Raw genomic sequence first — 115,343 nt, 5'->3', positions numbered from 1 at the left:
GTGTTGGTCGTTCCGTGTCCCCTCGAACAAGTAGGGTGGGGCGCGCTGGGCCCAGAGCTGAGAGGCGGACCGTGACCGATCTCGTCGACACAACGGAGATGTACCTCCGCACCATCCTCGATCTCGAGGAGGAGGCGATCGTTCCGCTGCGCGCTCGCATCTCGGAGCGCCTCGGCCACTCGGGTCCCACGGTCTCGCAGACCATCGCTCGCATGGAGCGCGACGGGCTCGTCGTCGTCTCGGGCGACCGTCACCTCGAACTCACCGGTGAGGGCCGCTCCCGTGCGACCCACGTGATGCGCAAGCACCGCCTCGCGGAGCGCCTGCTGTCCGACGTCATCGGGCTGGACTGGGCGTTCGTCCACGACGAGGCCTGCCGCTGGGAGCACGTCATGAGCGAGCAGGTCGAGGTCCGGCTGCTCGAGATGCTCGGCAACCCGACCGAATCCCCGTACGGCAACCCGATCCCCGGGCTCGCCGAGATCGGCGGTCCTGCCGCTGCCGGGTTCCTCGACGGTGTGCAGAACATCGTCGCCGCGACCGAGGGCACGGACGCCGTCGCCACCGGTGTCATCCGCCGTCTGGGCGAGCCCGTGCAGTTCGAACCGGAACTCCTCCACCAGCTGCGATCGGCGGGCGTGATGCCCGGACGTCTCGCGAGCGTCCAGCGTGCCGGCGCGTACGTCGCGGTCCGCGTCGACGGCGAGGAGTCGGGCATCGAGCTGCCCAGCGAGGTCGCGCAGCACGTCTACATCGAGCGTCCCTGACCCGTCGGACGTGCCGTGGCCCGGCAACTGGGGCGGGGCGTTTTTCTGCGGCCTGATCAGGGGTTCTTAACCGAACTGTTACAAACGGGCGTTTTCATCTCGACAAGGTAACGGTCCGCACGTACACTCGACGAGTCCGCCGGCCACCCACGAGGCCCAGGACCCGTGACAGGACGTCTCGAACCCGTCTCCTGTCTCGATCGGAAACGATGACGAACGGATGGGGTTGCACGGACCGCGGTCACCCCCGCGGAACGTGGTGACGAGACGCCGGAGACACCCCTTTTGACGCAGACCGGTTCCGCCGCGGACGCCCAGACGCCCGTGAACCCGACGAACACCGCGAACGCCACCGATGCCCCGCTCTCACGCCGGGCCGCTCGACAGAGCGAGACCGAGGCCGCGCGCACCACGCGTGACGCCCGTCCCGCTCGTGTGACCCCCGTGCGCGACGCCCCGCTCCCCGGCGGCCGCCGTGCTGCGCAGGCCGCTCGCACCGCAGCCACCGCCAAGGCGAGCTCGTCGGCTCGCAAGCGTCGCTTCCTCGCGCCCGTCGTCCTGACCGTCGCCGCCGGCATGTTCGGCACCGTCGCAGTCGCCCCGGCCTTCGCCGCCACGCAGCAGTCCACGGGCACCGACGCCGCCAACGCGCAGCGCGCGATCCGCACCACCGAGGCGCAGAACTTCTCCGTGTCCGACGCGGTCGCCCTCGCCGGCACGAGCCGCGACGGCTACGGCGCCACCTCGACCGCCACGCTGAACGCCGAGAAGGCGCAGAAGGCAGCCGCCGAGGCCGCGAAGCAGGCGGCAGCGCAGTCCGCCGCCACGCAGGCCGCCCGCGCGCAGACCGCGTCGCAGTACGCCGCCTACACCGGCCCGACCGCGTCCGACTACGTCGCGTCCTCGACCGCCGCGAACACCCCGTTCTCGCTGCCGGCCGTGGTCGCCACCGCGAAGCAGTACATCGGCACCCCGTACGTCTTCGGCGGCGCCGACCCGTCCGGCTTCGACTGCTCGGGCTACGTCATGTTCGTCTACGCCCAGTACGGCATCAACCTCGCGCACTCGGTGCCGCTGCAGGACCAGGCCGGCACCACGATCCCCGAGTCCGAGGCGCAGCCGGGTGACGTCGTCATCTTCAACAACGAGGCGCACGACGGCTTCTACATGGGCAACGGCATGATCATGGACGCCCCGAAGCCCGGTGGCTCCGTGTCGATCCGCCCGATCTGGACCAGCGACTACCACATCGTCCGCTTCGGTATCTGACGAGAGCCGGCGCTCCCGCGTCGATCCCGTGAACATCGGAGGAACCGGCCCGCACACCCTCGTGCCGGGCCGGTTTCTGACGTAACCTGACGCTGCACCGGTCCGATCCGGCCTGCACAGGGAGACCTCATGTCAGCGTTCCGCACGACCCGCACCATGGGTCGGCGCGCGCACGTCGACATATGGTCGACCACCGCCTGCGTGCACGAGCACACCCCTGCATGACGAGAGCACCGCCCATCCGGGTGGTGCTCTTCGTGGTTCCGGGGTCGTCCGCGCGAGCGACGGTCACCTGCGTGGCGCCCCGGTCCGACGCACCCGCACCGCCTGGAAGCCGTCCAGGCACGTCGGAAGGGAACCCATGCGCACTCTCGTCCTCAACGCCGGTTACGAGCCCCTCGCGGTGATCTCGTTCCGTCGGGCCCTCGTGCTCGTCATGAACCAGAAGGCCGCCATCGTCGCCGCCGACCTCGAGCACCCGGTCACGGGCTCGACGTCGACCTACGACCGTCCATCCGTCATCATCCTCACCCGGTACGTGCGGATCCCGCAGTCCAGGCTCGTGCCGGTCTCCCGGCGCGGGGTCCTGCGCCGGGACGCCAACCGGTGCGCGTACTGCGACCGGCACGCGACCACGATCGACCACGTGCAGCCCCGCTCGCGCGGCGGCGAGGACTCGTGGGAGAACCTCGTCGCCTGCTGCCTCGCGTGCAACAACACGAAGGGCGACCGCACCCCGCAGGAGATGGGGTGGCGGCTCCGCTTCCGTCCCAAGGCCCCGCACGGAGCGTCCTGGGTCGTGCGCGGGATCGAGCGTCCGCAGTCGGAGTGGGACGAGTACCTCGTGGCCGCGTAGCAGGACCGGGCGCCGGACCGGGCGTCAGGCCGGGCAGCGGACCGGGCAGCAGGCTGGCCCTCAGCCTGAACGTCCGCCAAGGTTGACGGGTGCGAACGCAGCGACCCGCCCCCGCCCACCCGCCGACGGGCACGCCCCGGCTCGGCCCGCTGTACGCCGCGGGCTTCGTCACGGCGTTCGGTGCGAACGGCATCGCGGCGGCCGTGGGCGGCGAACACCTCGAGCTCGGGCTGACCCTGGCGTGGCTCGGGGTGTTCCTGGCGCTGTACGACGTCGCCGAACTCATCCTCAAGCCGGTCTTCGGCGCACTGTCCGACCGCATCGGCCCGCGCCCGGTGATCATCGGCGGGCTGGTCGTGTTCGCGGCGGCCTCCCTCATCGGTGTGTTCGGGACCGGGCCGTACTGGCTCGGGCTGGCGAGACTCCTCCAGGGTGCCGGCGCCTCGGCGTTCTCGCCGGCGTCCTCCGCCGCGGTCGCCCGGCTCGTCCCGGCCGGACGTCGCGGCAGGTACTTCGGCCGCTACGGATCGTGGAAGGGACTCGGCTACGCCGGCGGCCCGGTGATCGGGGCCCTCGTCGTGCACGTCGGCGGGACGCAGTGGCTCTTCGCGGTCCTGGTCGTGATGGCCCTCGTCACGGCAGCGGCCGTCCTGGTCCGGGTCGACCCGATCGTCCCGCTGCCCCGACAGCGGGCGACCGTCGCCGTCATGCTCCGTGCCGCGACCGACCGGCAGTTCCTCGTCCCCGTGGTCGTGCTCGCCGTCGGCAGCGCCGCGATCGGTGCGCTCACCGGCATGCTGCCGGCGCTCGGCAACGACGTCGGCATCCCGCTGCTGGTGTCCACGATCGCCGTCGCGGTCCTCGCGGTGACGTCCTCGCTCGTGCAGCCGGTCGCCGGCCGGCTGCACGACGCCGGGCGTCTCGGAGCCGGGACGGCCGGCATCGTGGGCACCCTCGCGGTCGCGGTGGCCTTCGCGCTGCTCGCGGTCGTCCCGTCGGTCCCCGCGCTGTTCGTCGCGGCACTGCTCGCCGGCGCCGGTGTCGCGACCCTGACACCGGTCGCGTTCGCGCACCTCGCCGGCACGACGCCGCCGGACCGTCTGGGACGGACGATGGGCTCGGCGGAGCTCGGCCGCGAGACCGGCGACGCCATCGGGCCGCTCGTCGTCGGCGGCGTCGGGAGCGCGATCGCGCTGCCGTTCGGGTTCGCGGCGTTCGCGGTCGTCGCGCTGCTCGGGACGGCTGCAGCAGCATGGCTCCCCAGCCGGCCGCGCGAGCGCGAGGACGCAGCCGTCAGCAGGTGACCGCCCGCCCGCTGCGGGTCGCGGATCGCGGACCGTCGCCCACCGGCCTGGAGGCGCGTGGCGGGCCAGCACCGCGCCTCCAGACCGGTGGGTGGTGCGTCAGCTCGGCCGGCCGGAACCCGCGGGCCCCGCCGGCGCGTCAGCCCAGCCGGCCGGACCGGCCGGGCCGGGTCGGAGGGTCCGTGCGCGGCGACGGCGGACCGTCAGCGTGATCGCCAGCGCAGGGAGACCGAGCATGCACGCCCAGAAGACGACGATGCCGGTGACCCAGAGCGCCGTGCTGCGGGTCGCGCCCTGCTCGGCAGCGGCGAGCGTCCCGGCCGTGGGGGCGTGGACCGAGCCCACCGGGCCGTGCTCGACCGCGTGCGGGTCGTCGCCGAGGACCACGAGGAACGACAACCGGCGGGGGTGGTCACTCGACGGCGGGAAGCCCCAGGTCTCGTCGCCCACGGCCGTGAGCGTGCTGCCGGCGGCCGGGTCGTCGACGTCGTCGGGGATGGTCAGCGTGTAGTGCGGCGTCTCCTTCGGCATGCCCGAGGTGGTGTCGACGTCGGTGAGCACGCCCTCGACGACGACGGAGTGGCCGACCAGGGGACGCAGTTCGGCGATGTGATCGCGGGCGGTGTCCGTCGCGCCGCCGAGGAGCCAGAGCCCGAAGACGCTCGGCAGGAGCAGCACGCCGAACACGACCCAGACGGGCCATCCGGGGAACGGCAGGCGGGGTGCCGGGGCCGGGGCTGCCGTCCACACCGGAGCGCCCTGCTGCCAGCCGCTCACGTGGAGACCCCCGTCGTTCCCATGCGCTCATCCTCACAGCGGACGCCCGGGCCGTCCACCCGGCTGGGCCGTCCACCCGCCCGGGGCGTGCACCCGGCCGGGGGGTGCACCGGCCCGGGGCGTGCTTCCGTCGGGGGTGCGTCGTAGCGTCGGGTCATGGCAGAGACCCCGTTCATCGACGACGCGACCGTCGCCGACCTCCGCGCGCGACTCCGTGCCACCCGCTGGCCGGACGTCCCCGCCGGTACGGGCTGGTCGCTCGGCGTCGACGTCGACGAGCTGCGGTCACTCGTGGAGTACTGGGCGGACGGCTTCGACTTCGACGCGCACCGGGCCGTGTTGTCCGCACTGCCCTCGCGCAGGGTCACCGTGGACGGCATCGGCATCCACGTCCTGCACGCCCGGGCCGGCACCCCGGACGCGCTGCCGCTCCTGCTCGCGCACGGCTGGCCGGACTCCGGGTGGCGGTACCGCAAGGTCCTGCCGATGCTCGTCGCAGCCGGGTTCGACGTCATCGTGCCGGACATGCCCGGGTACGGGTTCTCCGAGGCGCCGCCGCAGCCGATCGACGCCCGGCAGGTCGCCGGCATGTGGGCCACGCTCATGACCGAGCTGGGGTACGAACGCTTCGCGGTGTCCGGCGGCGACATCGGCACCCACGTCGTCCGCTACCTCGCCCTCGACCACCCCGACCGGGTCGTGGCCGTGCACCGCATCGACGGCGGACTCGCCTGGCCGGGACTCGACCCGGCGACGCTGTCCGGCCCCGAGCGGGAGTTCGTCGCCGAGACCGACCGGTGGCGGACGTCCGAGGGCGCGTACGCGATGATGCACCGGACGAAGCCGCAGACGGCAGCTGTCGGGTTGAACGACTCTCCAGCCGGGCTCGCGGCGTGGATCGTGGAGAAGCTCCGGTCGTGGAGTGACTGCGACGGGGACCTCTGGTCGGTGTACACGCGGAACGAGGTCCTGGCGCTCCTCACCGAGTACTGGGCGACGGCGACGATCGGGTCCGCGATGCGGATGTACCACGCCAACGCGGCCGTCCCGGCGGAGCAGATGGCACGGCGGGTCGAGGTGCCGTCCGGGTTCTCGATCTTCCCGGGCGACCTCGTCCGGGCGCCGGTGGAGTGGCTCGAGCGGACCACGAACCTCGTCTACCACCATGAACTCGACCGCGGCGGGCACTTCGCGGCGTTCGAGCAGCCGGACGTCTTCGTCGCCGAGCTCAGGGCCTTCCTGGAGCCCTTCCGCCGCTAGAGTGGACGGGCCAGCCTCTGTAGCTCAATGGAAGAGCAGTTCCGTCCTAAGGAAACGGTTGGGGGTTCGAGTCCCTCCAGGGGCACCAGCGGGTCGTCGGGGTTCGAGTCCCTGCCACGCCGGTCAGGGGCACCAGCGGGTCGGGGTTCGAGTCCCTGCCGCGCCGGTCAGGGGCACCAGCGGGTCGGGGTTCGAGTCCCTGCCGCGCCGGTCAGGGGCACCAGCCGTGCCGCGCCCGGCCGCTCGCTCGCTGATCGGTCTCCCGAGTCTCGCCCCGGCGGACACTCTGCGCCCCGCACGACCCGGGAGTCGTCCGCCCAGCCGAGTCTCGGGCAGCCCTGCAACACCGACCTCGCGACCAACCGTCGCGCCGGACGGTTGCACCACCCGCACGCCCCGTACGATTGACCCCGTGTCCAAGGTCCTGAGCAGTCTCCCCGTCGGCGAACGAGTCGGCATCGCGTTCTCAGGAGGCCTCGACACCTCCTGCGCCGTTGCCTGGATGCGCGAGAAGGGAGCGGTGCCCTGCACGTACACGGCCGACATCGGCCAGTACGACGAGCCGGACATCGACGCCGTCCCGAGCCGCGCCCACGAGTACGGTGCCGAGATCGCCCGCCTGGTCGACGCGAAGAGCGCCCTGGTGGAAGAGGGCCTCGTCGCCCTGCAGACCGGCGCCTTCCACATCCGCTCCGGCGGCAAGACGTACTTCAACACGACACCCCTCGGCCGCGCGGTGACGGGCACGATGCTCGTCCGCGCCATGAAGGAGGACGGCGTCGACATCTGGGGCGACGGCTCCACCTACAAGGGCAACGACATCGAGCGGTTCTACCGCTACGGCCTGATGGCCAACCCGCGCCTCCGCGTCTACAAGCCGTGGCTCGACTCGGAGTTCGTCGCCGAGCTCGGTGGCCGCAAGGAGATGAGCGAGTGGCTCGTCGAGCGTGGGTTCCCGTACCGCGACTCCACCGAGAAGGCGTACTCCACGGACGCGAACATCTGGGGTGCCACGCACGAGGCGAAGAGCCTCGAGGAGCTCTCCAGCGGGCTGGACATCGTCGAGCCGATCATGGGCGTCGCTGCCTGGCGTGACGACGTCGAGGTCGCGACCGAGGTCGTCTCGGTCCGCTTCGAGGGTGGTCGCCCGGTCGCGATCAACGGCGTCGAGTACCCCGACGCCGTCGCGCTCGTCTACGAGGCGAACGCCATCGGCGGCCGCCACGGGCTCGGTGCGTCGGACCAGATCGAGAACCGCATCATCGAGGCGAAGAGCCGCGGCATCTACGAGGCCCCGGGCATGGCGCTGCTGCACATCGCCTACGAGCGCCTCCTCAACGCGATCCACAACGAGGACACGGTCGCGTCGTACCACAACGAGGGTCGCCGGCTCGGTCGCCTCATGTACGAGGGCCGCTGGCTCGACCCGCAGTCGCTCATGCTCCGCGAGTCGCTGCAGCGCTGGGTCGCCTCGGCCGTCACGGGCGAGGTCACGCTGCGCCTCCGTCGCGGCGACGACTACACGATCCTCGACACCACGGGTCCGGCGCTGTCGTACCACCCGGACAAGCTGTCGATGGAGCGCGTCGGCGACGCCGCGTTCGGCCCGGACGACCGGATCGGCCAGCTCACGATGCGGAACCTCGACATCGCCGACTCGCGTGCGCGCCTCGAGCAGTACGCGGCCGCCGGGCTCATCGGCGGGGCGACGGGTGACCTCGTCGGCCAGCTCGAGGCGGGCGAGGCCGAGGAGATCCTCGGCGGAGCGGTCGTGACCTCGGACGCCGACGACGCGCTCGGACGTGCGACGGACGCGGCGTCCGAAGGCGCGGCGTTCGACTCCGGCACCGACTGACGCGTGCACGACCGAAGGGGCCTCCGCGGCGACGCGGGGCCCCTTCGTCGTGGTGCGACGGCGACGAGCGACATCCCCGTTGGGTGGATTCAGGTGGTGGTTGCACCACCTGAATCCACCCATCGACAGTGTCGTTACAGCGCGTGGATCGCGGACGCCCGCGCGCACGCGCGCACGCCCGCCCGCACGGACTGGAGGCGCGGTGCCAGCTGGCACCGCGCCTCCAGTCCGTCGCGGGTCGCGTCGAGAGCCGTCAGCGCGCCTCCGCGGTCTCCACACGCTTCTGGCGCCACGCGCGGGCGGGCGTGTCCGGCCCGTCCCACACCTGGATCGCACCCCACGCCGCGGCGAGGAGCGGCACCGAGATGATCGCCCCGGTGATGCCGGCGAGCACGGTGCCGGCGGTCAGGCCGATGAGGATCACCAGGCCGTGCAGCTTGAGCGTCTTGCCCATCAGGACCGGCTGCAGCAGGTTGCCCTCGAGCTGGTTGACGAGCACGACGATGCCGACGACGATGAGCGCCTGGACCGGACCGAGCGCGACGAGGGCGACGAGGGCGGCGAGGATGCCGGCCGCGGTGGCACCGACGATCGGGATGAACGCCGTGATGAACACGACCACCGCGAGGGGGAGCGCGAGCGGGACCCCGACGATCGCGATGCCGACGCCGATGCCGATGGCGTCGACCGCGGCGACGGTGGCGGTTCCGCGGACGTAGCCGCCGAGCGTCTGCACCACCCGGTTCCCGACGCGACGCGCACGCTGGTACCGCTCGCCCGAGAACGGACGGAGCAGGAACTCCCAGATGCGGGGACCGTCCTTGAGGAAGAAGAACAGGACGACGATCATCAGCACGAGGCCGGTGAGGAAGTTCGCCGTGGCCGAGGCGCCCGCGAGGGCTCCGGAGCCGAACTGCGAGCTCGTCAGGAAGTCCTCGACGCTCTTGACGATGTCGTCGACCTGCGAGTCGGAGATCGAGATCGGCAGCGTCGTGGCGAAGTCCTGCAGCTGCCCGAACCCGCGCACGGCGGACTTCTGCAGGTCCGGCCACTGCGAGATCACGGCGACGACGATGAGCCAGCCGACCAGGCCGAGCACGATGAGCACGCCGATGAGGACCGCGAGGGTCGCCAGGACCGACGGGACCCGGTGCCGGCGGAGCCACGAGACGACCGGGTGCATGGCGGACGCGATGATCAGCGCGAGCAGCACGGGGATGGTCACGACGCTCAGGGTCGCCGCTGCGTAGACGATGCCGATCGCGATGACGAGCACGATGATCGCCTGCAGGCACCGCGTCGCGATGCCGCCGAACGAGTCGGACCACTTCTTCGACACCTCGGTGGGTGCGACGGCGGCGGGCGGGGTGCTGGGGGTGTTGCCGAACAGGGGCATCTGGCTCCTCGGGGTGCGGGTGTGCCCGCCCACCGTACCGGGGACGTCGGCCGCCGTACCGGGGATGTCGCGCGCCCGACCGGAGTGGTCTCGCGCTGCACCGGGAGGGCCATCGCGCTCCGGCCCGAGCTGCAGGGAAGTGCTCGAGGGCCGGAGCGTCGATGCTCGCTGCGAGTCCCGGCGAGGGGAGCGCCGGTCGGGTGTGACTCGCTGCTGATGTCCACTCTAGCGGTCCACCGAAGTGTGGACAGACAGATCGGTCTCCCCAGTTCGGGGGTGCGGTTTGCGGAGGGTTTTCGTGCGTGGTGCCGAACGCCGTTACGGTGAAGGGACCAGGCCGGAACAGGGTCTCGTGGTCTTGATGCTCCTCGCGGTCTGCGAGGTCTGGCGCAACGAGGTGGCCTGGTCGAATCCGGAGTGCGCATCACTCCGACGAAGGGCTGGTCGCCATGACCGCCACCACCACCGCTCCGTGCACGCCGACAGTCGACCTGTTCGCGAGTTCCACCCGGACGCCGGCAGCGCACCCGGCCGGGTCGTTGCTGGAGCTCGTCCTGTCGTAGGGCTGCGTCGCGCCGGCCGAGTGCCGCGTCGCGCCGGCCGAGGGCCGTAGCACGCGCGCATCAGCGCAAGCACCACCGGACTGGAGGCGCGGTGCCAGCTGGCACCGCGCCTCCAGTCCGGTGGACACGCAGGTCGAGACCGTCAGGCGGCCGCCCCTTCCAGCGTCGCGTCCGCCCGCTCCGGCGACCCCTCGGCGAGACCGCGAGCGATCCTGCCGCGCGACGCGAGCCACAGGACGAGCGCTGCGACGAAGACGAGCACCTCGGTGACGGTCAGCGCCCAGATGATCCCGGCGAGCCCGAACCACAGGTTGCCGACGATGACGATCGGGACGAAGAGCACACCCTGCGCCATCGAGAGGACCATCGCGGGCAGCACCATGCCGGTCGCCTGGAACAGTGAGGTGAGCAGACCCGTGAACCCGTTCACGATGGTCGCGACGAGCTGTGCCGTGAGGATCGTCAGGCCGATGGCGAGCACCGAGTGGTCGCCGGAGAAGATCGTGAAGACCTGCTCCCGGAAGACGAACACCGTGCCGGAGAACAGCAGCACGATCGTGCCGACGGTGAACGCCGCCCCGCGGAGTGCGGCGCGCATCCGGACGGCGTCGCCCTTGCCGAACGCGTAGGCGAGGAGGGGCAGCACGCCGATCGTGACGCCCATCACGAGGAACTCGGGCACCTGGGCGATGCGGACGGCGACGCCCATCGCGGCGAGCGGGTCGTCCCCGTAGCCGGCGGCGAGGTTGTTGAGCACGAGGGTCGTGACGATGAGGAACGCGGACTGCAGGAGCTCGCCCGCACCGATGCCGAACACGCCCTTCAGGATGTCCGGGCGGAGCGTGAACCACCGCGGCGCGAAGCTGACGTTCTCGCTGTTCCGCTGCAGCCACACGATCCAGTAGCCGATCGCGACGAGGTTGCCGAGCCCGATCGCGAGTGCGGCGCCGGCGACGCCCCAGTGCAGCACCAGGATGAAGAGGACGTCGAACACCAGGTTGCCGATCGTCGACAGGACGAGTCCGACCATCGCCTGTCGCGCGGCGCCCTCGGACCGGACGATCTGCTCCAGCGCGAACGACGCGGCGAGCACCGGCACGAACGCGAGCATCACGGCGACGTAGGCGCTCGTGGCGGGCACGGCGGCGGCGTCCGCGCCGAGCACGGCGACGAGCGGCCGCAGGAGGACGAGCCCGATGACGGCGAGGACTGCGCCGGTGACGACTGCGCCCCACAGGGCGAAGGACGCGACGCGTTTGATGTCCTGTGCCTTCGCGGGGTCGTGCTCGGAGGCGCCGAGCATCCGCGACATGAGCGCGCTGCCCCCGACGCCGAACACGCCGCCGACCGCCATGATGAGGCCGAGCAGCGGGGTGCCGAAGGTGATGGCCGCGAGCAGCGACGTGTCGTGCTGCGAGCCGATGAAGCCGGCGTTGATGACGTTGTAGACGGCGCTGACGACCATCGCGGCGGCCATCGGCACACAGAGGTGCACGAGGGCTCGACCGATGGGCGCGGCCGACAGGTACCAGCGGTTCCTGGCTGCGGCGGTGTCGGGCACGGGGGTTCCGGTGGGTGCCGTGGTGTCCATGGCTGCCTCCTTCTGGGCAGGGCTCCGCCGGCCCTCGGCGGGCAGGACGGAGCGCGCGGGCCGCAGGGTGCAGTCGCGTGGGTGGGGCCTCCGGCGGTGGGCCTGGAGGCGCGGGGTGCGCTGGGTGGATCGGTCGCGTGTGCGCGGGCGCGCGCGGCGGATCGGGTCTAGCGGGTGGGCTCCGGCAGTTCGGCCGTCACCTTCTGCAGGAGTGCCTGCAGTGTGGCTCGTTCGCCCCGGTCGAGGGGCGCGAGCAGGACGTCGTCGAGGGCGACCATGGCGTCCTCGAACCCGGCGATCAGGGCGATGCCGTCGTCGGTGGCGTACACGCGCTTCGTCCGGGCGTTCTCGGCGTCCGCGCGTCGTTCGACGAGCCCGCGGCGCTCGAGCCCCTGCAGGAGACTCGAGACGCTGGCCGCACTCGTCCGGGTGATGTCGGCGATGTCCCGCTGGATCGCCCCGGGCGTGTGCTGCAGGTACCCGAGCACGAAGGACTGCTCCTGGGTGAGGTCGCGCTCGCGGACCCACTCCTCGGCGGCCTTGCGCTGTGCCCACCCGATCCAGCGCATCTGCTGGAGCGGCGTGTCCATCCGGGGTGCCTGCTGCGTCATGGTCAGAACACTAACTGTTCGATGTCTAACTGTCAACGATCGAAGTGTTCGGTTCGTGGTCGGATCTGTCTCCTGATCCCGTGCGCACCGGGTGTCGCAGCGGGATACTGGGGCGGTGCGTGAACTCCAAGCCGCCATCGCAGCGGACCTCAACGTCCAGCCGACCATCGACCCCGAGCAGGAGGTCGCCCGTCGCGTCGGGTTCCTCCGCGACTACCTGCTCGCGTCCGGTGCGAAGGGCTACCTCCTCGCCATCAGCGGCGGCCAGGACTCGACGCTCGCCGGTCGTCTGACCCAGCTCGCCGTTGAGTCGCTCCGCGCCGAGGGGCACGCCGCCGAGTTCACCACCGTGCGCATGCCCTACCGGGTACAGGCGGACGAGGACGACGCGCAGCTGGCGCTGCAGTTCATCGCGGCCGACCCCGGCATCACCGTGAACATCGAGCACGGCGTCGACGGGGTCGTGCAGGACACGGCGGCCTCCGGCGTCGCGCTGAGCGACTTCGTGAAGGGCAACGTCAAGGCGCGCATGCGCATGGTCGCCCAGTACGCCGTCGCCGGGCAGCGCGGGCTCCTGGTGGTCGGGACCGACCACGCCGCCGAGGCCGTGAGCGGCTTCTTCACGAAGTATGGCGACGGCGGCGTCGACCTCACGCCCCTCACCGGGCTGTCGAAGAGCCAGGGGCGGCAGATCCTCGAGCACCTCGGCGCTCCGGCCCGGCTGTACGAGAAGGCCCCAACGGCGGACCTGCTCGACGAGACTCCGGGCCAGACCGACGAGGCGAACCTCGGGCTCACCTACGCCGAGATCGACGCCTACCTGCAGGGGCACGACGTGCCCGTCGAGGTCGCCGAGGCGATCGAGTCCCGCTACCGCGCGACGGAGCACAAGCGGCAGGTGCCGGCGACGCCCTTCGACGACTGGTGGCGTGCGGGCGCGTAGGCGCGTGGTCCCCCTCGTTGTCGGCTCGTCCTCGTAGGATGGGAGACAACGGAACAACAGATGCGGAATCCAGGTCCGCGCCCACCCGGGCCGCGCCTGGTCCGGAGGGGGAGCCATGGAAGTCCTGTTCGCGCTCGGAGCCGTCCCGCTGATCATCGCGGGGATCATCGTCCTCGCGGTCATCGCGCTGATCTACGCCAAGGTCGTCTACCGCAACGCCGGTGCCGACGAAGCACTCATCATCACGGGCAAGCGGTCCCGCAAGGTCAAGAACGCGGACGGCACCGAGACCGTCGAGTCCGGCATCAAGGTCGTGCTCGGCGCCGGCGTGCTCGTCCGGCCGTTCTTCGAGAAGGTCGCGAAGCTGTCGCTGAGCTCGCGCGCGATCGACATCAACGTGAACGCCCAGGACTCTCGCGGCGTGACCATCGACGTGGAAGCGGTCGCACTCGTGAAGGTCGGCGAAGCCGACGCCTCCATCCGGGCCGCGGCGCAGCGGTTCCTCGGGCAGGAGAAGAAGATCGACGACTTCGCGCGCGAAGTCCTGTCGGGTTCCCTCCGTGCCTCGATCGGTGCGACCGACGTGTCCACGATCATCCGCAACCGCGACCAGCTCACCGTCGCCGTGCTCGACGTCGCGAAGGACGCCCTGCACAGCCAGGGGCTCGACGTGGACTCGTTCGAGATCAAGGGCATCTCCGACCGCAACGAGTACATCAGCGACCTCGGCCGTGCCGAGCGCGCACGTGTGCGGCTCGAGGCGGAGAACGCCGAGGCGCAGGCAGACCGTGAAGCGCGTGAGGCGCGGGCGACGGCGGACCAGGCCATCGCCGAAGCGGAGAACACCCTCGCGATCCGTCGCGCCGCGCTGCAGCTCGACGCCGACCGCGCTTCCGCCGAAGCCGCTGCCGCCGGGCCGCTCGCCCAGGCTCGCGCGTCCCAGGGTGTCGTCGAGCAGGAACAGATCACGGCACAGAAGCGTGCCGAGCTGCGTCGTGCCGAGCTCGAGTCCGAGGTCTCCGCCGTCGCCGAGGCCCAGGCGCGCAAGACCCGCGTCGAGGCCGAAGCCGCCGCCGGCGCCCAGGTTGAGACGGCCCGCGCGCAGGCCGAGGCCCGCCGGATCTCGGCCGAGGCGATCGCCGCAGAGGCGAAGGCCGAGTCCGAGGCCCGCAAGCTCGCAGCCGACGCCTCCCGTGCCGAGGGTGAAGCCGCCGCCGACGCGATCCGCGCCAGGGGCCAGGCCGAGGCCGACGCGACGAAGGCCCAGGCCGACGCACTCGCCCAGCACTCCGACGCCGTGCTCCGGGTCAAGGTGATCGAGACGCTGCCGAGCATCGCCCGCGAGCTCGCCGCACCGATGGGGAACATCGACAAGCTCACGGTGGTCTCGTCCGACGGCGCGGGTGCGCTCGCGAAGAGTGTCGTCAGCCAGTTCAGCGAGGTCGACGCGCTGCTCGGCACGACCGCCGGGTTCACGCTGAGCGACATCGTGAAGAGCGCCACGACGGGGCAGGCCGCTGCGCGTGCCGTCGTGCGTGAGCAGGCGCCCTCGGCGAGCGAGTGAGCGTCAGGATGTGATGCCGGGTGCGGCGGGGATCAGTCCTCGTCGTGCCCGTCGTCGTTCCGGCGCTCCCGCTGCTGGCCGCCGGCGTCCTCGCGCTCGCCGCTGCCGTGCTCGTCGCTGCCGTCGTGGCTGCCGGCATCGCGTTGCTCCGCGAGGTGCTGCTGCCAGACGACGCTGCGGGCGGCACCCGACAGGACGTCGTCGACGCTCCGTCCCGACTGCGCGGCGAGGGCTCCGCTGAGGCCCGCGGTCAGCGTGCCGCCGGCGGCCGCCAGCCGCTCGACGACCTGCTCCTGCCGTTCCGTCAGTGGTTCGTCGATCATCTCGTCGATGACCTCGCGGATGTTCTGCTCGCTCGCGTCCAGGGCCGCATCGTCGCCTGAGTGCAGCGCTGCTGCCTCGCCGACGACGACGAGTCCGAGGCGTGCGGCGTCGTCCTCGGGACGCGGGCTGCTGTCGTGCTCGTCAGTCATGCGGTGGACCGTACGCTCCGGGACGTTGCGGTTCCTGGATCATCGGGGTACCGCCGGGCGCACGATGAGCGGTCAACGGCGCACGGACCACCGCCGGAGCAGCCACTCGGCCGCGGCCAGTCCCTCGCGGCGTTGGAAGTCCCGCAGTGAGGGCATGTGCGGGATCGCCGGTCGCGCGGCCTTCTCGAAGAACGTGCCCGCGAGCCCGGCCAGGACTGCGTCGACGGCCGCCGGTGACGCCGAAGCGAAGACCCTGCTCGTGCAGTCGGAACCCGTCCCGGTTGCGGGAGCGCGACAGGGTCTTCACGAAGGCGACCCGGGCCTGCAGGATCGTCGGCACTTCGGTCCAGGTCGTGCGTCCCATGCGGGCCACCGTAGCTGAGAAGCCGTTCACGAAAGTGCACAGATGGCAACTTTGCGTTGGAAGCAAAGGTGCTCGTGATGTAAAGTTGCAGCGTCTGCAAGGTTAGTCGCGCAGACGATCACCCTCGCACCCCTGAAGGACCCCCATGTCTACTGCCACCGCACCCGTCGAGGTGCAGCGCGGACGACAGAGCACCCCGGCCAGCGCGCCGGGGAAGCCGATCATGTCGCACCGCCAGATCCTCCTCGTCATCTACGGCCTCATGGCCGGCATGTTCCTGTCGTCCCTCGACCAGACGATCGTCGGCACGGCGATCCGCACGATCGGTGACGACCTGCACGGGCTGGACCAGCAGGCGTGGGTCACCACGGCCTACCTGATCGCCTCGACGATCACCACGCCGATCTACGGCAAGCTGTCCGACGTCTTCGGCCGCCGCCCGCTCTACATCTTCGGCATCGCGGTGTTCATCCTCGGGTCGCTGCTCTCGACGATGTCCACGTCGATGATCATGCTCGCCGCGTTCCGCGCGTTCCAGGGCATCGGAGCGGGCGCGCTGATGTCGCTGCCGCTCGCGATCATGGGCGACATCCTCGCCCCGCGTGAGCGTGCCAAGTACCAGGGGTACTTCCTCGCGGTGTTCGGCATCTCTTCCGTCATCGGCCCGCTCATCGGTGGCCTCTTCGCCGGTGCGACGAGCATCCTCGGCATCACCGGTTGGCGCTGGGTCTTCCTGGTCAACGTGCCGATCGGTGTCGCCGCGCTCCTCATGGTCATCGCGTTCCTGCACCTCCCGAAGTTCGGCGACGCCAAGGCGAAGCCGCGCATCGACTGGTGGGGTGCGACCTCGGTCATCGTCACGCTCGTCCCGTTCCTCCTCGTCGCGGAACAGGGCCGTACGTGGGGCTGGGGCTCGGCGGCCGCGATCGCCTGCTACGTCATCGGCGCGCTCGGCCTCGTCGCCTTCCTCGTCGTCGAGACGCTCATGAAGGACGACGCGATCATCCCGCTCAAGCTGTTCCGCTCGAGCACGTTCTCGATGGCCACGATCCTCGGGTTCCTCGTCGGCTTCGCGATGTTCGGCGCCATGCTGACCATCCCGCTCTACCTGCAGATCGTCACCGGCCTGACCCCGACCGAGTCCGGCTTCGCGACCCTGCCGATGATCGGTGGTCTGATGATCGCCTCGATCGCATCGGGCCAGATCGTCGCCCGCACCGGCCGGTACCGGATCTTCCCGGTGATCGGCACCGCGCTGGTGTCGTGCGGCTACGTCGTCCTGACGTTCATGACGATCGACAAGCCGCTCTGGTTCCTCATGATCGGCATGTTCCTCATCGGCCTCGGCCTGGGGCAGCTCATGCAGAGCATCACCCTCGCCTCGCAGAACTCGGTCCAGCCGCGTGACATGGGTGTGGCGACCAGCTCGGCGACGTTCTTCCGCCAGATCGGTGGAACGCTCGGCACCGCGGTGCTCCTGTCGGTCCTGTTCTCGATCATGCCGGCCAACATCCTGCACGCGACAGCGGACGAGAAGAACCTGACCTCGGCCCTCGATGCCGCCCTGAACCCGACCGTCGCCAGTGCGAAGGCGAACCAGGGCGTCATGGACCAGATCTGGAACCCGATCGTCACGCCGGTCAAGCAGCAGGTGCAGTCGGGTCTCGACGCCGCGACCGCCAAGGTGACCCAGGCCACCACCGGCGCTCCGGAGGCCGTGCAGCAGCAGGCCCTCACGGCCGCTGCTGACAAGGCGCACGCCAGTGTGCAGGACGGCAAGCTCGTCGTCGACTGGTCGAACGAGGCGCAGCGCACCTACTGGGTGAACGACCTCGCGCCGACGCTGGCGAAGCAGATCGACAAGGGTTCGAACTCCTCGAGCAACTCGAACGCCGAGACGAGCGACACGTCCTACCTGAACGGTGCGGACAAGGCCCTCACGAAGCCGTTCATGACCGGGTTCAACTCCTCGGCCGTGACGGTCTACTGGGTCGGCTTCGCCGTGATCCTGCTCGCGTTCATCCTGAGCTGGTTCTTCAAGGCGCCGCCGCTCCGCAAGAGCTCGGCACTGCAGGAGCAGGCGGACAATGCCGGCACGGCTGACGACCTCGAGGTGCAGGCGGTCAAGGCTGCGGACACCATGGGATCGCCCACCGCTCCCGTCACCGGTTCGATCGCCGTCCAACGGAGCGCGTCGAACGACTAGGCCGATCGGGGCCTCCTGCCACCAGCCAGGAGGCCCCGCTCCGCATGACCCGTGCCACACCAGGAGCAGCACGTGACCACCACCGAAGCGACCACCACCGAAGCGACCACCGCCGAAGCGACCAACACCGAGGCGCCCGCCGACGGCGGCCTGCGGGAGCGCAAGAAGCAGCAGACCCGGGCCGCCATCCACGGGGCCGCGCTCGAGCTCGTGACCGGCCGGGGGCTCGCGGGCGTCACGGTCGAGGAGATCTGCTCCTCCGCGGGGGTCTCGCCCCGCACGTTCTTCAACTACTTCCCGTCGAAGGGCAACGCCGCGCTGGGGCTCCCCGCCACGACGGTGCCGGATGCGGCCCGTGCCGCGTTCCTCGTCGGCGAGGGGCCGCTCGTGTCGGACCTCTGTGACCTCGTCGCGCAGACGGTGACCCTCCCCGAGGACCGTCGCCGCATGAAGGAGCTCGTCCAGGCGCGGCCGGAGATGGTGCCGACGATGCTGCAGTGGATGGCGGATGCACGGCTCGCGATCCACGAGGTCGCATCGGAGCGCGCCGACGCCGACTCAGCGCGGACCGCGGTGACCCTCGTGATGGCGGCGGCCATCGAGGCCGCGCACCGCTTCACGGTCGGCACGCACGACGAGCTGGCGGACCGGCTCCGCGGCGTGGTCGCCGAGATGGGCCGGCTCGCCACGTCCTGACCCAGCCTGACCACGGCCTGGAGGCGCGGTGCAGGTCGGACCCGCACCGCGCCTCCAGGCCGTGGTCGCGTTCCGACCCATCGCAGCTGCGGTAGAAAGCGCTTTCGCGCATAGGGGGCAGGAAATTCCTGCTTCCTACGAGCGGAACGGCTTCCTACGCGCGGAACGACCCACTACGAGCGGAATGGCCCCCCCCGCCAGCGCGCCGGTGCCGAGTCATCGGACGACTCGCCGCGCTTCGTGGCTGAAACGCAACCAACTCGGGTCTTGACAGCAGAGACATCGGATGTTTCGATTGCCTCGTTCGGTCGACGGAGACCGGACGGGCAGGAGACACGATGAGCCGCATCACCGGTCTGCGCGTGCGCGACATCCGGTTCCCGACCTCACGGGAACACGACGGGTCCGACGCGATGAACCCGGCACCCGACTACTCCGCCGCCTACGTCGAGATCGCCACGGACGCCCTCGACGGGCACGTCGGCACCGGCTTCGTCTTCACCATCGGCCGCGGCAACGAGGTGCAGGAGGCGGCGATCGCAGCCCTCCGCGACCACGTCGTCGGCGCGGACGCCGAAGCACTCCTCGACGACATGGGCGGCACCTGGCGCGCCCTCGTGCACGACTCGCAGCTCCGCTGGCTCGGCCCGGAGAAGGGCGTCATGCACATGGCGATCGGCGCCGTGGTGAACGCGCTCTGGGACCTCCGGGCGAAGCGCGCCGGGCAACCCCTGTGGGCGCTGCTGGCGGGTCTCAGCCCCGAGGCGCTCGTCGACCTCGTGGACTTCCGGTACCTCACCGACGCGATCACGCCCGACGAGGCGCTCGGACTGTTCCGCGACGCCGAACCCCTCCGGGCCGAACGCCGCGAACGGCTCGAGCGCGAGGGCTACCCGGCGTACACGACCACCCCGGGCTGGCTCGGCTACGACGACGAGAAGCTCGCCCGGCTCTGCCGTGAAGCCGTCGACGAGGGCTTCGCCCAGATCAAGCTCAAGGTCGGCGGCGACGTCGACGAGGACGTCCGACGGATGGGCATCGCCCGCGCCACCGTCGGCCCCGACATCCGGATCGCCATCGACGCGAACCAGCGCTGGGACCTCGACGAGGCCGTCGCCTGGATCGAGCGGCTGCGCCCGTTCGACATCGCCTGGGTCGAGGAGCCGACGAGCCCCGACGACGTCCTCGCGCACGCCGAGATCGCCCGCCGCATCGCCCCGATCCCGGTGGCGACGGGGGAGCACATGGCGAACCGGGTCATCGCGAAGCAGCTCATCCAGGCCCGCGCGATGAGCGTCCTGCAGATCGACGCCACCCGGGTCGCCGGGGTGAACGAGAACCTCGCGATCCTGCTCCTCGCGGCGAAGCACGGCGTCCGGGTGTGCCCGCACGCCGGCGGCGTCGGCCTGTGCGAGGCCGTCCAGCACCTCTCGATGTTCGACGCGGTCGCGCTGACCGGCGAGGTCGACTCCCGGTGCATCGAGTTCGTCGACCACCTGCACGAGCACTTCGTGACCCCGGTGGACGTCCACGACGGCCGGTACTGGCCGCCGACCGCGCCCGGCGCCGGCACCGAGATGCTCGCCGAAACCCTCGACACGTACTCGTTCCCGGACGGCCCGGTCTGGGCCGGCACGGCCGAGGACATCCCCGACGCGGTCCGCGTCGCCTGACCACCACGCCCACACCCTCACCCGATCACCACGACGAAGTGGAGACTCCGATGCAACGACGACGAATGATCGCCGGGCTCGCGGCAGCAGCTGCCGCGGCCCTCGTGCTCACCGGCTGTTCCTCCGGCAGCAGTGCCGGTGGGAGCCAGTCGAAGGACGCCCTGACCTGGTCCATGTGGATCGCCGGGAAGGAGGACAAGGCCGCCTGGCAGAAGGTCGCCGACACCGTGAAGAGCGAGGACGGCATCACCCTGACGATCCAGGGCGCACCGTTCGAGAACTACTTCACGAAGCTCAGCACGCAGCTGAGTGCCGGCGGCGCCCAGTGCGTCGTGAGCATGCAGTCGCTCCGCGCCGCGAACTACACGTCGTCGCTGCTGCCCCTCGACGACCTCGCCGAGAAGGACGGCACCGACCTGTCCGCGTTCGACAGCACGGCGCTCGACGGCATGAAGGTCGACGGGAAGCTCTACGGCCTGCCGTACGACACCGGGCCCATCATGATGTTCTACAACCGCGACCTCTTCAAGCAGGCCGGCGTCGCCGAGCCGAAGCCGGGCTGGACGGTCGACGACTTCGAGGCGGCGGGCGCTGCGCTCAAGGCGAAGGGCATCACCGAGTTCGGTTCGACGGTCAGCGACCTCAACCTCGAGTCGATGGTCTACGGCTACAACGGCGGCCGGGTGATCACGTCCGACGGCAAGCTCGACGCGTCGAACGCGAAGTTCGCGGACGGCCTCGACTGGCTCTCGACGCTCGTGAAGAAGGGCTACGCGACGCAGGCGTCGTCGGACTCGTCGACACCGGGAAACGACTTCGCCGCCGGCAAGGTCGCGATGTACACCGACGGTCCGTGGTCGCTCATCAGCCAGAAGGCCAAGGTGAAGTTCGACCTGGGCGTCACGACGCTCCCCGCCGGCACCTCGGGTCCGTCGACCTTCGCCGCCGGCTCCGGCTTCGGCGTCTCGAAGCAGTGCAAGTACCCGGAGCAGGCGTTCAAGGCCGTGCAGACGATGACCAGCGAGAAGGTCCTGACCTCGCTCGCCGAACAGGGTCGCGCGTTCCCCGGTCGCACCGCGGCGCAGGCGGCCTGGTACTCCAGCGCCGGCATCGAGGGCGCCGAGCCCGCGCTCAAGGCAGCACTCGCGAAGTCGTCCCCGCTCCTCGGGAACAAGCAGAGCGACCAGCTCTCCCAGCTGTTCACGCAGTACGCGCTGCAGGCGGTGAACGGGCAGACCTCCGGCAAGGCGACCATGTCCTCGATCGCCGGTCAGCTCGGCACGCAGTAGCCAGCGCGCCACCCGCCGGACTGGAGGCGCGGGTCGACCCCGCCCCGCGCCTCCCGTCCGTCTCCACCCCACCCAGGACCGCGCGAACGACGAGGAGGTCGTCGCATGACCACCATCCAGGACCCACCGGCCGAAGCGGCCGTCCCCGCGGTCGCCACCGCGATCGCGGTCGGAGCCGCCACCCCGCGGCGGAAGGGCGGCGAGGACACGAGCGCGCTCGGGCGCCGCTCCTGGTGGGGGGCTGCGTTCGCGGCACCGCACTCGATCGGACTCGTCGTCTTCACGGCGTTCCCGATCATCGCGTCGCTCGTCGTCAGCTTCATGAACTGGCCCATGCTCGGCGAGCGCAGCTGGGCCGGCATCGAGAACTACGCCCGACTGTTCGCCGACCCGGTCTTCCGCACGGTCGCGCTGAACACGGCACTGTTCGTGGTGCTGTACGTGCCGCTGAACCTCGTCGTGTCGCTCGGGCTCGCCGCCTGGCTGACACCGCGGATCGCCGGTCGACACGTCTTCCGCGTCCTGTTCTTCATCCCGACCATCACACCGATCGTCGCGAACGTCGTCGTGTGGCGGATGCTGTACCAACCCGGTGGGGCGATCGACGCGTCGCTGCAGTCCACCGTCGGCGTGCACGCGCCGAACTTCCTCGCCGACGAGCACTGGGCGATGTTCGCCATCGTCGCGATGAGCGTGTGGCAGGGCTTCGGCTACAACATGCTGATCTTCTCGGCGGCACTCGACGCCGTGCCGGAGAACCAGATCGAGGCCTCGCAGCTCGACGGCGCGAACGCCTGGCAGACCTTCTGGGCCATCAAGTTCCCGCTCATCTCGCCGTCGGTGTTCTTCGCGACGATGATGACGCTGATCACCTCGTTCCAGGTGTTCGTGCAACCGTTCGTCCTGACGAAGGGCGGGCCGGGCACCGCGACGGAGACCCTCGTGCAGTACATCTACAACACCGGCTTCCAGAACCAGCAGCTCGGTCTGGCCTCGGCCGGCGCCTGGGTGCTGTTCGTCATCATCCTCGGGATCACGGCCGTCCAGTTCCTCGGGCAGAAGCGGTGGGTGCACTATGAGTGAAGCGGTCCGCGGGCACGTCGGTGCCACCACGTCGAACCGGACGGTCAACCCCCGCGCCGTCGCCAGGACGAAGTCCGCGCCACGACCGGGGCGGGTCCGGCACGCGATCGGGTACGCCCTGCTCTGCCTCGTCACGCTCCTGTTCGTCTCGCCGCTCATCTACATGGTCGCGACGAGCCTCAAGCCCGCCGATCAGGTGTTCACCACCCCGCCGACGCTCTGGGGTCGCTCGCTCGAGTGGGACAACTACGTGCAGGCGTTCACCTACCTGCCGTTCGCGCGGTTCATCCTGAACGGGGTGTTCGTCGCGGCGGTCGGGACGGCGATCAACGTCGCCGTGGCCGTGCTCTCCGGCTACGCGTTCTCGCGCTTGCGCTGGCGCGGCCGGAACACGGTGTTCCTGCTGTTCCTCGTCACCCTGATGATCCCGCAGGACGTCCTCGTCATCCCGATGTACGTGATGATGCAGGGCTTCGGCTGGGTCGACACCTTCCAGGCGCTCATCATCCCGTGGGCCTTCACCGCGCTCGGCGCCTTCCTCGTCCGGCAGTTCTTCCTGACCGTGCCGCAGGAGCTCGACGACGCGGCCCGCGTGGACGGTGCCGGAGCGATCCGGACGTTCTTCTCGGTGATGCTCCCGCTCGCCCGGCCGACCATGGCCGTGCTCGCGGTGTTCTCGTTCATCTCGTACTGGAACTCGTTCCTCTGGCCGCTCGTCGTCGTGAACGACGTCGAGGCCCACGGCACCATCCCGCTCGGCCTGCAGCAGTTCTTCGGCCAGCAGGGCTCCGAGTGGAACCTCGTGATGGCGGCCTCGGTGATCTCGATGCTGCCGACCGTGATCCTGCTCGTCCTGCTCCAGAAGCACCTCGTCAAGGGCATCGTCACCTCCGGCCTCGGCGGCCGCTGACGCCCCGCCTTCCCCTTCGTCCGTCCCCTTCGTCCGTCCCCTTCGTCCGTCCTGAAAGGAACACTGGCCTCATGACCATCACCGCACCTGCAGAGCCGCAGACCGAGACCGACGCCACCGGCCTGCCCGCGTGGTTCAGCCACGACCGGTTCGGCATGTTCATCCACTGGGGGCTCTACGCCCTGCCGGCACGGCACGAGTGGGTGAAGAACCGCGAGCGGATCACCGACGCCGACTACCAGAAGTACTTCGACCACTTCGACCCGGACCTGTTCGACGCCGCCGACTGGGCACGCCGAGCCCGCGAGGCCGGGATGAAGTACGTCGTGCTCACGACGAAGCACCACGAGGGCTTCGCGCTCTGGGACAGCGCGCTGACGGACTACAAGGCCACGAACACCCGGTTCGGCCGGGACATCGTGCGCGAGTTCGTCGACGCCGTCCGCGCCGAGGGCCTGCGCGTCGGGTTCTACCACTCGCTCATCGACTGGCACCATCCGGACTTCACCATCGACGGGGTGCACCCGCGACGCGACGACTCCCCGGAGGAGATCGCCCGGCTCAACGAGGGCCGGGACATGGCCCGCTACCGCGACTACCTGCACGGACAGGTGACGGAGCTGCTGACCGACTACGGCCGGATCGACTACCTCTTCTACGACTTCTCGTACCGGGACAACGACCACGAGGACATCTGGGGCGGCAAGGGCCGCGACGAATGGGGTTCCGAGGAGCTCATGGCGCTGACGAAGCGCCTGCAGCCCGGCATCATCGTCAACGACCGGCTCGACATCCCCGGCGACCTCGTCACCCCGGAGCAGTACCAGCCGGACAAGCCGATGGAGGTCGACGGTGTCCGTGTGCCGTGGGAGGCCTGCCAGACCCTCAACGGCTCGTGGGGCTACGACCGCGACAACCTCAACGTGAAGAGCGTCGACCTGCTCGTCCGGATGCTCGTCGACGGGGTCTCGAACAACGGCAACATGCTCCTCAACGTCGGGCCGACGGGTCGCGGGGAGTTCGACGGGGTCGCACGGACGGCGCTCGCCGGGGTGGGCTCGTGGATGCACCAGCACGCGCGGTCCGTCTACGGCGCCGGGCCGTCGTCGTTCCGGGCGCCGGCCGGCACCGTGTACACGCAGGCCGGGAACCGCCTGTACCTGCACCTCTTCACGTGGCCCTTCGAGCACGTGCACCTCCCCGGCCTCGCCGGGAAGGTCGAGTACGCGCAGCTCCTCAACGACGCGTCGGAGATCCACCACCGCGAGATCCCGGAGGGCACCCGCGCGCAGAACACCGGACTCGGCGGACAGCCGGCCGGCACGCTGACGCTCACCCTGCCGATCGTCCGACCCGACGTCGCGGTGCCGGTGGTCGAGCTCTTCCTGCGCGACTGATGCAGCGGATCCTCTCGAGGACACGGTTGCGGGCGGGCCAGGAGGCCGCCTACGCGGACGCGCACGCCGCGATCCCGCCCGCACTCGTCGAGCGGCTCCGTGCCGCCGGGGTCGCCAACTGGAGCATCTGGCGGGACGGGCAGGACCTGGTCCACCTCATCGAGGTCGAGGACTACCGTGCGATGCGCCGGTCGCTCGCCGGCGACCCGGTGAACGCCGCCTGGCAGGACGTCATCAACCCGTTGCTCGAGGCGGACGACGACTACTCGGGCAACGACGACGGCATCCCGCTCGTCTGGACACTGGAAGGACAGGCATGACCGACCCCGACCTCCCCCTCGACGCCGGGCCGTTCTGGCTCGGCGGCGCCGGGATCGGCAACCTGCTGCACCCGGTGTCCGACGAGGACGCCCGGGCCACCGTCGACGCAGCGTGGGACGTCGGGGTGCGCGGGTTCGACACCGCGCCGCACTACGGCCTCGGACTGTCCGAACGGCGACTGGGTCAGGCGCTCGCCGACCGGCCCCGCGACGAGTACCTCGTCTCGACGAAGGTCGGTCGGTTGCTCGTGCCCGGCCGCGGCGACGGCGACGACCTGGAGTCCGGCGGGTTCGCCGTGCCGGACGACCTCGTGCGGCAGTGGGACCCGTCCCCGTCGGGTGTCCGGCGATCGCTCGACGAATCGCTCGACCGGCTCGGCCTCGACCACGTCGACATCGCGTACCTGCACGACCCGGACGTGTACTCCCTGACCGACGGGCTCACCCAGGCGCTCCCCACGCTCGCCGAGCTGCGGGACGAGGGCGTGGTCCGGGCGGTCGGCGTCGGGTCGAACTCCGTCGAGGCCCTGTCCGCCGCGGTCGACACCGGGTTGTGCGACGTCGTCATGCTCGCCGGCAGGTACACGCTCTTCGAGCAGCCGGCGGCGTCGCTCGTCGCACGGTGCGAGGGCCTCGGGGTCGCCGTCGTGGCGGTCGGCGTCTACAACTCCGGGCTGCTCGGGCTCGACCGGCCCGCCGCGGGGGCGCAGTACGACTACGCCGAGGCCCCGGCCGACCGCATCGAACGGGCGAACGCCATCGCCGACGTCTGCGAGCGCCACGGTGTGACACTGCCCGAGGCCGCGCTGGCGTTCCCGCGCCGCGCCGCCGCCGTGCGGACGATCGCCCTCGGGGCGCAGTCCGCCGACCAGGTGCGCTCGAACGCCGAGCGTGCCGCGGCGGTCGTGCCCGACGCGCTCTGGGACGACCTGCGCGCGGCCGGGCTGCTCGGCGACTGACCGGGCGGGCGCCCGGGCGCCCGGGGGGCCGGCGGGTGCGGGCGGGGCCCCGCACAACGAAAGTCACCCCGAGCCGCGCGTTCGCGCGGCTCGGGGTGACTTCGGTTGTGCGGTGGTGCAGGGTCAGCGCGTGGCGCCGCGGCGGCCGGTGACCCGCAGGTAGATGAACAGCACGATGATCGCGCCGATGATCGAACCGATGATGCCGGCCGGCTGGAAGAAGCCGTCCATCGGGTCGTGCTGGAAGATCAGGAAGCCGAGGAAGCCCCCGACGAACGAGCCGATGATCCCGAGCAGGATCGTCATCGGGATCGAGATGTGCTGCTTGCCGGGCATGACGAGCCGTGCGACGGCGCCGGCGATGAGTCCGATGATGATGAGGCTGATGATGAGACCGAGCACGGTTTCCTCCTTGTGGGTGCGGTTGCCGCGGCATGGTTTGCCGGAGTCAGGGCCGACGACCGACTGAACACGGTCACCCCTCAGTGCGCACTCAGGTTCAGTCCAGCGAGCGGCGGAGCCAGCGCTCCACGCCCTCGACGTGCGACACGACGAGGGCCTGCACGAGCTGCGGATCCCGGCGACGGATGGCGTCCACGATCGCCGCGTGCTCGTCGAGGGTGCGCTGCACGGAGCCGTTCTGCGTGAGGCCGCGCCACACCCGCACCCGCACGGTCTTGCTCGACAGGGCGTCCAGCAGGCCGGACAGGTACTGGTTGCCGCCGATCCCCGCGATGGTGGAGTGGAACAGCAGGTCGTGGGCGACGAGGTCCTCGACGCCGGTGTCCTCGCCGACCGAGGCCATCAGGGTCGCCAGGTCGTCGATCTGCTGCTCGGACGCCCGGGCCGTCGCGAGGACGGCGGAGGCGGGCTCGAGGATGCGCCGGACCTCGAGCAGGTCCACGAGCGAGCGGTCGTGGTGCATGTCGACGACGAACGACACCGCTTCGAGCAGCACCCCCGGCTCGAGGGAGGTCACGTACGTGCCGTCGCCGCGCCGGACGTCGAGCACGCGGATGAGCTCGAGGGCCTTCACCGCTTCGCGCAGGCTGTTCCGGGACAGCCCGAGGGACTCGCTGAGCTCCTTCTCGGGCGGGAGGCGCTGACCGGGCTGGAGCTCGCCGCTCACGATCATCTGCTGGATGCGCGCGATCGCGTCGTCGGTCAACGAAGCCACGTCACCACCTCCTGCTCAGCCCACGCACGCCGGCGCGAGCCGACAGGTCGACGATAGTCGTGCCTCCAGGCCCGGTCCGGCACCATCAGGCGGGCCGGAGCCGGAGTGCCTGCATCCCGCCGTCGACCGCGAGGTCGACGCCCGTCGTCGACCGCGCGAGGGGACTCGTCAGGTACGCGACGGCCTCGGCGACCTCCTCCGGTGCCACGAGCCGGCCGTGCGGTTGCCGTGCTTCGAGCGCTGCGCGTTCGGCGGCCGGGTCCGGAGCCGCTTCGAGCAGGCGACCCACCCACGGGGTGTCGGCGGTGCCCGGGTTGACAGCGTTGACGCGGATGCCCTCGCGGAGGTGGTCGGCGGCCATCGCGCGGGTGAGCGCCGCGATGGCGCCCTTCGTCGCCGAGTACAGCGCCCGCTGCGGGAGGCCGGCGGTCGCTGCGATCGAGCAGGTGTTGACGATGCTCGCGTTGCCGGAGACGCGGAGGTGGGGGAGTGCAGCACGGGACAGCCGGACGGTGCCGAGCACGTTCACCTCGTACACGCGGCGCCACTCGTCGTCGGGGTTGTCCTCGACCGTGCCCTGTGCGCCGATGCCGGCGTTGTTGACGAGCACCTCGAGTCCGCCGAGTTGGTCGACGGCGCTCGCGACGGCCGCGCGGACGGAGTCGTCGTCGCCGACGTCGCAGGTCACCGAGACGACGCCCTCGGCGGTCGACGGCTGCAGGTCGAGCACGGCGACCGTGGCCCCGCGGTCCTGCAGTGCGGTGACGATCGCTGCACCGATGCCGGATGCGCCACCGGTGACGATCGCGCGCACGCCGTCGTGTGACCCGGTCATCACGCCGCTCCGACCGTCTGCCGCTGCGAGCCGAGGCCCTCGGCGGTGAGCTCGACCACGTCGCCGGGCTGTAGGTACGGGGCGTTGCCCGCGAGCGCGACGCCGGCCGGGGTACCCGTGCTGATGACGTCGCCCGGGTACAGCACCATGAACTGCGACAGGTACCGGACGATCTCGGCGGGACGGAAGATCATGTCCGCGGTCGTGCCGTCCTGACGGACCTCGCTGTTGACGGTGAGCCGCAGGGGGATCGCGGTCGGGTCGATGCCGGCGTCGTCCAACGACGCGGGCGTCACGAGCCACGGTCCGAGTGGGTTGAAGGTCTCGCAGGACTTGCCCTTGTCCCACTGCCCGCCGCGCTCGAGCTGGAACTCCCGCTCGGACACGTCGTTGGCGATGGCGTAGCCGGCGATGTGCGTCGCGGCCTCGTCCTCTGACTCGCAGTAGCGGGCGGTCGTGCCGATCACGACGGCGAGCTCGATCTCCCAGTCGGTCTTCGTGCTGCCTCGGGGGACCAGGACCTCGTCGTCGGGGCCGATCACCGTCATCGGGTCCTTCATGAACACGATCGGTTCGGTCGGGATGTCCGCGCCGGTCTCGGCAGCGTGGTCGCGGTAGTTGAGGCCGATGCAGACGACCTTGCCGGGGCGGGCGACGGGAGCACCGCGGCGGAGCGAGTCGGCGTCCGGCATGGACCGCAGGTCGCCGGCGCTGCGGGCGTGCTGCACGCGGCCGACGGGGTCGGACGCCAGGAACGAGCCCGAGACGTCGTTCGTGATCGGGCGGAGGTCGAGGACCTCGCCGTCGGTGTCGATGGCCACGGGGATCTCGCGTCCCGCCGGGCCGAGTCGTGCGAACCGCATCGTTCCTCGCTCTCCTGCTGCGCCAGTGCAGCGGAAACATCCTATGTCTGCCGCTGGCTCCGGGCAAGGTACACACGCTCAGCGGTCCCGCGGAACACGGCGTCCCGTTCGTGCTCGCTGAGGTCGGCGAGGGCGGAGGTCGTCACCGCGAGGACCTCGGCGTAGTCGGTGGCCAGGGTCGACACCGGCCAGTCCGAGCCGAACACCGTGCGGTCCGGGCCGAAGGTCTCGACGACCTCGCGGGCGTAGCGGGCGACGGGGCGGTCGCGCCAGTGGTCGCCGGCCTCGGTGAGGAGGCCGGAGACCTTGCACACGACGTTCGGGCGGGCGGCGAACTCCCGCATCCGGGCGCGCCAGGCGTCGGCGGCGCCGTCGGTTGCGGTGGTTGCAATGGCTGGGGTGGTCGGGCAGGCTGCGCTGGTCGCGCCGGCTGCGCTGGCTGCGCTGGCCGCGATCGCCGGCTTGCCCGCGTGGTCCAGCACGAAGGACGCCTCGGGGACGGCATCGACGAGCGCGAGGGCGGCAGCGTGCTCCCGCTCCCGCACGAGCAGGTCGAACACGAGCCCGGCGGCGGCCACGGCTCGGATGCCCCGGGTGACGTCGGGACGTGCCAGCCAGTCCGGGTCGGGCTCGTCCTGCGCCTGGTGCCGGATGCCCACGAGGCGCGGATGGCCGATCGCGCCGAGTCGCTCGGTCACGTCGGGCGCGGTGAGGTCGACCCAGCCCACGACTCCCGCGACCGGTTCGGGCTGCTCGAAGAGCCAGGCCGTCTCACCGGGATCGTGCACGGCCTGCACGACGATGGTCCGCGTGACGTCGGTGTCGCGCGTGACCGTACGGAGGTCGTCCACGTCGAACCGGCGGCGGATCGGGGCGACGGAGTCGTCCATCCAGGGGTACGGCCGGTCGGCGGGGTCCCAGAGGTGGTGGTGAGCGTCGATGATCACGCCGCCATCATGCCCGATTCATCCGATGTCCGGTCGCGCGGGGTCGCGCGGTGGTGTCCCGGCGGTGTTCCGGTGTGGCGGCAGCGGCGTTCCGACCCATCGCGCATGCAATAGGAAGCGGAATCGCGCATGGGAGGTCGAAACTTCCTGCTCCCTACGCGCGATTCGGCCCCCTACGCGCGGAACAGCCCCACACCCAGCCCCGCGCCACGGGCTCAGACGAGCGCGGACGCCTCGAGCTCCGAGCGCAGCTCGGCGTCGGACGGCTCCACGAAGTGCTTGCCGTTCGGCAGCACCACGACGGGGATGTTCTTCCGCCCGCTGATCGCCTCGGCACGGTCGGCGGCGGACAGGTCGGCCTCGACGTCCACGTACTCGTAGTCCACGCCGAGCGTGTCGAGCAGCGCCTTGGAACGTCGGCAGTCGCGGCACCAGTCAGCGCCGAACATCGTCACCTTGTCGAACGTCTCGTCAGTCATGTTGCTCGGAACACCAGGACGGTCCGCGCCATTCCCGTGACCACTCGTGCACGGGTCGGAGCACCATGTCCCCATGAGCCTGCCTGCCGACGTCAGCGTCGCCCATCCGCACCATCGCCACGGCTGGTGGTGGAAGACCCTCGTCGTCGGGTTCGTGCTGTGGGTCGTCACCATCGTCGTGACGATCTCGACGAGCAACACGAACCTCGTGCCGACGATCATCCTGCTCGGCAGCTTCCTCGTGCCGTTCACCGTCGTGCTGTTCGTGATCGAGCGGGTGACGGGCTCGGTGAGCACCATGCAGTTGATCGTGGCGTTCTTCGTCGGCGGCATCCTCGGGGTGCTCGGGGCGTCGCTCCTCGAGGCCGATCTGCAGTCCGGTGCCGCGGTGTACGTCGTGGTCGGGTTCGTCGAGGAGTTCGTGAAGGGCGTGCTCCTCGTCGTCGTCGGCTGGCGTGTGCGGCCGAAGACGGCGCGGCAGGGGGCGCTCCTCGGTGCGACGGTCGGCGCGGGGTTCGCCGCGTTCGAGTCCGCCGGGTACGCCTTCAACGCGGCGATCACGAGTCGCGGCATCGACCTGGCGTCGCTGCTGCAGACGGAGGTGGTCCGGGCGATCCTGTCGCCGGTCGGGCACGTGCTGTGGACGGCGATCCTCGGGGCGGTGCTCTTCGGCGCCTCGCACGGTCGGGCCCGGTTCCGGTGGTCCTGGGCGGCGGTCGTTGCCTACGTGGTGGTGTCGGTGCTCCACGGGTTGTGGGACTCGAACTCGACGATCTCGACCCTCCTGGCGTTCGTCGTGACGGGGACGCCGTTCTCCGCCCTCCGGAACGGTTACGTCCCCGCGTCGCTCGCGGGGGTCGCCACGACGCTGTACGTGATCGGCCTGTTGATCGTGTCGGCCATCGGGGTCGTCATCCTGGTGGCGGTGCTCGTCCGAGCGCGGAAGCGGGCCGCTGTCGGAGGGCCGGGCAGCGTCGACGGGGACCCGGCCTGGGAGGCGACCCCGGCACCGCACCCGCTCGCGTGATGCTGCACGTTCTGACCCACACCGGGTGCAATGGGAAGCGGAATCGCGCATAGGGGGTCAGAAGAACTGACCTCCTACGAGCGGAACGACCTCCTACGAGCGGATTGACCTCCTACGAGCGGAACGACCTCCTACGAACGGCCGCCCTACGATTGACCCATGCCGCCCGGACCCGACCCCGAGACGCGCGCCTGGGCCTCGGCGGCCGTGCGTCGCTTCGCGGCCGCCACGAACCTGCTCGTCGCCGCCCGCCGGTTCCGCATCGTCGGCGGTGACGCCCGCGACGTCGCTGCGCTGCACGGCCTGCTGACCGGCCTCGGTGCCCGGCCGTCGGCCGACCACGAACCGGTCGACCAACTCTGGTGCCTGGGGCACCCGGACGAGACGACCGCGGTCGTCGAACGCGAGGCCGACCGCCCCCGCGGCGCCACCCTGGTCGTCGTGGACGCCGGTCGGCACCTGCCCGCCGTCGACGAGGACGCCTTCGGCCCGGTCGCGGCCGTCCGCCCCGGCGTGCTCGGTGTGCCGGCGCTCTCCGACGACGTCTTCCTCGTCTCCACCGGCCGCGAACCGGAGGACGACCCGGCCGCCGACGCACGGCTCCGCTGGGCGCGGCGTTCGATGCCGGTCTCCCGTGCGGTCGCGGCGGAACTCCGCGACGGCGGGCTCCTGCGGGGCACCCGGATCGGCGTCGCGATGTTCCTCGAGCCGAAGACCGCGGTGCTGAGTCTGCTCCTCCGCGACGCCGGCGCCGAGGTCGTCGTCTACGCCCACGCCGACGAGACGGACGACGCGGTCGCGGACGCGCTCCGGCGAGCGGGGCTGACCGTGCACGCGAGCAGCACGGCGACGACCGCCGAGCAGCTGCAGCTCGCCCTCGCGATGCTCGACACCCGGCCGCACGTCCTGCTCGACGACGGCTCCCACCTCATCCGGCTCGCGCACCAGGAGCGCCCCGACCTGCTGCCGACGATGCTCGGCGCGGCGGAGGAGACGACGAGCGGCCTCCGGCCCCTCCGGGTGATGGCGTCCCGCGGGGAGCTCGGGATCCCCGTGGTCGCGGTGAACGACGCCCGCACGAAGACGTTCTTCGACAACCGGTACGGCACCGGGCAGTCGACGGTGTTCGCGGTGCTCGACCTGGTCGACGGGCTCGCGTCCGACACGCACCGGGTCCGGCCGGGAGGCGCGGCGGTCGTCGCCGGGTTCGGGCACGTCGGCGAGGGGGTCGCCCTGGTGCTCGCCGCGCTCGGCTTCCGGGTGACGGTCGCCGAGACGGACCCCGTCCGCGCGCTGCAGGCGCTGTTCGCCGGGTACGCGGTCGCTCCGCTCGTCGACGCCGTGCGCGGTGCCGACCTGGTGATGAGTGCGACCGGCGTCGCCGACACGATCGACCTCCAGGCGTTGCGAGCCTGTGCGGACGGAGCGGTCGTCGCCGTCGCCGGCGGGGTCGACCAGGAGGTCGCGGTCGACGCGGCGCTCGCCGCGGGCGCCGTCCGGACGACGGTCGGCGGGAAGACCGAGCGCTTCACGTGGCCCGACGGCCACGACGTGCTCGTGCTCGACGGCGGCGGGTGCATCAACATCACCGCCGCCGAGGGCAACCCGATCGAGATCATGGACCTGTCCTTCGCCGCGCAGCTCGGTGCTGTCCGGATGCTCGTCGAGCGCGGCGACGAGCTCGACCGCGCCGTCGTGCCGATCGACCCCGCGGTGGACGAGGCGACCGCCCGCGTGGCGCTCGCCGCGTTCGGGAGTCGACCCGCGCCTCCCGGCCCGCTCGCCGAACACCCTGCGGATCGCGAGCCGGACGTCCGCACCCGCCGTTTCGGGGACCTGTCGTGACCGGCACGCAGCCGGCCGCGCACCGGGCGGCGCACCCGGCCGCCGCCACCGCACACGCCGGGCGGACCACCGTGCACTCGGCGCGGATCGTCCTGCCGATGACCGCGCCGCCGATCGCCGACGGTGCCGTCGCGGTGCAGGACGGCCGGATCCTGCACGTCGGCGACCGGTCCTGGGTCGTCGACCAGCTCACGAGCGCCGGCACGGCCTTCACCGAACGGCGCTGGCAGGGTGCGCTCCTGCCCGGGCTCGTCAACGCGCACTCGCATCTGCAGTACACCGGCATGGCCAGTGTCGGGCAACGCCAGTACAGCGGGTTCGAGGACTGGGCGACCGCGTTCAACCGGGTGTACGCCGAGCCGCACGACTGGCATGCCGAGGCGGGCGCCGGTGCGGAGCAGTCGATCCTCGCGGGCGTCACGAGCATCGCCGACGTCGTCACGGACCTCGAAGCGTCGACCGCGCTCGAGACGTCCGGTCTCGGCGGCATCGCGTACTGGGAGGTCATGGACTGGGAGAACGAGGCGTGGCAGACCCACGGCCGTGACCAGGTCCTCGCCGAACTCGAACGCATCCCGACCACCCCCGGCGCCGGACTCTCCCCGCACGCGCCGTACTCGCTCGACGTCGCACCACTGCTCGAGCTGCCCGACATCGTGCGGCAGCGCGGACTCCGACTGCACCTGCACCTCGGCGAGGCGGCGTTCGAGGGCGAGCGGATCGCGCTCGGCCCCGTGCCCGGGCTCGAGGGGGTCGACGGCGTCGGCCACGGCACCGACTGGCACCTGGCGAACGCCCCCTCGTTCCGGGCGATGCGCGCGCTCGGGTTCGGCGCGAGCGCGACCGCGTTCGTCGACCGGCTCGGTGTGCTCGGACCCGACTGCCACATCGCCCACGGCGTGTACATGACCGCGGCCGACCGGGCGCTGCTCCGGGCCCGCGGGACCGCCGTCGCGCTCTGCCCCCGGTCGAACGCCGTCATCGGGCTCGACCCGCCGCCGGTCGCCGACTACCTCCGCGAGGGCAGCCCGATCGCGATCGGCACCGACTCGCTGTCGTCGTCGCCGTCCCTCGACCTGATGGCCGACGTCACCGCGCTGCACCGGATCGCCCGGTCCCAGGGCTACGGCCACCGGGACCTGCACGAACGGCTCCTCGCGGCGGCGACCCTCGGCGGTGCGCACGCGATGGGGCTCGCCGTCGGGCCGGACCGGATCGGGCACCTCGCCGTCGGGGCACGCGCCGACCTGGCGGTGTTCGACGTCGACGCCCGCACGGTGTCCGACGCGATGGCCGAACTCGTCGAGGACGGTGCCGGCCGCGCGGTCGCCACGGTCATCCGCGGGGTCGTCCGGGCGTCGTCCGGCACGATCACGGACGCGCACGCATCCCGCACCACCCCCGAACCCCGCCTCACCCAGGAGGAACGATGACCGAGACCGCACCCCGACCCGGCATGGCCGCACGACGCACCGTGGCCGGCGAGCTCATCGAGTGGCTGGACGTCCCGAAGCGCGCCGTGGCCCTCGGCATGGAGCCGCACCCCGAGGGCGGCTGGTACGTCCGGACGTGGACCTCGCCCGCGACGGTGTCGACGCCCGCGGGGGACCGTCCGGCCGCGACGCTCATCCACTTCCTGCTGCCCCCGGGCGAGGCCTCGGCGTGGCACCGGGTGACGAGCGACGAGATCTGGATGTGGCACGGTCCGGACGCCGTCGACCTGCAGCTCGGCGGCGACGGGGACCAGCCGGAGCCCGGCGCGACGATCACGCTCGGTCCCGATGCCGGACGCGACCGGGTGAACGACGCGCAGGCGTTCGTCCGCGGCGGCGTGTGGCAGCGGACGATCCCCGGCGACGGTGAGGTCCTGCTGAGCTGCCTGGTCTCGCCGGGCTTCTCGTTCGAGGACTTCTCGCTGGCGGACTGACGGCGCGGCCCCGACGTCGCGGCCCTGACAGCGCGGCCCGACGGCGCGGCCCCGACGGCGCGGAGTCGCACGCCGACATCCGTTTCGCGCTGGTATCCCAGTGCGACGTACACTTCGTCCTGCCCTGACCCCCTCACGAAGGCCCGACCGTGACCCGTTCCCTCCGTCTCACCCTCGCCGTCGCCACCGCCGCGGTCGCCGCGCTCGGCCTGTCCGCCTGCGCCGCCGGCAGCAGCAGCGGTGACGGCACCGTCACCGACGGCAAGCTCACGATCGCCACGGGTCAGCCCGCGTACTCGCCCTGGATCGAGGACAACAAGCCGCAGTCCGGCAAGGGCTTCGAGTCCGCCGTGGCCTACGCGGTCGCGAAGGAGATGGGCTACAGCAAGTCCGACGTCGTCTGGAAGCGCAGCACCTTCGACAGTGCGATCGCCCCGGGCCCGAAGGACTGGGACCTCAACGTGCAGCAGTTCTCGATCGACGCCAAGCGCAAGAAGGCCGTCGACATGTCGACGGCGTACTACACGACCACGCAGGCGGTCGTGACGACGGAGCAGTCGAAGGCCGCCGACCACGCCACGATCGCCGCGCTCAAGCAGGACGCCATCGGGGTCGCCACGGGTTCCACGAGCATCGCGTCCGTGAAGAGCGTGCTCGGCGTCACCCCGCAGGTCTTCAACTCCAACGACGACGCCGTGCTCGCCCTGAAGTCGGGCCAGATCGACGCGATCGTCACCGACCTGCCGACGGCGTTCTACATGGCGTCGTCCCAGGTCGACGACGGCACCGTGTCGGCGCAGTTCCCGGCGGACGGCAAGGGCGACCAGTTCGGGTTCGTGCTGCCGAAGGGCTCCGAGCTCACGAGCAAGGTCGACAAGGCCCTCGCCGCGCTCCGGAAGGACGGCACGCTCGAGGACATCCAGACGAAGTGGCTCTCCTCGGAGACCGGCGCCCCGGTCCTGAAGTAGCCGCGTGACCCTGCCAGCAGGCGCCGGCACCCCGGTGGCCGCACCCGCTCCGAGCCAGGTCGAGCTGGAGCGTCGGCTGTACCGTCGGCAGCGCGGACGCCGGTCGATCGTGGTGTCGGTCGCGTCGACCCTCGTGGTCGTCGCGATCGTCTACTTCGGTGTCGTGAACACGCCGGGCTGGGCTGCGGTCCAGCAGTCGTTCTTCGACCCGCAGACCGCGATCGACAGCTTCCCGGACATCCTGGCCGGCCTGTGGCTGAACGTCCGGATCCTGTTCTTCAGTGCCATCGGTGTCGCCGTGTTCGGCACGCTCCTCGCGGTGGTGCGGGGCTTGCGGAACCCGGTGTTCTTCCCGCTGCGGATGCTCGCGACCGGGTACACCGACCTGTTCCGCGGCCTGCCGCTCATCATCGTGCTGTACCTGGTCGGCTACGGGATCCCCGGGCTCGGGGTCTTCCCGCGCCTGCCCGCCGAGGTCTGGGGCACCATCGCGATCGTCCTGACCTACTCGTCGTACATCGCCGAGGTCCTCCGCGCCGGAATGGAGGCCGTGCACCCCTCGCAGCGCCTCGCCGCCCGGTCGCTCGGGCTCTCGCACGTCGCGACCCTGCGTCTCGTGGTGCTGCCGCAGGCGATCCGCAAGGTGACCCCGGCGCTCATGAACGACTTCGTGTCGATGCAGAAGGACGTCGGCCTGGTGTCGATCCTCGGCGCCGTGGACGCCGTGCGGTCGGCCCAGATCGCCCAGGCGGAGTCCTACAACTTCACCCCGTACTTCGTCGCCGGGCTGCTGTTCGTGGTGATCAGCCTGCCGCTGATCCGCGTCACCGACGCGATCGCCAGGCGGCAGCAGCGGCGCGAGCAGATCGGAGGGACCGTGTGACCGGCCTGGAGGAACGGATCACGCCCGACACGTCGGCCGCGGTCCTCGAGCTGCGCGGCCTCCGCAAGGCGTTCGGCGAGCACGAGGTGCTGCGCGGGATCGACCTGACCGTGCACCGTCACGAGGTCATCTGCGTCATCGGGGCGTCCGGCTCGGGGAAGTCGACGCTGCTCAAGACGGTGAACCTCCTGGAGGGCATCGACGACGGCGAGATCCTGCTGCAGGGCACGGACATCGCCGACCCGCGGATCGACGTCGACGCCACGCGGGCCCGGATCGGCGTGGTGTTCCAGCAGTTCAACCTGTTCCCGCACATGAGCGTGCTCGACAACGTGACCCTGGCGTCCCGGCGGGTGCACGGCATCGGCAAGGCCGAGGCCGAGGAGACCGCCCGCCGGCTGCTCGACCGGATCGGCCTGGCGGACTTCGCCGGGGCCTACCCGGACCGGCTCTCCGGCGGGCAGCAGCAGCGCGTCGCCATCGTGCGGGCGATCGCGTCCGACCCCGAGCTGCTCCTGCTCGACGAGGTGACGAGCGCCCTCGACCCGCAGCTCGTCGGCGAGGTGCTCGACCTCGTCACCGAGCTGAAGCGGCAGGGCTCCACGATCCTGATGACCACGCACGAGATGCACTTCGCGCGGAACGTGGCCGACCGGATCGTGTTCCTGCACCAGGGCGAGGTCGTCGAGCAGGGTTCGCCCGCCGAGGTCCTCGACGCTCCGGGTCACCCGGCGCTGGTCGAGTTCCTGGCCCGCGTCCACGCCTGACCCGGCCGACTACGCGACGGGGGCCGGCGCGACGGGCGTGACCTGCGCCTCCAGGCCGTCGACGGTGACCACGTCGGCGACGGGTGCCGCACGTCCTGCGGGGAGGAACGCGGCGGCGATCGCGCTGATCGCCACCACGGCCGCTCCGACCATCACCGCGGGCTGGGCCGCGCCGACGTAGCCGGTCGGCGTGAGCTCGCCGCCGTTGCCCGTGAAGACCGCGGTGAGGACGGCGATGCCGAGCGCGACCCCGATCTCGCGGACGGTCGAGTTCGCTCCGGAGGCCTTGGCGTGGTCCTGCTGCGGCATCCGGGCGAGCACCGCCGTCGAGATCGGCCCGAACACGGCGCCCATCCCGATCCCCGCGAGCAGGAAGCCCGGCAGCAGCGTCGTGAAGGTGACGTCGGCCGACATCGTGCTGGCGATCCAGAACAGGCCGGCGGACAGGAACACCATGCCGCCGGTGATGAGCGCCCGTGTCCCGACCCGCGGCGCGATGATGCCGGCGAGCGGTGCGACGACCATCGGCGCGAGGGTCCACGGCATGGTCCAGACGCCGGCCTCGAGGGGCGAGCGACCCTGCACGACCTGCAGGAACTGGATGAGGATGAACACGGCGCCGAACGCCCCGAACGAGAATGTCATCGCGACGACGTTGGCGAGCGCGAAGCTCCGGTCGCGGAAGAAGCGCAGCGGCAGGAGCGGTGCCGTGGTGCGTGCCTGCCAGAGGACGAACGCGACGAGCAGCACCCCGCCGCCGACCAGGCCCGCGAGGACCTCGCCGCTCGTCCAGCCGGCGTCGTTGCCACGGACCACGCCGAAGACGACCCCGAGGACGCCGAGTCCGGCGAGCAGGACCCCGACCACGTCGGCACGGACCCGGGCACCCCGGGTGTTCGGCAGGGCGTACAGGGCGAGCGGGATCGCGACGATGCCGACGGGGACGTTGAGCCAGAAGATCGCCTCCCAGCTCCAGCTCTCGACGACGGCGCCGCCGATGAGCGGGCCGAGCGCGACGCCGAGGCCGGAGATGCCGCCCCAGACGCCGATGCCGACCGTGCGGAGCCGGTCGGGCACGCTACCGACGAGCAGGGTGAGCGAGAGCGGCATGATCGCGGCCGCCCCGGCACCCTCGACCGCACGCCACACGATGAGGGCCGTCGGGTCGGTGCTCAGCGCGGCGAAGGCCGACGAGACGGTGAACACGGCGATGCCGGCGACGAAGAGGTGCCGGCGGCCGAGCCGGTCGCCGAGTCCGACGGCCAGGAGCATGAGTGCGGCGAACGCGAGCGTGTAGGCGTTCGTGATCCACTGCAGCTCCTCGACCGAGGCGCCGAGGTCGGCGTGCACGGCCGGCAGGGCGCTCGTCACGACGAGGTTGTCGAGGGTGGCCATGAACATCGGGAGGGACGCGGCTGCGATGGCGAGCCAGACGGGGATGCGTCGTTCCATGGTGGGAGTCCGTTCTTTGTAATCCGATGATTACTGTCGAGACTGGACTGTAGTAATCGACTGATAACATGTCAACCATGACTTCCGAGACCGGACGAGCGGCGGCGGCCACCGCGACCCGCATGCCCGCCGCGCAACGACGCGCGATGATCCTCGACGCGGCCCGTGGGCTCTTCGGCCGCCAGGGCTACAACGGCACGACCACGGACCAGATCGCCGCGGCAGCAGGCATCAGCCAGCCCTACGTCGTGCGGATGTTCGGCACGAAGGAAGCCCTGTTCCTCGAGGTGTTCCGCGGCACGCTGTCGACGCTGCTCGACGCGTGGCGGGAGACCCTCGCGCACCTCGGCCCCGACGACGTCGTCGCGCGGGTGATCGGCGAGCAGTTCATCGACCTCGCCGCCGAGCGCGGGCTCCACACGATGCTCCTGCAGGGCTTCGTCTCCGGCGCGGACCCGGCGATCGGTGCGGCGGCCCGCACCGGGTTCCTCGAGATCTACCGGTTCCTCCGCGACGAAGCGCGGATCCCGGACGAGCAGGTCCAGGGCTTCCTCGGCAGCGGGATGATCTTCGCCGTCATGCTGGCGATCGACATGCCGTCCCGCTTCGACGAGGACCCGGACGCCGCGGCCCTGCTCCGCGCCACCTTCGGCCCGAAGTGCAGTCAGGTGCTCGACCTGCTGCGGGCGGTGCCGGGCGCCTAGCCCCCGCGCCCGGCCTCCTCGCGCCTAGGGCGTCAGCAGCACCTTGCCGACGACCTCGCCGTCGCGGACCCGGCGGTGCGCCTCGGGGGCCTGGTCGAGCGGCAGGACGGAGTCGATGACCGGACGGATCCGGCCGTCGGCGACGAACGGCCAGACGTTGTAGCGCACGGCCTCGACGATCGCGGCCTTCTCGGCGACCGGGCGTGCCCGCAGCGTCGTCGCACTGATCGTCGCCCGCTTCCGCATCATCACGCCGAAGTCGAGCTCACCCGTCCGGCCACTGCCGGAGGCGATGACCGCGACGTGCCCGTTCGTCGCGAGGACCTCGAGGTTCCGGCCGAGGTACTCCGGCCCGACCACGTCGAGCACCACGTCCACACCCCGGCCGCCCGTGAACTCGAGCGTCCGGGCGACGAAGTCCTCGCTGCGGTGGTCGATCACCAGGTCGGCACCGAGGTCGCGCGACGCCTGCACCTTGCGCGCTCCACCGGACGTCGCGATCACCGTCGCCCCGAGCGCCTTCGCCCAGAGGACCGCGTGCGAGCCCATCCCGCCGGTGCCGCCGTGCACCAGGAGCGTCTGGCCCGGACGGAGCCCGGCGAGCATGCCGACGTTCGAGTACACCGTGCAGGCCGCCTCCGGCAGGCCGGCCGCCTCGACGAGGTCGACGCCCTCCGGCACCGGCAGGACCTGGGACGCCGGTGCGACCACGAGCGACGCGTAGCCCCCGCCGGACAGCAGCGCGCAGACGCGGTCGCCCACCGCGAACCCGTGCACGTCGGACCCGAGCGCGCGGACGGTGCCGGACACCTCGAGCCCGAGCACCTCGGATGCGCCGGGCGGCTGCGGGTAGTTGCCGGCGACCTGCTGCAGGTCCGCGTTGTTCACACCGGCGGCGGCGACCTCGATGAGCACCTCGCCGCTCGACGGCACCGGGTCCGGGAGCTCGCCGACGTCGAGGGAACCGTGGTCCGGGGTGATCGCGCGCATGCCCTCGACCGTACGCGACGTGGCCGACGCGAGCCGACAGACGGATCCCGCCCCGTGCCTCCAGGCCGGGAGGCGCGGGGCGCGTCGGTCAGACGGCCGCCGGCTGCGACGCGTCCAGTCGGGCGACGTCCTCCGGACGCAGCCTGATGGTGGCGGCCGTCACCGAGTCGAGGATCGACTGCGGACGGGACGCGCCGGGGATCGGCACGACCACGTCGCTCTTCTGCAGCTCCCACGCCAGCGCGATCACCTGCGGACTGACCCCGCGGTCACGAGCGATGTAGGCGAAGTCCTCGTACGCGGTGCCGAGGGCCGCCGCGTTCGCGATGCCGCCGAGGGGGCTCCACGGCAGGAACGCGATGCCGAGCTCGTCGCAGAGCGCGAGTTCGGGCTCGCTCGACCGGAACTTCGGCGAGTACTGGTTCTGCACCGACGCCAGGCGCCCGTCGAGCACCTCGTTCGCCGTGCGGATCTGGTCGGGGTCGGCGTTCGAGATGCCGGCCATCCGGATGACACCCTCGTCGAGGAGCTCACCGAGTGCGCCGACCGAGTCCGCGTAGGGCACGTCCGGGTCCGGTCGGTGGAACTGGTACAGCCCGATCTGCTCGACGCCGAGACGCTTCGCCGATGCCTTCGCGGCCTCCTTGAGGTACTCCGGGCGTCCGTTCTTCGCCCAGGCGCCGGCTTCGGGCCGGAGGTGTCCGCCCTTCGTCGCGATGAGGACCTCGGACGTGTCGCCGTGGTACTCCCGCACCGCCTTCGCGATGAGTGATTCGTTGTGTCCCACCTCGTCGTGGGCGGCCAGGTGGTACGCGTCGGCGGTGTCGATGAGGGTGACCCCGGCCTCGAGTGCGGCGTGGATCGTGGCGATCGACTGCCGTTCGTCCGGGCGTCCCTCGATGGACATGGGCATCCCGCCCAGTCCGATGGCACTGACCGACACGTCTCCGATGACTCGTTGCTTCATGGGCCCAGCATGCGCCGGGACGAGCCGTCACGCTCAGGGAGCGTGGTCGCGGCCCGTGCCGCCCTCCCGCCGCGCCCACGCCGGCGCGTGCTCGGGGAGCGGGCCGAACGCGATGCCCCTGGCGTAGACACCCCGCACCGGCGGCACCCACCGAGCGAGCAGCACCGGCAGCTTCGGCGGTCCGGACTGCAGCGCACCGGTGAAGGCCCGTTCGAACACCACCCGGTGCAGCATCGCCTGTGCCGCCTGGACGATCACCGCCGGCACCGAGCGGCGCCGCTGGACCGCGGCGAGCGCGCCGTCGAGTCCGGCTCCGCGCAGTCCGCGCCGGAGTGCGGGCACCAGGATCGCCGCCGTCGCCACGGCGTCCTGCACCGCCAGGTTGATGCCGACCCCGCCTGCCGGGGACATCGCGTGCGCGGCGTCCCCGATGCAGAGCAGCCCCGGTCGCCACCACCGGCCGAGCCGGTCCATCCGCACGTCGAGCACGTGCACGTCGTCCATCGACCCGATCGTGTCCACGCGGTCCGCGAAGTCCGGACGGAGCCGGGCGACGCGGGCGCGGAACGTCCGACGCCCTCCGCCCGGAGTGCGTCGTCGGAGCCCTTCGGCGCGAAGTACGCGACCTGGTGGTAGTCCGGCCGCGGGAAGCTCAGCATCACGTCGGTGCCGGAGAACGCCGGCACGAGGGCGGTCGCGGCGTCGCCGGGTGCACGGGGGAGCCGGAACCACCACGTGTCGAACGGCACCGGGAACGAGCGGGGTCGGAGCCGGGCGGCGCTCCGCAGGACCGAGTCGCGGCCGTCGCAGGCGATGACGAGGTCGGCGCGGAGCTCCTCGTGCTCGCCGTCGGGGTCGCGGTACGGCCGCAGGTGCACGCCCGTGACGACGCCGTTCTCCTCGATCGTGCCGGTGGCCGCGAGGCCCATCGAGATCGTGAACGACGGCTCCTCGTGGGCGGCGGTGACGAGCATGTCGAGCAGGTCCCACTGCGGCACCATCGCGACGTGGTCGTACGGCGGGCGGAGGCGTGAGAAGTCGCCGAGCAGCGCCCGGGAGCCGTCCGGTATCGGCAGCGAGAAGTCGTCGAGCCGCGACTGCGGCAGCGCTCGGAACCGATCGCCGAGCCCGAGTTCGTCGAGCAGTCGGATCGTGGAGGCGTGCACCGTGTCGCCGCGGAAGTCGCGGTTGAAGTCGTCGTGCTTCTCGACCACCCGCACCGCGATGCCGGCCCGGGCCAGCAGCAGGCCGAGGACCACCCCCGCGGGGCCGCCGCCGACCACCGCGACGCTCGTCCGCGAGACCGTCACCATGCCCTGGACGCTACCCCGATGCGGACTGGAGGCACGGTGCGGGCCCGACCCGCGCCTCCAGGCCGCCGTCCGGTCGCGTCCACCGCCGCGCATGCGACCCAGGCGATGTCGTTCCGAGCCGGATGCGCCCGCTCACGTCAGGCGGTGCTGCCGACGGAGCTGGACGTCGTCCCCGCGTCGGTGGCTCCCGCGAAGACGATCCCGCCCCACGTGATGCAGGCGATCGCGAGCACGAAGCCGATCGCGGCGATCCACCACGAGCTCCGCCGACGGATCCAGGCGCCGACCGCGAGGACGACCGTCGCGACGCCGATCACGAACGCACCGCTGACCGCGATCGCCGCGCCGCCGAAGTACGCCCCCGGGGAGCAGCCGGTGGACGCGTCGCACGTGGCCGTGGCGGAGATCACCGCGATGATGCCGACGATCGCGGTGACGACCGTCATCACGGTGCCGAACGCCAGCAGGAGCACGGTGGAGATGCGGTCGGCGAGCTTCGCTGCCGGGAACAGCGTGGTGCCGCCCTGCTCCCACGCGGCACGCTGCGCGTCCGAGCTGCCAGAGGGGGAGGACTGCGGCGGTCCGCCGGGGACGTTCGACCAGGTCATGGGACCGTCCTACCGTGCCTCGACGCCGAACGCCTGTGCGAGGCGCTGGATCTTCTGCGCACGACCGAGCCGCGGCAGGTCCGAACCGTCGCGGATGACCCTGCCGCGGGCCTCGAAGTCGTCGAGGAAGTCCTGCGCCCAGGCGACGTCGGTGGGCGTCGGCGAGATGACCTCGTTGATCACGGGGAGCTGCTCGGTGTCGAGGCAGAGCTTGCCGGTCAGGCCGAGCGACACGGCGACCTGCGACTGCTCGCGGAGGATCGGGTGCGACGAGCCGACGGTGGGGCCGTCGATCGGGCCCGGCAGGTCGCCCACGCGGGAGGCGACGACGAGCTTCGACCGCGGGTAGGCCATCGCCAGCGTGTCGGCGCTCGTGCCGGTGTCGCGGCGGTAGTCGCCGGAGCCGAAGGCCAGGCGGAACGCGCCCTTCGCCCGGGCGATCGAGACGGACTCCTCGATGCCGAGGGCGGACTCGACGAGCGCGATCACGGGGGTCTGCCCGCCGAGGCGGTGCCACGTGTCGGTGACCTGCGCCGGGGACTCGGTCTTCGCGAGCATCACGCCCTGCAGGCCGGGCAGCCCGCGGAGCTCCTCGACGTCGTCGGCCCAGAAGTCCGTGGTGACGTCGTTGATCCGCACCCAGGCCTCACCGCCGCCGGCCAGCCACGAGGCCACGGTGTTCCGCGCGCCGGGCTTCGCGGCGGGGTCGACGGCGTCCTCGATGTCGAGGATGATCTGGTCGGCGCGGGAGCGCTGGGCCCGCTCGAACCGGTCTGACGCCGTGCCCGAGACGAGCAACCACGAGCGTGAGATCTCGGCGGGGACCGATCGACGCCGGTTCGGCACGGGGGTGGACGGAGCGGAGCGGTCGTCGATGGCCATGCCCCGTTGGTACCACATCGCCTCGCCCGGGATCGCATCGGGCCGGCCCGGAAACCCCGAAACCTCGGTTCATTGCCAGAGAGGAGGCCCGATCCCGCCTACAGTGTCGGATGTGTGGCGAGCGGACAGGGTGACCGACGGCGGGGACGACGTGAACGACGACGTCCGCGTCGAGGGTGCTGTCGCGCCCGGAGACGACCGGAACGAACAGCACGACCAGCAGGGGGAGCAGGACCAGTCGGGGCAGCAGGAAGAGACCGTCGTGAGTGACGAACCCGACCGCACCCTGCGTCCGGAACTGCAGCTCACGAGTCCGCAGGCGATCAGCCTGGGTGATCCGCGCCTCCAGGCAGGCAACGCCGCCGAGCCCGTGTGGGACGTGTGGCGGAAGCAGCTGACGGGTGTCGGCAGCACGAGCCCGCTGACCCACTTCTCGGACCACCCGCGCGCCCGCATCGAGCTCTCCACGACGCACCCCGGTGGCCTCGCCCAGTTCATCACCGGCAAGACCACGCTGCTCTCCAGCCTCATCCGTGACGAGGTCGCGCTCCGTGCCGCCCGCATCGCCGCCGCGCAGGTCGAGGCGAAGGGCACCGAGCTCGCCACCGTGCGCGGCATCGACGCCGTGAAGCTCGGCATCGGCATGGCCGACTGGAAGCACGGCGACGAGCAGTTCCGCGGGCCGGTGCTCCTCCGCCCGCTGGCCATCCGTCGCCACGGACGCGACTTCGAGGTGCGCCTGCTCGGCGAACCCGTCCTCAACCCCGGCCTCGCCGACGCCCTGCACGAGCAGTTCGGCGTCATCCTCGACGCCCAGTCCTTCGTGGCGCTGGCGCAGCAGGACGGCTCCTTCACGCCGAACCCCGTCATCGACCGCCTGCGCGGCCTGACCGCCCACATCCCGGGCTTCTCGGTGCACGCACGCCTCGTCGTGTCGACGTTCGCCGAGGTCGCGACCGGCATGGTCGAGGACACCGAGGACCTGTCGCACCCGGTCCTCGACGCCCTCGCCGGCAACCCGAGCGCCAAGTGGCAGGTCGAGCAGTCCTACCACCCGGTCGAGCAGACCCCGTCGGACGAGCGCAGCCCGGAGACGGACACGCTCCTGCTCGACGCCGACGACGAGCAGGAGAACGTGATCGCGCAGATCACGGCCGGTAACTCGATCGTCGTGAAGACCCTCCCGGGCACCGGTGGCACGCAGACGATCGTGAACGCGCTGGGCGGCCTCGTCGCCGCGAACAAGCGGGTGCTCGTCGTGAGCCCCCGCCGCGCGACCCTCCGTGGCATCGCCGCCCGCTTCGCCGAGGTCCAGCTGCCCGGGGTCGCGGTGACGCCCGGCACGCTCCGCCGTGACGTCGTGCGGTCCATCGCGCGCAACGAGAAGGCGTCGCGCCCGAACCTCCGCGAGGTCGACGACGCCCTCGTCCGGCTGCGCAAGGTGCTCAAGGACTACCGCGGGTCGCTGACCCGCGTGGACCCGGACTTCCGCGTCTCCGTGCTCGACTGCCTCGTCGAACTGTCGCGGCTCTCGCTCCTGCCGGTGCCGCCGTCGACCACCGCTCGGCTCTCGAAGACCTCGGTGACGTCGATGGTCGAGGGACGCTCGCGCGTCGCCGAGACGATGGTCAGCGCGGCGAACCTCGGTGAGTTCCGCTACGGCCCGGACGACTCGCCCTGGTACGGCGCGAAGTTTTCCTCGAGCGACGGAGCGCAGCGCGCCCACAAGACCGCGAAGGACCTCGACGCCGACGGGCTGCCGACGCTGCTCCGCCGTGCCCACGACCTCGTGGCGACGACGCACATGCGGCAGTTCACGACGATCAACGAGCTCGGCATCTACCTGCGCCTGCTCACCGAGATCCGGGACACGCTCGACCGCTTCCTGCCCGTCGTCTTCGACCGGTCGGTCTCCGAGCTCGTCGCCGCCACCGCTCCGCGCGGTGAGGGCGCCCCGATGTCCGCGACGAACCGTCGCCGCCTGAAGAAGCTGGCGCGCGAGTACGTGCGTCCCGGCGTGCACGTGTCCGACGTGCACGAGGCGCTCACCCGCGTCCAGCAGCAGCGCGTGCTCTGGCAGCGGTACGTCGCCGCCGGCGTCAACCCCGAGGTCCCCACCGGCATCGCGGACGTCCAGGTGCTGTTCTCGAACGTGGTCGAGGACCTCGCGCGCCTCGACGAACCCCTCGGCCGCGCATCGCGTGAGACCCAGCTGGCGAACGTGCCGATCGACGAGCTCGTCCCGACGATCGCCCGCCTCGCGGAGGAGTCGGACGTCCTGCACAACCTGCAGGAGCGCACCGAGCTCATGCAGACCCTCCGTGACCTGCAGCTCGAACCGCTCATCACCGACCTGGCGAACCGCCACGTCCCGGACACGCACGTGCCCGCCGAGCTCGAGCTCGCGTGGTGGCAGTCGGCGCTCGAGACGATGCTCGAGTCCGACCGGGCCCTGCTCGGTGCGAACACCGACATGCTCGACCGGGTCGAGGCCGACTTCCGCCTCGTCGACGACGCGCACGCGGCCGGGGTCTCCCAGGGCCTGGCGTGGCAGCTCGCCGAGAACTGGAAGGTCGGGCTCGTCGACTGGCCGGACGAAGCCACGGCGCTCAAGACCCAGCTCAAGGAGGGCGCGATCAGCTCGCGCCTCCTGCAGGACTCCGCCCCGCACCTGTCCCGGTCGATCGCCCCCGTCTGGCTCGCGAGCCCGTACGAGGTGTCCCAGATCGCGGACACGATGCCGTTCGACACGGTCATCCTCGTCGACGCCGGCGCCGTCACCATCGCGGAGACCGTCGGTGCCGTCCGCCGCGCCCGCCAGACCGTCGTGTTCGGCGACCCGGTCACGCAGACCCCGTCGCCGTTCCGGATCGCCGTCGACCCCGCGCACCGTGCACTGCAGGTCGACGAGGAGACGCTCGACGGCTTCCACGCCGACTCCGCGCTCGCGAAGCTGTCCACCCTGCTGCCGACGCTGTCGCTCACCCGGTCGTACCGCGCCGGCGGCGAGGACCTCGCCGAGCTCGTCAACCGCCGCTTCTACGGCGGTCGGATCGAGTCGCTGCCGTGGGCCGGGTCGTTCCTCGGACACGGTTCCATCGCGCTCGACTACGTCAGCGACGGCAAGGCCGTGCCGGACCCCGAGTCCGGAGCCGTCGAGAGCGTCGACGCCGAGGTGGACCGCGTCGTCCGACTCGTGATGGACCACGCACGCACGCGGCCGACCGAGTCGCTCATGGTCATCACCGCCTCGGCGAAGCACGCCGTCCGGGTCGAGCAGGCCGTGCTCACCGCGGCACAGGGCCACAAGGACCTCACCGAGTTCGTCATCGGGGACCGCGCAGAGCCCTTCATCGTCGCGACGCTCGAGCAGTCCGTCGCCCAGAGCCGCGACCGCGTCGTGTTCTCGATCGGCTACGGCCGGACACCGCACGGTCGCGTGCTGCGCGACTTCGGTCCGCTCGGCAAGCCCGGTGGAGAGCGCCTGCTCGCGGTCGCGATGACCCGCGCCCGTCGCTCGATGGTCATCGTCACGTGCTTCCAGCCGTCCGACATCGAGGCCGAGCGGATGGGCCACGGCACCGTCGCGCTGGCCGAGATCCTCGCGGAGGTCCGTGCCCGCACGACCGCCGAGTACGTGCCGGACGACTCCGACCCGCTGCTCGTCGACCTGGCCCGCCGGCTCGAGATGCGCGGCATCCCGGTCGCGCTCGGCCACCGCGGGAAGCTCGGCCTGGTGGCCGCGCACGGCGGGGTCTGCGTGACGATCGAGACCGACGCGTCGCTCGTGAAGGGGTCGCTGCGGGAGTCGCTGCGGCTCCGGCCCGAGGTGCTGCGCCGGCTCGGCTGGCACTACGTGCGCGTGCACGCGTTCCAGCTGTTCTCCGACCCGGACCGCGTCGCGAACACCGTCGCCGCCGTGCTCGGCGTCGACCGCGGCGCCACGCAGGAGATCTCGATCCCGCCGATCCCCGCACGCCGATGAGCACGCTGGATCTCCATCCCAGCGTGCACACGGCTGGCCCCGCCCGCCGATGAGCCGTCGGGCGCATCGGCCAGCTGGTCCGGTGACGCCCGAGACGGACCAGCTGGTGGGCACGTGGACGCGAGCCGACGACGCGTCGCAGGGCGCGCCTCCAGTCCGTCAGACCGCTGAGGGTGGCGAGACGGACGCACGGCCTGGAGGCACGGGTCGACCCCGCAGGCGAGTCACCACCCAGCCCGCACCGGGCTCCGACCCCACCCCCGACCCGGAACCGGCGCGGCACCGCGACGGCGAGAACGATGCACGGCTCCGGGGGGACGTCCCACCGCACTGGTGAGCCGGTAGCCTTGCCTGCGATGACTGACACCGCGCGGCAGCGCCCCGACTGGCAGACCTGGCCGAACCTGATCACGCTCTTCCGGTTCGTGCTGATCCCGGTCTTCGTGGGCCTCGTCGTCGCCGGTCACCCCGGCTGGGCGCTCGTCGCCCTCGTCGTCCTCGGCGTGAGCGACTGGGCGGACGGTTTCATCGCGCGGAGGTTCGACCAGACGTCGCAGCTCGGCAAGTCGCTCGACCCCGTGGCGGACCGGCTCGCCATCATCGCGATCGTGCTGTCGCTCGTGCTCGTCGGGCTGCTGCCGTGGTGGGTCGTCGCCGTCGTGGTGCTCGTCGACCTCGTGCTCGTCGTGCTCTCGAGCGTGCTCTTCCACGGCAACCCGGACCTCGACGTCACGTGGACCGGCAAGATCCGTTCGGCGCTGCTGTTCGTCGGCCTGCCGGTGCTGCTCTTCTCCGCCGTGCACACCGTCGACGAGAACGCGCCGTGGGTGCGGGTCGTCGCCCTGGTGTTCGTGTACCTCGGCACCGCCGGGCACGTGCTCGCGGGCGCGCAGTACGCGGTCGCGATGTTCGCGAAGCGCCGCACGGTGGCCGCCGCGCGCTGACCCCGGTCGCACCCCCGGACGAACACCGCGCCCCGCAGTGGCGGGGCGCGATGTCCGTACAGGGGTGCGGAGCGACTAGAGCTTCGTCGTGCCGCCGATGCCGGGCCCCTCGGGAGCGTTCGACGGGGCGACGTGCGCGCCGCCGCCCGGGTTCGCGGGCACGCCGTTCTGCGTGCGGAGCAGGTCGCGGATCTCGAGCAGCACCTCGACGTCGGTCGGCGGGACGTCCTGCGGCGTCTGCTCCTCGTCGTTCTTGACCCGCTCGAACGCGACCTTCTTGAGGTGGTTCACGGGGAGCACGAGGGCGAAGTACACCACCGCGGCCACGATGATGAAGTTGAGCGCGGCACCGATGATCGCGCCGAAGAGGATCTCCGCGTGTCCACCGGACACCGTGGGGATCTTCCAGATGAGCGCCTTGTCGAGGCTCGACGCGTTGAAGACGGCACCGATGAGCGGGTTGATGAGCGCGTTGACGATCGCCGTGACGATCGCGGTGAACGCCGCACCGATGACGACTGCGACGGCCAGGTCGATGACGTTGCCGCGGAGCAGGAACTCCTTGAATCCCTTCACGGGACTCCTTCCGGGTCGAGGACGGCCGCCGGTCGGCGACGCCCACAAACCTACCGAGGAGTCGGACCGTGGGTCAGGACGCGGAGGTGCTCGGCTTCGGCGTGCTGGGCTTCGACTCGGTCTTGGCCGGCGCGGGTGCGGGCGACGACGACCCGGACGACCCGGACGACGACGACCCCTCGGCCTTCGGCGTCGCGCGCGAGTCCGTGCGGTAGAACCCACCGCCGTTGAAGGTGACGCCGACCGGCGAGAAGACCTTGCGCAGGACGCCGCCGCACACCGGGCACTCGGTGAGCGTGGCGTCGGAGAAGGACTGCTTGATGTCGAAGGCGTTGCCGCACTCGGTGCAGCGGTACGAGTAGGTGGGCACCCTAGCTCCGGAACGTGATGATGCGGGACGGCGTGATGATGCCGTCGACGGGTTCGTCGTGGGCTTCGCGCGGGACCTCGTCGAGGTACTCCGCGTCGAAGATCACAGCATAGACGGGCGGACGGTTCGCCATCGACCCGAGGGTCTTGTCGTAGTAGCCCCGTCCCCAGCCCATCCGGACCCCGTCATGCCCCACCGCGGCGGCCGGGGCGAGGATCGCGTCGACGTCGTTGATGGCGAGGGGGGAGAGCACCTCGCCGACGACCTCGGGCATGCCGAAGAGCCCCTCGGTCTCGGAGGACCCGTCGCCGACCGCCCAGTCGAGCAGTCCGTCCTCGCGGGTGACGGGGAGCAGGACCCGCAGCCCGTTGTCGTACGCCCAGTTCAGGAACGGTCGCACGTTGGGTTCGTCCGGCGCGGACAGGTAGAGCGCGATCGACCGGACCTGACGCTCCTCGGCGAAGCGCTGCAGGGTCGCGGTGAGTGCGCTGGCGTCCGCATCGCGTTCGGTCGTGGTCCGGGTGCGCCGCCGCTGCCGGAGCTCGGCTCGCAGGGCGCGCTTCTCGTTCCCGAGATCGGCGATCATGCGGAGGAGTCTACCGAGCGGTCCGGTTGCGGCTTCCCGCCGGGAACACGCCGTCCGGCTTGTCCCCCGGAGCGACGACATGCCCCAGAAAGGGGGATCGGATACGGTCTGTGCCATGGGCTTCCAGATTTCGAAGGCGGTGATCCCAGCTGCAGGGCTGGGCACCCGCTTCCTCCCCGCGACCAAGGCGATGCCGAAGGAGATGCTCCCCGTCGTCGACAAGCCGGCCATCCAGTACGTGGTGGAAGAGGCTGTCGGTGCCGGGCTGACCGACGTGCTGATGATCACGGGCCGCAACAAGAACGCGCTCGAGAACCACTTCGACCACGTGTCCGAGCTCGAGGAGACCCTCAAGAAGAAGGGCGACCACGAGAAGCTGCAGAAGGTGAACCAGTCCACGGACCTCGCCGACATGCACTACGTCCGTCAGGGTGACCCGCTCGGCCTCGGCCACGCGGTGCTCCGCGCGAAGATGCACGTCGGCCGCGAGCCGTTCGCCGTGCTCCTCGGTGACGACATCATCGACGCCCGCGACCCGCTGCTGCAGCGCATGATCGAGGTCCAGGGCGAGAAGAACGCGACCGTCGTGGCCCTGCTCGAGGTCCCCGAGTCGCAGACGCACCTCTACGGCATCGCCACGGTCGAGCAGACCGACACCGACGACGTCGTGAAGATCACCGGCCTCGTCGAGAAGCCGGCTCAGGGCGAGGCCCCCTCGAACCTGGCCATCATCGGCCGTTACGTCATCCGTCCCGAGGTCTTCGACGTCCTCGAGAAGCAGGAGCCGGGCAAGGGCGGCGAGATCCAGCTGACCGACGCGCTCATGAAGATGGCGAGCGCCGAGGAGTGGACCGGAGGCGTGTACGGCGTCGTGTTCCGTGGACGCCGGTACGACACGGGTGACAAACTCGACTACATCAAGGCGATCGTGCAGCTCGCCTCGGACCGCGAGGACCTCGGCCCCGACCTCAAGTCGTGGCTCAAGGAGTTCAACGCGGGCGAATGAGTCGACCCATCCCGCACGGGTCCGGTACGCCGGGCCCGTGCGGGACACCCGCCCCGAGGATCAGTCGGGGCACCGGAGGAACCTGAGCGATGACGACGATCCCGACCCTGTCCCACGGGCGGGTCACCATCCGGCCCCTCCGGCTGCGCGACACGCGTGACCTCGACGTCGCGCTCGCGACCAACCGTTCGTGGCTCCGCACGTGGGAGGCCACGAACCCCACCGGACACGTCTCCACCGACGTCCGCGGCAGCATCCGCGCGCTCCAGGCCAACGCCCGCGCGGGGCTCGGGCTCCCGTTCGCGATGGAGCTCGACGGTCGTTTCGTCGGACAGCTGAACGTCTCCGGCATCACCTACGGCTCGCTCGCCAGCGCGTCGATCGGCTACTGGGTCGTCGAGGACGCCGCCGGCCACAACGTCACGCCGATCTCCGTCGCGATGGCGGTGGACCACTGCTTCCGTGCGGTCGGCATCCACCGGATCGAGATCTGCATCCGTCCGGAGAACGCGCCGTCGCTGCGCGTCGTCGAGAAGCTCGGCTTCCGGTTCGAGGGGCTCCGCCGTCGCTACATCCACATCAACGGCGACTGGCGCGACCACTTCTGCTTCGCGCTCGTCGCCGAGGAGGTCCGCGAGGGCGTCCTCGAGCGCTGGGTCCGCGGCGAGGTCCCGCCGGGTGTCGGCAGCGTCCCGCTCGCCGCGCGCGACGAGGCGGCGCTGCCGCTGCACACGACCCCCCGCGTCTGACCCGTCGGCTCGGCTCCTCGCGGATCCGGTGGGACGGCCTGGAGGCGCGGCTCACCCCCGGTGATTTCGTCACGACACGCGCAACACGCGTCCGGCAATCACCCGCCAGGGGAACGCCCGCCCCTACCGTGTCCCCATGGCAGGTATCGGCTCGTGGGGCGGGGGCATCGTCCTGCTCGTCGCGGCCGTGCTCTGGCTCGTCTACCTCATGCCGTCCTGGGCGGCCCGGCGGCAGTACCTCGCCACCGAGCGGAACGCGATCCGGCTGCAGCAGACCCTCCGGATCCTCGCGCAGACCGCTGAGCTGCCGGACGAGGTCCGCGTCGAGATGAACGCGAAGTCCCTCGCCGAGGCGCAGCGCGTCGCCCGGTCCGAAGAGGCCAAGCGCACCGCCATCGTCCGCGCCCACGAAGCCGCCCGGCAGCGGGAGATCACCCGCCGTCTCGCCGAGCAGGCTCCCGTCCTCGAACGCGTGTCGGCCGTCCCCGCACTCACCGCGATGCGCATGCGTCGCTCCCGGCTCGGTGCGACGCTCCTCGGTGCCGCCGGACTCGTCGTCGCGATCGTCGTCTTCGCCGCAGCCCCCGCGATGTGGCTCGTCGGCGTCGCCGGGCTCGTCGCCGTCGGTGGGTCCGCAGCGGTCCTCGCACAGCTGCACCAGGTCGCGAAGGCGCGGAAGACCCGGACCGCGACGGCCGTGACGGGGGCGACCCGTGCCTCCAGGCCGGCGACCACGTGGACGGACCCGGCGCCGCCGCTGTCCACCGAGCAGCCTGCGGAACCCGCGCGTGACCGCAGCTGGACCCCGAACGCCGTGCCGAAGCCGCTCTACGTCGAGACGCCCACCGCACCCGCTGCGGCGCCGGAGTCGGCGGCGGAACTCGCCGCACGGCTCAAGGAGCGCGTCGCCCAGGCCAAGGCGGAGGCCGACGCCGAGGCCGCTGCGATCCGCGCTGCCGAGACGGACCCGTCACTCGCCCGTGTGTCGCGGATGCGGCCCGACGTGGAGGAGGCCGTGGCGTCGCTGTCGGCGCACGACCAGGGCCGGCTGGCGGAGCGGCTCGGGCTGCGGGCGCCGACGGGTGCTGCTCCTGCAGCGGATCCTGCAGCGGTTCCTGCTGCCGGTCCCACGGCTCCGCCGGCCGGGCCGGCTGCGCCGCCGGCGCCGCCGAGCAAGTGGGCGGGCATGGGCGTCCTCGTCGAGGACGCGTACGAGCAGGCCGACCTCGACGCGATCATGCGTCGCCGCCGCGCCGTCTGAGCAGTCGATTTCGGATCGGCCACGGGCTGGTGTTAGTGTTGTCGAGCACTTGGGGCTATGGCGCAGTTGGTAGCGCGTCTCGTTCGCAATGAGAAGGTCAGGGGTTCGAATCCCCTTAGCTCCACCAGGCAAGAACACAGAAGGCCACCCGATCGGGTGGCCTTCTGTGTTTGTCGGGTCGAGCTGTGTTTGTCGGGTCGAGCTTTCCGGTCCGAGCCGGCAGCTCTAGCCGGGCACGCTCTCCGTCAGGATGCCGGCCTGCGCCAGCTCCGCGTGGATCGCGTTCGCGGCCTGCTCGAACGCACGGTTGCCGCGCGAGATGCCGAGCGCGCCGCCCTTGATCGCCGACTTGCCCGAGCCGCGCAGCAGGCGTGCGACGGTCCGGCCGTCCGGCGTCACCATCACCTGCACGTCCAGGCGGGTGTGGAAGGTGCGGTCGTTCGCCATGCCGCCGATGAGCAGCGTGAGGCCCAGGCTGCCGCGGGTCGCGCGGAGAGCTCCCTGGTCGCCGTCCTCGACGGTGTAGCCCTCGCGGGCGAGCGCTCCGCGGACGCGGGCACGGACGGATTCGGGGTCGGCGGCGACGAAGAAGTCGTGGCTCTCGGGCATGGTGAGTGATCCTCTCAACGGTGGTTCCTGCCAGTGATCATGCCGTGTCGTCGCCTACCCTGGAAGCACCATGACTGCTTCGTTGACCCGCCGGTCCCTGCTCTCCCTCGCCGGCGTGACCGGGATCGGGCTCGCGGTGGCGGCGTGCTCGTCCGGCGACGGTGGTCCGGGCGGCGGCAAGTCCTCGGCCACGGGTGACGGCAGCGGGTCCGAGACCCCGACGGCGAAGCCCGTCGCGAAGTCCCTCATCCCCGCGCAGGTCCCGCTCGCCGGCGGGGTGACGATCTCGGTCGCCGGCACCGGGCTGGCCGCGGTCAAGGGCGTCACCGTCGGTGGGATCGCTGCGCGGGGCGTGAAGGCGTCCGCGACGAAGGTCACCTTCACGGCGCCGCACCAGGCGATGTACACCGCCGGGTCCGCCGACGTCGCACTCTTCACCTCGGTCATCGAGCCGGCGCCCTCGGCGAACCAGTCCTCGGACGGCAACGGCAGTGCCGCGAACGACGGGCAGTCCGGGGCGACGCAGGACTCGTCGACGTCGAGCTCGTCGCCCACCGCCGCCGCCGTGCCGGACGCCTCGACGGCCGTGGCGACGACGACCCTCGCGTACGCCGCCCTGACCGACGTCGACCGGCAGCTCCAGTACGCGATGGCGCACTGGAGCGACTACAACCTCGCCGAGTACGGCACGATGAACCCGATCGGCGGCGACTGCGCGAACTACGTCAGCCAGACGCTCATCGCCCGCGGGTGGAAGCAGCGCGACGACTGGTACAACCGGGCCGCCGGCGCGGAGCACACCGCCACGTGGACGTACTGCCCGACGATGGACCCGTGGCTGACCGCGAACGCCGCGGAGTTCGGGCTGACCCGACGGTCCCTCGACGAGCGGGACGAGGTCAAGGTCGGCGACATCGTCTTCTACGACTGGAACGACAACGACTCGCCCGACCACACCACGATCGTGTCCGAGGTCTTCACCGAGGCGGACGGCACCGTCCGCATCAAGTCGGCGAGCCACAACCAGGACGGCCCGTACCGCGACCTCGACGAGATGATCACCGTGCAGCACCCGGGCGGTACCGCCTGGTTCCACACGTTCGACGCGTAGGCGGGCGCTGCCCGCGCGGTGGGCGCTGCGGCGCTGCCCGCTCGCCGGCGCTGCCCGCGCTGCGGGCTCGCCGGCGCGCTGGCGCGGCCCGCACAACCAAAGTGCGCCCGAACCGTGGGAACGCGCGGCGCGAACGCACTTCAGTTGTGCGAACCGCTCCGAGCGCGGAGCCCCGCCGCGCCGCGCCCCGCGCCCGCTCAGGGGTACCCGAGGAACCACAGCAGCACGATCGCGACCGGCTGCAGGCACACCCCGACGACGAGCCACGTCACCGCACGCCGCCGCGTCCGCACGAACACGTCCGACCCGAGCAACGGCGCCATCGGCATGAGCAGCCGCGGCAGGCTCTGCTGCGGCAGGAACACCGCCACCAGGTAGAGCCCGTACGACGCGGTGAACGCCAGCACGTCCACCCCGAGCGCCCGCACGGCCGGCCGGGTCCAGAACCACACCGCACCGACGAGCACCACCACCACGAGTGCGATCCCGAGCGGCCCGAGCCACGTCCCCGCCATCGTGAACCACGGGGTCAGCGGCGCGAAGTGCTGCCGGCCGACGAAGCCCACCCACCAGGACAGCTCGGTGTCGAGGTACGCGTTCGGCCTCCCGGTCACCGCGGAGGCGACGAGCGGCCAGGCCAGCCCAGCCGCCGCGACGACGAGCCCGGACACGACGATCGCGATCGCGTCCCGGACGGGGAGCGCCCGCCGCTCGTGCACCCACCGCACGACGAGGTGCACCGCGAGCGCGACCGCGAGCGCCAGCACGCCGGGCTTCGTGAGCGCCGCGACGACCCCGAGAGGCGCCACCAGCCAGTACCGTCGCCGCACCAGGGCGAGCAGCGCACCGAAGAGCAGCAGCAGGAACGTGCTCTCGGCGTAGGCGACCTGCAGCAGGAACGCCGTCGGGCCGAACGCGAACAGGGCGGTCGCCCACCTCGCACGGTGCGAGCACCCGACCGCGAGGACGAGCCGGTACAACAGCACGCACGCCCCCGCTCCGGCGAGCGTCGCGACGATCACCCCGGCCACCCAGAACGAGCCGCCGGTGAGCGGCATCACGACGCGGACGAGCGCGGGGAACGCCGGCAGGAACGCCCAGGCGTTCGGCAGCACGTGCCCAGTGTCGTCCAGCGGGACGGTCACCGGGTACCCGTGCTCGGCGATGATCCGGTAGAACGACGCGTCCCACGAGCCCGAGAAGGTGAAGAAGGACGGGTCACGCCGGTACGACGCGAACGTCCACCCGCTCGTGGTGGCGACGACGTACATCGTCGCCAGCAGCAGCGTGCTGACGACCCGGGAGCCGGCCCAGATCACGAGGGGTGCGGCCCAGGCGCTGTGCCGTCCGTCCAGCAGGGCGCGCAGCCCCGGCCTGGAGGCACGGGTCGTCTCCGCAGCGCTCGTCACCCGAACGATCCTCCCAGATCACCCCCCGCGCCGGTCCGCGCCGGTCCGCGTCGGTCCGGGTCGCCGGGCCGCGCGCCGATCCACGCGCTTCGTGAGCAGCAATGGTCGGGTCCGTCGGTCGGACCCGACCATTCCTGCTCACCGGAGTGGCGCCTCCCGGTCAGCGACCCGTGACCGCGCGCCGGATCTGCTCGATCGGCACCTTCGGGGTGCGGTCGGCGTTCAGCAGGCCGTTCGTCTCCTGCATCGTGTCCGTCAGCTGCGTGTAGCAGGAGCCGGCGAGGAACGAGCTCGCACGGATCGCGTCGTACAGCGCCGTGATGCGGGCGATCCAGTCGTCACCGTCGACGGCGGAGGTGTACCCCCAGCCGTCCTCGCGCTGCGAACCGGGCTGGTAGTTCACGCCGCCGAACTCGGTCAGCATCACCGGCTGTCCGTGGTCCGCGGCGCCGCCGACGAGGATGCGTCGGTCGGCGGGCCCGATCCCGTTCACGAGCACCGTCCGGGCGACGTCGTCAGCGTAGGTGGCCGCCATCCGCGGTCCGTCGCCCTCGTAGTCGTGGACCGTCAGGATGTCCGAGTTCGTGTGCTCCCAGCCGTCGTTCGAGATCACCGGTCTGGTCGGGTCGATCGCCCGCGTGACGTCGGCGAGGGCACGGGCGTAGGCCTGCTGCGCCGGGTCCGTGGCGATGTGCTGCACGCCCCAGCTCTCGTTCGCGGGGACCCAGGTCACGATCGACGGGTGCGAGGCATCGCGCTCGACGGCGTCCATCCACTCGCGCACGAGTCGCTGCACCGCGCGCGGCGAGAACGCGTAGGCGCCCGGTGCCTCGCCCCACACCAGGATGCCGAGCCGGTCCGCCCAGTACAGGAAGCGGGGGTCCTCGATCTTCTGGTGGTTGCGGGCGGCGTTGAAGCCGAGCTCCTTGATGAGCTCGACCTCGCGGCGGAGGGCCTCCCGCGACGGGGCCGCGATGTGGGAGTCCGGCCAGTAGCCCTGGTTGAGGACACTGCGGACGTCGTAGCGGCGGCCGTTGAGCAGGAAGGCGCCCCCGTCAATGCCGACCGTGCGTACGCCGAAGTACGAGGCGACGGCGTCGGTCGGCGTGGTGCCGGTCCCGGCGGGCAGCAGGGTCACCGTGGCGTCGACGAGGCGCGGGGCCTCCGGCGTCCAGTGCAGTTCGTCCTCGGCCTGCCCGTTCGACTGACGGGCGAGCGGCACGAGCACGTCGAACTCGTCGCCGGTCGTGCCGAGGGTGGACTCGATCGTGGCGAGGTGCTCGTCACGCTCGTCCCAGCGGGCCTCGACGCGGAGGCGTTCGCCGCCCGTGCGGACACCGGCGATCCGGACGGTCAGGCGGAGGGTCTCGTGGTCGACGTTCGTCCAGCGGAGGTACGAGATCGATGCGGTGGGCACGGCCTCGAGCCACACGGTCTGCCAGATCCCGGTGGTCCGGCGGTACCAGATGGCGTGCGGGTCCTCGTGCCAGTCCTGCTTGCCGCGGGGCTGGGTGAGGTCGTGCGGGTCGTCCTCGGCGCGGACGACCAGGGTGTGCACGGCGTCCGGGTCGGTGGCGAGGGCCTCGGTCACGTCGAGCGAGAACGGGGTGTGGCCGCCCTCGTGCTCGCCGATGAACTGCCCGTCGATCCAGACGCGGGCGCGGTGGTCGACGGCGCCGAAGTGCAGGACCAGGCGGGGCGCGGCGGCACCGTGGCCGGCAGCGTCCAGCTCGGCGCGGGTGATCGGACGGGAGTACCAGACCACGGGGTGGAAGCCCGGCTCGTCGATACCGGACGCGACGGACTCGGGCGGGAACGGGACGACGATGTCGCGGGCGTCCGGGAAGCCCGCGCGCCACGCGTCGTCGTCGCCGTCGTTCCGGAACGACCACGTGCCGTCGAGGTCCGCCCAGTGGGTGCGGAGCATCTGGGGGCGGGGGTACGTGCCGTCCTGCCGAGAGGCGAGCGGGAGGGCCGGCGTGGGGGCGGTGTCAGGTGCGGCGACGGTGCCGTCGAGCGTGCTCATGCCTCCATGCTGGCGTGCGTGTACATCGTTGTAAAGGGCTCGGCAACGAATACCAAGCAGGACCGGAGCCGGGCCGGCTCAGCCGATCGCGGCGTCGCGCGTGAGGACCATGACGTCCATCCGGCCCTGCTGGACGACTTCGCCGCGCTGGTTCCGCAGTGAGACGGTCCGCTCGACGATGCCGGTCTTCCCGGAGCTCGTCAGCCGTGTCGACAGGATCTCGACCTCGCACGTCACGGTGTCCCCGATGAACACCGGGGCCGTGAACCGCCACTGGTCGATCCCGAGCAGTGCCACCGCCGAGCCCTCGAACACCCCGGTCCGCGCGATGAGGCCGAGGCACAGGGAGGTCCCGAGCAGCCCGTGCACGATCCGCTGGCCGTACCGGGTCTTCCCGGCGAACTCGACGTCGGTGTGGACCTGGTTGTTGTCGTTCGTCCACGAGGCGAACGAGACCACGTCCGCCTCGGTGATCGTCCGACCCGGGGTCGTGAAGGTCTGTCCGGCGGCGAGGTCCTCGAGGTAGTGCGGCACGTCGTCATCCTCGCAGACCGTCACACCTTCGCGAGCAGCTTCCGCGCCCGCTCCCACGCCTGCTCGACCGCGGCGTGCTCCGTCGTCGCCAGTGCTCCGTAGCCGAAGGTGTCCTCGCCGTTCCGGGCAGCGACCACCGCGAGCTGCCGGTAGGCCGCGGTCGCGTGGGCGGCGTCGAGCACCTCGCCGAGCGACTCCTGCACCCGCTTCAGGAACCCGAGCCGGCGCTTCCCGAGGTCCGGCGCACCGCGCGCAGCCTGCAGGGCGTACCGCAGCCGGCGCGCTGCCTTCCGGACCTCGTGCAGCTCGTCGAGTCCGGCCACGGGGCCCTCGACCGTCTTCGTGACCCGGAGACGCTCCTTCCCGATCCGCCGGACGACGAAGGCCGCGGCGTCCTCGTCGGCGTGCGGACCCTTCGGCGCTCGCTCGATGAGGTCGTCCAGGTGGTCGAGCGCGGAGAACCACACCGGGGAACGCATCGTCCGCCGGAGGTCCGTGGCCGCCTCGGTCCGCAATTCGTCGACGTGCGTGCCGATCCGGTCGAGGGTCGTGGCGTCCACGTACCCCTCCGGCGTCCGGGCCGCGGTGCGCAGCAGCCGGTCACGGAGGACCTCGGCGTCGCGGGCGGTCCCGGCGACCCGGGCCACCTCGGCCAGTTCCGCTCGCAGGGTGTCGGTCGCGCCGGGGTCGAGGGCGCCCCGGAACGCCGCCAGCACGCTCCGGAGCCGCCGAAGCACCTTCCGGAGGTCGTGCACGGACTCGCGCTCGTCGCCGCGCACACGGGGGTCGACGGCGACGAGGTCGGCACGCAACGACCGCAGGACCTCGCGCACGACCGCCGCAGCGGTTCCCCGCCGGGGCCGCTTCGACGCCCCGCGCCGCCGGACGGGCTCCAACCGTGCGGGCTCCAACCGTGCGGGCTCCAACCGTCCGGGCTCCGACCGGACGGCCTCCGCCGGAGTGGACGAAGCGCGGCCCTCGTGCGCCTCGGCCGGGTCCGCAGCGTCCGCCAGCGCCCGCTCAGTCGCCCGGGCCACCGTTCCGCCGTGCCCGTCGTCGCTGAGCGCCCACCACCGTGCGGAGCGCAGGAGCGCCGTGTCGGGATCTCCTTCGTCGACGCGGACGTCGGCGACCTCCGCACGGAGCCGTCCGTCGCGACCCCGGAGCTCGACGAGCGTCGTCTCGGTGCCCCGCACCCGTGTCACGCCGAGTTCCCGGCCACGGAGGAACACCTCCACCGCGTCGCGCGGCACGGCACCGGCGTCGAGCGGGTCCCCATCGAGGTCCGGCCCCACCGCCACCGGGCCGTCCCCGCGGTCGACCGACCACCCGAGGTCGGACCGGAGCAGCTCGACGCCCTCGGCCGCCAGCGTGCGATCATCCGTGTCCCAGACCGTCTCGCGGAGCACCACCGGGTCGTGGCGGAGGACAGCATCGGCGAAGGGCTCGAGCGCGGGGAGCCGACGGTCGTCGGGGATCCGCCACGTGCAGCGGGGGTCGGAGCGGGCCTCTGGTCCAGGGTGCTGAGTCGGCATGTCGACGAGTGTCGTCCGCGGAGCCTGTCCCGTCTCGGCCCGCACAGCGTTCTGTGGACGGTTCCGCCCGGAAGCGCCCTGTGGAGGAACCGACCCCGAACCGACACCGCCCCAGGGCCCGACGCGTACGGTTCGCTGCATGAGCGACGAGCCCACCGCCGAGCCCACCGCCGAGCCCACCGCCGACCCAGCCGACGAGCCCACCGCAGATCCCAGCGACCGCACGCTCGAGGGCTGGATCGCCCACCAGCGCTGGTACACGGCGAAGGGCGCCAGCCCCCGGCTCACCACCATCGCGCGGACCGACGGCACCCGCCTCGTCCTCGACGACGCCCCCACCGGTCCCGTCCTGTACCAGGCCCCGGTCACGACGGGCGAGGACGGCACCCTCCGCGACGCCACCACCGATCCCGGGTGGGTGGGCTCACTGGCCGCGCGCATCGACGCGGACCCGGACAGCCTCCGGCCGATCGGCACCGTGACGGCCTCGCGGGTCCTCAGCGGTGAACAGTCGAACACGTCGGTGATCTGCGACACGGCGTCCGGCGAGCAGGTCATCGTGAAGGTCTTCCGCGTCCTGCACCACGGCGACAACCCGGACGTCACGACCCAGCTCGCGCTCTCGGCGGCCGGCAGTGCGCGGGTCCCGCGGGTCTCCGGCGCGCTCCGCGGGTCCTGGCCCGACACCGGCCGACCCGACGGCACGGCCACCGGTCACCTCGCGTTCGCGCAGGAGTTCCTGCCCGGCCTCGAGGACGCTTGGCGCGTGGCGCTCCGCGACGCCCGGCAGGGCACGTCCTTCGTCACCGGTGCGGACCGGCTCGGGGAGGCGCTCGCCGAGGTCCACCGCACCCTCGCCCACGCGCTGCCGACCGAACCGGCCGACGAGGCCCGCCGGAGCGCCGCCGTGGCCACCATGCACGCCCGCCTCGACGCCGCGGCTGCCGAGGCACCGGCGGTCGCCGAACACGTCGACGCCGTCCGCGCCGTCTACGACCGGGCCGCCGAGGCCGTGTGGCCCGACCTCCAGCGCATCCACGGCGACCTGCACCTCGGGCAGGTCCTCGCCGCACCGGAACCGCGCGGATGGGTGTTCCTCGACTTCGAGGGCGAACCGCTCCGTCCGCTCACCGAACGCTCCCTGCCGGACGTCACGCTGCGCGACGTCGCGGGGATGCTGCGGTCGTTCGACTACGTCGCCGGCGCGCTCGCACAGGACGCCGAACCGGTGGACGCGGGGGAGTGGGCGCACGCTGCCCGATCGGCCTTCGTCGACGGGTACCAGCGCGGGACCGGTGCGGACCTGCGCGCGCACCGAGAACTCCTCGACGCCTTCGAGCTCGACAAGGCCGTCTACGAGGTCGTCTACGAGACGCGGAACCGACCCGACTGGGTCGGCATCCCGCTCGCGGCGGTCACCCGCCTCGTCGCCCGCAGCGCGGCCTGAGGAGGCGACCCATCGAGACACTGGAGGCGCGGTGCCAGCTGGCACCGCGCCTCCAGTCCGTCACCGGTGTCAGTTGACGGGCCCGGTGTACTTCTCCCCGGGGCCGGCGCCCGGCGCATCCGGGATGGCCGACGCCTCGCGGAAGGCGAGCTGGACCGACCGCAGGCCGTCGCGGAGCGGACGGGCGTGGTGGTCGCCGATCTCGGTCGCGGCCGCGGTGACGAGGCCCGCGAGGGCCGTGATGAGCTTCCGTGCCTCGTCGAGGTCGGTCTGCTCCTGCGGGTCGTCGGCCAGGCCGACCTTGACGGCGGCGGCGCTCAGCAGGTGCACGGCGACGGTGTTGATGAGCTCGACCGCCGGCACCTCCGAGATGTCGCGGGCTGCCTCGTCGGCGGCGTTCCCTGCGTCGACGGGGGCTGGGGTGTCGGTCACGGTGCTCCTCTGCTAGGCTGTGTGGCGGCAGATGCTGTCTGCGTGCCCGGACTCGTGCAACGAGGCCGAACACACCGTCAGCGTCACGAAAGAGGAGTCTCTCCCACCCGCGGCCGCGCACCACCAGGCTACCGGGTCCACACCGCTCCACCGGCGTCCGCGTCGGTCGGCCGTCCCGCAGGGGTGGCGTCGGGCGGCTGCCGAACGGGTTCCGATCCGTGCGTCAGATCTCCTCTCTCGTGCCGTCGCCCAGGGCAAAAGCCCCGGACGGCCACCACCTGATTGAAGGAGCTCCGCATCACCGATCCCCGTACCAACGACCGAATCCGCGTTCCCGAAGTCCGACTCGTCGGCCCGCAGGGTGAGCAGGTCGGCGTTGTCCCGATCGCCATGGCACTGCGCCTCGCGCAGGAAGCCGAACTGGATCTGGTCGAGGTCGCGCCGAACTCGAAGCCGCCCGTGGCCAAGATCATGGACTACGGAAAGTTCAAGTACGAGGCCGCTCAGAAGGCCAAGGAAGCGCGTCGCAACCAGGTGAACACGGACCTCAAGGAAGTCCGTTTCCGCCTGAAGATCGACGTGCACGACTACGAGACGAAGCGCAAGCGCGCCGAGGGCTTCCTCCTCGGTGGCGACAAGGTGAAGGCGATGATCCTCTTCCGTGGCCGCGAGCAGTCGCGTCCGGAGCAGGGTGTCCGTCTCCTCCAGAAGTTCGCCGAGGAGATCGCTGAGTTCGGTGTCGTCGAGTCGCGTCCGACCCAGGACGGCCGCAACATGACGATGATCATCGCCCCGCTCAAGAACAAGTCCGACGTCAAGGGCGAGCAGAACGCGAAGCGCGCTGCACAGAAGGCCGAGCGTCGTGCCTCCGAGCACGCCGCGAAGGACCACTCTGATGTCGAGCCGGAGACCGAGGCCCCGGCCGAAGCACCCGCGCAGGACACGGCACCGGCCAAGAGCGACGCTCCCGCCGAATAGGTCACCCAGACCGATCCCGCAACGACGCGGCCCCATCCACCCCACGGAAAGGCACCACCATGCCCAAGCAGAAGACCCACTCCGGGTCGAAGAAGCGCTTCAAGGTCACCGGTAGCGGCAAGATCATGAAGCAGCAGGCCGGTATGCGTCACAACCTCGAGGTCAAGTCTGCCAAGCGCAAGGCCCGCCTCAACGAGGACCAGGTCCTCTCGAAGGCCGACGCCAAGAACGTCAAGAAGCTCCTCGGCCACTGAGCCCCCGGATCGTAAAGGAATAGTGCAATGGCACGAGTAAAGAGAGCGGTCAACGCCGCCAAGAAGCGTCGCGTCATCCTCGAGCGCGCCGAGGGTTACCGCGGTCAGCGTTCGCGTCTGTACCGCAAGGCCAAGGAGCAGGTCACCCACTCCCTCGTCTACGCGTACCGCGACCGTCACGCGAAGAAGGGCGAGTTCCGTCGCCTGTGGATCCAGCGCATCAACGCTGCCTCGCGTGCGAACGGCCTGACCTACAACCGCCTCATCCAGGGTCTGAACCTGGCCGGCGTCGAGGTCGACCGTCGCATCCTCGCCGACCTCGCGGTGAACAACCCCGAGACGTTCACGGCGCTGGTCGAGACCGCGAAGAAGGCCCTCCCGGCCGACACCTCGGCCCCCAAGGCCGCGTAGTCACTCCAGCTGCTCACGAAGCCCCCGTTCCGTCCGCGGAACGGGGGCTTCGTGCATGCTGCGACACTTGGTCCGTGACTGATCTCCTCGAGAACCCCCGTGCCGGACGCGTCAAGGCCGTCGCCGCCCTGTCGAAGAAGGACGTCCGTGCCGAGACCGGACTGTTCCTGCTCGAGGGGCCGCAGGCGGTGCGCGAGGCGATCGAGTACCGCCCGGAGCTCCTCCGCGAGCTCTACGTGACCCCGACGGCGGCCGCGCGCTACGCGCTCGACGACGCTCCGGTGGACACCTGGTTCGTCACCGAGCAGGTGCTCGACGCGATGGCCGACACCGTCACGCCGCAGGGCGTCGTCGCGGTGTGCCAGCAGTTCCCGACGTCGGTGAAGGACGTCTTCCCGGACAGCGCTGCGGTCGCCGACGAGTCCGGTGATGCCGGCCTGGAGGCGCGTGGCGGCCTGCCGGGGATCGTCGCGATCCTCGAAGAGGTCCGTGATCCCGGCAACGCCGGCACCATCATCCGCGCTGCTGACGCCGCTGGTGCCGACGCCGTGGTCCTCACCGGGCGGAGCGTCGACCCGTACAACCCGAAGGTCGTGCGCTCGACGACGGGCTCGCTCTTCCACGTCCCGGTGTCCGTCGGCGTGACCCTCGCCGACGCGGTGTCCCGTGCGCGGGGTCTCGGGTACACGATCCTCGCCGCCGACGTCTCGGGCGACGACCTGCCCGACGTCCGTGCCGAGGGCATGCTCGACGGCCCGACGGTGTGGGTGTTCGGGAACGAGGCCCGCGGCCTGACGGCGGAGGACCTGGCCCTCGTCGACCGTGCGGTGAAGGTGCCGATCTACGGCAAGGCGGAGTCGATGAACCTCGCGACCGCGGCGTCCGTCTGCCTGTACGAGTCGGCGTTCGCGCACCGGACGCAGTAGCCCTCGACGGACCCGCTCCAGTCCTCCACAGGCCGACATCCGCGCGGGCTCTCCACCGACCGTGCGGTGCAGGACTGCGGTATCCCACGGGCCGGTAGGCTTGGGTCTCGTGTCAGAACCTCTCGAGATCAGCGAATCGGCCGTCGCCGACGCGGTGGACCGGGCCCTCGCGGCGGTCCGTGCCACGACGACCGTCGCCGAGCTGAAGCAGGCCCGGGCCGAGCACACCGGTGAGCAGTCGCCGCTGGCGCGGATGAACGCCTCGATGCGCAGCGTCCCGCCCGAGCAGAAGGCCGCCGCCGGCAAGCTCGTCGGACAGGCCCGCGGTCAGGTGAACGCAGCGATCGCCGAACAGGAGTCCGTGCTCGCCGAGGCCGAGGAACGTGCGCGGCTCGAGGCCGAGCGCGTCGACGTCACGGCGCTGCCGGTCCGCCACGCGCCGGGCTCGCGCCACCCGCTGTCGCTCCTCAACGAGACCGTCGCCGACATCTTCGTGAGCATGGGATGGGAAGTCGCGGAAGGTCCCGAGCTCGAGCACGAGTGGTTCAACTTCGACGCCCTGAACTTCGACCCGGACCACCCGGCGCGCGCCATGGCCGACACGATCTTCGTCGAGCCCGTCGACCGCCACCTCGTCATGCGCACGCACACCTCACCGGTGCAGGTGCGGTCGTTGCTCTCGCGCGACCTGCCGCTCTACGTGATCGCCCCGGGGCGCGTGTACCGCGCCGACGAGCTCGACGCCACGCACCTGCCGGTCTTCACCCAGGTCGAGGGCATCGCGATCGACAAGGGCCTGACGATGGCGCACCTCCGCGGCACGCTCGAGCACTTCGCCCGGCAGATGTTCGGGGCCGAGGCGCAGATCCGCCTCCGCCCGAACTACTTCCCGTTCACCGAGCCGAGCGCCGAGATGGACGTCTGGCAGCCGAACGCCAAGGGTGGCGCGCGGTGGGTCGAGTGGGGCGGCTGCGGCATGGTCAACCCGAACGTCCTGCGCTCGGCGGGCATCAACCCCGACGAGTACCAGGGCTTCGCGTTCGGCATGGGCATCGAGCGGACGCTGCAGTTCCGCAACGGCCTGAACGACATGCGTGACTTCCTCGAGGGCGACATCCGCTTCTCGCAGCAGTTCGGAACGGTGGTCTGATGCGCGTCCCACTCCGTTGGCTCGGTGAGTCCGTCGACCTCCCCGACGACGTCACCCTCGAGCACGTCCACGCGGCGCTCGTGTCGGTCGGCTTCGAGGAAGAGGACGTCCACACCTACGACCTCACCGGACCGATCGTCGTCGGCCGCGTGCTCGAGCGTGAGCCGGAGCCGCAGAAGAACGGCAAGACGATCAACTGGTGCCAGGTCGACGTCGGCGAGGCAGCGCCCCGCGGCATCGTCTGTGGTGCGCACAACTTCGACGTGGGGGACCTCGTCGTCGTGACGCTCCCCGGCGCCGTCCTGCCCGGGCCGTTCCCGATCGCTGCACGGAAGACCTACGGGCACGTGTCCGACGGCATGATCGCCTCGGCCCGCGAACTCGGGCTCGGCGACGAGCACGACGGCATCCTGCGCTTCGCCGACCTCGGCATGGAGCCCGAGGTCGGTGCGGACGCGATCGCGCTCCTCGGTCTCGACGACGCGGCGGTGGAGATCAACGTCACGCCGGACCGCGGCTACGTGATGAGCATGCGCGGTGTCGCTCGCGAGTACGCGCACGCCACCGGCGCGACGTTCCACGACCCGGTCGAGCGCGTCACGCCGCGCACGGGTGACGGCTTCCGCGTGTCCATCGACGACCAGGCGCCGATCCGTGGCCGCGTCGGTGCGAGCACCTTCGTCACGCGTGTCGTCCGCGGCGTTGACCCCACCGTGAAGACACCGGCCTGGATGGTGTCCCGCCTCGCGCTAGCCGGGGTGCGCTCGATCTCGCTGCCGGTCGACATCACGAACTACGTCATGTTCGAGCTCGGCCAGCCGCTGCACGGGTACGACCTCGCCAAGGTCCGTGGCGGCCTCGGTGTCCGCCGCGCTGCCGCCGGCGAGACCCTGACGACCCTCGACGACGTCGAGCGGAAGCTCGACCCGGAAGACCTCGTCATCACCGACGACGACGGTCCCGTGGGCCTCGCCGGTGTGATGGGCGGCGCCCGCACCGAGATCTCCGACACCACCACCGACGTCCTCATCGAGGCCGCCGGCTTCGACCAGGTGTCGATCGCGCGCACCGCCCGCCGGCACAAGCTGCCGAGCGAGGCGTCCCGCCGCTTCGAGCGCGGTGTCGACCCGCTCGTCGCCGAGGCCGCGGCGAACCGTGCCGTCGAGCTCCTCGTGGAGCTCGCGGGCGGCACCGCCGACCCGCTCGGCTCGACGCTGGTCGACAGCACGCCGCGCCCCCTCGTCTCGATGCGCCTGTCGCGTCCGGCCGAGATCATCGGTGTCGAGTACACCGATGCCGAGGTCATCGACACGCTCCGGGCGATCGGTTCCACGGTCGAGGTCGACGGTGCGCTGCTCGCCGTCACGCCGCCGACCTGGCGTCCCGACCTGACGGACGACACCACCCTCGTGGAGGAAGTGGCCCGCATCGTCGGGTACGACCGCATCCCGAGCGTGCTGCCGGTCGCGCCTCCCGGGCGCGGGCTCACCGGGCACCAGCTCGCACGCCGCCGGGTCGCCGCGGCGCTCGCTGCCGACGGCCTCGTCGAGGTCGTCACCGCCCCGTTCGTGTCCCGGGCGACGCAGGACGCCTACCCGGGCATCGACGGCGACGGCGGTCCGAGCGTCGTGCTCGCGAACGCCCTCGACAGCGAGCAGAGCCTGCTCCGCCGCAGCGGGCTGCCGGCCCTCGTCGACGCCGCCCGACGCAACGTGTCCCGCGGCCTCGTCGACGTCGCCGTGTACGAGACGTCCCGTGTGTTCCTGCCCGTCCAGGGCGTGACCCTCGGGACCGATTCGGTGCCCGCCGGGGCCGCGCTCCCCGATCGCGAGACCCTCGCCGCGCTCGACGCCTCGTTGCCGCCGCAGCCGTTCCACGTGTCCGCGCTGCTCACCGGCCACCGCGTCGTGAAGCAGCCCGGCGTCCTGCCCGAGCCGTACGGCATCGCCGACGCGCTCGACGTCGCCCGCGCGGTGGCCTGGGCCGTCGGGGTGGACCTCACCGTGACGCAGACCACGCACCCGTCGCTCCACCCGGGGCGTGCGGCATCGCTCCTCGTGGGGGACGCCGTGGTCGGGATCGCGGGGGAGCTCCTGCCGGAACTGAGCGAGGCCGCGGTGCTGCCCCGCGTGGTCGCCGTCGTCGAACTCGACCTCGACGCCCTGGTCGCGGCGGCGCCCGATCTCGTGTCGGTGGCGCCGATCGTGTCCTTCCCGGCGGCGACGCAGGACCTCTCCCTGGTGGTCGCTGCCGACGTACCGGCGGGCGAAGTACTGGATGCCGTCGAGCGTGGTGCCGGAGCGCTGTTGGAGTATGCTCGGCTCGTGGATGACTACCGGGGCACCGGCGTGGACGAGGGACAGAAGTCCCTGACGTTCGCGCTGCGGTTCCGCGCCACGGACCGCACCCTGACCGCTGCCGAGGCCACCGAGGCCCGTGACGGCGCTGTCCGACGTGCCGGCGAGCGATTCGGGGCGACCCTGCGCGACTGATCCACCGGGATCAGCACCGCCCGGGGTCGCCGCCTCCGACTCTCTCGACGACCAGTCCGACCAAAGGTGGAATCCCATGTCCGTATCCGTCGCCGTGGCAGGTGCCTCCGGCTACGCGGGCGGTGAGCTCCTCCGTGTGCTCTCCGCTCATCCCGAGTTCGATGTCAGGACGGTGACCGCGTTCTCGAACGCCGGCCAGCCGCTCATCGCGACGCAGCCGCACCTCCGCTCGCTGTCGCACCTGACCCTCGTCGAGACGACGGCGGAGAACCTGCGCGGGCACGACGTCGTGTTCCTCGCGCTGCCGCACGGGCAGTCCGGGGCGATCACCGCCGAACTCGGCGACGACGCCCTCGTCGTGGACTGCGGCGCGGACCACCGGCTGACGGACCCCGCCGCATGGGAAGCGTTCTACGGCGGTGACTACCACGGCGCATGGACCTACGGACTGCCGGAGCTGCTGCTCGCGGCTCCGACGCCCGTCTCGGCAGAGGAATGGCGCGACGTCGACGACATCCAGGCCCAGGGTCGCCAGCGGTCCGCGCTCGTCGGCACGAAGCGCATCGCGGTCCCGGGCTGCAACGTCACCGCGGTGACCCTCGGCATCCAGCCGGGCATCCAGGCCGGGCTCGTCGAGTCCGACGACATCGTCGCCGTCCTGAGCGTCGGGCCGAGCGGTGCCGGCAAGAAGCTCGCGACGACCTACCTCGCATCCGAGATCATGGGGTCGGCCAGCGCCTACGCGGTCGGTGGGAAGCACCGGCACATCCCGGAGATCCAGCAGAACCTGCAGGTCGCCGGTGCCTCGGACGTGACGATCTCGTTCACGCCCGTCCTCGTCCCGATGTCGCGCGGAATCCTGGCGACGACGACCGCGAAGCTCGCCCCCGGCGTCAGCGCCCGCGACGTGCGGCTCGCCTGGGAGCAGGCGTACGCCGACGAACCCTTCGTGCACCTGCTGCCCGAGGGCGAGTTCCCGCGGGTCGCGGACACCATCGGCGCCAACACGGCACTGGTCGGCATCGCCGTCGACGAGGCCGCGGGCCGCGTCGTCGCGGTGACCGCCCTCGACAACCTGGCGAAGGGCACCGCCGGTGCCGCCGTCCAGTCGACCAACATCGCCCTGGGCTTCCCGGAGACCCTCGGCCTCAGCGTGGACGGAGTGGCACCGTGAGCGACGTGACCCAGCAGACGGACGCGACCGCGGGCCTCCAGGGCGTCACCGCAGCAGCGGGCTTCCGCGCGGCGGGCGTGACCGCAGGGTTGAAGCCGAGCGGCAAGCCGGACGTGGCGCTCGTCGTCAACGACGGCCCGGACGCGGCCGTGGCCGCCGTCTTCACCAGCAACCGAGCGCAGGCGCACCCCGTCATCTGGTCGCGTCAGGTGGTCGGCGACGGTGTCGCGCGCGCGGTCGTCCTCAACTCCGGCGGCGCGAACTGCTTCACCGGTCCGTTCGGCTTCCAGACCACCCACATGACGGCCGAGGCGGTCGGCGACGCGCTCGGCGTCGGTGCCGGCGACGTGGTCGTCTGCTCGACCGGCCTGATCGGCGTGGGCGACCAGACGTTCCGCGACAACGTCCTGAAGGGCGTCGACCTCGCGAGCGCCGCGCTCACCGCCGACGGCGGACTCGACGCGGCCACGGCCATCATGACGACCGACACGAAGGCGAAGCTGTCCGTCGCCACCGAGGACGGCTGGACCGTCGGCGGCATGGCGAAGGGCGCGGGCATGCTCGCACCCGGACTCGCGACGATGCTCGTGGTCATCACCACGGACGCCGCACTCACGTCCGACGAGCTCGACCAGGCGCTGCGTGCGGCGACCCGGGTCACGTTCGACCGTGTCGATTCGGACGGCTGCATGTCCACGAACGACACGGTGGTCCTGATGTCCTCAGGGGCGAGCGGTGTCACGCCCGAGGTCGGCGACTTCCAGGAAGCCCTGACCGCGGTGTGCGCCGACCTGGCACGGCAGCTGCAGCAGGACGCCGAGGGCGCGAGCCACGACATCGCGATCTCCGTCGTGAACGCCGCCAGCGAGGACGACGCGGTCGAGGTCGGACGGAGCGTGGCGCGCAACAACCTGTTCAAGGCCGCCGTGTTCGGCAACGACCCGAACTGGGGCCGGGTGCTCGCGGCGATCGGGACGACCGACGCCGAGTTCGACCCCTACGCCGTCGACGTCTCGATGAACGGCGTGCGCGTCTGCCACGCCGGCGCTCCGGACCAGCCGAGCGAGACCGTCGACCTGACGCCGCGGGACACGCACGTGCTGATCGACCTCGGTGTCGGTCCGTACGCTGCCACGATCCTCACGAACGACCTCACGCACGACTACGTGCACGAGAACAGTGCGTACTCCAGCTGATGAGTGACCTGACGAAGCAAGAGGAGCACGAGCTCGCGGCCGTCAAGGCCGCGACCCTCATCGAGTCCCTGCCGTGGCTGAAGCGGTTCTCCGGGAAGATCGTCGTCGTCAAGTTCGGCGGCAACGCGATGATCAACGAGGACCTCAAGCGCGCGTTCGCCGAGGACATGGTCTACCTGCGGTACGCCGGTCTGCACCCCGTCGTCGTGCACGGTGGCGGCCCGCAGATCTCCGCCGCGCTCAAGGAGCAGGGGATCGCGTCCGAGTTCCGGGGCGGGTACCGCGTCACGACGACCGAGGCGATCACGGTCGTCCGCGACGTCCTCGCGGGCGAGGTCAACCGCGAGATCGTCGACCTCGTGAACGAGCACGGCGCGGGCCTGGCCGTCGGCGTCTTCGGCGACGGTGGTTCGCTGTTCACCGGCGAGAAGAAGGGCGTCGTCGTCGACGGCGAGCACTTCGACCTCGGCCACGTGGGCGACATCACCCACGTCGACCCGTCCGGTGTCCTCGCCGCGATCGAGGCCGGCCGCATCCCGGTCGTCTCGAGCATCGCGATCGACGACGCCCACCCGGACCAGGCGCTCAACGTGAACGCCGACGCCGCCGCCGGTGCACTCGCCATCGCGCTGAAGGCGTCGAAGCTCATGATGCTGACCGACGTCCCGGGTCTGTACCGGAACTGGCCGGACCGGGACTCGCTCGTCGACCTCATCGCGGTCGAGGAGCTCCGTGAGCTCCTGCCCTCCCTCGAGTCGGGGATGATCCCGAAGATGACCGCGTGCCTCGACGCCGTGGTCGGCGGGGTGGGCGGCGCGACGATCATCGACGGCCGGATCCCGCACTCGATCCTGCTCGAGGTCTTCACCCTGCGGGGCGCGGGCACCGAGGTGATCCCGGACCCGAGCCGTCGCACCGAGAACCAGATGACCCACGCCGAGATCGGCCGTCGCGTCGCCTCGCCGACGAGCACCGCCGGCCTGGGTGCCGGCCGCCCGGCCACCGCCGGACGCCATGAAGCCAGCACGACCGAGAAGGTCGGCACGACCGAGGAAGGACACGCGCAGTGAGCACCGAGACGCAGACCGAGACCTGGAACGACCGGTTCGGGGCGTCGCTCATGCGATCCCTCACGCCGCCGAAGATCATGCTCGAGCGCGGTGCGGGCTGCCGCGTCTGGGACGTCGACGGCAACGAGTACCTGGACTTCCTCGCCGGCATCGCCGTGAACTCCCTCGGGCACGCGCACCCCGCGCTGGTCGAGGCGATCTCCGACCAGGCCGCGAAGCTCGTGCACGTGTCGAACTACTTCGCCACGCCGCCGCAGCTCGAGCTGGCCGAGCGCCTCAAGCGCATCACCGGCGCCGGCGACACCGGCCGCGTGTACTTCGGCAACTCCGGCGCGGAGGCGAACGAGGCAGCCTTCAAGCTCGCTCGCCTCAACAAGGGCGCCGACGGGCGGAAGACGCGCATCCTCGCCCTGAAGCAGGGGTTCCACGGCCGGACGATGGGGGCGCTCGCCCTCACCGGCAAGCCGGCCCTGCAAGAGGACTTCCTGCCGATGATCCCCGGGGTCGAGCACATCGACTCGGCGGTCGACGCACTCGAGCAGTCGATCGACGACACCGTGGCAGCACTCTTCATCGAGCCGATCAAGGGTGAGGCCGGCGTCGTCGACCTGCCCGAGGGCTTCCTGCTGGCTGCCCGCCGTCTCACCGAGGAGCACGGTGCGCTCCTCGTCCTCGACGAGATCCAGACGGGTGTCGGCCGGACCGGCAACTGGTTCGCCTTCCAGGGGCACGGCTTCGAGCCGGACGCGGTCACGGTTGCGAAGGGCATCGCCGGCGGCTTCCCGATCGGGGCGCTCGTGACGTTCGGCTGGGCCTCCGACCTGTTCTCGGCCGGCCAGCACGGGTCGACCTTCGGCGGCAACCCGCTCGGCACCCGCGTGGCGAACGCCGTGCTCGAGGAGATCGAGCGCGCCGACCTGGTCGCGGGCGCCGTCGTGAAGGGTGCGCGCATCCGTGCGGGCATCGCGGGTCTGGCATCGCCGCTCGTCGAAGAGGTCCGCGGCACCGGACTGCTCATCGGCGTCGGGCTGACCGGCCCGATCGCGGCCGCCGTCAGCGCGGCAGCGCTCGAGCGTGGCCTCATCATCAACGCCCCGAACGAGTCGAGCCTGCGCATCGCGCCGCCGCTCATCGTGTCCGACGACGAGATCGACGAGTTCGTGTCGATCCTCGCCCAGAGCTTCGCGGCCGTCGCTGCCGCCCAGGAGACCTCCGCATGACCCGCCACTTCCTCCGTGACGACGACCTCAGCCAGGCGGAGCAGTCCGCGATCCTCGACCTCGCCGAGGAGATGAAGGCCGACCGCTGGGGTGCGAAGCCCCTCGCCGGCCCGCAGAGCGTCGCGGTCATCTTCGACAAGTCGTCGACCCGGACCCGGGTGTCGTTCCACGTCGGCATCTCCGACCTCGGCGGCAGCCCGCTGATCATCTCGACGGCGAACAGCCAGCTCGGCGGCAAGGAGACCCCGGCCGACACCGCCCGTGTGCTGGAGCGCATGGTGTCGGCGATCGTCTGGCGCACCTACGGCCAGGCCGGCCTCGAGGAGATGGCCGCGAACACGACCGTCCCCGTCGTGAACGCCCTGTCCGACGACTTCCACCCGTGCCAGCTCCTTGCCGACCTGCTGACGATCCGTGAGCACCGCGGCACGTTGGCGGGGCAGACCGTCGCGTTCATCGGTGACGGCGCGAGCAACATGGCGCAGTCGTACCTGCTCGCCGGTGCGACCGCGGGCATGCACGTCCGGGTCGCCGCTCCGGCCGAGTTCTCGCCCGCGGCCGAGGTCGTCACCGACGCCGAGCGCCGTGCTGCCGAGACCGGCGGATCGGTCCTGGTCGTGACGGACCCGGTCGCCGCCGTCTCCGGCGCGGACGTCGTCGTCACCGACACCTGGGTGTCGATGGGGAAGGAAGACGAGAAGCAGGCGCGACTCGACACCTTCAACGGCTACCGCGTGGACGACGCCCTGATGGCACACGCCGCAGACGACGCGGTGTTCATGCACTGCCTGCCGGCGGACCGCGGGTTCGAGGTGACGGCCGAGGTCATCGACGGACCGCGCAGCATCATCTGGGACGAGGCGGAGAACCGTCTGCATGCCCAGAAGGCCCTCCTCGCCTGGCTGCTCGCCGCCAACGCCAACGCCAACGCCGCCAATGCCAACGCCAACGCCGCCAACGCCAACGCCAACGCCGGCGCCGCCGCGACCGCCACGATCGCCACCGGCGCCTGACCGGGAGACACCAGTGGCAGACCGCGTCGTCCTCGCGTACTCCGGCGGCCTCGACACCTCCGTCGGGATCGGCCGGCTGCGTGACGCCACGGGCAAGGACGTCGTCGCGCTCGTGGTCGACGTCGGTCAGGGCGGCGAGGACCTCGCGGCCATCCGGCAGCGCGCGCTCGACTGCGGGGCGGTCGAGTCGATCGTCGTCGACGCGAAGGACGAGTTCGCCGACGACTACATCGTGCCCGCGCTCAAGGCGAACGCCCTGCACCAGAAGCGCTACCCGCTGATCTCGGCCCTGAGCCGACCGCTCATCGCGAAGCACCTGGCGCTGACGGCCACGCAGCTGGGCGCGGACAGCATCGCGCACGGCTGCACCGGCAAGGGCAACGACCAGGTCCGGTTCGAGGCGGCCGTGGCAGCGGTCGCGCCGCACCTGTCGACCCTCGCGCCGGTGCGTGACCTCGCACTCACCCGCGACCGGGCGATCGCGTACGCGGAGGAGCACGGGCTGCCGATCGAGCAGTCGCCCCGGTCGCCGTACTCGATCGACCAGAACGTGTGGGGCCGTGCGGTGGAGACGGGCCTCCTCGAGGACCCGTGGAACGCCCCACCGGAGGACCTCTACGCGTACACGCAGGACCCGACGGTGCCGCGCGACCCGGGCGAGGTGACGGTCACGTTCGAGCAGGGCGTCCCGGTCGCGATCGACGGCCAGCGCTTCAGCGTGCTGCGGATCGTGCAGGAGCTGAACGCCCTGGCCGGCAAGCACGGGGTCGGACGCATCGACGTGGTGGAGGACCGGCTGGTCGGCATCAAGTCGCGCGAGGTCTACGAGGCCCCGGCGGCCGTGGCGCTCATCGCGGCGCACGAGGAACTCGAGAGCCTGACGCTCGAACGCGACGTGCACCGGTACAAGCGGCACGTCGAGGCCGAGTGGGCTGACCTCGTCTACGACGGCCTGTGGTTCGGTGGCCTGAAGCGCAGCCTCGACGCCTTCGTCGACCACACCCAGCAGCACGTGTCGGGTGACGTGCGCCTGCAGCTGCACGGCGGGCGAGCGGTGGTCACCGGGCGCCGGTCGAGCCAGAGCCTCTACGACTTCGAGCTCGCGACGTACGACACCGGCGACGCGTTCGACCAGTCGCAGGCGAAGGGCTTCACCGACATCTGGTCACTGCCGAGCAGGATCGCCGCCCGCCGCGACCAGGCGAACTGATCCAGCAAGCGGCGACCGGGCGAACTGATCCAGCAAGCGGCGACCAGCCCCGAACCAGCCCCATCCACGACGAACGAGCAGAGCGAGACATGACCGACGCGACCCAGCCCGCCGCCAAGACCGACGCCACCAACACCGGCGCCCTCTGGGGCGCCCGTTTCGCCGACGGCCCGAGCGCCGAGCTCGCTGCCCTGTCGAGGTCGACGCAGTTCGACTGGCAGCTCGCGCCGTACGACATCGCCGGGTCTCGAGCGCACGCCCGGGCACTGCAGACGGCGGGGTACCTCTCGGAGGACGAACTCGACCGGATGCTGGCCGGCCTCGACCGGCTGGAATCCGCGCACGCCGACGGCACCCTCGTGCCGGACGACGGTGACGAGGACGTCCACGGCGCCCTCGAGCGCCTCCTCATCGCGGACGTCGGGCCGGAGCTGGGCGGCAAGCTCCGCGCCGGCCGGAGCCGCAACGACCAGATCGCGACGCTCGGCCGCATGCACATGCTCGACCACGGGCGCCGGATCGGGCGCCTCGTGATCGACCTCGTCGACGCGATCTCGCAGCAGGCGAACGAGCACCCGGGCGCGATCATGCCGGGTCGCACACACCTGCAGCACGCGCAGCCGGTCCTCCTCGCCCACCACCTGCTCGCGCACGCGTGGCCGTTGGTCCGCGACCTCGAGCGGCTCCGCGACTGGGCCGACCGGGCGAGCGTGAGCCCGTACGGTGCGGGAGCGCTGGCGGGCAGCTCGCTGGGGCTGGACCCGGCGGCGATCGCCCGGGAACTCGGCTTCGCCCGCCCGGCCGACAACTCGATCGACGCGACGGCCGCCCGCGACGTGGTGGCCGAGTTCGCCTTCGTCCTGGCGCAGATCGGCATCGACGTGTCCCGTCTGGCCGAGGAGATCATCCTCTGGAACACGAAGGAGTTCGGCTTCGTCCGGCTTCACGACGCGTTCTCGACCGGCTCGAGCATCATGCCGCAGAAGAAGAACCCGGACATCGCCGAGCTCGCCCGCGGCAAGTCGGGCCGACTGATCGGCAACCTGACGGGGCTGCTCGCGACGCTGAAGGGGTTGCCGCTGGCGTACAACCGCGACCTGCAAGAGGACAAAGAACCGGTCTTCGACTCCGTCGCCCAGCTCGAGGTGCTCCTGCCCGCCTTCACCGGCATGGTGGCGACGCTGGCCTTCGACACCGACCGGATGGCCGAGCTCGCGCCGCAGGGGTTCTCGCTCGCGACGGACGTCGCCGAGTGGCTGGTCCGCCAGGGTGTGCCGTTCCGTGACGCGCACGAGATCTCGGGTGCGCTGGTCCGGGTCTGCGAGGAGCGCGGCATCGAGCTCGACCAGCCGACCGACGACGAGTACCGCGCGGTGTCCGAGCACCTGACGCCGGAGGTCCGCGCCGTCCTCACGATCGAGGGCAGCGTCGCATCCCGTGCCGGTGTCGGCGGGACCGCGCCGGACCGGGTCGCCGAGCAGCTCGCGTCGCTCACCCACCGCGTGCACGACCTCGCCGAGGGCGTGCCGTTCACGCGATGACCGACCCCGTCCTCGCGCTCCTGTCCGAGCCGGCTCCGGTGTCCGCGCCGGCGCTGCTCGGGGCGACGATCGCGGGCAAGGGCGTGACGCTCCGGATCACCGAGGTCGAGGCCTACTCCGGCCCGACCGATCCGGGCTCCCACGGCCACCGCGGTCCGACACCGCGCAACCGGCACCTGTTCGGACCGCCGGGGACGCTCTACGCGTACCGCTCGTACGGCATCCACACCTGCGTCAACGTGGTCAGTGCCCCCGAGGGCACGTCCTCCGGTTCTCTGCTCCGCGGCGCGGAGGTCGTCGACGGCGTCGCGGCCGCTCGGGAGCGGCGCGGGCCCTCGATCGCGGACGTCGCGCTGGCACGAGGGCCCGGCAACCTCGGCGGGGCACTCGGCGCCGTCCTGGGGGAGGACGACGGGACCGGACTCCTCGACGGGTCCGGTCCGTACGTGCTGACGCTCGCACCCGGCCTGGAGGCGCGGCTCGCCTCCGCCGGGACGGCCCACGTCGTCGAGGAACTCCTGCTCGAGACCCTCCCCGGACCGGCCGCGACCGGCCCGGTCCCACGGATCTCGCGCGGCCCGCGCACCGGCGTCGGCGGCATCGCCGGCGGGGCGGGGTTCCCCTGGCGTTTCTGGCTGACCGGTGACCCGACGGTCTCGACGTACCGACGTCACAAGGGTGCGGTCGGCTGACCAACCCGCACCGCGCCTCCAGGCTCACCTGCGCCGGTACGATGGCGAGGTGTCCAGTGAACCCGCTCACGATGTCCTGACGCGCCAGCAGAACGACCCGACCTTCGCCTCGGTCTGGGACGAACTGCGCTGGCGCGATCTGGTGCACGTCTCGACCGACGAGACCGCACTCAAGGAGGCCCTCGACGGCGAGCCGATCACGTACTACTGCGGGTTCGACCCGACGGCTGCGTCCCTGCACTGCGGCAACCTGCTGCAGCTCCTGACGATGCGGCGGATCCAGTTGGCCGGGCACAGGCCGCTCGCTCTGGTCGGCGGTTCGACCGGTCTGATCGGTGATCCGCGGCCGACGGCCGAGCGCACCCTGAACACCCCGGAGACCGTGGCGGACTGGGTGACCCGTCTGCAGGGCCAGGTGTCGCGGTTCCTCAGTCCGGACGGCGACAACGGTGTCCGTCTCGTGAACAACCTCGACTGGACCGCGCCGCTGTCGGCCATCGACTTCCTGCGCGACATCGGGAAGTACTTCCGCGTGAACTCGATGCTGAAGAAGGACGCCGTCGCCGCGCGCCTGAATTCCGACTCGGGGATCAGCTACACCGAGTTCAGCTACCAGATCCTGCAGGGCCTCGACTACCGCGAGCTCTTCCGGCAGTACGGGTGCACGCTGCAGACCGGTGGGTCCGACCAGTGGGGCAACCTGACCTCGGGGACGGAGCTGATCCGACGCTCCGAGGGCACGTCGGTGCACGCGCTGGGGACGCCCCTCATCACGAACTCCGACGGTACGAAGTTCGGCAAGAGCGAGGGCAACGCGATCTGGCTCGACCCGGAGATGACGTCGCCGTACGCGTTCTACCAGTTCTGGCTCAACACGACGGATGCCGACGTGATCGCCCGGCTGCGACAGTTCACGTTCCTGTCCCGCGAGGAGATCGAGCGTCTCGAGCGGGCGGTGGCGGACGAACCCTTCCGCCGAGAGGCGCAGCGGACCCTCGCGGTCGAGGTGACGACGATCGTGCACGGACCCGCGGCGACGCAGGCGGCGATCGATGCCTCCGCGGCACTGTTCGGCAACGGCGACCTGGCGGCGCTCGATGCGGCGACCCTGCGTTCGGCCATCGCCGAGCTCCCGGGGTCGGTGACCCTTGCCGGCGATGCGGACGTGGCGCGAGCGCTCGTCGACACCGAGTTGGTGAAGTCCCTGGGGGAGGCCCGTCGTGCGATCGACCAGGGCGGCGTGTACGTGAACAACGCCCGCGCCGAGGATCCCGCGGCCTCGCTGTCCGACCTCGCCCTGCCCGGGGGAGTGCTCGTGCTCCGTCGTGGCAAGAAGACCCTCGCCGGAGTGACGCTCGCCTGATCGTCCGCGATCGGCGGAGCTCTGCGGTGTCCGTCGGTGTCCAACGGTGCCCGGTTCCCCTGGTGGGAGCCGGGCACCGCTGCGTTCCGGGGCTGATGTTGCAGAACGCGACACGCCCGGGATGTGGGCCGGCTTGGCGCTCCGCCGAACCCCTGCGTAAAGTAATCACTCGTCACCCCAAAGGTGCGGCGGAGCGGCTGGAGCGAAAGCCCAGAGCACGTCGGCCCTCAAGCGGGACCATCCTCCACTGAAGTTCAGATCTGGCCTTGCGCTGGACTGCTTCGACGCCTAGGATGACTACTCCACCGGTTCTCTCCTTCGGGATGAGCCACTGGGCCCACGAGGTGCAACGCCTCCGGACCCGACGCAGGTCACGCGACCTGACCGGTGACAACCAAGAACGAATGCCTCTCTGGCGGAACCTCTTTCGGGGTCGAGCGGGGAGTGCGTCTGGTCCTTGAGAACTCAACAGCGTGCACATTGTCAATGCCAATTTATTGATTGACCTCGTGCCTGGTCGGCTTGCTGACCGGGTCATGAAGCAATTCCTTTTGGATTGAAGATTGTCAGTAGACAGTCAACAGTCAGAATCAACTCGCTGACACTTCGGTGTTGGTTGTAATTTTTTACGGAGAGTTTGATCCTGGCTCAGGACGAACGCTGGCGGCGTGCTTAACACATGCAAGTCGAACGATGATGCCCAGCTTGCTGGGTGGATTAGTGGCGAACGGGTGAGTAACACGTGAGTAACCTGCCCCTGACTCTGGGATAAGCGTTGGAAACGACGTCTAATACTGGATATGACTGCCGGCCGCATGGTCTGGTGGTGGAAAGATTTTTTGGTTGGGGATGGACTCGCGGCCTATCAGCTTGTTGGTGAGGTAATGGCTCACCAAGGCGACGACGGGTAGCCGGCCTGAGAGGGTGACCGGCCACACTGGGACTGAGACACGGCCCAGACTCCTACGGGAGGCAGCAGTGGGGAATATTGCACAATGGGCGAAAGCCTGATGCAGCAACGCCGCGTGAGGGATGACGGCCTTCGGGTTGTAAACCTCTTTTAGTAGGGAAGAAGCGAAAGTGACGGTACCTGCAGAAAAAGCACCGGCTAACTACGTGCCAGCAGCCGCGGTAATACGTAGGGTGCAAGCGTTGTCCGGAATTATTGGGCGTAAAGAGCTCGTAGGCGGTTTGTCGCGTCTGCTGTGAAATCCCGAGGCTCAACCTCGGGCTTGCAGTGGGTACGGGCAGACTAGAGTGCGGTAGGGGAGATTGGAATTCCTGGTGTAGCGGTGGAATGCGCAGATATCAGGAGGAACACCGATGGCGAAGGCAGATCTCTGGGCCGTAACTGACGCTGAGGAGCGAAAGCATGGGGAGCGAACAGGATTAGATACCCTGGTAGTCCATGCCGTAAACGTTGGGCGCTAGATGTAGGGACCTTTCCACGGTTTCTGTGTCGTAGCTAACGCATTAAGCGCCCCGCCTGGGGAGTACGGCCGCAAGGCTAAAACTCAAAGGAATTGACGGGGGCCCGCACAAGCGGCGGAGCATGCGGATTAATTCGATGCAACGCGAAGAACCTTACCAAGGCTTGACATACACCGGAAACGGCCAGAGATGGTCGCCCCCTTGTGGTCGGTGTACAGGTGGTGCATGGTTGTCGTCAGCTCGTGTCGTGAGATGTTGGGTTAAGTCCCGCAACGAGCGCAACCCTCGTTCTATGTTGCCAGCGCGTTATGGCGGGGACTCATAGGAGACTGCCGGGGTCAACTCGGAGGAAGGTGGGGATGACGTCAAATCATCATGCCCCTTATGTCTTGGGCTTCACGCATGCTACAATGGCCGGTACAAAGGGCTGCGATACCGTAAGGTGGAGCGAATCCCAAAAAGCCGGTCTCAGTTCGGATTGAGGTCTGCAACTCGACCTCATGAAGTCGGAGTCGCTAGTAATCGCAGATCAGCAACGCTGCGGTGAATACGTTCCCGGGCCTTGTACACACCGCCCGTCAAGTCATGAAAGTCGGTAACACCCGAAGCCGGTGGCCTAACCCTTGTGGAAGGAGCCGTCGAAGGTGGGATCGGTGATTAGGACTAAGTCGTAACAAGGTAGCCGTACCGGAAGGTGCGGCTGGATCACCTCCTTTCTAAGGAGCATCTGGTTCTGTGGCTGCCCCTTTGGGGTGGTGATGGGATCCAGGCGCCGAGTAACCCGAACGTGGTTGCCGGTAGCTCATGGGTGGAACATTGACAGTGCAGTTGGGAGTGATGCTTCCGATTTTTAGTACACCGGGCTTTGTCTGGTTGGAACGGGTCGGGGTGGAGCTGCTGGCTGGTGCACGTTGTTGGGTCCTGAGGGACCAGGCTTCCTGCTGGTCATGCCCTGATGGGTGTGGGTGGTGGGGGTTGGGCCGCACAGGTTGTGAGACTTGTGGGTGTCCTTCGGTGGGCTGCATGAAGCTGGAGCGTTTGCTTCGGGGGAGTGTGGTGCCGATCGTATGTTGAGAACTACACAGTGGACGCGAGCATCTTTTAGATCACTCGCAATGATGATCACCTTTCGGGGTGGTCTTGTTGACGAGTCGATCGCAATTTTAATCTTTGTGGTCAAGTTTCTAAGAGCAAACGGTGGATGCCTTGGCATCTGGAGCCGAAGAAGGACGTAGAAATCTGCGATAAGCCTCGGGGAGCTGATAATCGAGCTGTGAGCCGAGGATTTCCGAATGGGGAAACCCCGCTGGGCGCTTTTGCGACCTGGTGACTCCCGCCTGAATATATAGGGCGGGTAGAGGGAACGTGGGGAAGTGAAACATCTCAGTACCCACAGGAAGAGAAAACAACATGTGATTCCGTGAGTAGTGGCGAGCGAAAGCGGATGAGGCTAAACCGATCATGTGTGATAGCCGGCGGGCGTTGCATGGTCGGGGTTGTGGGACACGTCACTCAGTTCTGCCGGACTGGGACGGTTACAGCGCATCATAGTCGAACTGGTTGGAAAGCCGGGCCGTAGTGGGTGATAGCCCCGTAGACGAAATGGTGTTATGGCCGGATGTGTATCCCAAGTAGCACGGGGCCCGAGAAATCCCGTGTGAATCTGTCAGGACCACCTGATAAGCCTAAATACTCCCAGATGACCGATAGCGGACAAGTACCGTGAGGGAAAGGTGAAAAGTACCCCGGGAGGGGAGTGAAATAGTACCTGAAACCGTTTGCTTACAAACCGTCGGAGCCTCCTTAGTAGGGGTGACGGCGTGCCTTTTGAAGAATGAGCCTGCGAGTTAGTGATATGTGGCGAGGTTAACCCGTGAGGGGCAGCCGTAGCGAAAGCGAGTCTGAATAGGGCGATTCAGTCGCATGTCCTAGACCCGAAGCGAAGTGATCTATCCATGGCCAGGTTGAAGCGACGGTAAGACGTCGTGGAGGACCGAACCCACTTCAGTTGAAAATGGAGGGGATGAGCTGTGGATAGGGGTGAAAGGCCAATCAAACTTCGTGATAGCTGGTTCTCTCCGAAATGCATTTAGGTGCAGCGTTGCGTGTTTCTCGCCGGAGGTAGAGCTACTGGATGGCCGATGGGCCTCAACAGGTTACTGACGTCAGCCAAACTCCGAATGCCGGTGAGTGAGAGCGCAGCAGTGAGACGGTGGGGGATAAGCTTCATCGTCGAGAGGGAAACAACCCAGACTACCAACTAAGGTCCCTAAGCGTGTGCTAAGTGGGAAAGGATGTGGAGTTGCATAGACAACCAGGAGGTTGGCTTAGAAGCAGCCACCCTTGAAAGAGTGCGTAATAGCTCACTGGTCAAGTGATTCCGCGCCGACAATGTAACGGGGCTCAAGCACACCACCGAAGTTGTAGATTTCGCACACTCGATAAGCCTTCGTGGTTCAGTCGTGCGGAGTGGTAGGAGAGCGTCGTGTGGCGAGTGAAGCGGCGGAGTGATCCAGCCGTGGACGCTACACGAGTGAGAATGCAGGCATGAGTAGCGAAAGACGGGTGAGAAACCCGTCCTCCGAAAGACCAAGGGTTCCAGGGCCAGGTTAATCCGCCCTGGGTAAGTCGGGACCTAAGGCGAGGCCGACAGGCGTAGTCGATGGACAACGGGTTGATATTCCCGTACCGGCGAACAACCGCCCAAGCTAATCCAGTGGTGCTAAGAGTCCTAACCCGGTTCCAGCGGATCCCTTCGGGGTGATGCGGTCCGGTCTAACGCTCGAACCCATGCTGGTGCGGTTAGCGTATGAACAGGTGTGACGCAGGAAGGTAGCTGAGCCAGGCGATGGTATCCGTAAGGTGAACCTGGTGTAAGGATGTAGGGCTGACGATAGGCAAATCCGTCGTCTGTATGCCTGAGATCCGACGCGTACCCGTAAGGGGAAATCAGTGATCCTATGCTGCCGAGAAAAGCATCGACGCGAGGTTGCAGCCGCCCGTACCCGAAACCGACTCAGGTGGTCAGGTAGAGAATACCAAGGAGATCGAGATAATCGTGGTTAAGGAACTCGGCAAAATGCCCCCGTAACTTCGGGAGAAGGGGGGCCGGACACGTGACCGGATTTACTCCGTGAGCGTTGAAGGCCGCAGAGACCAGTGGGAAGCGACTGTTTACTAAAAACACAGGTCCGTGCGAAGTCGCAAGACGATGTATACGGACTGACGCCTGCCCGGTGCTGGAAGGTTAAGAGGAGGGGTTAGCCTTTGGGCGAAGCTCTGAATTTAAGCCCCAGTAAACGGCGGTGGTAACTATAACCATCCTAAGGTAGCGAAATTCCTTGTCGGGTAAGTTCCGACCTGCACGAATGGCGTAACGACTTCCCAGCTGTCTCAACCGCGAACTCGGCGAAATTGCACTACGAGTAAAGATGCTCGTTACGCGCAGCAGGACGGAAAGACCCCGTGACCTTTACTACAGTTTGGTATTGGTGTTCGGAGTGGCTTGTGTAGGATAGGTGGGAGACTGTGAAGCGGGCACGCTAGTGTTCGTGGAGTCATTGTTGAAATACCACTCTGGTCACTTTGGATGTCTAACGTAGGACCCTGATCGGGTTCATGGACAGTGCCTGATGGGTAGTTTAACTGGGGCGGTTGCCTCCCAAAGAGTAACGGAGGCGCCCAAAGGTTCCCTCAACCTGGTTGGCAATCAGGTGGCGAGTGTAAGTGCACAAGGGAGCTTGACTGTGAGACTGACAGGTCGAGCAGGGACGAAAGTCGGGACTAGTGATCCGGCAGTGGCTTGTGGAAGCGCTGTCGCTCAACGGATAAAAGGTACCTCGGGGATAACAGGCTGATCTTGCCCAAGAGTCCATATCGACGGCATGGTTTGGCACCTCGATGTCGGCTCGTCGCATCCTGGGGCTGGAGTAGGTCCCAAGGGTTGGGCTGTTCGCCCATTAAAGCGGTACGCGAGCTGGGTTTAGAACGTCGTGAGACAGTTCGGTCCCTATCCGCTGCGCGCGTTGGAAATTTGAGAAGATCTATCCCTAGTACGAGAGGACCGGGATGGACGAACCTCTGGTGTGTCAGTTGTTCTGCCAAGGGCACCGCTGATTAGCTACGTTCGGACCGGATAACCGCTGAAAGCATCTAAGCGGGAAGCCGTCTTCGAGATGAGATTTCCATGCACCTTGAGTGTGAGAGGCTCCCAGCAGACTACTGGGTTGATAGGCCGGATGTGGAAGCGGGGACTAACGACCCGTGGAGCTGACCGGTACTAATAAGCCGAAGACTTGACACCAACTATTTCCCAACCTTCGGGTTGGGGCTCGCGTCCACTTTGTGGTTCCCGACAGACGATCGGGAACATGAAACTGAATACCGCGCTGCACCCGTATGGGTGTCAGCCGGGACAGCTTTTCTGATCCTCGTATTGGGTCGAAGGTGTTCCGGTGGTCATAGCGAGAGGGAAACGCCCGGTCACATTCCGAACCCGGAAGCTAAGCCTCTCAGCGCCGATGGTACTGCAAGGGGGACCTTGTGGGAGAGTAGGACGCCGCCGGACTTAACGTGCAACACCAGATGTGGCCATCGGCCCTCCATCGAGAACTCGCAGGGGAGACCCTCGTTCTCGACGGAGGCCGGTGGCCATTTCTGTTTCTGCCGCAGGTCACTCGACTCGTGGACTCGTCCGTGATGGACTAGATCCACGAGCACCGAGGGACGGGTGCGGCACCGACAACACACAACGACACAGCGGACGATCGCACGAGCATGAGCTCGTGCACGCAACGAGGAGCAACGGTGGCGAACGACGACGAGCAGCGGCGGAACGACGGCGACCGCGGAGACCGACCCCGCCGGGACGGCGACCGTGCCCCTCGGGGTGACGGTGGGAACCGTTGGTCGTCCGGGCCCCGTGACTTCGAACGTCGCGAGGGTGAGCGTCGTGATGCTCCTCGGCGTGACGGCGATCGTCCTCGCACGGGTGGGCCGGCGCGCGACGGCGGGCGGTCCTTCCGTGACGGCGACCGCTCGGGCGCTGATGGTGGGCGTCGCCCGGCCTGGCGGGGCGACCGTGACGACTCGAGCCGTCCTCCGCGTGGTGACGGACCCCGTGGTGCCGACCGTCCGCGCCGCGACGGGGATCGTCCGGTCCGTTCGGACCGTCCCGCTCGTGATGGGGATCGTCCGTTCCGTTCGGACCGTCCCGCTCGTGATGGTGACCGTCCGTTCCGTTCGGACCGTCCCGCTCGTGATGGTGACCGTCCGTTCCGTTCGGACCGTCCCGCTCGCGATGGTGACCGTCCGCGTCGCGATGGTGACCGTCCGTTCCGGTCCGATCGTCCGGCTCGTGATGGTGACCGTCCGCGTCGCGATGGTGACCGTCCGTTCCGCTCCGACCGCCCCGCTCGTGATGGTGACCGTCCGTTCCGCTCCGACCGCCCCGCTCGTGACGGTGACCGTCCGTTCCGCTCGGACCGCCCCGCTCGTGACGGTGACCGTCCGTTCCGGTCGGACCGTCCGGCCCGTGGTGGCGACGACGGTCCGCGTCGCGACGGTGACCGTCCGTTCCGCTCGGACCGCCCCGCCCGTGACGGCGATCGTCCGTTCCGGTCGGACCGTCCCGCGCGTGACGGCGACCGTCCCTTCCGCGGTGGTTCCGACCGCCCGCGCACGGGCGACCGCCCGCAGCGTGACGGCGACCGCCCGTTCCGTGGTGGATCCGACCGTGACCGCGGTGGCCGCGACGACCGTCAGCGCTTCGGCGACGGCAGCCGTCACGCCGGCGCCCGCTTCGGTGAGGCCGCTCGCGACGACTGGGAAGACCGCGACCCGTACGGCACCAGGTCGATCCGTCCGCGCCACGAGGACCCGGAGATCCCCGAGGAGATCACTGCGCGGGACCTCGACAAGGTCGCGCGGACGGAGCTCAAGACCCTCAGCAAGGACAACGCCGACTGGGTGGCGCGTCACCTCGTGGCGGCCGCGATGCTCGTCGACGACGACCCGGAGACCGCGAACCAGCACGCCCTGAGCGCCGCTCGCCGTGCGGGCCGGGTCGGGGTCGTTCGTGAGACCGCTGCGATCACGGCCTACCGGCTCGGTGACTTCGGCACGGCGCTGCGCGAGCTCCGCACGTACCGCCGGATCTCCGGCCGCAACGACCAGCTGCCGATGATGGTCGACTGCGAGCGCGGCCTCGGCCGTCCGGAGCGTGCCCTCGAGCTCGGCCGCTCGGTCGACCGTGCTGCACTCGACACCGCCGTGCAGGTCGAGCTCGCGATCGCGATGTCCGGTGCGCGACTCGACCTCGGGAATCCCACAGCCGCACTCGGCGAGCTGGAGATTCCACAGCTCGACCCGTCCACTGCGTACACCTGGTCCCCGGCGCTCTACAGTGCTTACGCGGCCACGCTCGAGGAGCTCGGCCGTCAGGACGAGGCCGACGAGTGGTGGGCCCGTGTCGATCGTGCTGCCGAGGCCCTGGCCGAGGTCGCCGATGAGAACGCTTGGGAGACAGTTGATGTGGTCGAGGAAGAAGTCGAGGTCGAAGGACGCGGAGACGACGAGTTCGACGCCGTCGGGAACGACGACGTCGACACGGAACCCGCTGACGACATCGCCGACGACGAAGCAGCCGACGACGAGCCCGCTGACGGCGAGCGCGTCGACGGCGAGCCAGTCGACGGCGAGCTCATCGACGAACCCCTCGACGAGCCGGCCGACGACGAGCCAGCAGGCGACGAGCCCGGCGAGATCGACGACGACAACCCCGTCGACGTCGACGGCTCCGCAGCCGACTGAAACCCCGAAGCCGCCGACGGACGGTGTGGACGTCGTCCTCACCGACCTCGACGGCGTCGTGTACCGCGGCCGCAACGCGATCCCGCACGCGGTCGAGGCGCTGACGCGTGCATCACTGACCGCACGCGTCGGGTACATCACCAACAACGCGTCCCGGCGTCCCGTCGACGTCGCCGAGCACCTCGAGCGCTACGGCCTCGAGGTCTCGGCTGACGACGTCGTGACCTCGTCGCAGGCGGGCGTCCGGTTGCTCGAGACGCTCGTCCCCGCCGGCTCCACTGTCCTCGTCACCGGGGGCCTCGGACTCACGAGCATCGTCGAGGAAGCCGGCTTCACCGTCACGACCAGCGCTGAGGACTCCCCGGCGGCCGTCATCCAGGGGTTCTCGCCGGACCTCGGGTGGACGCACCTGGCCGAGGCGTCGTTCGCCCTCGCGGACCCCGAGATCCCGTGGGTCGCGACCAACATGGACTGGTCGATCCCGGTCGAGCGCGGCATCGCTCCCGGCAACGGCACGCTCGTGTCCGCCGTGCACCAGGCCGTCGGACGGATGCCGGTCGTCGCGGGGAAGCCCGAGCGGCCGATCTTCGACGCGGCGATCGCCCGGTTCGGCGGCGAGCACCCGCTGTTCATCGGGGATCGGCTCGACACCGACATCAAGGGCGCCAACGACGTGGGCATCCCGAGCGTCCTGGTGCTGACCGGCATCGACACGGCGAAGCAGGTGCTCGCGGCCGACCAACGCTCGCGTCCGACGTACATCCTGCGGGACCTCCGCGGGCTGTCCGAGCCGTACCCGCTGACCGTCCGCCGCGAGGACCCGGACGGCACCCGGTACGCCACCGTCGGTGCGGTCACGGTCGCGATGCGCGGACACGTCGTGCGGGTGCTGGACGACGGCGACGCGCTCGATCTGCTGCGCGCGGGGACGGCGCTCATCTGGGAGTCCGGGCTGGCCATCTACGGCCTCGATGTCGACCCGAAGCTGTACGGCGGCGAGTAGCGTGTCTGACGTGCCGGACGACGAGCAGGGAACCGACGACTTCGCGCAGCGGACCGCTGCGGCGGAGGAGCTCCCGCTGACCGATCGCGCGGACGCGTTCGCTGCCCTGCACGACGAACTCCGGACCCGGCTCGAGAGCGGTGGCTCGGCGAGTGCCTGACGACCCCACGGTCGGACAGGACACCGCGCCCGTCCGGCTCGACGCGCTGCTCGCCGTCCGCGGGCTGGCGAAGTCACGGACTGCGGCGGCGAAGCTCATCCTGGCCGGTCGGGTGACCGTCGCGGGTGCGCCGGTCGTGAAGCCGTCCACGGCGGTCGCCCCGGCTGCGCCGATCGAGGTCGACACGGTCGACGAGTGGGTGTCCCGCGCCGCGCTCAAGCTCGTCGCCGCGCTCGACACGTTCGGCGTCGACCCGAGCGGACGTGTCGCGTTGGACGTCGGCGCGAGCACGGGCGGCTTCACGCAGGTGCTCCTGCACCGCGGCGCCCGACGGGTCGTGGCGCTCGACGTCGGTCACGGCCAGCTCGACCCGGTCCTGGCGCTCGACTCCCGGGTGGCCGTGGTCGAGGGGCTGAACGCCCGGAACCTCACCGCCGAGGACTACGCGGCGCTCGACCCGGCGGCGTCGGAGACGAGCCTGGTGGTCGGAGACCTGTCGTTCATCTCGCTCCGCCTGGTGTTGCCGGCCCTGGTCGAGGCGGTGCCGGCGGACGACTTCGTCCTGCTCGTCAAGCCGCAGTTCGAGGTCGGACGCGGTGGTGTCCGCGAGGGCATCGTCCGCGACCCGGCACTGCGGAACGACGCGCTCATGAACGTGCTCTGGGCGGCCTGGGACCTCGGTCTCGGCACGACCGGGCTCGCTGCGTCCCCGATCGTCGGCACGCACGGCAACCACGAGTACCTGGCGCGCTTCCAGCGGGATGTCGGTACCAATCCGACAGAATGGATCGTCCGGGCGACGGAACTGACGGAAGGGGCGGCATGAGCGAGGACCGGCACATCCTCCTGGTGTCCCACACGGGTCGTCGGGACTCGATCGACGCGGCGGTCGAGGTCTGCGACCTCCTGCACGCGGCCGGCCTCGTGCCGGTGATGCCCTTCGACGAGTACGCCGACATCCGCCGGGCCGAGGCGTCGGTCGGCCAGGTCGACATCCTCGGCGTCGACACCCAGGCGGACCAGCTCGAGATCGTCATCGTCCTCGGCGGCGACGGCACGATCCTCCGTGCAGCCGAACTCGTACGCGGCACCGGCGCCCCGATCGTCGGGGTGAACCTCGGCCACGTCGGGTTCCTCGCCGAGAGCGAGCGCGACGGGCTGACCTCCACCGTCGAGCGGGTCCTGGCCGGCGAGTACCACGTCGAGGAACGCGTGACCCTGCAGGTCGACGTCGTCGTCGGCCACCAGGTCGTCTACTCGTCCTGGGCGCTCAACGAGGCCACCATCGAGAAGGCCTCGCGGGAGCGCATGCTCGAGGTCGTCACCGAGGTCGACGGTCGCCCGCTGTCGTCGTTCGGTTGCGACGGCGTCGTCGTGTCCACGCCGACCGGCTCCACGGCGTACTCGTTCTCCGGCGGTGGCCCGATCGTCTGGCCGGACGTCGACGCCCTGCTGATGGTGCCGCTGAGCGCCCACGCACTGTTCGCCCGCCCGATCGTGGTCGGGCCGGACTGCACGCTCGCGATCGAGGTCCTCCGGCGGACCAGCGGCGTCGGCGTGCTCTGGTGCGACGGCCGCCGGACCCACGACCTCCCGCCGGGCGCGCGCGTCGAGGTACGGCGATCGCCCGACCCCGTGCGGGTCGCCCGCCTCAAGGACGCCCCGTTCACCGACCGGCTCGTCGCGAAGTTCCAGCTGCCCGTCACCGGGTGGCGTGGCCCGCAGCCGGGCGACGAGGACGACCAGTGATCGGCGACGCAGCGTGATCGAGGAGATCCAGATCTCCGACCTCGGGGTGATCGGTGAGACCACCCTCGAGCTCGGTCCGGGCTTCACCGTCGTGACGGGCGAGACCGGTGCGGGCAAGACGATGATCGTCACCGCACTCGGGCTCCTGCTCGGCGCGCGCGCCGACGCGACGTCGGTGCGACGTGGTGCGTCGAGCGCGGTGGTCGAGGGGCGCTGGCACGTGCCCGACCACGACGCGGTCGCCGAACGCGTCGAGGACGCTGGCGGCACCGTCGAGGACGGTGAACTCATCCTGACCCGCACCGTCTCGGCCGAGGGACGCAGCCGTGCGACCGTCGGCGGGCGCAGCGCCCCGGTGGCGGTGCTCGGCGAACTCGCGGACCAGCTCGTCACCGTGCACGGCCAGTCCGACCAGATCCGGCTGACCTCCTCCACCGCACAGCGTGCGGCGCTCGACGGCTTCGGCGGTGCCGCGCTCGAGAAGGTGCTGCAGCGGTACGTCACGGCGTACGACACGTGGCAGCAGCACACCGGTGAGCTCGAGACCATCACCCGCGACCGCGACGACCGGCTGGCCGAAGCCGAACGCCTCCGTGCGGCATCGGACGAGATCGAGGCCGCCGACCCGCAGCCGGGCGAGGACTCCGAGCTCGCCGACCGCGCGGAACGCCTCGGGAACCTCGAGGAACTGCGACTCTCGGCCGGGCTCGCGCACGAAGCGCTGTCGAGCGAGTCCCTGGACGGTGTGCAGGACGTCGTGGGCCTCGTCGAGTCCGCACGCCGGGCAATCGAACGGGTCGCCGGGTCGGACGCCGAACTCCAGCCGGTGCTCGAGCAGCTGACGGAGCTCGGCATCCAGGCGTCCGAGGCGTCGGCGAGCCTGTCGAGCTACATCGGCTCGCTCGAGCCGGACGCCGGGCACGACCTGGAACTCATCAACGAGCGCCGTGCACTCCTGGCCGGACTGACGCGGAAGTACGGCGAGACGATCGACGACGTCATCGCCTTCGGGCAGCGTGCGAGCGACCGCCTGCTGGAGCTCGACGGCGACGACGACCGCATCGTCGCGTTGCAGGCCGCCGTCGAGCAGGACGAACAGGCCCTCGAGACCGCGGCCGCCGCACTGACCACGGCCCGCACGAAGGCCGCGACGGACCTGGCGAAGCGCGTCACGGCGGAGCTGAAGACCCTGGCGATGGCCGGTGCGACCCTGGTGGTCGAGGTCACCGACGCCGGCGAGTACCGGCGGCACGGGCGCGACCAGGTGTCGATCCTGCTGCAACCGCACTCGGGCACGGACCCGCGGCCGATCAGCAAGGGCGCTTCCGGTGGCGAGCTCTCCCGGGTGATGCTCGCGATCGAGGTCGTCATGGCCGGCAGCACGACGGTGCCCACGTTCGTGTTCGACGAGGTCGACGCGGGCGTCGGCGGTGCCGCGGCGATCGAGATCGGGCGGCGCCTCGCGAAGCTCGCGGAGCGCACGCAGGTCATCGTCGTGACGCACCTGGCGCAGGTCGCGGCGTTCGCGAACAACCACCTCAACGTCGTGAAGGACGCCAGCGGTGCGGTCACGTCGTCGAGCGTCCGGCGCCTCGAGGGCGAGGAACGGCTGCAGGAGATGGCGCGGCTGCTCTCCGGGCTCGGCGACAGCGCGAGCGGCATGGAGCACGCACGCGAGTTGCTCGACGTCGCTGGCCAGAAGGCCTGACCCGCCACAGCGGAGACACCCGCCACTCCTGAGAGACCGCGGCACGCCCGACGCAACGCCCACGGCGAACCGAGGTCGCGCCTCCCGGCAGTTCTGACGTACGATGGAATCCCGTGGCGGACACTCTCAGCAGCGGTACCCAGGCAAACACCTCGACCCCGAAGGTGACGAAGCAGATCTTCGTGACCGGCGGGGTCGTCTCGTCTCTCGGCAAGGGCCTGACGGCGGCCAGCCTCGGCAACCTCCTCACGGCTCGCGGCCTCAAGGTCGTCATGCAGAAGCTCGACCCGTACCTCAACGTGGACCCGGGCACCATGAACCCGTTCCAGCACGGCGAGGTCTTCGTGACCGACGACGGTGCGGAGACGGACCTCGACATCGGGCACTACGAGCGCTTCCTCGACATCGACCTGTCGCAGTCGGCGAACGTCACGACCGGTCAGGTGTACTCGACCGTCATCGCCAAGGAACGCCGCGGCGAGTACCTCGGCGACACGGTGCAGGTCATCCCGCACATCACCGACGAGATCAAGCGTCGGATGCGCGAGCAGGCGGGGAACGACCCGCAGCCCGACGTCATCATCACCGAGGTCGGCGGCACGGTCGGTGACATCGAGTCGCAGCCGTTCCTCGAGTCGGCCCGCCAGGTGCGCCACGAGCTCGGCCGCAACAACGTCTTCTTCGTGCACGTCTCGCTCGTGCCGTTCATGAACGCGTCCGGCGAGCAGAAGACGAAGCCGACGCAGCACTCCGTCGCGGCGCTCCGCTCGATCGGCATCCAGCCGGACGCCCTCGTGCTCCGCTCCGACCGCCCGGTCTCCGAGTCGAACAAGCGCAAGATCGCGCTGATGTGCGACGTGGACGAGGACGCCGTGGTGAACGCCGTGGACGTCCCCTCGATCTACGACCTGCCGACGCTGCTGAACAGCCAGGGCCTCGACCAGGTCATCGTCGAGGCCCTCCGCCTCGACGCCGGTGCGGTCGACTGGACATCGTGGAACCCGGTCCTCCGTGCGGTGCACGAGCCGACGAAGGACGTCACGATCGCCCTGGTCGGCAAGTACATCGACCTCCCCGACGCGTACCTGTCGGTGACCGAGGCGCTCCGTGCGGGTGGCTTCGCGCACAACGCGAAGGTCACGCTGAAGTGGGTCGTGTCCGATGACTGCACCACGCCCGAGGGCGCTGCGAAGCACCTCGGCGACGTGGACGGCATCTGCATCCCCGGCGGCTTCGGCGTGCGCGGCATCGAGGGCAAGCTCGGTGCGCTGCGCTTCGCCCGTGAGCAGGGCATCCCGACGCTCGGCCTGTGCCTCGGCCTGCAGTGCATGGTCATCGAGTACGCCCGCCACGAGGCCGGTCTGACCGACGCGTCGAGCACCGAGTTCGACCCGGAGACCTCGACGCCGGTCATCGCGACCATGGCGGAGCAGGTGGACATCATCGCCGGTGGCGACCTCGGTGGCACCATGCGTCTCGGCCTCTACCCGGCATCGTTCACGCAAGGATCGCTGGCGGCGGAGCTGTACGGCGCGCCGGAGGCCTCCGAGCGGCACCGTCACCGCTACGAGGTGAACAACAAGTACCGCGAGCAGATCGCGGACGCCGGCCTCGTGTTCTCGGGCACCTCGCCCGACGGCACGCTCGTCGAGTACGTCGAGCTGCCGCGGGACGTGCACCCGTTCTACATCGCCACGCAGGCGCACCCGGAGCTGCGCTCGCGTCCGACGAACGCGCACCCGCTGTTCGCGGGCCTCGTCGAGGCCGCGATCACGCGGCACGAGGCGTCGAGCCTCTTCGACCCGCAGACCGAGGAGCAGGTCGCGTAGGCGCAGACCCACCGCATCGGACAGGTCGCGTCAGCGCGGGCCCACCCGCATCGGACTGGAGGCGCGGTGCCAGCTGGCACCGCGCCTCCAGTCCGTCCTGTGGTTGCGTCCACTGCGGACGCTGGTTGGATGGACGGGTGACTGACACGCCCCTCTCCGACGAATCCGCCTCCTTCGAGGTCACCGACTCCACCGTCGTCTACGAGGGGGCGGTGTGGAACGTCCGACGCGACACCATCGCGTACCACGACGACACGATGGTGCGCGAGTACATCGACCACACCGGCGCCGTCGCCGTGTACGCAGAGGACGACGAAGGCCGCGTCCTCGTCATCCAGCAGTACCGCCACCCCGTCCGGCTGCGCGACTGGGAGCTGCCCGCGGGGCTGCTCGACATGGAGGGCGAGGACCACCTCACCGCCGCGAAGCGCGAGCTGGGCGAGGAAGCCGACCTCGAGGCCGACACCTGGGAGTCGCTCGTCCGCTACAACACGTCCTCCGGGGGGAGCGACGAGTTCATCCAGATCTACCGTGCACGCGGTGTGCGCGCGACCGAGTCGGCGTTCGAGCGTGAGGCGGAGGAAGCCGACATCGTGACGCGGTGGGTGCCGCGCTCGGAGATCATCGACGCGATCTTCGACGGACGGCTGCACAACTCCGCACTCGTCGTCGCGGCGCTCGCCGTCGAGGCGCTCGAGCAGCGCTAGCCTCGTGGAGTGACCCCGCTCGACCGTGCCACGGAGACGTACCTGCGGCACATCGCGATCGAGCGGGGGCTGTCGCAACACACCCTGTCCGCGTACCGGCGCGACCTGGCCGCCTTCGCCTCGTGGCTGGAGTCGGCGCCGGTCGTCGACTCCGACGGAGCCGACCGGGCCGGGGGGTCGGCGGTGCTCGACGACGTCGGACGCATCGCTCGTGCGGACCTCGCGGGGTTCGTGACGCACCTGGCGACCAGACCATCCGGGCCGCTCGCCCCGCGGTCGATCGCGCGGATGCTCAGCTCCGTCCGGTCGTTCACCGTGTTCGCCGTCGGGGAGGGCTGGCTGCCGCTCGACCCCGGCGCCTCCGTCCGCCCGCCGAAGGCGCCGATGCGACTGCCGAAGGCGATCTCGGTGCACGACATGGAGCGGTTGCTCGCTGCGGTCTCCGTCTCGGCCGACGACCCCGTCCAGCTGCGGGACCGGGCCTTGCTCGAGCTGCTGTACGCCACGGGAGCGCGCATCTCCGAGGCCGTCGGGCTGTCCGTCGACGACGTCACGACGCTGTCGGACGCCGGGGGAGAGCTCTCCGTCGTGAAGGTCACCGGCAAGGGCAACAAGCAGCGCGTGGTGCCGCTCGGCAGCTACGCCCGGGCAGCGATCGACGCGTACCTGGTGCGGGCCCGGCCGGTGTTCGCGGCCCGGGGACCGTCCACGCCGGCGCTGTTCCTCGGTGCCCGCGGCGCGCGACTGTCACGGCAGAGTGCGTGGCTCGTGATCCAGGCGGCGGCGGCGCGTGCCGACCTCGCGGAGCACGTGTCGCCGCACACGTTCCGGCACTCGTTCGCGACGCACCTGCTCGAGGGCGGGGCCGACGTGCGCGTGGTGCAGGAGCTGCTCGGGCACGCGAGCGTCGCGACGACGCAGATCTACACGATGGTGACGGCGGACATGCTCCGGGATGTGTACCAGACGTCGCACCCGAGGGCGCGGCGGTAGGGCGGCGGGCGGCTCGCTCGGCCGCGCTGCGTGCGGTGCGCACAACCGAAGTGCGTTCGAACCGCGGCGTTCCCCGGTTCGAGCGCATTTCGGTTGTGCAGCGGGTCGGCGGCGGCGGCGCGCGGCGGGCGCGCGGCGGGCGCGCGGCGGCCGCGCGGCGGGGCGGACGGCGGGGGCGCGCGCGCGGCTCAGAACAGGTGGAACTGCACGGACCCGGCCACCGCGGCGGTCGCCACGGCGACGACCAGGGCGCTCGCCGAAGCGCTGCGGGCGAGGACCCGCCAGCCGCCGGTCGCGCTCGGGTGGACCATGCCGAACAAGCCGGTGAAGAGTGCGCCGAGGCTGCAGAGGCCCCACGGGTTGAACACGACGGACGTCGCGGCGAGCAGCACGGCCAGGGTCGAGAACACGCTGAGACGGTGCACGGTCGAGCCGCCCGACGCCCACGACGCGGTCCGGATCACCGACGGTTGCACGGAGAACGACGGCCCGACGGGCGCCACGACCACCGGCACGACGGGCTCGGACCGACTCGGGAGCACGCGTGTCCCCGCTCCCCAGGCGCGACCGTCCCACCAGCGCAGACGACTGGCGTCCTGCGGGTCCGGGAACCAGCCGGCGGCCGGCAGTGTCACGGGAGCTCCTCGAGGTGCGGCGGATGGGGCTCTCCGACGGTACGGGAGTCACCGGACCCACCACAGTCCCAGGCCGGGTGTCGGCAGGAAGGGGGACCGTCAGTCGTCGGACGCGACCACGACGGTCACCCGACCCTGCCCTCGGTCGATGACGACGTACTCGTGGAAGCCCGTTCCGCCGACCGTCGCTGCGTAGTCGTGCTCGGACTCGGGTCCGGGGTGTCGCAGACGGTGGAGTGAACCGGCGTCGAGGCCGTCGATGACGCCCTCGATCTGTTCGAGGACCTCCGGTGCGTGTCGGTACTCAGGGTCGTACCAGTCCTGGTCGGTGGACCAGCTGCGGATCGTGCGCGCGGCGTCGTCCACGGTCGTCGGCTCGAACTGCTCGGCGGTGATGCACGCGAGCCGCCACCGGCCGTGCACGGGCACCGCCCCCGCCGTGTTGTGACCGGAGAACGGTGCGGCGAAGTCGTGCCCGTACCCGTCGGCCGCGATCAGCTCCTGGAGGACCTGCGCATCGGAGGACTCACCGGAGAACGCGAAGCACGTCGACACGATCCACATGCGCGTGCCGCCGAGATGAACGATGTTCGACCCCTCGAGCACGACCCCCATGGCCGCGACTCTAGCGAATCAGGCGGGGACCGGGGCCGCGTCCACCTCGCGCATGACGTCCTTCACCGCGGCGAGCAGCCGTGCGTTGAAGTCGACACCGAGCTGGTTCGGCACGGTGACGAGCACGGTGTCGGCGGCACGCACGGCCTGGTCCGCCGCGAGCTCCGCGACGAGGTCCTCTGGTGAGCCGATGTACGAGCGGCCGAAGCGGGCGAGTCCGCCGTCGAGGTGCCCGACCTGGTCCTGACCCTCGACCTGCGCCCGCACGCCGAAGTAGTGCCGCGACTCGTCGTCGATGATCGGGATGATGCTGCGCGACACGGAGACGCGCGGTTCACGCCCCCACCCCATCGACTCCCAGGTGGTCCGGAAGCGGGCGATCTGCTCGGCCTGCAGCTCGTCGAACGGCACGCCGGTGTCCTCGGTGAGGAGGGTCGACGACATGAGGTTCATCCCCTGCTCGGCGGTCCACTCGGCGGTCGCACGGGTGCCGGCGCCCCACCAGATCCGGTCGCCGAGCCCGTCGGAGAGCGGCGAGATCGGCAACGACCCGACGGAGCCGGTCATCTGCGGATTGGCGTTCGCCATCGGTTCGCCGGCGATCGCGCGGCGGAACACGTCGGTGTGCGCCCGCGCCATGTCGCCACCGTTCTCGTCGGTGGCGTCCGGCACGTAGCCGAACTGCTGGTAACCGGCGAGAGCGGTCTCGGGTGATCCCCGCGAGACGCCGAGCTGCAGTCGGCCGCCGGAGATGAGGTCGGTCGCCGCTGCCTCCTCCGCCATGTAGAGCGGGTTCTCGTAGCGCATGTCGATCACGCCCGTGCCGATCTCGATCCGGCTGGTGCGGGCAGCGATCGCCGAGAGCAAGGGGAACGGTGCGGCCTGCTGCGGCGCGAAGTGGTGCACACGGAAGTACGCACCGTCGACGCCGGCGTCTTCTGCGGCGACGGCGAGGTCGATCGCCTGCACGAGGGCCTCACGGCCGCTCCGCACCTTCGACCCCGGCACGTCGCGCCAGTGTCCGAACGACAGGAACCCGATCTTGGTCATGTCGATACGAACGCATCCGACCCCTGCGGCATTCCGGCACGACTAGCGTGTCCGGCATGGACGACCCCCGCTCGGCACTCGCCGCCGAACGCGCTCGCAATGAGCGGCTGCTCGCCGACCTCGAGCGGAGCATGCGCGACGTCAGCGACGCGCGGCAGGACGCCAACTCGGACGACGAACACGACCCGGAGGGCGCCACCCTCGCCTGGGAACGCGGCTCGCTCGGTGCCGTCCGCGACGCCGCGCGCGAGCGGATCCGGCTGGTCGACGCCGCGCTCGCGCGGCTCGACGCGGGGACCTACGGGCGGTGCGCCGTCGACGGCGAACCGATCCCGGAGGCCCGTCTCGCCGCCGTCCCGTGGGCCGCGACGTGCGTCGCCCACGCGTGACGCGCCTCCAGGCAGTCACGATCTGACGGACTGGAGGCGCGGGTCGACCCCGCCACGCGCCTCCCCGTTCGTGCACGGTGCGTCCACCGCCTGCGCCGCGGATTCCCAGCCGGGAGCCCTACATTTCCGCACATGGACGGCGACCCGAACGAGCGAGCTGTCGAGCTCCGGCCCGACGCCCCTCGTCAGCGCTTCCAGTGGTTCCGCGAGCTGCGGACCTGGATCCACGCGCGGCCGCACCTGCACCTCTTCTACAAGGTGATCGTCGGGATCGTCGGTGGGTTGGTCGTCATCATCGGGCTCATCCTCGTGCCGCTGCCGGGTCCGGGGTGGCTCGTCGTCTTCATCGGACTGACCGTCCTGGCGAGCGAGTTCCACTTTTTCCACAAGATCATCGTGTGGCTCAAGGCGCAGCTGCACCGCTTCTGGGACTGGGCGAAGGCGCACGGTCCGCAGTGGCTCCGGAACGTGGCCGATCGGGGCAAGGCCGACGTCGACACGGCGCACGACGACGCGCACCGGAGTGTCGGTGTCCGGTCGCGCGGCGCGAAGCGGGCGCGACCCGGGCACTAGGTGCTGGCGTCGCACGGTGCGAGGGGTTGGGCGCACGTCCCTCGCAGGGTGCGAGGGGGTTGGGCGCACGTGCCTCGCACGGTGCGAGGGGTGCTGACCGTGGTGCGAGGTTCCGGACTCCGTGCGATGGTGAACGCGTCGCACCGTGTCGGCAACCTCGCACCGAAGTAGCGCGGCGCGAAGCGGGCGCGGCCCGGGCGCGAGGTGCCGGTGTCGCTCAGTCGGCGGGGCTCGGCGCGACCCGGATCGAACCGGTCGCGGTGCGCTCGGCGATCTCGGCGGCGGCCTCCTCGACGGACGCGGCCTCCTTCGACGTGAGCTGCAGCACGAGGGCGACGACCGCGGCGAGGACGATGAACCCGCCGTACCCGGCGATCACCGGCACGAGGCCGATTGACGGCTCGAGCAGGCCGCCGATGACGGCGGGGACACCGAACGCCAGGTAGCTCACGACGTAGATCGTCGACAGGAGGCCCGCGCGGTGCGTCGGGGCGGCGGTCGCGAGCAGCATCCGGAGCGGCGCCTGGAACCCGGCGCCGAAGCCGACACCGGCGATGGCACTGCCGACGACGAGGCCGGGCAGCGAGTGCGCCATCACGAACGCGACGGTGACGACCGGGCCGAGCACGAGTGCGACGAGCCCGACGAGGACGGCGCGGCGGGCGTCCATCCGCTGGATCGCGAGTCCGGTCAGTGCGCCGACACCCGTGACGACGGCGATGAGGGCACCGGCGGCGAAGTGGTTCGTGATGCCGAACACGGCACCGAGCGCCGAGGGGACGAGGGAGAGGAACATCCCGCCGAGGGCCCAGCTGGCGACGAGGGAGCCGGCGACGCTGCGGAACAGACGGCGCGAGGAGCGGGGGACGCTGATGCGCGGGATGAGGGAGCGGAGGGCTCCCGGACGCCGGGTGACCTGCTCCGGCACGACGACGAGCGCGATGACCATGAGCACGAGCAACGCGCCGAAGATCACGTAGACGAGCTGTTCGGGTGCGGGGCCCCACTGCACGAGGGCGCCGCTCGAGACGGCTCCGGTCGCGAGGGCGATCGGCGGGATGACGCCGTTCAGCACGCCGGCAAGAGCCGGGTGTCGCTCGAGCGAGTTGTCGATGAGCGCGGCGCCGAGCGCACCGATGAGCAGACCGACCGAGACGCCCTGGACGATGCGGTCGACGATGAGGGCTCCGACGCCGTCCGCGATCGCGAACAGCCCGAGGGAGAGCGCGACGCCGAGGCCGCCGACGACGAGGACGGGCTTCCGGCCGACGTGGTCGGAGATCCGACCGGCGACGAGCAGGCTCGCGAGGAGACCGGCGACGTAGATCGCGAAGACGCCCGTCAGCATGAGCGGGGTGAGGTGCCACTCGGCCGCGTAGACGGGGTAGATCGGCGACGGGACCGCCGACGAGGCGACGGACACGAGGAGCATCGCCGCGAGGATCCAGAACCCCGCGACCGAGCGAGCTGACTGCGCCATGGGCGCCCCTTCCTTCGTGCGTCTCGCGACGCGGTGCGTCGAGCCGACGGGATTGTACGAGTGCATTCGTACAGGAGATTGCAGTACGACGCAAGTCGTACTGTGAGGTGAACGGTGGTAGCGTCCCGTCCATGCCCGCGCACGTGGAAGCCCCTGAACAGCTGCCGCAGCCGTCCGTGGCGGAGATGGACCTCCCCGTCGTGATGGACGCCCTGAGCGACCCGATCCGCCTCGCGATCCTGCACCGCTACCTGGTCGACGCCGCCGGCGGGATCCGCAGCTGCGGCTGGGTCGGCATCGACCGGCCGAAGTCCACGCTGACGCACCACTTCCGTGTCCTGCGCGAGGCCGGGCTGCTCGAGCAGCACAAGGAGGGCCTCACGCGATCGAGCCGCGCCCGCGTCGAGGACGTCGAGCAGCGGTTCCCGGGGTTGCTCGACCTCGTGTACGCGTGGGAGGTCCCCGCGGCCCTCATGCGCGACGAGATCGCAGCGTGAGCGGCGCGACCGGCGTGACCGGCGCGACCGGCGCGACCGGCGACGGCGCCGTGCGCATCAGCAGCGCTCCGCACGTCCTCCCCACGATCACCGCCGAGGCTGCCGTGACGGATGCCCTCCGCCAGGACCTCACCGCCGCCGGCTTCACCGTCGACCGGCTCGACGGGCTGTGGGGTGCCGAGGCCGCGGCGTCCCTGCACCGGGGCTCCCGGGTCGCCGCACTCCGAGCGCTCGCCGCACGCGACACGACACCCCTGAGCACCCTCGCCACCCTGTTCGTCCTCGGCCTCCCGGTCGCCCGTGCCGACGCGGACGCCGCGTTCCCGACAGCGGGCCTCGACGCCGTGATCGCCGCCGGCCTGGTGCGTCCCGAGGACACCGGCTCCGAGGACGGCACCCCCGACGCAGGCACCGAGGACGGCACCGTCGCTCCCACGGTCGACCTCCGCCCCTACGCCTTCGTCGACGACCTCGGCGCCGGCAGCTGGTGGATCGTCTCGGACCTCGGGGAACTCGCACTCGGCACGGCCCTCGGTGAGGAGCACGTCCTCGGCATCGGCGGCGCCACCACGACGCTGTCCGGCCTGCAGGTCCCCGTACCCGTCCGGCGTGTGCTCGACCTCGGCACCGGCTGCGGCATCCAGGCGATGCACGCCCGACGCTTCGCCGACGAGGTCGTCGCCACCGACATCTCCCGACGTGCCCTCGACATCGCCCGGTTCAACGCGCAGCTGAACGACATCGACGGCATCGAGTTCCGGTACGGCTCGCTGTTCGAGCCGGTCGCGGGGGAGCGCTTCGACCGGATCGTCTCCAACCCGCCGTTCGTCATCACCCCGCGCCGCGAGGGCGTCCCCTCGTACGAGTACCGCGACGGCGGCATGGTCGGCGACGCCCTGGTCGAGACCGTCCTCCGTGGGCTCGCGGACCACCTCGAGCCCGGCGGGACGGCGCAGCTCCTCGGCAACTGGGAGTACCACTGGGGCGTCGACGGTCTCGACCGGGTCGGCTCCTGGTTCGAGGGCACCGGGCTCGACACGTGGGTCATCGAGCGTGAACGGCAGGACCCGCCCGGCTACGCCGAGATCTGGATCCGCGACGGCGGCACCAAACCCGGCACCGCCGCGTTCGACCAGCTCGTCGACGCCTGGCTCGACGACTTCCAGGCCCGCAGGGTCACCGGGGTCGGGTTCGGCTACGTCGTCGTCCGACGACCCGCTGCCGGAGTGGCAGGGCCTGGAGGCGCGGTGCACCTCCGCCGCGCCGAGCGCCTCCCCGAGACGCTCGGCTCCAACCCCGCGGGGCTCGGTGCGACCGTCGCCCGCGTCCTCGACGCGGCCGAGTGGCTCGGTGCGCACGACGACGACGCGCTCGCCGCGGCGCACCTGCGGGTGGCCGGGGACGTCACCGAGGAGCGCTTCTACTGGCCGGGCAACGACGACCCGACGGTGATGACCCTGGTGCAGGGCGGCGGGTTCGGACGTCGGGTCGACGCGGACACGGCGCTCGCCGCGTTCGTCGGCGCGTGCGACGGGGACCTGTCGGTGGCGGCGATCATCGGTGCGATCGCACAGATCACCGGGGCGGACGAGCGGGCGCTCACGGCGGACCTGCTGCCGCGCGCCCGGGACCTCGTGCTCGACGGCCTGCTGCTCCCCGCCTGACCGGCGCCCGCCCACCCCGCGGGCTTGCCGTTCAGGAGCGGTGGTTGCGCCAGGTGTGCTCGGGGGCGTAGCCGAGGAGCTCCCGGGCCTTCTCGGACGACAGGAGCGAGCTGACGCCGTCGATGTCGGCGCGGCGCTCGATCTCCGGCACGAACTGCTCGACGAGTTCGATCGTCGGGGTGTCCATCACGGTGTCGGGGCTGGCGATGACGAACGCCTCGAAGCCGGTGAGCTCGGCCTCGAGCGACTTCCGGACGGCCTGGGCCCCGTCGCGGGAGTCGATGTACGACCACAGGTTGAAGGTCTTCGCCTCGGGGGTGGCGTCCCACGGGAACGCCGGGTAGTCCGTCTCGTCCATGACGTTCGAGAACCGCAGGCCGATCATCTTCAGCTCCGGGTCCCACCGGGTGAAGTGACGGGCCATCTCCTCCTCCACCGCCTTGCCGAGGGAGTACGAGGACTGCGGGCGGACCGCGAACTCCTCGTCGACCGGCAGGTAGGGCGGGTGGTGCTCACCCATCGGGATGCCGAGCAGGGTCTCGCTCGATGCCCACACCACGTTCTTGATGCGTGCGGCACGGGCCGCGTGGAAGACGTTGATCGACGCCGTCACGTTGTTCGTGATGAGGGCGACGTCGGGCACCTGGCCCGGGGCCGGGACGGCCGCCAGGTGCACCACGGCGTCGACGTGGTCGTACCGGTCGTCGACCCCCAGCAGGACGCCGAGGACCTGGCCGTGGTCGCCGAGGTCGGTGCGGACGAACTGCACCCGCTCGGGCTTGTCGGGGGAGGGGACGCGGTCCACCAGGACCACGTCGTACCCGTGTGCATCGAGGTCCCGCACCACCGCCCGTCCGAGCTTGCCGCTGCCGCCGGTCACCACTACACGCGTCATCGCGTCACTCCACATCGTCGTCGGATCGCCCTCGCGGGCACGGCCCATCCTGCCGTGCGGTCGTGGGAGGTGACCAGGCACTGGCGGTACCTGTCCGGCGACCGCACGCCGTGCCTCCCGGTCAGACCGCCCGTCGGGCCGTCTGGCCGGCCGACCGTCGCGCCGTCTGTCGGGCCGACCGTCAGGCCGACGGGACCGCCTGCGCGATCGCGAGCCGCGCGACCAGCTCGACGTGCTCCGCCATGTCGCGGGTCGGGTCGTAGAGCCACTGGATCTGCATGCCGTCCGACACCGCGAGCAGGACGCTCGTCAGCTCGACGGGGTCGACGTCCGCCCGGAGCCGGCCGTCCTCCTGCATGGTGCGGAAGTCGGCGGAGAGGTCGCGGCGGCTGCGCTCGTAGCGCTCCCGGAAGTACTCGTGCGCCGGGTGCCCGGGGTCCGTCGCCGCGGCCGCGGACAGGTTGACGAACATCTGCACGAGCCCGGGGACCTCGGTGTTGTGCCGGACGATGGCGGCGAGCAACGCGGCCGGGTCGGAGGCGTGCCACTCGTGCGCGAGGTCGATCTCGTCGCGGCGACGCAGGATCTCGACCCAGAGCTCGTCCTTCGAGTCGAAGTAGTGCAGGAGCCCCGCCTGCGTGAGCCCCACCGCGTCGGCGATGTCCTTGATGCTCGTGCGGCGGAAGCCCTGCTGCGCGACGAGGTCGAGCGCGACCGTGAGGATCTCCTCGCGCTTCGCGATGCCCTTCGCGTACGAACCCCGTCGTGCCATGGCAGGACCCTACCGCCCTGCGGTGGTCCGGAGAACTCGGGCCGGTCCGGAGAACTCGGGCCGGTCCGGAGAACTCGGGACCGATCCACAAAACCAACCGCCATTCGGTTTTGTTGGTACGGTGGCACTGATCGAGAGGACCCACCATCGTGAGCACCATGAACGACGCGAGCACTGCCTCCAGTCCGGCGACGACGCCGCTGACCGAGCGCATCGACGCGCTCCTGGACCAGTTGACCACCGAGGAGAAGGTGCAGCTGCTCACCGGCCGCGACTTCTGGACGACCTGGCCCATCGAGAAGATCGGGCTGCGCCGCATCCTGATGTCCGACGGGCCCTCGGGTGTCCGTGGTGAGGTGTGGGACGAGCGCGACCCGTCCCTCAACCTGCCGTCCGCGACGGCCCTGTCGGCCTCGTGGGACCGTGCGATCGCCAAGCGCTACGGCGCCGCCGCGGCCGTGGAGGCCCGGCGCAAGGGCGTCGACGTCGTGCTCGGCCCGACCATCAACCTGCACCGCTCCCCGCTGGGCGGCCGTCACTTCGAGGCGTTCAGCGAGGACCCGGTGCTCACCGGCGACCTCGCGGCGTCCTACGTCGACGGCGTGCAGGAGAACGGCGTCGCCGCGACGCCGAAGCACTACATCGCGAACGACTACGAGACCGACCGCTTCACCGCGTCGACCGAGGTGTCCGACCGGGCGCTCCGCGAGCTGTACCTGCTCGCGTTCGAGAAGGCCGTGACCGAGGCGCACGCCTGGGCGATCATGTCGTCGTACAACGCGATCAACGGCGTGACTGCGTCCGAGAACGACCTGCTCGAGACCCCGCTCAACTCGGAGTGGGGCTTCGACGGCATCGTGGTGTCCGACTGGACCGGGGTGCGATCGGTGGACTCGGCGAAGGCGTCCCAGGACGTCGCGATGCCCGGACCGAACCCGTGGTGGAGCGAGGGGCCGCTGCTCGCCGCCGTGCTGTCCGGAGCGGTCCCCGAGGCCGACATCGACCGCAAGGTCCGCCGCATCCTGACCCTCGCCGCCCGCGTCGGAGCGCTCGAGGGGTTCGAACCCGTCGCAGCGTCGCCCGTGCGCGTCGAGGACGGCGTCGCGTTCGTCCGCGAAGCCGAGGCCGAGGGCACCGTCCTGGTCCGGAACACCGGCGTCCTGCCGCTCTCCTCGGCCGCCGTCGCGCGCGTCGCCGTGATCGGCCACAACGCCGACCAGGCCCGCACCCAGGGCGGCGGTTCGGCCACGGTCGTGCCGGCGTCCGTGGTGTCGCCGCTCGACGGCATCCGCGCGGCCTTCCCCGGTGCGACGGTGGACTACGCGATCGGCGCCGTCGTGCAGGAGGGCATCGCGGAGTTCCCGCTGGCCACCATCACGAACCCCGCGACCGGGCTGCCCGGCGCCCGGGTGGCGTTCGTCAAGGACGGCACCGAGCTGTACGTGGAGGACCGCCGCGCCACCGCGCTGTTCTGGTTCGGCGGCGATGCGCCGACGCGCGAGGCCGACCGGCTCGACATCACGACGACCTACACGGCGCCGTCGACCGGCACCGTCCGGTTCGGCATCGGCGCCGCCGGACGGTCCCGGATGTGGATCGACGGCGAGCTCCTGCTCGACGAGGACGTGCCGTTCGAGGGCGACCAGCTGGGCGCCGCGTTCCTCAACCCGCCGGCGCGCTCGGTGCCGGCCGCGGTGACCGAGGGCCAGGACGTGGCGATCCGCATCGAGTACGACGTCATCCAGGACGAGACGCTCGGCGGGGTGCTCGCGTACCAGTTCGGCACCGAGCCCTCCGACGAGGACCCGTCGGTGCTCATCGACGCCGCCGTGTCCGCCGCGACCGGGGCGGACGTCGCCGTGGTCGTCGTCGGCACGAACTCGAAGGTGGAGTCCGAGGGCTACGACCGGACGTCGCTCGCGCTGCCCGGGCACCAGGACGACCTGGTCCGCGCCGTGGCCGCCGCCAACCCGAACACGATCGTGGTCGTCAACGCCGGGTCGCCGGTGGAGATGCCGTGGCGGAACGACGTCGCCGCGGTCCTCCTCACCTGGTTCGGCGGGCAGGAGTACGGCAACGCGCTCGCCGACGTGCTCACCGGCGCGCAGGAGCCGGGCGGACGCCTGCCCACGACGTGGCCGGTCGCGATGGCCGACGTCCCCGTGCTCGACGTCACCCCGGTCGACGGCAAGGTGTCCTACGACGAGGGCGTGCACATCGGCTACCGGGCCTGGCTCAGTGCCGGCACCGAACCGGCCTACCCGTTCGGGCACGGCCTCGGGTACACGACCTGGACGATCGACGGCGTGACGGCGACGCCGACCGTCCGCGAGGGCGACGCGGTGACCGTGACCGCGACGGTCGCGAACACGGGGGACCGGGCCGGGAAGCACGTCGTGCAGGTGTACGCGTCACGGGACGCGTCGGCGGTCGACCGGCCCGTTCGCTGGCTGGTCGGGTTCGCCCCGGTGCGCCTCGGCGCGGGGGAGTCCGCCGAGGTCTCGATCGAGGTCCCGGCGCGGGCGTTCGCGCACTGGGACGGTGCCTGGCAGTACGAGTCCGGCACGTTCACGCTGCACGTCGGCTCGTCCGTCGTCGACCTGGCGGGCACCGTGGCCCTCGAAATGGCCTGATTCGTCCGGTTTCCGCGCAGGGGTGATGTTCATTCAGTAACATCTAACTGCGCCAGGCGGCTGGTTACCGTCGGTGCGCGCACCGAGACGGGGTCGCCATGCGTGCGACACGGCCTCCTGATCCGGTCGATGGAGCCCTGGTGGCCCTGGTGCGTCCAGAATGCGTCCCCGCGTCCGCGCGGGGGCGCATTCGTCTTTCGGTGGCGTTGGTTGCCCACCACGACACGGGGCAGAGGGCAACCGGTTGACTTCATGCCGATCGGCAGAAACGGATGACCGATCGTCATTTTTACGGTCCACGATCCGCAAGTTGGTGTGACAAACCGTTCGGTAGGTGGAACGATGGTTGCACCATCCCGTACGGATCAGGGACGAGATGGTCATCCGGCCGGGCTCCCGCGGCCTCACCATCCACGGTGCGGGCCCAGCCGGATGCCCTAGTCCGAAGCCGGTCGCTCGTCGGCCGCACGCACCGCCGGGGCGATCTCCTCGGCCACGATGCGCAGGATCCGTTCGTGCGAGGCCGCGTCGCCGTTCGCGGGCAGGGTGATCACGAGCTCGTCGGTCGCGCGGACCGCGGGGTCGGCGAGCAGTGCGTCGACGATGGCGGACGGTTCGCCGGAGAGCACCTTGCTGAAGCGGAACGGCGGCGTGCCCGAGAGCGGGCGCCCCTCGTCGTCCATGCCGGAGGCGTACCCGGTCAGGAACTCCTCGTGCACCGCGCGGTCGTGGTCGTCGAGCAGCGGGACGACGATCCGGCCGACCGCCACCTTCGGCCTGCGCCCGGGGTGCAGCTCGGCGAAGCGTTCGCGGTACGCGGCGATCTGGTCCGCCTGCGCCACGGCGAACGGTGCACCGGTGTCCTCGGTGTTGAGGGTCGAGCAGTGCAGCAGCAGGCCCTTCTCGGCCGTCCGCAGTGCCGTGCCCATGCTGCCGCCGCCCCGCCAGACCCGGCCCCGGAGCGCCGGGCTGAGGGGCTGCAGCGTCAGGTCGGCGCCGGCGGGGATGCTCTCGTAGCCCTTGCCGGCGGTGCCGAGCGGCTCGCCCTCGAGGACCTCGAGGAGACGTGCGGCGCGGGCCTCGGCCTCGTCGCGGAAGCTCCGCTCGGAGCCACCGAACACCGGGTCGAGGATCGGCCCGTAGCCGGCGATGCCCGTGCTGATGCCGAGCTGCACGCGACCGCCGCTGAGCAGGTCGACGGTGCTGGCGTCCTCCGCGAGCCGGACCGGGTCCTCGTAGCGCATGCCGAGCACGGCGGTGCCGAACCCGATCCTGCGGGTCCGCTGGGCGGCCGCCGCGAAGAACGTCATCGGGCTCGTGAGGAACGGCTCGAAGTGGCGACCGCGGACCCAGCCGGTGCCGTAGCCCAGGGCCTCGGCGGTCTCGAACAGGCGGAGCCCGTCCTCGAGCGCGGCGGCCGCGCCTGCCGTGCCGCCGTGGTTCGGGACGAAGGAGAGGAAGCCGAGTTCGCGCACGACGCGAGTCTATGCGCGCGTATCGAGACGCGCCTCCAGTCCGGCACCCATCGGACTGGAGGCGCGGGGCGGCCTGGCACCGCGCCTCCAGTCCCTCATGGAGGTACCTGGGAGGATGGGGGCATGACGGACGTCTCCACCCTGCCTCCGCTCGTCGCGGCGCTCCCGCCGGCGCGCTCCGCGGCCGACGGCGGCGCCGTCGACCCCGACGAGGTCTACGAAGCGTTCGCCGACTGGGCTGCCGGAGGCGGCCGACCGCTCTACCCGGCGCAGGACGAAGCGCTCATCGAGCTCGTGTCCGGTGCCAACGTCGTGCTCAGCACCCCCACCGGCACCGGCAAGTCCCTCGTCGCCGCCGGTGCGCACTTCGCGGCGCTCGCCGAGGGCAAGCGCAGCTACTACACCGCACCGATCAAGGCGCTCGTCTCGGAGAAGTTCTTCCAGCTCGTCGACCTGTTCGGCGCGCAGAACGTCGGCATGGTCACGGGCGACTCCAGCGTCAACGCCGATGCCCCGATCGTGTGCTGCACGGCCGAGATCCTGGCGAACCTGGCGTTGCGACAGGGCCCGGACGCCGACGTCGACGTCGTCGTGATGGACGAGTTCCACTTCTACGGCGACCCCGACCGCGGATGGGCGTGGCAGGTGCCGCTCCTCGTGCTCGAACGGGCGCAGTTCCTCCTCATGTCCGCGACGCTCGGCGACGTCACCACCATCGCCGACGACCTCTCCCGCCGGACCGGGCGACCCACCGCCCGCGTGACCGGTGTCTCCCGCCCCGTGCCGCTCGAGTACGAGTACGTGATGACGCCCGTGCAGGAGACCGTCGAGCGGCTGCTCGAGGAGGGCAAGGCGCCGATCTACATCGTGCACTTCGCCCAGGCGGCCGCGCTCGAACGGGCGCAGTCGCTGATGTCGGCGAAGGTCGCGTCGCGCGAGCGTCGGGACGCGATCGCCGAAGCCATCGCGGGGTTCCGCTTCAGCGCCGGGTTCGGCCAGACCCTCTCCCGCCTGATCCGGGCCGGCATCGGCGTGCACCACGCCGGCATGCTGCCGAAGTACCGACGGCTCGTCGAACAGCTCGCACAGCGCGGGCTGCTCCCCGTCATCTGCGGGACCGACACCCTCGGCGTCGGCATCAACGTGCCCATCCGGTCCGTGCTGTTCACCGGGCTGACGAAGTTCGACGGCACCAAGATGCGGCAGCTCTCCGCCCGCGAGTTCCACCAGATCGCCGGACGAGCCGGTCGCGCCGGGTACGACACCGAGGGCGACGTCGTGGCCGAGGCCCCCGAGCACGACATCGAGAACGCGCGGGCCGTGGCGAAGGCCGGCGACGACCCCAAGAAGAAGAACAAGATCAAGCGCAAGAAGGCCCCGGAGGGCTTCGTGTCCTGGGGGCAGGCGTCGTTCGACCGCCTCATCGGCGCCGAACCGGAGCCGATGGTGTCCCGGATGCGGATCACCCACGCCATGGTGCTGTCCGTCGTGGCGCGCGGTGCATCGCCGTTCGAGGACGTCCGGTCGCTGGTGTTCGACAACCACGAACCGCGCTCCCGGCAGCTCGCGATGGCACGACGAGCACTCACCATCGCCCGGACGCTCATCAACGCGCGGGTGATCGAGAAGGTCGACGGGACCTACCGCCTGACCGTCGACCTGCAGTCGAACTTCGCGCTCAACCAGCCGCTGTCGCCGTTCGCGCTCGCCGCGTTCGAGCTGCTCGACCCGTCCTCGCCGACGTACGCGTTGGACATGGTCTCCATCGTCGAGTCCACCCTCGACGACCCCCGGGCGATCCTGTCGCAGCAGCAGTTCAAGGAGCGCGGCGAGGCCGTCGCCCGGATGAAGCAGGAGGGCATCGAGTACGACGAGCGGATGGAGCTGCTCGAGGAGGTCACCTGGCCGAAGCCGCTGTCTCCGCTGCTCGAGGCCGCATACGAGGCGTACGCCGCCGAACAGCCCTGGGTGCTCGACTTCCAGCTCTCGCCGAAGTCCGTCGTCCGCGACGTGTACGAGCGCGCCATGACCTTCGGCGACTTCGTGCGGTTCTACCAGCTCACCCGCTCCGAAGGACTCGTCCTCCGCTACCTCTCCGACGCCTACCGCACGATGCGGCAGACCATCGCCGAGGACCAGCGGACGCCCGAGCTCGACGACCTCATCGAGTGGCTCGGCGAAGTCGTCCGGCAGACCGACTCCTCGCTCGTCGACGAGTGGGAAGCACTGATGAACGGCGACGTGCTGCTCGCCGCTGCGGAACACGACGAGGTCAGCCCCCCGCAGCCCGCGCGGCTCACCGGCAACGTGCGAGCCTTCCGCGTGCTCGTCCGCAACGCCCTGTTCCAGCGGGTGCTGCTCGCCGCGGACGACAACGTGGAGGCGCTCGGGATGCTCGACGCGCAGGACGGGTTCGACCGGTCCGCGTGGGACAACGTGCTCGAGGAGTACTACGACGAGCACGACACCGTCGGCATCGACGCCGACGCCCGGTCGATGCAGTACCTCGTGCTCGACGAGAACGGGCCCGGCCGCACGTGGCGCGCGCGGCAGATCTTCGCCGACCCCGAGGGCGACAAGGACTTCGGGTTCTCGGCGACGATCGACCTCGACGCGTCCGACGAAGCGGGCGAGGCCGTCGTGCGGATCACCGAGATCGGGCGGTTCGACGGGTGGGCCGAGGTGGACGTGGACTGAGCGGGCTGTCGGGGGCGGTCGTCTGAGTTCGTCTGGGTTCGTGCGGGTTCGTGCGGGTTCGTCCGGGTTCGTGCGGGTTCGTCCTTGTTCGTGCGGGTTCGTGCGGGTTCGTCCGGGTTCGTGCGGGTTCGTCTGGGTTCGTCCGTGAGATCGCACTTTCTGCCGCTCTCGGGCGGCGTGGGAGGCGGGAACTGCGATCTCGGCGGACTGAGCGGCGGTTCGTGCGACTGCGGAGGGCGAACCGGGACGCGCGTGGCCCTCGTCGCCGCGGACCGGGTACGTTCGACGCCAGCCCCGGGCCGCCCGGTCGCGGGGCCATCGAGAGGACACCCACCGTGCGCATCGGATCGAGCATCGCCCTGATCGTCATCGGCGCCATCGTGGCGTTCGCCCTGAACATCCAGCTCGCCGGCATCGACCTGCGGCTCATCGGCTACATCCTGATGGCCGCCGGCGTCGTGCTGCTCATCATCAGCCTCGCCGTGGCGTTCGGCGGACGCCGGACCACCACCACGACACGGTCCGGAGTGGACCCGGCGTCGGGCGAGCAGATCACGCGCCAGGACCGTCGCGACGGGACCTACTGAGGCGATCCCGTCGGCTCGGGGCTCGGGGCTCGGCGCTCCGGCTCCGGCTCGGGCTCGTGAGCGAGGCCCGAGGCCCGAGGCCCGAGCTCGGGGTCAGAACAGCGTCGCGGGCGGTGCTGTCTCCGGCAGGGCAGCCGGCTCGGTGACCTCGACCCCGGGCCAGCCCGGCCCGTGCGGCACCGGGGTGCGCTGCTGGTAGGCGGTGGCAGCGCCGCGGGCACGGACGTCGGCGGCCTCGTTCATCTCGTGGCCGACGTGACCGCGGACCCACTCGAAGGTCACCTTGCGGCCCTGCAGCTCGGCGTCGAGCTCCTTGATGATCTCGACGTTGAGGACCGGCTTGCCGTCGGCCTTCCGCCACCCCTTCCGCTTCCACCCCGCGAGCCACTCGGTGCACGCCTTGATGGCGTACTGGCTGTCGCAGAGGATGTGCAGCGGCTCGCCGGTGTCCTTCGTGGCGCGGAGCAGCTGCAGCACGGCGGTGAGCTCGCCCTGGTTGTTCGTGGCGATCGGCCAGCCGCCTGCGGCCCAGCGGTCGTCATCGACGTACCAGGCCCACCCGGCGGGACCGGGGTTGCCGAGGGCTGAGCCGTCTGCTGCTGCGACGATCGTCACGGTGGGACCTCCTGCTGGGAGCGAGTGCTGGTGGCGAGTGCTGGTGGCGACTGCTGGTCAACCGTAACGGACCGCACCGACCCCGACCGCTCAGCGTGCGGAGGGGTCCAGGTTGAGGATCGTGTCCTCGTAGATCCAGCCGTTCTTCTTGACCCGCATGGTCGGGTTCAGCCACCGGAGCTCGGGGATCGTGATCCCGAACCGCATCGCGACCGTGGTCTGGTCGTCGCCGTGGGCCACCGCGTAGGTCCTTGGCACGCCACCGTCGTCCAACCGTTTGCCGTCCGCGCCGAACACGTACCCGTAGGCACCGGGACGGTCCTTCCCGATGACGATGTGCATGCCGGGGAACGGGTTCGGGATCGTCCAGTCGAGCGTGCCGAGTCCGAGGACCGAGCCGACCCAGGGCCGCGCGGAATCGTCACCGGTACCGGACGGAGCGGGGACGAGGACGACGTCGTGCAGGTAGTCCGGGTGCGTCCCGGCCTGCCGGAGGCTCACGCTCGTGGGCACCGGCTCGTGCTCACTCCACGAGGTCGCGCCGATGGCACCGTTGTCCCAGTAGTCGCCGTACTTCGCGGTCCGGCGGAACTCGATGCTCATCGGTTGCGGCTCGGTCGTACGGTAGCCCGACAGCTCGGCGTCGAACGTGCCCCCCGCGTTCGCGACGACGCGGACGTGGATCCGGGTGTCTCCGCTCTTCGACACGGCGTCGGTCTCGGCGACGACGGTGCCCTTCGAGAAGGCCTGCTCCGAGCCGGCCTGCTCGGTCCCCGTCGTCGCGTTCGGTGGCGGCGTCTGCGCTGTCGTCCGGCCGCCGCCGTCGACCGATGCCTGTCGCGTCGGCTTCGGGACGCTGTCGTCCCCGCCGAACGCCGAGCACCCGGTGAGCAGCAGCCCCATCAGCACCGTGCCGGCGATCATCGTCGTGGCGCGTGTCCTCCGCATCGTTGCAGGTTGCATCGTCGTTCCCCCTCGCCGAGATCGTAGCGAGCGTCGACGCAGGGGCTGACCCTCGTGATCGAACTGGTACCCGGGACCCACGGACTACCGTTCCCGCCATGAGCGACAGCATCCCGAAGGCACCAGGCCCGAACCCGTCCGACGACCGCGCACGCAACGACGCCCTGCGCGAGCGCACCGAGCGCGACGACGAGCAGGCCTCATCGGATCGCGAGCAGCGGGCGGCGGACACGTCGTACAGCCCGTCGAGCGAGCGGGAGATGGACGCGTCGCAGACGCAGCAGCGTGATCGGTCGGACCTCGAAGCGGACGGCATCGACCCGTCGAGGGTCGTCGCGGCTCCGGGGACCGGTGGCGCGGACGACGCGGGTGACGTCGAACCCGAGCCGGGCGACCTCAACCTGCCGTGGCAGTCCGAGGAGGACCGCCAGGTATGACCCGCCGTCGCTAGGCGACCGTGTCCGGGTGGGACCCGGTCCGCTGCCCGGACTCGAGTGACGCGATCGCCGCGAGGTCGTCGTCGCTGAGGACGAACCCGTCGACGTCGAGGTTCGACCTGATGCGCGACGGCGTCACCGACTTCGGCAGCACCACGACGCCCTGCTGCACGTTCCACCGCACGAGCACCTGCGCGACGCTCACCCCGTGGGCATCGGCGATCCGGGTGAGGACCGGTTCGTCGATGAGCCGACCTCGACCGAGCGGCGACCACGCCCCGGTCACGATGCCGTGCTGCTCGTGGAACGCGATGAGGTCGCGCTGCGGCAACCACGGGTGCCGCTCGACCTGGTTGAGGGCAGGGACCTCGCCGGTCTCGCCGATGATCCGCTCGAGGTGCGGCACCTGGAAGTTCGAGACCCCGACGCTGCGGGCCCGGCCGGACTCCCGCAGTTCGACGAGGGCCCGCCAAGTGTCGACGTAGCGGTCGTTGGCCGCGGCCGGCCAGTGGATCAGGTAGAGATCGACCGAGTCCAGTCCGAGCCGCGCCAGGCTGCCGTCGAACGCCCGCAGGGTCGCGTCGCGCCCCTGGTGGTCGTTCCACACCTTCGTGGTCACGTAGACGTCGTCACGGTTCAGCCTGGAGGCACGGATCGCCTTCCCGACGCCGGTCTCGTTGCCGTACATCTCGGCTGTGTCGACGTGTCGGTAGCCGGAGTCGAGCGCCAGACCGACGGCGGTCTCTGCTGCGGCGTCGTCGACCTTGTAGACGCCGAAGCCGATCGCGGGGATCGCTGCGCCGTCGCGGAGGGGGACTGAGGTGACCATGCACCCATCCTGCCGATCCTGGCGGGGGTGCGCCGCGCCTCCCGGCGTTCTGTGGAGGACGCGATCCGTGCGCCGGGCTGTGAAGGAGTGCGTTCCTTCCCATCTCGCGCGGAATGG

100 protein-coding genes, 2 tRNA genes, 3 rRNA genes and 1 pseudogene are annotated in these 115,343 nt (G+C 70.6%); 69 read left to right on the top strand and 37 right to left on the bottom strand.

Annotation, left to right across the window (positions count from 1 at the left end; all coding sequences use genetic code 11):
• The first annotated feature begins 71 nt into the window (after positions 1 to 71).
• The 4 genes from DEJ28_RS15960 to DEJ28_RS15945 all read left to right on the top strand — a co-directional run bounded on the left by DEJ28_RS15960 (position 72) and on the right by DEJ28_RS15945 (position 4,196).
• Positions 72 to 767 carry an iron-dependent transcriptional repressor DtxR gene (locus DEJ28_RS15960; RefSeq protein ID WP_111115298.1) on the top strand — a complete coding sequence of 232 codons (696 nt, stop codon included), beginning with the start codon at positions 72 to 74 and terminating at the stop codon, positions 765 to 767.
• Between the two features lie 285 nt (positions 768 to 1,052).
• Positions 1,053 to 2,036: a C40 family peptidase gene (locus tag DEJ28_RS15955; protein WP_284180756.1), complete on the top strand. Its 984-nt coding sequence runs from the start codon at positions 1,053 to 1,055 to the stop codon at positions 2,034 to 2,036.
• Positions 2,037 to 2,397: 361 nt separating this feature from the next.
• Positions 2,398 to 2,892: an HNH endonuclease gene (locus DEJ28_RS15950; RefSeq protein WP_111115297.1), complete on the top strand. Its 495-nt coding sequence runs from the start codon at positions 2,398 to 2,400 to the stop codon at positions 2,890 to 2,892.
• An 89-nt stretch (positions 2,893 to 2,981) separates the two neighbouring features.
• Positions 2,982 to 4,196: an MFS transporter gene (locus tag DEJ28_RS15945; RefSeq protein WP_111115296.1), complete on the top strand. Its 1,215-nt coding sequence runs from the start codon at positions 2,982 to 2,984 to the stop codon at positions 4,194 to 4,196.
• Between the two features lie 99 nt (positions 4,197 to 4,295).
• On the opposite strand, the gene DEJ28_RS15940 is transcribed toward DEJ28_RS15945, so the two are convergent.
• Positions 4,296 to 4,973 carry a hypothetical protein gene (locus DEJ28_RS15940; protein ID WP_111115295.1) on the bottom strand — a complete coding sequence of 226 codons (678 nt, stop codon included), beginning with the start codon at positions 4,971 to 4,973 and terminating at the stop codon, positions 4,296 to 4,298.
• A 156-nt stretch (positions 4,974 to 5,129) separates the two neighbouring features.
• Between DEJ28_RS15940 and DEJ28_RS15935 the strand changes: the two genes are divergently transcribed.
• The 3 genes from DEJ28_RS15935 to argG all read left to right on the top strand — a co-directional run bounded on the left by DEJ28_RS15935 (position 5,130) and on the right by argG (position 8,088).
• Entirely contained in the window at positions 5,130 to 6,233 is a 1,104-nt protein-coding gene (locus DEJ28_RS15935) for an epoxide hydrolase family protein (RefSeq protein ID WP_111115294.1), read from the top strand.
• A 13-nt stretch (positions 6,234 to 6,246) separates the two neighbouring features.
• Positions 6,247 to 6,321, top strand: a tRNA-Arg gene (locus DEJ28_RS15930).
• 324 nt (positions 6,322 to 6,645) lie between these two features.
• Complete coding sequence (gene argG, locus DEJ28_RS15925) at positions 6,646 to 8,088, top strand: argininosuccinate synthase (RefSeq protein ID WP_111115293.1); 1,443 nt, start codon at positions 6,646 to 6,648, stop codon at positions 8,086 to 8,088.
• Positions 8,089 to 8,341: 253 nt separating this feature from the next.
• On the opposite strand, the gene DEJ28_RS15920 is transcribed toward argG, so the two are convergent.
• From DEJ28_RS15920 to DEJ28_RS15910, 3 genes are all read right to left on the bottom strand, one after another.
• A complete protein-coding gene (locus DEJ28_RS15920) occupies positions 8,342 to 9,484 on the bottom strand; it encodes an AI-2E family transporter (protein WP_111115292.1) in 1,143 nt (380 codons plus the stop codon).
• Between the two features lie 705 nt (positions 9,485 to 10,189).
• Positions 10,190 to 11,638 (bottom strand): MATE family efflux transporter, encoded by a 1,449-nt coding sequence (locus DEJ28_RS15915; protein ID WP_111115291.1) that lies wholly within the window; start codon positions 11,636 to 11,638, stop codon positions 10,190 to 10,192.
• Positions 11,639 to 11,805: 167 nt separating this feature from the next.
• Positions 11,806 to 12,249, bottom strand: coding sequence for a MarR family winged helix-turn-helix transcriptional regulator (locus tag DEJ28_RS15910; protein ID WP_220034621.1), 444 nt, complete (start codon positions 12,247 to 12,249; stop codon positions 11,806 to 11,808).
• A gap of 115 nt (positions 12,250 to 12,364) precedes the next feature.
• On the opposite strand from DEJ28_RS15910, the gene nadE reads away from it, so the two are divergent.
• The gene (gene nadE, locus DEJ28_RS15905) at positions 12,365 to 13,192 is read left to right on the top strand and encodes an NAD(+) synthase (RefSeq protein ID WP_111115290.1); all 828 of its coding nucleotides are present in this window, start codon (positions 12,365 to 12,367) and stop codon (positions 13,190 to 13,192) included.
• Positions 13,193 to 13,307: 115 nt separating this feature from the next.
• On the top strand, positions 13,308 to 14,756 hold the full coding sequence (locus DEJ28_RS15900) for an SPFH domain-containing protein (RefSeq protein WP_111115289.1): 1,449 nt from the start codon (positions 13,308 to 13,310) through the stop codon (positions 14,754 to 14,756).
• A 32-nt stretch (positions 14,757 to 14,788) separates the two neighbouring features.
• On the opposite strand, the gene DEJ28_RS15895 is transcribed toward DEJ28_RS15900, so the two are convergent.
• Positions 14,789 to 15,229, bottom strand: coding sequence for a DUF5304 family protein (locus DEJ28_RS15895; protein WP_111115288.1), 441 nt, complete (start codon positions 15,227 to 15,229; stop codon positions 14,789 to 14,791).
• A 509-nt stretch (positions 15,230 to 15,738) separates the two neighbouring features.
• Here DEJ28_RS15895 and DEJ28_RS15890 point away from each other — a divergent pair.
• From DEJ28_RS15890 to DEJ28_RS15850, 9 genes are all read left to right on the top strand, one after another.
• Entirely contained in the window at positions 15,739 to 17,799 is a 2,061-nt protein-coding gene (locus tag DEJ28_RS15890; RefSeq protein ID WP_111115287.1) for an MDR family MFS transporter, read from the top strand.
• 72 nt (positions 17,800 to 17,871) lie between these two features.
• A complete protein-coding gene (locus DEJ28_RS15885) occupies positions 17,872 to 18,495 on the top strand; it encodes a TetR/AcrR family transcriptional regulator (protein WP_111115286.1) in 624 nt (207 codons plus the stop codon).
• 338 nt (positions 18,496 to 18,833) lie between these two features.
• Complete coding sequence (locus tag DEJ28_RS15880) at positions 18,834 to 20,168, top strand: enolase C-terminal domain-like protein (protein WP_111115285.1); 1,335 nt, start codon at positions 18,834 to 18,836, stop codon at positions 20,166 to 20,168.
• A 50-nt stretch (positions 20,169 to 20,218) separates the two neighbouring features.
• A complete protein-coding gene (locus DEJ28_RS15875; protein WP_258368021.1) occupies positions 20,219 to 21,457 on the top strand; it encodes an ABC transporter substrate-binding protein in 1,239 nt (412 codons plus the stop codon).
• Positions 21,458 to 21,562: 105 nt separating this feature from the next.
• Entirely contained in the window at positions 21,563 to 22,540 is a 978-nt protein-coding gene (locus DEJ28_RS15870) for a carbohydrate ABC transporter permease (RefSeq protein ID WP_111115283.1), read from the top strand.
• Complete coding sequence (locus DEJ28_RS15865; RefSeq protein WP_111115282.1) at positions 22,533 to 23,450, top strand: carbohydrate ABC transporter permease; 918 nt, start codon at positions 22,533 to 22,535, stop codon at positions 23,448 to 23,450. Before DEJ28_RS15870 ends, DEJ28_RS15865 begins: the two co-directional genes overlap by 8 nt.
• Before the next feature lie 71 nt (positions 23,451 to 23,521).
• Positions 23,522 to 24,847: an alpha-L-fucosidase gene (locus DEJ28_RS15860; protein WP_111115281.1), complete on the top strand. Its 1,326-nt coding sequence runs from the start codon at positions 23,522 to 23,524 to the stop codon at positions 24,845 to 24,847.
• A complete protein-coding gene (locus tag DEJ28_RS15855) occupies positions 24,847 to 25,167 on the top strand; it encodes an L-rhamnose mutarotase (RefSeq protein ID WP_111115280.1) in 321 nt (106 codons plus the stop codon). Before DEJ28_RS15860 ends, DEJ28_RS15855 begins: the two co-directional genes overlap by 1 nt.
• Positions 25,164 to 26,126, top strand: coding sequence for an aldo/keto reductase (locus DEJ28_RS15850; protein ID WP_111115279.1), 963 nt, complete (start codon positions 25,164 to 25,166; stop codon positions 26,124 to 26,126). The genes DEJ28_RS15855 and DEJ28_RS15850 overlap by 4 nt, the downstream gene beginning before the upstream one ends.
• Positions 26,127 to 26,249: 123 nt before the next feature.
• Here the strand turns inward: DEJ28_RS15850 and DEJ28_RS15845 are convergent, their stop codons facing one another.
• From DEJ28_RS15845 to DEJ28_RS15820, 6 genes are all read right to left on the bottom strand, one after another.
• Positions 26,250 to 26,528 (bottom strand): GlsB/YeaQ/YmgE family stress response membrane protein, encoded by a 279-nt coding sequence (locus DEJ28_RS15845; RefSeq protein ID WP_111115278.1) that lies wholly within the window; start codon positions 26,526 to 26,528, stop codon positions 26,250 to 26,252.
• Positions 26,529 to 26,625: 97 nt separating this feature from the next.
• Complete coding sequence (locus DEJ28_RS15840) at positions 26,626 to 27,303, bottom strand: FadR/GntR family transcriptional regulator (RefSeq protein WP_111115277.1); 678 nt, start codon at positions 27,301 to 27,303, stop codon at positions 26,626 to 26,628.
• Between the two features lie 85 nt (positions 27,304 to 27,388).
• Entirely contained in the window at positions 27,389 to 28,138 is a 750-nt protein-coding gene (locus tag DEJ28_RS15835) for an SDR family NAD(P)-dependent oxidoreductase (RefSeq protein ID WP_111115276.1), read from the bottom strand.
• Positions 28,138 to 29,001, bottom strand: coding sequence for a fumarylacetoacetate hydrolase family protein (locus DEJ28_RS15830; protein ID WP_111115275.1), 864 nt, complete (start codon positions 28,999 to 29,001; stop codon positions 28,138 to 28,140). The genes DEJ28_RS15835 and DEJ28_RS15830 overlap by 1 nt, the downstream gene beginning before the upstream one ends.
• 41 nt (positions 29,002 to 29,042) lie before the next feature.
• Entirely contained in the window at positions 29,043 to 29,948 is a 906-nt protein-coding gene (locus tag DEJ28_RS15825; protein ID WP_220034620.1) for an amidohydrolase family protein, read from the bottom strand.
• 215 nt (positions 29,949 to 30,163) lie between these two features.
• A complete protein-coding gene (locus DEJ28_RS15820) occupies positions 30,164 to 30,427 on the bottom strand; it encodes a glutaredoxin family protein (protein WP_111115274.1) in 264 nt (87 codons plus the stop codon).
• A gap of 73 nt (positions 30,428 to 30,500) precedes the next feature.
• On the opposite strand from DEJ28_RS15820, the gene DEJ28_RS15815 reads away from it, so the two are divergent.
• The 7 genes from DEJ28_RS15815 (at position 30,501) to DEJ28_RS15785 (ending at position 37,844) form a co-directional block, all read left to right on the top strand.
• Positions 30,501 to 31,454, top strand: a complete 954-nt coding sequence (locus DEJ28_RS15815; protein WP_111115273.1) for a PrsW family glutamic-type intramembrane protease — start codon at positions 30,501 to 30,503, stop codon at positions 31,452 to 31,454.
• Positions 31,455 to 31,613: 159 nt separating this feature from the next.
• Positions 31,614 to 33,299, top strand: coding sequence for an adenosylhomocysteinase (locus tag DEJ28_RS15810; RefSeq protein WP_111115272.1), 1,686 nt, complete (start codon positions 31,614 to 31,616; stop codon positions 33,297 to 33,299).
• A gap of 98 nt (positions 33,300 to 33,397) precedes the next feature.
• Positions 33,398 to 34,732, top strand: a complete 1,335-nt coding sequence (locus DEJ28_RS15805) for an amidohydrolase family protein (RefSeq protein WP_111115358.1) — start codon at positions 33,398 to 33,400, stop codon at positions 34,730 to 34,732.
• Positions 34,729 to 35,226: a cupin domain-containing protein gene (locus tag DEJ28_RS15800; protein WP_258368020.1), complete on the top strand. Its 498-nt coding sequence runs from the start codon at positions 34,729 to 34,731 to the stop codon at positions 35,224 to 35,226. Before DEJ28_RS15805 ends, DEJ28_RS15800 begins: the two co-directional genes overlap by 4 nt.
• Before the next feature lie 149 nt (positions 35,227 to 35,375).
• The gene (locus DEJ28_RS15795; RefSeq protein WP_111115271.1) at positions 35,376 to 36,194 is read left to right on the top strand and encodes an ABC transporter substrate-binding protein; all 819 of its coding nucleotides are present in this window, start codon (positions 35,376 to 35,378) and stop codon (positions 36,192 to 36,194) included.
• A gap of 4 nt (positions 36,195 to 36,198) precedes the next feature.
• Positions 36,199 to 37,077, top strand: a complete 879-nt coding sequence (locus DEJ28_RS15790; protein ID WP_111115270.1) for an amino acid ABC transporter permease — start codon at positions 36,199 to 36,201, stop codon at positions 37,075 to 37,077.
• Between the two features lie 5 nt (positions 37,078 to 37,082).
• Positions 37,083 to 37,844: an amino acid ABC transporter ATP-binding protein gene (locus tag DEJ28_RS15785; RefSeq protein ID WP_258368029.1), complete on the top strand. Its 762-nt coding sequence runs from the start codon at positions 37,083 to 37,085 to the stop codon at positions 37,842 to 37,844.
• 9 nt (positions 37,845 to 37,853) lie between these two features.
• On the opposite strand, the gene DEJ28_RS15780 is transcribed toward DEJ28_RS15785, so the two are convergent.
• Positions 37,854 to 39,296: an MFS transporter gene (locus DEJ28_RS15780; protein ID WP_111115268.1), complete on the bottom strand. Its 1,443-nt coding sequence runs from the start codon at positions 39,294 to 39,296 to the stop codon at positions 37,854 to 37,856.
• A gap of 77 nt (positions 39,297 to 39,373) precedes the next feature.
• On the opposite strand from DEJ28_RS15780, the gene DEJ28_RS15775 reads away from it, so the two are divergent.
• Positions 39,374 to 40,000: a TetR/AcrR family transcriptional regulator gene (locus DEJ28_RS15775; protein WP_181433682.1), complete on the top strand. Its 627-nt coding sequence runs from the start codon at positions 39,374 to 39,376 to the stop codon at positions 39,998 to 40,000.
• A 24-nt stretch (positions 40,001 to 40,024) separates the two neighbouring features.
• Here DEJ28_RS15775 and DEJ28_RS15770 read toward each other — a convergent pair whose 3' ends face one another.
• From DEJ28_RS15770 to DEJ28_RS15740, 6 genes and pseudogenes are all read right to left on the bottom strand, one after another.
• Positions 40,025 to 40,990, bottom strand: coding sequence for an NAD(P)H-quinone oxidoreductase (locus tag DEJ28_RS15770; RefSeq protein WP_111115266.1), 966 nt, complete (start codon positions 40,988 to 40,990; stop codon positions 40,025 to 40,027).
• A gap of 88 nt (positions 40,991 to 41,078) precedes the next feature.
• Positions 41,079 to 41,957 carry an aldo/keto reductase gene (locus tag DEJ28_RS15765; RefSeq protein WP_111115265.1) on the bottom strand — a complete coding sequence of 293 codons (879 nt, stop codon included), beginning with the start codon at positions 41,955 to 41,957 and terminating at the stop codon, positions 41,079 to 41,081.
• Between the two features lie 33 nt (positions 41,958 to 41,990).
• A complete protein-coding gene (locus DEJ28_RS18080; RefSeq protein ID WP_502866934.1) occupies positions 41,991 to 42,479 on the bottom strand; it encodes an FAD-dependent monooxygenase in 489 nt (162 codons plus the stop codon).
• A 155-nt stretch (positions 42,480 to 42,634) separates the two neighbouring features.
• Positions 42,635 to 43,270, bottom strand: a pseudogene (locus DEJ28_RS15750) (FAD-dependent monooxygenase); the annotation flags it as partial.
• 137 nt (positions 43,271 to 43,407) lie between these two features.
• Positions 43,408 to 43,878 carry a DUF6264 family protein gene (locus DEJ28_RS15745; protein WP_111115264.1) on the bottom strand — a complete coding sequence of 157 codons (471 nt, stop codon included), beginning with the start codon at positions 43,876 to 43,878 and terminating at the stop codon, positions 43,408 to 43,410.
• A gap of 9 nt (positions 43,879 to 43,887) precedes the next feature.
• Positions 43,888 to 44,760 carry an HpcH/HpaI aldolase/citrate lyase family protein gene (locus DEJ28_RS15740; protein ID WP_111115263.1) on the bottom strand — a complete coding sequence of 291 codons (873 nt, stop codon included), beginning with the start codon at positions 44,758 to 44,760 and terminating at the stop codon, positions 43,888 to 43,890.
• A 130-nt stretch (positions 44,761 to 44,890) separates the two neighbouring features.
• Between DEJ28_RS15740 and DEJ28_RS15735 the strand changes: the two genes are divergently transcribed.
• Together DEJ28_RS15735 and DEJ28_RS15730 are read left to right on the top strand one after the other, a co-directional pair.
• On the top strand, positions 44,891 to 48,745 hold the full coding sequence (locus DEJ28_RS15735; protein WP_111115262.1) for an ATP-binding protein: 3,855 nt from the start codon (positions 44,891 to 44,893) through the stop codon (positions 48,743 to 48,745).
• Between the two features lie 356 nt (positions 48,746 to 49,101).
• Positions 49,102 to 49,689, top strand: coding sequence for a CDP-alcohol phosphatidyltransferase family protein (locus tag DEJ28_RS15730; protein WP_181433681.1), 588 nt, complete (start codon positions 49,102 to 49,104; stop codon positions 49,687 to 49,689).
• Positions 49,690 to 49,764: 75 nt separating this feature from the next.
• On the opposite strand, the gene mscL is transcribed toward DEJ28_RS15730, so the two are convergent.
• The 3 genes from mscL to DEJ28_RS15715 form a co-directional block, all read right to left on the bottom strand.
• Positions 49,765 to 50,265 carry a large conductance mechanosensitive channel protein MscL gene (mscL, locus tag DEJ28_RS15725; RefSeq protein ID WP_111115260.1) on the bottom strand — a complete coding sequence of 167 codons (501 nt, stop codon included), beginning with the start codon at positions 50,263 to 50,265 and terminating at the stop codon, positions 49,765 to 49,767.
• Positions 50,266 to 50,338: 73 nt separating this feature from the next.
• Positions 50,339 to 50,635, bottom strand: coding sequence for an FmdB family zinc ribbon protein (locus DEJ28_RS15720; protein WP_111115259.1), 297 nt, complete (start codon positions 50,633 to 50,635; stop codon positions 50,339 to 50,341).
• A gap of 1 nt (position 50,636) precedes the next feature.
• A complete protein-coding gene (locus DEJ28_RS15715) occupies positions 50,637 to 51,221 on the bottom strand; it encodes a 5-formyltetrahydrofolate cyclo-ligase (protein ID WP_111115258.1) in 585 nt (194 codons plus the stop codon).
• A 115-nt stretch (positions 51,222 to 51,336) separates the two neighbouring features.
• Here DEJ28_RS15715 and galU point away from each other — a divergent pair, with 115 nt between their 5' ends.
• From galU to DEJ28_RS15695, 4 genes are all read left to right on the top strand, one after another.
• Positions 51,337 to 52,227 carry a UTP--glucose-1-phosphate uridylyltransferase GalU gene (gene galU / locus DEJ28_RS15710; protein WP_111115257.1) on the top strand — a complete coding sequence of 297 codons (891 nt, stop codon included), beginning with the start codon at positions 51,337 to 51,339 and terminating at the stop codon, positions 52,225 to 52,227.
• Positions 52,228 to 52,316: 89 nt separating this feature from the next.
• The gene (locus tag DEJ28_RS15705) at positions 52,317 to 52,976 is read left to right on the top strand and encodes a GNAT family N-acetyltransferase (RefSeq protein ID WP_111115256.1); all 660 of its coding nucleotides are present in this window, start codon (positions 52,317 to 52,319) and stop codon (positions 52,974 to 52,976) included.
• 136 nt (positions 52,977 to 53,112) lie between these two features.
• A complete protein-coding gene (locus DEJ28_RS15700; RefSeq protein WP_111115255.1) occupies positions 53,113 to 54,237 on the top strand; it encodes a hypothetical protein in 1,125 nt (374 codons plus the stop codon).
• A gap of 51 nt (positions 54,238 to 54,288) precedes the next feature.
• A tRNA-Ala gene (locus DEJ28_RS15695) sits at positions 54,289 to 54,364 on the top strand.
• 98 nt (positions 54,365 to 54,462) lie between these two features.
• On the opposite strand, the gene DEJ28_RS15690 is transcribed toward DEJ28_RS15695, so the two are convergent.
• The gene (locus tag DEJ28_RS15690; RefSeq protein WP_111115254.1) at positions 54,463 to 54,846 is read right to left on the bottom strand and encodes a hypothetical protein; all 384 of its coding nucleotides are present in this window, start codon (positions 54,844 to 54,846) and stop codon (positions 54,463 to 54,465) included.
• Positions 54,847 to 54,916: 70 nt separating this feature from the next.
• On the opposite strand from DEJ28_RS15690, the gene DEJ28_RS15685 reads away from it, so the two are divergent.
• Positions 54,917 to 55,957, top strand: a complete 1,041-nt coding sequence (locus DEJ28_RS15685) for an amidase domain-containing protein (protein ID WP_111115253.1) — start codon at positions 54,917 to 54,919, stop codon at positions 55,955 to 55,957.
• Between the two features lie 197 nt (positions 55,958 to 56,154).
• Here DEJ28_RS15685 and DEJ28_RS15680 read toward each other — a convergent pair whose 3' ends face one another.
• The 4 genes from DEJ28_RS15680 to DEJ28_RS15665 form a co-directional block, all read right to left on the bottom strand.
• Positions 56,155 to 57,366: a putative hexosyltransferase gene (locus DEJ28_RS15680; protein ID WP_181433680.1), complete on the bottom strand. Its 1,212-nt coding sequence runs from the start codon at positions 57,364 to 57,366 to the stop codon at positions 56,155 to 56,157.
• Between the two features lie 160 nt (positions 57,367 to 57,526).
• Complete coding sequence (locus tag DEJ28_RS15675) at positions 57,527 to 59,392, bottom strand: glycoside hydrolase family 2 TIM barrel-domain containing protein (protein WP_111115252.1); 1,866 nt, start codon at positions 59,390 to 59,392, stop codon at positions 57,527 to 57,529.
• 78 nt (positions 59,393 to 59,470) lie between these two features.
• Positions 59,471 to 59,926, bottom strand: a complete 456-nt coding sequence (locus DEJ28_RS15670; protein ID WP_111115355.1) for a MaoC/PaaZ C-terminal domain-containing protein — start codon at positions 59,924 to 59,926, stop codon at positions 59,471 to 59,473.
• Between the two features lie 20 nt (positions 59,927 to 59,946).
• Positions 59,947 to 61,461, bottom strand: coding sequence for a CHAD domain-containing protein (locus tag DEJ28_RS15665; protein ID WP_146248830.1), 1,515 nt, complete (start codon positions 61,459 to 61,461; stop codon positions 59,947 to 59,949).
• A gap of 139 nt (positions 61,462 to 61,600) precedes the next feature.
• Between DEJ28_RS15665 and DEJ28_RS15660 the strand changes: the two genes are divergently transcribed.
• Positions 61,601 to 62,908: a phosphotransferase gene (locus DEJ28_RS15660; RefSeq protein WP_258368019.1), complete on the top strand. Its 1,308-nt coding sequence runs from the start codon at positions 61,601 to 61,603 to the stop codon at positions 62,906 to 62,908.
• Positions 62,909 to 62,977: 69 nt separating this feature from the next.
• On the opposite strand, the gene DEJ28_RS15655 is transcribed toward DEJ28_RS15660, so the two are convergent.
• Positions 62,978 to 63,340, bottom strand: a complete 363-nt coding sequence (locus tag DEJ28_RS15655; RefSeq protein ID WP_111115250.1) for a DUF1844 domain-containing protein — start codon at positions 63,338 to 63,340, stop codon at positions 62,978 to 62,980.
• 282 nt (positions 63,341 to 63,622) lie between these two features.
• Between DEJ28_RS15655 and infC the strand changes: the two genes are divergently transcribed.
• The 27 genes from infC (at position 63,623) to DEJ28_RS15520 (ending at position 96,420) form a co-directional block, all read left to right on the top strand.
• A complete protein-coding gene (gene infC / locus DEJ28_RS15650) occupies positions 63,623 to 64,318 on the top strand; it encodes a translation initiation factor IF-3 (RefSeq protein WP_111115249.1) in 696 nt (231 codons plus the stop codon).
• A 59-nt stretch (positions 64,319 to 64,377) separates the two neighbouring features.
• Positions 64,378 to 64,572, top strand: a complete 195-nt coding sequence (gene rpmI, locus DEJ28_RS15645) for a 50S ribosomal protein L35 (RefSeq protein ID WP_065961871.1) — start codon at positions 64,378 to 64,380, stop codon at positions 64,570 to 64,572.
• Positions 64,573 to 64,599: 27 nt separating this feature from the next.
• The gene (rplT, locus tag DEJ28_RS15640) at positions 64,600 to 64,983 is read left to right on the top strand and encodes a 50S ribosomal protein L20 (protein WP_017887975.1); all 384 of its coding nucleotides are present in this window, start codon (positions 64,600 to 64,602) and stop codon (positions 64,981 to 64,983) included.
• Positions 64,984 to 65,057: 74 nt separating this feature from the next.
• Positions 65,058 to 65,909 (top strand): TrmH family RNA methyltransferase, encoded by an 852-nt coding sequence (locus DEJ28_RS15635; protein WP_111115248.1) that lies wholly within the window; start codon positions 65,058 to 65,060, stop codon positions 65,907 to 65,909.
• A gap of 109 nt (positions 65,910 to 66,018) precedes the next feature.
• Positions 66,019 to 67,059 (top strand): phenylalanine--tRNA ligase subunit alpha, encoded by a 1,041-nt coding sequence (gene pheS / locus DEJ28_RS15630; protein ID WP_111115353.1) that lies wholly within the window; start codon positions 66,019 to 66,021, stop codon positions 67,057 to 67,059.
• The gene (gene pheT / locus DEJ28_RS15625; RefSeq protein WP_111115247.1) at positions 67,059 to 69,551 is read left to right on the top strand and encodes a phenylalanine--tRNA ligase subunit beta; all 2,493 of its coding nucleotides are present in this window, start codon (positions 67,059 to 67,061) and stop codon (positions 69,549 to 69,551) included. Before pheS ends, pheT begins: the two co-directional genes overlap by 1 nt.
• Positions 69,552 to 69,627: 76 nt before the next feature.
• Positions 69,628 to 70,725: an N-acetyl-gamma-glutamyl-phosphate reductase gene (locus tag DEJ28_RS15620; RefSeq protein WP_111115246.1), complete on the top strand. Its 1,098-nt coding sequence runs from the start codon at positions 69,628 to 69,630 to the stop codon at positions 70,723 to 70,725.
• A 5-nt stretch (positions 70,726 to 70,730) separates the two neighbouring features.
• Positions 70,731 to 71,921, top strand: coding sequence for a bifunctional glutamate N-acetyltransferase/amino-acid acetyltransferase ArgJ (gene argJ, locus DEJ28_RS15615; protein ID WP_111115352.1), 1,191 nt, complete (start codon positions 70,731 to 70,733; stop codon positions 71,919 to 71,921).
• Positions 71,921 to 72,991: an acetylglutamate kinase gene (gene argB / locus DEJ28_RS15610; protein WP_220034619.1), complete on the top strand. Its 1,071-nt coding sequence runs from the start codon at positions 71,921 to 71,923 to the stop codon at positions 72,989 to 72,991. The genes argJ and argB overlap by 1 nt, the downstream gene beginning before the upstream one ends.
• The gene (locus DEJ28_RS15605) at positions 72,988 to 74,211 is read left to right on the top strand and encodes an acetylornithine transaminase (protein WP_111115245.1); all 1,224 of its coding nucleotides are present in this window, start codon (positions 72,988 to 72,990) and stop codon (positions 74,209 to 74,211) included. The genes argB and DEJ28_RS15605 overlap by 4 nt, the downstream gene beginning before the upstream one ends.
• The gene (argF, locus tag DEJ28_RS15600; RefSeq protein ID WP_258368017.1) at positions 74,208 to 75,224 is read left to right on the top strand and encodes an ornithine carbamoyltransferase; all 1,017 of its coding nucleotides are present in this window, start codon (positions 74,208 to 74,210) and stop codon (positions 75,222 to 75,224) included. The genes DEJ28_RS15605 and argF overlap by 4 nt, the downstream gene beginning before the upstream one ends.
• A gap of 13 nt (positions 75,225 to 75,237) precedes the next feature.
• The gene (locus DEJ28_RS15595) at positions 75,238 to 76,434 is read left to right on the top strand and encodes an argininosuccinate synthase (RefSeq protein ID WP_111115244.1); all 1,197 of its coding nucleotides are present in this window, start codon (positions 75,238 to 75,240) and stop codon (positions 76,432 to 76,434) included.
• 89 nt (positions 76,435 to 76,523) lie between these two features.
• A complete protein-coding gene (gene argH, locus DEJ28_RS15590) occupies positions 76,524 to 77,975 on the top strand; it encodes an argininosuccinate lyase (RefSeq protein WP_111115243.1) in 1,452 nt (483 codons plus the stop codon).
• A complete protein-coding gene (locus DEJ28_RS15585; RefSeq protein WP_111115242.1) occupies positions 77,972 to 78,667 on the top strand; it encodes a DNA-3-methyladenine glycosylase in 696 nt (231 codons plus the stop codon). Before argH ends, DEJ28_RS15585 begins: the two co-directional genes overlap by 4 nt.
• A gap of 49 nt (positions 78,668 to 78,716) precedes the next feature.
• Positions 78,717 to 80,030 (top strand): tyrosine--tRNA ligase, encoded by a 1,314-nt coding sequence (gene tyrS / locus DEJ28_RS15580; protein ID WP_111115351.1) that lies wholly within the window; start codon positions 78,717 to 78,719, stop codon positions 80,028 to 80,030.
• A 625-nt stretch (positions 80,031 to 80,655) separates the two neighbouring features.
• Positions 80,656 to 82,177: ribosomal RNA gene (locus DEJ28_RS15575) — 16S ribosomal RNA — on the top strand.
• A 458-nt stretch (positions 82,178 to 82,635) separates the two neighbouring features.
• Positions 82,636 to 85,764: ribosomal RNA gene (locus DEJ28_RS15570) — 23S ribosomal RNA — on the top strand.
• Between the two features lie 147 nt (positions 85,765 to 85,911).
• A 5S ribosomal RNA gene (gene rrf, locus DEJ28_RS15565) occupies positions 85,912 to 86,028 on the top strand.
• Together the 16S, 23S and 5S rRNA genes form the textbook arrangement of a ribosomal RNA operon.
• A 1,427-nt stretch (positions 86,029 to 87,455) precedes the next feature.
• Positions 87,456 to 88,271: a hypothetical protein gene (locus DEJ28_RS15560; RefSeq protein WP_284180755.1), complete on the top strand. Its 816-nt coding sequence runs from the start codon at positions 87,456 to 87,458 to the stop codon at positions 88,269 to 88,271.
• Positions 88,272 to 88,296: 25 nt separating this feature from the next.
• Complete coding sequence (locus tag DEJ28_RS15555) at positions 88,297 to 89,274, top strand: HAD-IIA family hydrolase (RefSeq protein ID WP_111117222.1); 978 nt, start codon at positions 88,297 to 88,299, stop codon at positions 89,272 to 89,274.
• A gap of 10 nt (positions 89,275 to 89,284) precedes the next feature.
• Positions 89,285 to 89,434 (top strand): hypothetical protein, encoded by a 150-nt coding sequence (locus DEJ28_RS15550; RefSeq protein ID WP_181433863.1) that lies wholly within the window; start codon positions 89,285 to 89,287, stop codon positions 89,432 to 89,434.
• Entirely contained in the window at positions 89,427 to 90,260 is an 834-nt protein-coding gene (locus DEJ28_RS15545) for a TlyA family RNA methyltransferase (protein WP_111117223.1), read from the top strand. The genes DEJ28_RS15550 and DEJ28_RS15545 overlap by 8 nt, the downstream gene beginning before the upstream one ends.
• Positions 90,257 to 91,183 carry an NAD kinase gene (locus DEJ28_RS15540; RefSeq protein WP_111117224.1) on the top strand — a complete coding sequence of 309 codons (927 nt, stop codon included), beginning with the start codon at positions 90,257 to 90,259 and terminating at the stop codon, positions 91,181 to 91,183. Before DEJ28_RS15545 ends, DEJ28_RS15540 begins: the two co-directional genes overlap by 4 nt.
• Before the next feature lie 13 nt (positions 91,184 to 91,196).
• Positions 91,197 to 92,891, top strand: a complete 1,695-nt coding sequence (gene recN / locus DEJ28_RS15535) for a DNA repair protein RecN (protein ID WP_111117225.1) — start codon at positions 91,197 to 91,199, stop codon at positions 92,889 to 92,891.
• A gap of 113 nt (positions 92,892 to 93,004) precedes the next feature.
• Positions 93,005 to 94,720 carry a CTP synthase gene (gene pyrG, locus DEJ28_RS15530; RefSeq protein ID WP_111117226.1) on the top strand — a complete coding sequence of 572 codons (1,716 nt, stop codon included), beginning with the start codon at positions 93,005 to 93,007 and terminating at the stop codon, positions 94,718 to 94,720.
• Between the two features lie 137 nt (positions 94,721 to 94,857).
• Positions 94,858 to 95,427 carry an NUDIX domain-containing protein gene (locus DEJ28_RS15525; RefSeq protein WP_181433855.1) on the top strand — a complete coding sequence of 190 codons (570 nt, stop codon included), beginning with the start codon at positions 94,858 to 94,860 and terminating at the stop codon, positions 95,425 to 95,427.
• Between the two features lie 9 nt (positions 95,428 to 95,436).
• Complete coding sequence (locus DEJ28_RS15520; RefSeq protein ID WP_111117227.1) at positions 95,437 to 96,420, top strand: site-specific tyrosine recombinase XerD; 984 nt, start codon at positions 95,437 to 95,439, stop codon at positions 96,418 to 96,420.
• Positions 96,421 to 96,608: 188 nt separating this feature from the next.
• On the opposite strand, the gene DEJ28_RS15515 is transcribed toward DEJ28_RS15520, so the two are convergent.
• The 3 genes from DEJ28_RS15515 to DEJ28_RS15505 all read right to left on the bottom strand — a co-directional run bounded on the left by DEJ28_RS15515 (position 96,609) and on the right by DEJ28_RS15505 (position 98,720).
• Positions 96,609 to 97,055 carry a DUF2510 domain-containing protein gene (locus tag DEJ28_RS15515; RefSeq protein WP_111117228.1) on the bottom strand — a complete coding sequence of 149 codons (447 nt, stop codon included), beginning with the start codon at positions 97,053 to 97,055 and terminating at the stop codon, positions 96,609 to 96,611.
• A 99-nt stretch (positions 97,056 to 97,154) separates the two neighbouring features.
• Positions 97,155 to 97,670, bottom strand: coding sequence for a hypothetical protein (locus tag DEJ28_RS15510; protein ID WP_111117229.1), 516 nt, complete (start codon positions 97,668 to 97,670; stop codon positions 97,155 to 97,157).
• Positions 97,671 to 97,688: 18 nt separating this feature from the next.
• Positions 97,689 to 98,720: an LLM class flavin-dependent oxidoreductase gene (locus DEJ28_RS15505; protein WP_502866933.1), complete on the bottom strand. Its 1,032-nt coding sequence runs from the start codon at positions 98,718 to 98,720 to the stop codon at positions 97,689 to 97,691.
• 56 nt (positions 98,721 to 98,776) lie between these two features.
• Between DEJ28_RS15505 and DEJ28_RS15500 the strand changes: the two genes are divergently transcribed.
• Together DEJ28_RS15500 and DEJ28_RS15495 are read left to right on the top strand one after the other, a co-directional pair.
• Positions 98,777 to 99,109, top strand: a complete 333-nt coding sequence (locus DEJ28_RS15500; RefSeq protein ID WP_111117231.1) for a TraR/DksA family transcriptional regulator — start codon at positions 98,777 to 98,779, stop codon at positions 99,107 to 99,109.
• 132 nt (positions 99,110 to 99,241) lie between these two features.
• Positions 99,242 to 99,682, top strand: a complete 441-nt coding sequence (locus tag DEJ28_RS15495; protein WP_111117232.1) for a TIGR02611 family protein — start codon at positions 99,242 to 99,244, stop codon at positions 99,680 to 99,682.
• A gap of 217 nt (positions 99,683 to 99,899) precedes the next feature.
• Here DEJ28_RS15495 and DEJ28_RS15490 read toward each other — a convergent pair whose 3' ends face one another.
• On the bottom strand, positions 99,900 to 101,162 hold the full coding sequence (locus DEJ28_RS15490; RefSeq protein ID WP_111117233.1) for an MFS transporter: 1,263 nt from the start codon (positions 101,160 to 101,162) through the stop codon (positions 99,900 to 99,902).
• A 131-nt stretch (positions 101,163 to 101,293) separates the two neighbouring features.
• Between DEJ28_RS15490 and DEJ28_RS15485 the strand changes: the two genes are divergently transcribed.
• Both DEJ28_RS15485 and DEJ28_RS15480 read left to right on the top strand, forming a co-directional pair.
• Positions 101,294 to 101,659, top strand: a complete 366-nt coding sequence (locus DEJ28_RS15485; protein WP_111117234.1) for an ArsR/SmtB family transcription factor — start codon at positions 101,294 to 101,296, stop codon at positions 101,657 to 101,659.
• A gap of 56 nt (positions 101,660 to 101,715) precedes the next feature.
• Positions 101,716 to 103,323, top strand: coding sequence for a DUF7059 domain-containing protein (locus DEJ28_RS15480; protein ID WP_181433861.1), 1,608 nt, complete (start codon positions 101,716 to 101,718; stop codon positions 103,321 to 103,323).
• A 31-nt stretch (positions 103,324 to 103,354) separates the two neighbouring features.
• Here DEJ28_RS15480 and DEJ28_RS15475 read toward each other — a convergent pair whose 3' ends face one another.
• Both DEJ28_RS15475 and DEJ28_RS15470 read right to left on the bottom strand, forming a co-directional pair.
• Positions 103,355 to 104,218 carry an NAD-dependent epimerase/dehydratase family protein gene (locus DEJ28_RS15475; RefSeq protein ID WP_181433856.1) on the bottom strand — a complete coding sequence of 288 codons (864 nt, stop codon included), beginning with the start codon at positions 104,216 to 104,218 and terminating at the stop codon, positions 103,355 to 103,357.
• Positions 104,219 to 104,399: 181 nt separating this feature from the next.
• Complete coding sequence (locus tag DEJ28_RS15470; RefSeq protein ID WP_111117235.1) at positions 104,400 to 104,990, bottom strand: TetR/AcrR family transcriptional regulator; 591 nt, start codon at positions 104,988 to 104,990, stop codon at positions 104,400 to 104,402.
• A gap of 158 nt (positions 104,991 to 105,148) precedes the next feature.
• Between DEJ28_RS15470 and DEJ28_RS15465 the strand changes: the two genes are divergently transcribed.
• Entirely contained in the window at positions 105,149 to 107,623 is a 2,475-nt protein-coding gene (locus tag DEJ28_RS15465) for a beta-glucosidase H (protein ID WP_181433862.1), read from the top strand.
• 437 nt (positions 107,624 to 108,060) lie between these two features.
• Here DEJ28_RS15465 and DEJ28_RS15460 read toward each other — a convergent pair whose 3' ends face one another.
• Positions 108,061 to 109,098, bottom strand: coding sequence for an LLM class flavin-dependent oxidoreductase (locus DEJ28_RS15460; RefSeq protein ID WP_111117237.1), 1,038 nt, complete (start codon positions 109,096 to 109,098; stop codon positions 108,061 to 108,063).
• Positions 109,099 to 109,221: 123 nt separating this feature from the next.
• Between DEJ28_RS15460 and DEJ28_RS15455 the strand changes: the two genes are divergently transcribed.
• Both DEJ28_RS15455 and DEJ28_RS15450 read left to right on the top strand, forming a co-directional pair.
• Positions 109,222 to 111,795, top strand: coding sequence for a DEAD/DEAH box helicase (locus tag DEJ28_RS15455; protein ID WP_111117238.1), 2,574 nt, complete (start codon positions 109,222 to 109,224; stop codon positions 111,793 to 111,795).
• A gap of 335 nt (positions 111,796 to 112,130) precedes the next feature.
• On the top strand, positions 112,131 to 112,382 hold the full coding sequence (locus DEJ28_RS15450; protein WP_027465939.1) for a DUF6458 family protein: 252 nt from the start codon (positions 112,131 to 112,133) through the stop codon (positions 112,380 to 112,382).
• Positions 112,383 to 112,475: 93 nt separating this feature from the next.
• On the opposite strand, the gene DEJ28_RS15445 is transcribed toward DEJ28_RS15450, so the two are convergent.
• Together DEJ28_RS15445 and DEJ28_RS15440 are read right to left on the bottom strand one after the other, a co-directional pair.
• Positions 112,476 to 112,997: a ribonuclease H family protein gene (locus tag DEJ28_RS15445; protein WP_111117239.1), complete on the bottom strand. Its 522-nt coding sequence runs from the start codon at positions 112,995 to 112,997 to the stop codon at positions 112,476 to 112,478.
• Positions 112,998 to 113,087: 90 nt separating this feature from the next.
• Entirely contained in the window at positions 113,088 to 113,945 is an 858-nt protein-coding gene (locus DEJ28_RS15440) for a hypothetical protein (protein ID WP_146248925.1), read from the bottom strand.
• A 113-nt stretch (positions 113,946 to 114,058) separates the two neighbouring features.
• On the opposite strand from DEJ28_RS15440, the gene DEJ28_RS15435 reads away from it, so the two are divergent.
• Positions 114,059 to 114,397, top strand: a complete 339-nt coding sequence (locus tag DEJ28_RS15435; protein ID WP_111117241.1) for a hypothetical protein — start codon at positions 114,059 to 114,061, stop codon at positions 114,395 to 114,397.
• Between the two features lie 10 nt (positions 114,398 to 114,407).
• On the opposite strand, the gene DEJ28_RS15430 is transcribed toward DEJ28_RS15435, so the two are convergent.
• The gene (locus DEJ28_RS15430) at positions 114,408 to 115,226 is read right to left on the bottom strand and encodes an aldo/keto reductase (protein ID WP_111117242.1); all 819 of its coding nucleotides are present in this window, start codon (positions 115,224 to 115,226) and stop codon (positions 114,408 to 114,410) included.
• Between the last annotated feature and the right edge of the window lie 117 nt (positions 115,227 to 115,343).

This window comes from Curtobacterium sp. MCPF17_002 (genome assembly GCF_003234115.2).
Lineage (GTDB): Bacteria > Actinomycetota > Actinomycetes > Actinomycetales > Microbacteriaceae > Curtobacterium.
The sequence above is the reverse complement of the archived record's forward strand: the minus strand, read 5'-3'. Positions and strand labels throughout refer to the sequence as shown.

Bases quoted from the DNA above. Each gene is read 5' to 3' on its own strand.
- DEJ28_RS15780 (WP_111115268.1), bottom strand. From the start codon at position 39,296: ATGGAACGACGCATCCCCGTCTGGCTCGCCATCGCAGCCGCGTCCCTC.
- DEJ28_RS15875 (WP_258368021.1), top strand. From the start codon at position 20,219: ATGCAACGACGACGAATGATCGCCGGGCTCGCGGCAGCAGCTGCCGCG.
- DEJ28_RS15455 (WP_111117238.1), top strand. From the start codon at position 109,222: ATGACGGACGTCTCCACCCTGCCTCCGCTCGTCGCGGCGCTCCCGCCG.
- DEJ28_RS15620 (WP_111115246.1), top strand. From the start codon at position 69,628: ATGTCCGTATCCGTCGCCGTGGCAGGTGCCTCCGGCTACGCGGGCGGT.
- DEJ28_RS15440 (WP_146248925.1), bottom strand. From the start codon at position 113,945: ATGCGGAGGACACGCGCCACGACGATGATCGCCGGCACGGTGCTGATG.
- rplT (WP_017887975.1), top strand. From the start codon at position 64,600: ATGGCACGAGTAAAGAGAGCGGTCAACGCCGCCAAGAAGCGTCGCGTC.
- DEJ28_RS15745 (WP_111115264.1), bottom strand. From the start codon at position 43,878: ATGACCTGGTCGAACGTCCCCGGCGGACCGCCGCAGTCCTCCCCCTCT.
- DEJ28_RS15705 (WP_111115256.1), top strand. From the start codon at position 52,317: ATGACGACGATCCCGACCCTGTCCCACGGGCGGGTCACCATCCGGCCC.
- DEJ28_RS15950 (WP_111115297.1), top strand. From the start codon at position 2,398: ATGCGCACTCTCGTCCTCAACGCCGGTTACGAGCCCCTCGCGGTGATC.
- DEJ28_RS15865 (WP_111115282.1), top strand. From the start codon at position 22,533: ATGAGTGAAGCGGTCCGCGGGCACGTCGGTGCCACCACGTCGAACCGG.
- DEJ28_RS15820 (WP_111115274.1), bottom strand. From the start codon at position 30,427: ATGACTGACGAGACGTTCGACAAGGTGACGATGTTCGGCGCTGACTGG.
- DEJ28_RS15815 (WP_111115273.1), top strand. From the start codon at position 30,501: ATGAGCCTGCCTGCCGACGTCAGCGTCGCCCATCCGCACCATCGCCAC.
- DEJ28_RS15715 (WP_111115258.1), bottom strand. From the start codon at position 51,221: ATGATCGCCGATCTCGGGAACGAGAAGCGCGCCCTGCGAGCCGAGCTC.
- DEJ28_RS15690 (WP_111115254.1), bottom strand. From the start codon at position 54,846: ATGCCCGAGAGCCACGACTTCTTCGTCGCCGCCGACCCCGAATCCGTC.
- DEJ28_RS15510 (WP_111117229.1), bottom strand. From the start codon at position 97,670: ATGGGGGTCGTGCTCGAGGGGTCGAACATCGTTCATCTCGGCGGCACG.
- DEJ28_RS15890 (WP_111115287.1), top strand. From the start codon at position 15,739: ATGTCTACTGCCACCGCACCCGTCGAGGTGCAGCGCGGACGACAGAGC.
- DEJ28_RS15475 (WP_181433856.1), bottom strand. From the start codon at position 104,218: ATGACGCGTGTAGTGGTGACCGGCGGCAGCGGCAAGCTCGGACGGGCG.
- argB (WP_220034619.1), top strand. From the start codon at position 71,921: ATGAGTGACCTGACGAAGCAAGAGGAGCACGAGCTCGCGGCCGTCAAG.
- DEJ28_RS15490 (WP_111117233.1), bottom strand. From the start codon at position 101,162: ATGGCGCAGTCAGCTCGCTCGGTCGCGGGGTTCTGGATCCTCGCGGCG.
- DEJ28_RS15505 (WP_502866933.1), bottom strand. From the start codon at position 98,720: ATGACCAAGATCGGGTTCCTGTCGTTCGGACACTGGCGCGACGTGCCG.
- DEJ28_RS15665 (WP_146248830.1), bottom strand. From the start codon at position 61,461: ATGCCGACTCAGCACCCTGGACCAGAGGCCCGCTCCGACCCCCGCTGC.
- DEJ28_RS15880 (WP_111115285.1), top strand. From the start codon at position 18,834: ATGAGCCGCATCACCGGTCTGCGCGTGCGCGACATCCGGTTCCCGACC.
- DEJ28_RS15860 (WP_111115281.1), top strand. From the start codon at position 23,522: ATGACCATCACCGCACCTGCAGAGCCGCAGACCGAGACCGACGCCACC.
- DEJ28_RS15810 (WP_111115272.1), top strand. From the start codon at position 31,614: ATGCCGCCCGGACCCGACCCCGAGACGCGCGCCTGGGCCTCGGCGGCC.
- DEJ28_RS15540 (WP_111117224.1), top strand. From the start codon at position 90,257: ATGAGCGAGGACCGGCACATCCTCCTGGTGTCCCACACGGGTCGTCGG.
- DEJ28_RS15920 (WP_111115292.1), bottom strand. From the start codon at position 9,484: ATGCCCCTGTTCGGCAACACCCCCAGCACCCCGCCCGCCGCCGTCGCA.
- DEJ28_RS15770 (WP_111115266.1), bottom strand. From the start codon at position 40,990: ATGCGCGCGATCACCCCGGACCACGGTTCCCTCGACGTCGGCGAGCTC.
- DEJ28_RS15685 (WP_111115253.1), top strand. From the start codon at position 54,917: ATGACTGCTTCGTTGACCCGCCGGTCCCTGCTCTCCCTCGCCGGCGTG.
- DEJ28_RS15675 (WP_111115252.1), bottom strand. From the start codon at position 59,392: ATGAGCACGCTCGACGGCACCGTCGCCGCACCTGACACCGCCCCCACG.
- DEJ28_RS15560 (WP_284180755.1), top strand. From the start codon at position 87,456: ATGCTCGTCGACGACGACCCGGAGACCGCGAACCAGCACGCCCTGAGC.
- DEJ28_RS15775 (WP_181433682.1), top strand. From the start codon at position 39,374: ATGACTTCCGAGACCGGACGAGCGGCGGCGGCCACCGCGACCCGCATG.
- DEJ28_RS15465 (WP_181433862.1), top strand. From the start codon at position 105,149: ATGAACGACGCGAGCACTGCCTCCAGTCCGGCGACGACGCCGCTGACC.
- DEJ28_RS15700 (WP_111115255.1), top strand. From the start codon at position 53,113: ATGGCAGGTATCGGCTCGTGGGGCGGGGGCATCGTCCTGCTCGTCGCG.
- DEJ28_RS15485 (WP_111117234.1), top strand. From the start codon at position 101,294: ATGCCCGCGCACGTGGAAGCCCCTGAACAGCTGCCGCAGCCGTCCGTG.
- argH (WP_111115243.1), top strand. From the start codon at position 76,524: ATGACCGACGCGACCCAGCCCGCCGCCAAGACCGACGCCACCAACACC.
- DEJ28_RS15470 (WP_111117235.1), bottom strand. From the start codon at position 104,990: ATGGCACGACGGGGTTCGTACGCGAAGGGCATCGCGAAGCGCGAGGAG.
- DEJ28_RS15500 (WP_111117231.1), top strand. From the start codon at position 98,777: ATGGACGACCCCCGCTCGGCACTCGCCGCCGAACGCGCTCGCAATGAG.
- galU (WP_111115257.1), top strand. From the start codon at position 51,337: ATGGGCTTCCAGATTTCGAAGGCGGTGATCCCAGCTGCAGGGCTGGGC.
- DEJ28_RS15870 (WP_111115283.1), top strand. From the start codon at position 21,563: ATGACCACCATCCAGGACCCACCGGCCGAAGCGGCCGTCCCCGCGGTC.
- DEJ28_RS15740 (WP_111115263.1), bottom strand. From the start codon at position 44,760: ATGGCCATCGACGACCGCTCCGCTCCGTCCACCCCCGTGCCGAACCGG.
- argF (WP_258368017.1), top strand. From the start codon at position 74,208: ATGACCCGCCACTTCCTCCGTGACGACGACCTCAGCCAGGCGGAGCAG.
- DEJ28_RS15915 (WP_111115291.1), bottom strand. From the start codon at position 11,638: ATGGACACCACGGCACCCACCGGAACCCCCGTGCCCGACACCGCCGCA.
- DEJ28_RS15800 (WP_258368020.1), top strand. From the start codon at position 34,729: ATGACCGAGACCGCACCCCGACCCGGCATGGCCGCACGACGCACCGTG.
- DEJ28_RS15855 (WP_111115280.1), top strand. From the start codon at position 24,847: ATGCAGCGGATCCTCTCGAGGACACGGTTGCGGGCGGGCCAGGAGGCC.
- DEJ28_RS15935 (WP_111115294.1), top strand. From the start codon at position 5,130: ATGGCAGAGACCCCGTTCATCGACGACGCGACCGTCGCCGACCTCCGC.
- DEJ28_RS15430 (WP_111117242.1), bottom strand. From the start codon at position 115,226: ATGGTCACCTCAGTCCCCCTCCGCGACGGCGCAGCGATCCCCGCGATC.
- DEJ28_RS15835 (WP_111115276.1), bottom strand. From the start codon at position 28,138: ATGACCGGGTCACACGACGGCGTGCGCGCGATCGTCACCGGTGGCGCA.
- DEJ28_RS15805 (WP_111115358.1), top strand. From the start codon at position 33,398: ATGACCGCGCCGCCGATCGCCGACGGTGCCGTCGCGGTGCAGGACGGC.
- rpmI (WP_065961871.1), top strand. From the start codon at position 64,378: ATGCCCAAGCAGAAGACCCACTCCGGGTCGAAGAAGCGCTTCAAGGTC.
- DEJ28_RS15730 (WP_181433681.1), top strand. From the start codon at position 49,102: ATGACTGACACCGCGCGGCAGCGCCCCGACTGGCAGACCTGGCCGAAC.
- pheT (WP_111115247.1), top strand. From the start codon at position 67,059: ATGCGCGTCCCACTCCGTTGGCTCGGTGAGTCCGTCGACCTCCCCGAC.
- DEJ28_RS15910 (WP_220034621.1), bottom strand. From the start codon at position 12,249: ATGACGCAGCAGGCACCCCGGATGGACACGCCGCTCCAGCAGATGCGC.
- DEJ28_RS15850 (WP_111115279.1), top strand. From the start codon at position 25,164: ATGACCGACCCCGACCTCCCCCTCGACGCCGGGCCGTTCTGGCTCGGC.
- DEJ28_RS15765 (WP_111115265.1), bottom strand. From the start codon at position 41,957: ATGAAGCAACGAGTCATCGGAGACGTGTCGGTCAGTGCCATCGGACTG.
- DEJ28_RS15435 (WP_111117241.1), top strand. From the start codon at position 114,059: ATGAGCGACAGCATCCCGAAGGCACCAGGCCCGAACCCGTCCGACGAC.
- DEJ28_RS15900 (WP_111115289.1), top strand. From the start codon at position 13,308: ATGGAAGTCCTGTTCGCGCTCGGAGCCGTCCCGCTGATCATCGCGGGG.
- DEJ28_RS15585 (WP_111115242.1), top strand. From the start codon at position 77,972: ATGACCGACCCCGTCCTCGCGCTCCTGTCCGAGCCGGCTCCGGTGTCC.
- DEJ28_RS15660 (WP_258368019.1), top strand. From the start codon at position 61,601: ATGAGCGACGAGCCCACCGCCGAGCCCACCGCCGAGCCCACCGCCGAC.
- DEJ28_RS15495 (WP_111117232.1), top strand. From the start codon at position 99,242: ATGGACGGCGACCCGAACGAGCGAGCTGTCGAGCTCCGGCCCGACGCC.
- DEJ28_RS15895 (WP_111115288.1), bottom strand. From the start codon at position 15,229: ATGACTGACGAGCACGACAGCAGCCCGCGTCCCGAGGACGACGCCGCA.
- DEJ28_RS15830 (WP_111115275.1), bottom strand. From the start codon at position 29,001: ATGCGGTTCGCACGACTCGGCCCGGCGGGACGCGAGATCCCCGTGGCC.